Origin of the sequence: Bradyrhizobium sp. B025 (assembly GCF_042257955.1) — a bacterium.
GTDB classification, from domain to species: domain Bacteria; phylum Pseudomonadota; class Alphaproteobacteria; order Rhizobiales; family Xanthobacteraceae; genus Bradyrhizobium; species Bradyrhizobium diazoefficiens.
The window spans coordinates 868,314-983,656 of record NZ_CP170150.1; the positions used below are offsets into that span (position 1 = coordinate 868,314).

General features: G+C 64.1%; 96 protein-coding genes, 1 other RNA gene and 3 pseudogenes (2 of these 100 cut by a window edge). 53 read left to right on the plus strand and 47 right to left on the minus strand.

Annotation, left to right across the window (positions count from 1 at the left end; translation table 11 throughout):
• The 6 genes from ureC to ACE10W_RS04170 all read left to right on the plus strand — a co-directional run.
• Positions 1–959, plus strand: the 3' portion of a protein-coding gene (gene ureC, locus ACE10W_RS04145) for an urease subunit alpha (protein ID WP_028173494.1). It extends 757 nt beyond the left edge of the window; the window shows 959 of its 1,716 coding nt (coding positions 758–1,716); the start codon falls outside the window, past its left edge; the stop codon is at positions 957–959.
• Between the two features lie 121 nt (positions 960–1,080).
• Complete coding sequence (locus tag ACE10W_RS04150) at positions 1,081–1,380, plus strand: putative quinol monooxygenase (RefSeq protein WP_011084274.1); 300 nt, start codon at positions 1,081–1,083, stop codon at positions 1,378–1,380.
• A gap of 14 nt (positions 1,381–1,394) precedes the next feature.
• Positions 1,395–2,048: an urease accessory protein UreE gene (gene ureE, locus ACE10W_RS04155; RefSeq protein ID WP_060909174.1), complete on the plus strand. Its 654-nt coding sequence runs from the start codon at positions 1,395–1,397 to the stop codon at positions 2,046–2,048.
• Positions 2,029–2,757, plus strand: coding sequence for an urease accessory protein UreF (locus ACE10W_RS04160; protein ID WP_161537177.1), 729 nt, complete (start codon positions 2,029–2,031; stop codon positions 2,755–2,757). Before ureE ends, ACE10W_RS04160 begins: the two co-directional genes overlap by 20 nt.
• 159 nt (positions 2,758–2,916) lie before the next feature.
• Entirely contained in the window at positions 2,917–3,540 is a 624-nt protein-coding gene (gene ureG / locus ACE10W_RS04165) for an urease accessory protein UreG (protein WP_028173491.1), read from the plus strand.
• A gap of 298 nt (positions 3,541–3,838) precedes the next feature.
• A complete protein-coding gene (locus ACE10W_RS04170; RefSeq protein ID WP_028173490.1) occupies positions 3,839–5,497 on the plus strand; it encodes an HWE histidine kinase domain-containing protein in 1,659 nt (552 codons plus the stop codon).
• Between the two features lie 12 nt (positions 5,498–5,509).
• On the opposite strand, the gene ACE10W_RS04175 is transcribed toward ACE10W_RS04170, so the two are convergent.
• The 6 genes from ACE10W_RS04175 to ACE10W_RS04200 form a co-directional block, all read right to left on the minus strand.
• Complete coding sequence (locus tag ACE10W_RS04175; protein ID WP_011084278.1) at positions 5,510–5,869, minus strand: RidA family protein; 360 nt, start codon at positions 5,867–5,869, stop codon at positions 5,510–5,512.
• A gap of 109 nt (positions 5,870–5,978) precedes the next feature.
• Positions 5,979–6,587, minus strand: coding sequence for a TetR/AcrR family transcriptional regulator (locus ACE10W_RS04180; RefSeq protein WP_039186837.1), 609 nt, complete (start codon positions 6,585–6,587; stop codon positions 5,979–5,981).
• Between the two features lie 84 nt (positions 6,588–6,671).
• Entirely contained in the window at positions 6,672–7,814 is a 1,143-nt protein-coding gene (locus tag ACE10W_RS04185) for an OpgC domain-containing protein (protein WP_028173487.1), read from the minus strand.
• Positions 7,815–8,070: 256 nt separating this feature from the next.
• Positions 8,071–8,526, minus strand: a complete 456-nt coding sequence (locus tag ACE10W_RS04190) for a hypothetical protein (protein WP_028173486.1) — start codon at positions 8,524–8,526, stop codon at positions 8,071–8,073.
• A gap of 75 nt (positions 8,527–8,601) precedes the next feature.
• On the minus strand, positions 8,602–8,973 hold the full coding sequence (locus tag ACE10W_RS04195) for a YqjD family protein (protein WP_028173485.1): 372 nt from the start codon (positions 8,971–8,973) through the stop codon (positions 8,602–8,604).
• Positions 8,974–9,050: 77 nt separating this feature from the next.
• Entirely contained in the window at positions 9,051–10,163 is a 1,113-nt protein-coding gene (locus tag ACE10W_RS04200) for an AI-2E family transporter (RefSeq protein ID WP_028173484.1), read from the minus strand.
• A gap of 207 nt (positions 10,164–10,370) precedes the next feature.
• On the opposite strand from ACE10W_RS04200, the gene ACE10W_RS04205 reads away from it, so the two are divergent.
• Positions 10,371–11,177: a L,D-transpeptidase gene (locus ACE10W_RS04205; protein ID WP_304550843.1), complete on the plus strand. Its 807-nt coding sequence runs from the start codon at positions 10,371–10,373 to the stop codon at positions 11,175–11,177.
• Positions 11,178–11,194: 17 nt separating this feature from the next.
• The gene (locus ACE10W_RS04210) at positions 11,195–11,845 is read left to right on the plus strand and encodes a DUF2865 domain-containing protein (protein WP_028173482.1); all 651 of its coding nucleotides are present in this window, start codon (positions 11,195–11,197) and stop codon (positions 11,843–11,845) included.
• Positions 11,846–12,211: 366 nt separating this feature from the next.
• On the opposite strand, the gene ACE10W_RS04215 is transcribed toward ACE10W_RS04210, so the two are convergent.
• Positions 12,212–14,305 (minus strand): methyl-accepting chemotaxis protein, encoded by a 2,094-nt coding sequence (locus tag ACE10W_RS04215; protein WP_304550844.1) that lies wholly within the window; start codon positions 14,303–14,305, stop codon positions 12,212–12,214.
• A 262-nt stretch (positions 14,306–14,567) separates the two neighbouring features.
• The gene (locus ACE10W_RS04220) at positions 14,568–16,661 is read right to left on the minus strand and encodes a methyl-accepting chemotaxis protein (RefSeq protein ID WP_304550845.1); all 2,094 of its coding nucleotides are present in this window, start codon (positions 16,659–16,661) and stop codon (positions 14,568–14,570) included.
• 272 nt (positions 16,662–16,933) lie between these two features.
• On the opposite strand from ACE10W_RS04220, the gene ACE10W_RS04225 reads away from it, so the two are divergent.
• A complete protein-coding gene (locus ACE10W_RS04225) occupies positions 16,934–17,089 on the plus strand; it encodes a Thivi_2564 family membrane protein (RefSeq protein ID WP_011084288.1) in 156 nt (51 codons plus the stop codon).
• Between the two features lie 75 nt (positions 17,090–17,164).
• Here the strand turns inward: ACE10W_RS04225 and ACE10W_RS04230 are convergent, their stop codons facing one another.
• From ACE10W_RS04230 to cysD, 4 genes are all read right to left on the minus strand, one after another.
• On the minus strand, positions 17,165–17,365 hold the full coding sequence (locus ACE10W_RS04230; protein WP_027544225.1) for a CsbD family protein: 201 nt from the start codon (positions 17,363–17,365) through the stop codon (positions 17,165–17,167).
• A gap of 130 nt (positions 17,366–17,495) precedes the next feature.
• Positions 17,496–19,661 carry a malate synthase G gene (locus tag ACE10W_RS04235; protein ID WP_304550846.1) on the minus strand — a complete coding sequence of 722 codons (2,166 nt, stop codon included), beginning with the start codon at positions 19,659–19,661 and terminating at the stop codon, positions 17,496–17,498.
• Between the two features lie 547 nt (positions 19,662–20,208).
• Entirely contained in the window at positions 20,209–22,125 is a 1,917-nt protein-coding gene (gene cysC / locus ACE10W_RS04240) for an adenylyl-sulfate kinase (protein WP_011084291.1), read from the minus strand.
• Between the two features lie 20 nt (positions 22,126–22,145).
• Positions 22,146–22,940 (minus strand): sulfate adenylyltransferase subunit CysD, encoded by a 795-nt coding sequence (cysD, locus tag ACE10W_RS04245; RefSeq protein WP_011084292.1) that lies wholly within the window; start codon positions 22,938–22,940, stop codon positions 22,146–22,148.
• A 245-nt stretch (positions 22,941–23,185) separates the two neighbouring features.
• Here cysD and cysG point away from each other — a divergent pair, with 245 nt between their 5' ends.
• From cysG to ACE10W_RS04305, 12 genes are all read left to right on the plus strand, one after another.
• On the plus strand, positions 23,186–24,610 hold the full coding sequence (gene cysG / locus ACE10W_RS04250) for a siroheme synthase CysG (protein ID WP_304550847.1): 1,425 nt from the start codon (positions 23,186–23,188) through the stop codon (positions 24,608–24,610).
• Positions 24,607–24,915, plus strand: coding sequence for a DUF2849 domain-containing protein (locus ACE10W_RS04255; protein ID WP_011084294.1), 309 nt, complete (start codon positions 24,607–24,609; stop codon positions 24,913–24,915). The genes cysG and ACE10W_RS04255 overlap by 4 nt, the downstream gene beginning before the upstream one ends.
• 28 nt (positions 24,916–24,943) lie before the next feature.
• On the plus strand, positions 24,944–26,599 hold the full coding sequence (locus ACE10W_RS04260) for a nitrite/sulfite reductase (RefSeq protein WP_161536609.1): 1,656 nt from the start codon (positions 24,944–24,946) through the stop codon (positions 26,597–26,599).
• Positions 26,586–27,101 (plus strand): DUF934 domain-containing protein, encoded by a 516-nt coding sequence (locus tag ACE10W_RS04265; RefSeq protein ID WP_011084296.1) that lies wholly within the window; start codon positions 26,586–26,588, stop codon positions 27,099–27,101. Before ACE10W_RS04260 ends, ACE10W_RS04265 begins: the two co-directional genes overlap by 14 nt.
• Entirely contained in the window at positions 27,098–27,829 is a 732-nt protein-coding gene (locus tag ACE10W_RS04270; protein ID WP_304550848.1) for a phosphoadenylyl-sulfate reductase, read from the plus strand. Before ACE10W_RS04265 ends, ACE10W_RS04270 begins: the two co-directional genes overlap by 4 nt.
• 124 nt (positions 27,830–27,953) lie before the next feature.
• Positions 27,954–28,955 carry a sulfate ABC transporter substrate-binding protein gene (locus tag ACE10W_RS04275; RefSeq protein WP_304550849.1) on the plus strand — a complete coding sequence of 334 codons (1,002 nt, stop codon included), beginning with the start codon at positions 27,954–27,956 and terminating at the stop codon, positions 28,953–28,955.
• A 91-nt stretch (positions 28,956–29,046) separates the two neighbouring features.
• Entirely contained in the window at positions 29,047–29,832 is a 786-nt protein-coding gene (gene cysT, locus ACE10W_RS04280; RefSeq protein WP_304553674.1) for a sulfate ABC transporter permease subunit CysT, read from the plus strand.
• Positions 29,833–29,843: 11 nt separating this feature from the next.
• Positions 29,844–30,755: a sulfate ABC transporter permease subunit CysW gene (gene cysW, locus ACE10W_RS04285; protein WP_011084300.1), complete on the plus strand. Its 912-nt coding sequence runs from the start codon at positions 29,844–29,846 to the stop codon at positions 30,753–30,755.
• Positions 30,745–31,779 carry a sulfate/molybdate ABC transporter ATP-binding protein gene (locus tag ACE10W_RS04290; protein WP_304550850.1) on the plus strand — a complete coding sequence of 345 codons (1,035 nt, stop codon included), beginning with the start codon at positions 30,745–30,747 and terminating at the stop codon, positions 31,777–31,779. Before cysW ends, ACE10W_RS04290 begins: the two co-directional genes overlap by 11 nt.
• Positions 31,780–31,988: 209 nt before the next feature.
• Positions 31,989–32,492, plus strand: coding sequence for a CAP domain-containing protein (locus ACE10W_RS04295; RefSeq protein WP_038965381.1), 504 nt, complete (start codon positions 31,989–31,991; stop codon positions 32,490–32,492).
• A 78-nt stretch (positions 32,493–32,570) separates the two neighbouring features.
• Positions 32,571–33,749 (plus strand): patatin-like phospholipase family protein, encoded by a 1,179-nt coding sequence (locus tag ACE10W_RS04300; RefSeq protein ID WP_011084303.1) that lies wholly within the window; start codon positions 32,571–32,573, stop codon positions 33,747–33,749.
• Position 33,750: 1 nt separating this feature from the next.
• Positions 33,751–34,539: a 3-hydroxybutyrate dehydrogenase gene (locus tag ACE10W_RS04305; RefSeq protein ID WP_304550851.1), complete on the plus strand. Its 789-nt coding sequence runs from the start codon at positions 33,751–33,753 to the stop codon at positions 34,537–34,539.
• 126 nt (positions 34,540–34,665) lie between these two features.
• Here the strand turns inward: ACE10W_RS04305 and ACE10W_RS04310 are convergent, their stop codons facing one another.
• From ACE10W_RS04310 to ACE10W_RS04320, 3 genes are all read right to left on the minus strand, one after another.
• Positions 34,666–35,490 carry a sulfite exporter TauE/SafE family protein gene (locus tag ACE10W_RS04310; protein WP_028173468.1) on the minus strand — a complete coding sequence of 275 codons (825 nt, stop codon included), beginning with the start codon at positions 35,488–35,490 and terminating at the stop codon, positions 34,666–34,668.
• Between the two features lie 188 nt (positions 35,491–35,678).
• Positions 35,679–37,046, minus strand: a complete 1,368-nt coding sequence (locus ACE10W_RS04315) for a flippase (RefSeq protein ID WP_370205844.1) — start codon at positions 37,044–37,046, stop codon at positions 35,679–35,681.
• A 246-nt stretch (positions 37,047–37,292) separates the two neighbouring features.
• Positions 37,293–38,135 carry a protein-disulfide reductase DsbD domain-containing protein gene (locus tag ACE10W_RS04320; RefSeq protein ID WP_304550852.1) on the minus strand — a complete coding sequence of 281 codons (843 nt, stop codon included), beginning with the start codon at positions 38,133–38,135 and terminating at the stop codon, positions 37,293–37,295.
• A gap of 142 nt (positions 38,136–38,277) precedes the next feature.
• On the opposite strand from ACE10W_RS04320, the gene ACE10W_RS04325 reads away from it, so the two are divergent.
• Entirely contained in the window at positions 38,278–38,922 is a 645-nt protein-coding gene (locus ACE10W_RS04325; protein ID WP_011084308.1) for a YqgE/AlgH family protein, read from the plus strand.
• Positions 38,923–39,084: 162 nt separating this feature from the next.
• Here ACE10W_RS04325 and ACE10W_RS04330 read toward each other — a convergent pair whose 3' ends face one another.
• Positions 39,085–39,972: a TauD/TfdA family dioxygenase gene (locus ACE10W_RS04330; protein WP_304550853.1), complete on the minus strand. Its 888-nt coding sequence runs from the start codon at positions 39,970–39,972 to the stop codon at positions 39,085–39,087.
• A gap of 98 nt (positions 39,973–40,070) precedes the next feature.
• A complete protein-coding gene (locus ACE10W_RS04335) occupies positions 40,071–40,850 on the minus strand; it encodes an SDR family NAD(P)-dependent oxidoreductase (protein ID WP_304550854.1) in 780 nt (259 codons plus the stop codon).
• 99 nt (positions 40,851–40,949) lie between these two features.
• Here ACE10W_RS04335 and ACE10W_RS04340 point away from each other — a divergent pair, with 99 nt between their 5' ends.
• Positions 40,950–41,687, plus strand: coding sequence for an SDR family NAD(P)-dependent oxidoreductase (locus ACE10W_RS04340; RefSeq protein WP_304550855.1), 738 nt, complete (start codon positions 40,950–40,952; stop codon positions 41,685–41,687).
• Positions 41,688–41,759: 72 nt separating this feature from the next.
• Positions 41,760–42,134, plus strand: coding sequence for a CsbD family protein (locus ACE10W_RS04345; RefSeq protein ID WP_011084312.1), 375 nt, complete (start codon positions 41,760–41,762; stop codon positions 42,132–42,134).
• A gap of 68 nt (positions 42,135–42,202) precedes the next feature.
• Here the strand turns inward: ACE10W_RS04345 and ACE10W_RS04350 are convergent, their stop codons facing one another.
• Positions 42,203–43,924 carry an SGNH family hydrolase gene (locus tag ACE10W_RS04350; protein ID WP_304550856.1) on the minus strand — a complete coding sequence of 574 codons (1,722 nt, stop codon included), beginning with the start codon at positions 43,922–43,924 and terminating at the stop codon, positions 42,203–42,205.
• A 169-nt stretch (positions 43,925–44,093) separates the two neighbouring features.
• A complete protein-coding gene (locus tag ACE10W_RS04355; RefSeq protein WP_370205521.1) occupies positions 44,094–45,476 on the minus strand; it encodes a lytic murein transglycosylase in 1,383 nt (460 codons plus the stop codon).
• A gap of 203 nt (positions 45,477–45,679) precedes the next feature.
• Between ACE10W_RS04355 and ACE10W_RS04360 the strand changes: the two genes are divergently transcribed.
• Complete coding sequence (locus ACE10W_RS04360) at positions 45,680–46,555, plus strand: UTP--glucose-1-phosphate uridylyltransferase (protein WP_304550858.1); 876 nt, start codon at positions 45,680–45,682, stop codon at positions 46,553–46,555.
• A gap of 133 nt (positions 46,556–46,688) precedes the next feature.
• Here the strand turns inward: ACE10W_RS04360 and ACE10W_RS04365 are convergent, their stop codons facing one another.
• Positions 46,689–48,185: a diguanylate cyclase gene (locus tag ACE10W_RS04365; RefSeq protein ID WP_028173459.1), complete on the minus strand. Its 1,497-nt coding sequence runs from the start codon at positions 48,183–48,185 to the stop codon at positions 46,689–46,691.
• A 153-nt stretch (positions 48,186–48,338) separates the two neighbouring features.
• Here ACE10W_RS04365 and ACE10W_RS04370 point away from each other — a divergent pair, with 153 nt between their 5' ends.
• On the plus strand, positions 48,339–48,605 hold the full coding sequence (locus tag ACE10W_RS04370; protein WP_028173458.1) for a hypothetical protein: 267 nt from the start codon (positions 48,339–48,341) through the stop codon (positions 48,603–48,605).
• A 42-nt stretch (positions 48,606–48,647) separates the two neighbouring features.
• Here ACE10W_RS04370 and ACE10W_RS04375 read toward each other — a convergent pair whose 3' ends face one another.
• Both ACE10W_RS04375 and ACE10W_RS04380 read right to left on the minus strand, forming a co-directional pair.
• Positions 48,648–51,524 carry an EAL domain-containing protein gene (locus ACE10W_RS04375; protein ID WP_028173457.1) on the minus strand — a complete coding sequence of 959 codons (2,877 nt, stop codon included), beginning with the start codon at positions 51,522–51,524 and terminating at the stop codon, positions 48,648–48,650.
• A gap of 139 nt (positions 51,525–51,663) precedes the next feature.
• A complete protein-coding gene (locus ACE10W_RS04380; RefSeq protein WP_028173456.1) occupies positions 51,664–52,662 on the minus strand; it encodes an NAD(P)H-quinone oxidoreductase in 999 nt (332 codons plus the stop codon).
• 113 nt (positions 52,663–52,775) lie between these two features.
• Between ACE10W_RS04380 and ACE10W_RS04385 the strand changes: the two genes are divergently transcribed.
• Both ACE10W_RS04385 and ACE10W_RS04390 read left to right on the plus strand, forming a co-directional pair.
• Complete coding sequence (locus ACE10W_RS04385) at positions 52,776–52,967, plus strand: DUF1192 domain-containing protein (RefSeq protein WP_011084320.1); 192 nt, start codon at positions 52,776–52,778, stop codon at positions 52,965–52,967.
• Between the two features lie 576 nt (positions 52,968–53,543).
• Complete coding sequence (locus ACE10W_RS04390; RefSeq protein WP_011084322.1) at positions 53,544–54,053, plus strand: DUF1465 family protein; 510 nt, start codon at positions 53,544–53,546, stop codon at positions 54,051–54,053.
• Between the two features lie 208 nt (positions 54,054–54,261).
• Here ACE10W_RS04390 and rpmE read toward each other — a convergent pair whose 3' ends face one another.
• On the minus strand, positions 54,262–54,489 hold the full coding sequence (gene rpmE / locus ACE10W_RS04395; RefSeq protein ID WP_011084323.1) for a 50S ribosomal protein L31: 228 nt from the start codon (positions 54,487–54,489) through the stop codon (positions 54,262–54,264).
• A 201-nt stretch (positions 54,490–54,690) separates the two neighbouring features.
• Between rpmE and ACE10W_RS04400 the strand changes: the two genes are divergently transcribed.
• On the plus strand, positions 54,691–56,541 hold the full coding sequence (locus ACE10W_RS04400; protein ID WP_271552292.1) for an ABC transporter ATP-binding protein/permease: 1,851 nt from the start codon (positions 54,691–54,693) through the stop codon (positions 56,539–56,541).
• Positions 56,542–56,737: 196 nt separating this feature from the next.
• On the opposite strand, the gene ACE10W_RS04405 is transcribed toward ACE10W_RS04400, so the two are convergent.
• The 3 genes from ACE10W_RS04405 to ACE10W_RS04415 all read right to left on the minus strand — a co-directional run bounded on the left by ACE10W_RS04405 (position 56,738) and on the right by ACE10W_RS04415 (position 59,364).
• Positions 56,738–57,184: a GNAT family N-acetyltransferase gene (locus ACE10W_RS04405; RefSeq protein WP_304550859.1), complete on the minus strand. Its 447-nt coding sequence runs from the start codon at positions 57,182–57,184 to the stop codon at positions 56,738–56,740.
• Positions 57,185–57,311: 127 nt separating this feature from the next.
• A complete protein-coding gene (locus ACE10W_RS04410) occupies positions 57,312–58,340 on the minus strand; it encodes a peptidoglycan -binding protein (protein ID WP_011084326.1) in 1,029 nt (342 codons plus the stop codon).
• A 4-nt stretch (positions 58,341–58,344) separates the two neighbouring features.
• Positions 58,345–59,364: a hypothetical protein gene (locus tag ACE10W_RS04415; protein WP_038965387.1), complete on the minus strand. Its 1,020-nt coding sequence runs from the start codon at positions 59,362–59,364 to the stop codon at positions 58,345–58,347.
• 185 nt (positions 59,365–59,549) lie between these two features.
• Between ACE10W_RS04415 and ACE10W_RS04420 the strand changes: the two genes are divergently transcribed.
• The 5 genes from ACE10W_RS04420 to ACE10W_RS04440 all read left to right on the plus strand — a co-directional run bounded on the left by ACE10W_RS04420 (position 59,550) and on the right by ACE10W_RS04440 (position 66,268).
• The gene (locus ACE10W_RS04420) at positions 59,550–59,702 is read left to right on the plus strand and encodes a hypothetical protein (RefSeq protein ID WP_161536595.1); all 153 of its coding nucleotides are present in this window, start codon (positions 59,550–59,552) and stop codon (positions 59,700–59,702) included.
• Entirely contained in the window at positions 59,699–60,739 is a 1,041-nt protein-coding gene (locus tag ACE10W_RS04425; RefSeq protein WP_304550860.1) for a cyclopropane-fatty-acyl-phospholipid synthase family protein, read from the plus strand. The genes ACE10W_RS04420 and ACE10W_RS04425 overlap by 4 nt, the downstream gene beginning before the upstream one ends.
• A gap of 348 nt (positions 60,740–61,087) precedes the next feature.
• Positions 61,088–61,495, plus strand: coding sequence for a hypothetical protein (locus ACE10W_RS04430; RefSeq protein WP_028173451.1), 408 nt, complete (start codon positions 61,088–61,090; stop codon positions 61,493–61,495).
• A 420-nt stretch (positions 61,496–61,915) separates the two neighbouring features.
• The gene (locus tag ACE10W_RS04435; RefSeq protein WP_304550861.1) at positions 61,916–63,109 is read left to right on the plus strand and encodes an efflux RND transporter periplasmic adaptor subunit; all 1,194 of its coding nucleotides are present in this window, start codon (positions 61,916–61,918) and stop codon (positions 63,107–63,109) included.
• 6 nt (positions 63,110–63,115) lie between these two features.
• Positions 63,116–66,268: a multidrug efflux RND transporter permease subunit gene (locus ACE10W_RS04440; RefSeq protein ID WP_304550862.1), complete on the plus strand. Its 3,153-nt coding sequence runs from the start codon at positions 63,116–63,118 to the stop codon at positions 66,266–66,268.
• Between the two features lie 132 nt (positions 66,269–66,400).
• On the opposite strand, the gene ACE10W_RS04445 is transcribed toward ACE10W_RS04440, so the two are convergent.
• The 8 genes from ACE10W_RS04445 to tkt all read right to left on the minus strand — a co-directional run bounded on the left by ACE10W_RS04445 (position 66,401) and on the right by tkt (position 75,949).
• On the minus strand, positions 66,401–67,192 hold the full coding sequence (locus tag ACE10W_RS04445; RefSeq protein ID WP_028173448.1) for an inositol monophosphatase family protein: 792 nt from the start codon (positions 67,190–67,192) through the stop codon (positions 66,401–66,403).
• Between the two features lie 98 nt (positions 67,193–67,290).
• On the minus strand, positions 67,291–68,355 hold the full coding sequence (locus ACE10W_RS04450; RefSeq protein ID WP_304550863.1) for a tetratricopeptide repeat protein: 1,065 nt from the start codon (positions 68,353–68,355) through the stop codon (positions 67,291–67,293).
• Positions 68,356–68,363: 8 nt separating this feature from the next.
• Complete coding sequence (locus ACE10W_RS04455; protein ID WP_028173446.1) at positions 68,364–69,050, minus strand: thiamine phosphate synthase; 687 nt, start codon at positions 69,048–69,050, stop codon at positions 68,364–68,366.
• A 3-nt stretch (positions 69,051–69,053) separates the two neighbouring features.
• Complete coding sequence (locus tag ACE10W_RS04460) at positions 69,054–70,079, minus strand: class I fructose-bisphosphate aldolase (RefSeq protein WP_011084336.1); 1,026 nt, start codon at positions 70,077–70,079, stop codon at positions 69,054–69,056.
• A gap of 239 nt (positions 70,080–70,318) precedes the next feature.
• Positions 70,319–71,386: a class II fructose-bisphosphate aldolase gene (gene fba, locus ACE10W_RS04465; RefSeq protein ID WP_011084337.1), complete on the minus strand. Its 1,068-nt coding sequence runs from the start codon at positions 71,384–71,386 to the stop codon at positions 70,319–70,321.
• A 54-nt stretch (positions 71,387–71,440) separates the two neighbouring features.
• Positions 71,441–72,637, minus strand: a complete 1,197-nt coding sequence (locus tag ACE10W_RS04470; RefSeq protein ID WP_011084338.1) for a phosphoglycerate kinase — start codon at positions 72,635–72,637, stop codon at positions 71,441–71,443.
• A 139-nt stretch (positions 72,638–72,776) separates the two neighbouring features.
• Positions 72,777–73,784, minus strand: coding sequence for a type I glyceraldehyde-3-phosphate dehydrogenase (gene gap / locus ACE10W_RS04475; RefSeq protein ID WP_011084339.1), 1,008 nt, complete (start codon positions 73,782–73,784; stop codon positions 72,777–72,779).
• Positions 73,785–73,933: 149 nt separating this feature from the next.
• Positions 73,934–75,949 carry a transketolase gene (gene tkt / locus ACE10W_RS04480; protein WP_304550864.1) on the minus strand — a complete coding sequence of 672 codons (2,016 nt, stop codon included), beginning with the start codon at positions 75,947–75,949 and terminating at the stop codon, positions 73,934–73,936.
• Positions 75,950–76,315: 366 nt separating this feature from the next.
• Between tkt and ACE10W_RS04485 the strand changes: the two genes are divergently transcribed.
• The 5 genes from ACE10W_RS04485 to ACE10W_RS04505 all read left to right on the plus strand — a co-directional run bounded on the left by ACE10W_RS04485 (position 76,316) and on the right by ACE10W_RS04505 (position 79,057).
• Positions 76,316–76,636: a DUF4164 domain-containing protein gene (locus tag ACE10W_RS04485; RefSeq protein ID WP_020608063.1), complete on the plus strand. Its 321-nt coding sequence runs from the start codon at positions 76,316–76,318 to the stop codon at positions 76,634–76,636.
• Complete coding sequence (locus tag ACE10W_RS04490) at positions 76,633–77,016, plus strand: cell division protein ZapA (RefSeq protein WP_028173442.1); 384 nt, start codon at positions 76,633–76,635, stop codon at positions 77,014–77,016. Before ACE10W_RS04485 ends, ACE10W_RS04490 begins: the two co-directional genes overlap by 4 nt.
• 274 nt (positions 77,017–77,290) lie before the next feature.
• Positions 77,291–77,451: non-coding RNA, 6S RNA (gene ssrS / locus ACE10W_RS04495), on the plus strand.
• A 207-nt stretch (positions 77,452–77,658) separates the two neighbouring features.
• The gene (locus ACE10W_RS04500) at positions 77,659–78,255 is read left to right on the plus strand and encodes a 5-formyltetrahydrofolate cyclo-ligase (protein ID WP_028173441.1); all 597 of its coding nucleotides are present in this window, start codon (positions 77,659–77,661) and stop codon (positions 78,253–78,255) included.
• Complete coding sequence (locus tag ACE10W_RS04505; protein ID WP_028173440.1) at positions 78,233–79,057, plus strand: TIGR00282 family metallophosphoesterase; 825 nt, start codon at positions 78,233–78,235, stop codon at positions 79,055–79,057. The genes ACE10W_RS04500 and ACE10W_RS04505 overlap by 23 nt, the downstream gene beginning before the upstream one ends.
• Positions 79,058–79,264: 207 nt before the next feature.
• Here the strand turns inward: ACE10W_RS04505 and ACE10W_RS04510 are convergent, their stop codons facing one another.
• The 5 genes from ACE10W_RS04510 to ACE10W_RS04530 all read right to left on the minus strand — a co-directional run bounded on the left by ACE10W_RS04510 (position 79,265) and on the right by ACE10W_RS04530 (position 87,244).
• Positions 79,265–80,608, minus strand: a complete 1,344-nt coding sequence (locus ACE10W_RS04510) for a cytochrome c (RefSeq protein WP_028173439.1) — start codon at positions 80,606–80,608, stop codon at positions 79,265–79,267.
• Positions 80,605–82,773 (minus strand): xanthine dehydrogenase family protein molybdopterin-binding subunit, encoded by a 2,169-nt coding sequence (locus tag ACE10W_RS04515; RefSeq protein ID WP_028173438.1) that lies wholly within the window; start codon positions 82,771–82,773, stop codon positions 80,605–80,607. Before ACE10W_RS04515 ends, ACE10W_RS04510 begins: the two co-directional genes overlap by 4 nt.
• A gap of 8 nt (positions 82,774–82,781) precedes the next feature.
• On the minus strand, positions 82,782–83,246 hold the full coding sequence (locus ACE10W_RS04520; protein WP_028173437.1) for a (2Fe-2S)-binding protein: 465 nt from the start codon (positions 83,244–83,246) through the stop codon (positions 82,782–82,784).
• A gap of 705 nt (positions 83,247–83,951) precedes the next feature.
• The gene (locus ACE10W_RS04525) at positions 83,952–85,376 is read right to left on the minus strand and encodes a methyl-accepting chemotaxis protein (protein WP_011084348.1); all 1,425 of its coding nucleotides are present in this window, start codon (positions 85,374–85,376) and stop codon (positions 83,952–83,954) included.
• Between the two features lie 119 nt (positions 85,377–85,495).
• Positions 85,496–87,244, minus strand: a complete 1,749-nt coding sequence (locus tag ACE10W_RS04530) for a methyl-accepting chemotaxis protein (RefSeq protein WP_304550865.1) — start codon at positions 87,242–87,244, stop codon at positions 85,496–85,498.
• 205 nt (positions 87,245–87,449) lie between these two features.
• Here ACE10W_RS04530 and ACE10W_RS04535 point away from each other — a divergent pair, with 205 nt between their 5' ends.
• The 7 genes and pseudogenes from ACE10W_RS04535 to ACE10W_RS04565 all read left to right on the plus strand — a co-directional run.
• A complete protein-coding gene (locus tag ACE10W_RS04535; RefSeq protein ID WP_161536585.1) occupies positions 87,450–88,196 on the plus strand; it encodes a YebC/PmpR family DNA-binding transcriptional regulator in 747 nt (248 codons plus the stop codon).
• 241 nt (positions 88,197–88,437) lie between these two features.
• Positions 88,438–88,965, plus strand: coding sequence for a crossover junction endodeoxyribonuclease RuvC (ruvC, locus tag ACE10W_RS04540; RefSeq protein ID WP_304550866.1), 528 nt, complete (start codon positions 88,438–88,440; stop codon positions 88,963–88,965).
• Between the two features lie 185 nt (positions 88,966–89,150).
• Positions 89,151–89,768, plus strand: a complete 618-nt coding sequence (gene ruvA / locus ACE10W_RS04545) for a Holliday junction branch migration protein RuvA (protein WP_304550867.1) — start codon at positions 89,151–89,153, stop codon at positions 89,766–89,768.
• Positions 89,769–89,788: 20 nt separating this feature from the next.
• Entirely contained in the window at positions 89,789–90,820 is a 1,032-nt protein-coding gene (gene ruvB / locus ACE10W_RS04550) for a Holliday junction branch migration DNA helicase RuvB (protein WP_304553678.1), read from the plus strand.
• Between the two features lie 93 nt (positions 90,821–90,913).
• The gene (locus ACE10W_RS04555; protein ID WP_375762506.1) at positions 90,914–91,783 is read left to right on the plus strand and encodes a DUF6869 domain-containing protein; all 870 of its coding nucleotides are present in this window, start codon (positions 90,914–90,916) and stop codon (positions 91,781–91,783) included.
• Positions 91,784–91,868: 85 nt separating this feature from the next.
• Complete coding sequence (locus ACE10W_RS04560) at positions 91,869–92,786, plus strand: metallophosphoesterase (RefSeq protein ID WP_161536583.1); 918 nt, start codon at positions 91,869–91,871, stop codon at positions 92,784–92,786.
• A gap of 39 nt (positions 92,787–92,825) precedes the next feature.
• Positions 92,826–92,945: pseudogene (locus ACE10W_RS04565) on the plus strand (acyl-CoA thioester hydrolase); the annotation flags it as partial.
• Here the strand turns inward: ACE10W_RS04565 and ACE10W_RS04570 are convergent.
• Complete coding sequence (locus ACE10W_RS04570) at positions 92,918–94,621, minus strand: recombinase family protein (RefSeq protein WP_011084356.1); 1,704 nt, start codon at positions 94,619–94,621, stop codon at positions 92,918–92,920. The pseudogene ACE10W_RS04565 and the gene ACE10W_RS04570 sit on opposite strands and share 28 nt — an antisense overlap.
• A gap of 1,661 nt (positions 94,622–96,282) precedes the next feature.
• Here ACE10W_RS04570 and ACE10W_RS04575 point away from each other — a divergent pair.
• A protein-coding gene (locus ACE10W_RS04575; RefSeq protein WP_085973330.1) for an IS3-like element ISBj3 family transposase occupies positions 96,283–97,418 on the plus strand; the annotation gives its coding sequence in 2 pieces (ribosomal slippage) (positions 96,283–96,541 and positions 96,541–97,418; 1,137 coding nt in all).
• Here the strand turns inward: ACE10W_RS04575 and ACE10W_RS04580 are convergent.
• From ACE10W_RS04580 to ACE10W_RS04595, 4 genes are all read right to left on the minus strand, one after another.
• The gene (locus tag ACE10W_RS04580) at positions 97,415–97,651 is read right to left on the minus strand and encodes a hypothetical protein (RefSeq protein ID WP_018646715.1); all 237 of its coding nucleotides are present in this window, start codon (positions 97,649–97,651) and stop codon (positions 97,415–97,417) included. The two genes, ACE10W_RS04575 and ACE10W_RS04580, sit on opposite strands and share 4 nt — an antisense overlap.
• A 13-nt stretch (positions 97,652–97,664) precedes the next feature.
• On the minus strand, positions 97,665–98,078 hold the full coding sequence (locus ACE10W_RS04585; RefSeq protein WP_011084360.1) for a hypothetical protein: 414 nt from the start codon (positions 98,076–98,078) through the stop codon (positions 97,665–97,667).
• A gap of 669 nt (positions 98,079–98,747) precedes the next feature.
• The gene (locus ACE10W_RS04590) at positions 98,748–99,782 is read right to left on the minus strand and encodes an IS110 family transposase (RefSeq protein ID WP_011084361.1); all 1,035 of its coding nucleotides are present in this window, start codon (positions 99,780–99,782) and stop codon (positions 98,748–98,750) included.
• Positions 99,783–100,252: 470 nt separating this feature from the next.
• Entirely contained in the window at positions 100,253–100,456 is a 204-nt protein-coding gene (locus ACE10W_RS04595) for a DUF6894 family protein (protein ID WP_131233107.1), read from the minus strand.
• A 498-nt stretch (positions 100,457–100,954) separates the two neighbouring features.
• Between ACE10W_RS04595 and ACE10W_RS04600 the strand changes: the two genes are divergently transcribed.
• From ACE10W_RS04600 to ACE10W_RS04610, 3 genes are all read left to right on the plus strand, one after another.
• On the plus strand, positions 100,955–101,161 hold the full coding sequence (locus ACE10W_RS04600) for a hypothetical protein (RefSeq protein WP_202557308.1): 207 nt from the start codon (positions 100,955–100,957) through the stop codon (positions 101,159–101,161).
• A 246-nt stretch (positions 101,162–101,407) separates the two neighbouring features.
• A complete protein-coding gene (locus ACE10W_RS04605) occupies positions 101,408–101,533 on the plus strand; it encodes a hypothetical protein (protein ID WP_018646717.1) in 126 nt (41 codons plus the stop codon).
• Positions 101,534–101,597: 64 nt separating this feature from the next.
• A complete protein-coding gene (locus ACE10W_RS04610) occupies positions 101,598–101,897 on the plus strand; it encodes a hypothetical protein (RefSeq protein ID WP_018646718.1) in 300 nt (99 codons plus the stop codon).
• A 694-nt stretch (positions 101,898–102,591) separates the two neighbouring features.
• Here the strand turns inward: ACE10W_RS04610 and ACE10W_RS04615 are convergent.
• Entirely contained in the window at positions 102,592–102,771 is a 180-nt protein-coding gene (locus ACE10W_RS04615; RefSeq protein ID WP_074077659.1) for a hypothetical protein, read from the minus strand.
• A 1,981-nt stretch (positions 102,772–104,752) separates the two neighbouring features.
• Positions 104,753–105,882 (minus strand): IS3-like element ISRj2 family transposase gene (locus ACE10W_RS04620; protein ID WP_109866565.1). Its coding sequence is split into 2 segments (ribosomal slippage): positions 104,753–105,630 and positions 105,630–105,882, totalling 1,131 coding nucleotides; the frame shifts between segments, so codons are not numbered across the junction.
• 3,794 nt (positions 105,883–109,676) lie between these two features.
• Here ACE10W_RS04620 and panB point away from each other — a divergent pair.
• The 3 genes and pseudogenes from panB to ACE10W_RS04635 all read left to right on the plus strand — a co-directional run bounded on the left by panB (position 109,677) and on the right by ACE10W_RS04635 (position 115,009).
• Positions 109,677–110,563 (plus strand): annotated as a pseudogene (gene panB, locus ACE10W_RS04625) (3-methyl-2-oxobutanoate hydroxymethyltransferase).
• Positions 110,517–111,382: pseudogene (panC, locus tag ACE10W_RS04630) on the plus strand (pantoate--beta-alanine ligase). Before panB ends, panC begins: the two co-directional pseudogenes overlap by 47 nt.
• A 510-nt stretch (positions 111,383–111,892) precedes the next feature.
• Positions 111,893–115,009 (plus strand): efflux RND transporter permease subunit, encoded by a 3,117-nt coding sequence (locus ACE10W_RS04635; protein WP_011084444.1) that lies wholly within the window; start codon positions 111,893–111,895, stop codon positions 115,007–115,009.
• Between the two features lie 274 nt (positions 115,010–115,283).
• Here the strand turns inward: ACE10W_RS04635 and ACE10W_RS04640 are convergent, their stop codons facing one another.
• Positions 115,284–115,343, minus strand: partial view of a GDP-L-fucose synthase gene (locus ACE10W_RS04640; protein WP_011084445.1) — the end only. The gene runs 948 nt beyond the window's last position; 60 of the gene's 1,008 nt are visible here — the last part of the coding sequence; its start codon lies beyond the right edge, outside the window — the gene reads right to left on this strand; it ends in the stop codon at positions 115,284–115,286.

Here is a 115,343-nt window from a genome sequence, read left to right on the forward strand (position 1 = left end):
ACGAATCCGGCTTCGTCGAGGATACGATCAAGGCGTTCAAGGGCCGCACCATCCACGCCTTCCACACCGAGGGCGCCGGCGGCGGTCACGCCCCCGACATCATCAAGGTCGCGGGGCTGAAGAACGTGCTGCCGTCATCGACCAATCCGACGCGCCCCTTCACCCGCAACACCATCGACGAGCATCTCGACATGCTGATGGTGTGCCACCACCTCGATCCCTCGATCGCGGAAGATCTTGCGTTCGCCGAAAGCCGTATCCGCAAGGAGACCATCGCGGCCGAGGACATCCTGCACGATCTCGGCGCGCTCTCGATGATGTCCTCGGACTCCCAGGCCATGGGCCGCCTCGGCGAAGTCATCATCCGGACCTGGCAGACCGCCGACAAGATGAAGAAGCAGCGCGGATCGCTGCCGCAGGACAAGGGCAAGGACAACGACAATTTCCGCGTCAAGCGCTACATCGCCAAATACACGATCAACCCCGCGATCGCGCACGGCGTGTCGAAGCTGATCGGTTCGGTGGAGAAGGGCAAGCTTGCCGATCTCGTGCTGTGGTCGCCGGCCTTCTTCGGCGTCAAGCCGGACTGCATCGTCAAGGGCGGCACGATCGTCGCCGCGCCGATGGGCGATCCCAACGCCTCGATCCCGACGCCGCAGCCGGTGCACTACCAGCCGATGTTCGGTGCCTTCGGCAAGGCGCGCACCGCATCTTCCGTGGTGTTCACCTCCAAGGCCGCGATTACCGGTGGGCTGGCGCGCAAGCTCGGTATCGAGAAGAAGCTCTATGCCGTCCAGAACACCCGCGGCAGGATCTCCAAGAAGAGCATGATCCACAACGACGCAACCCCCGATATCGAGGTCGATCCGGAGACCTATGAGGTTCGCGCCGACGGCGAGCTCCTGACCTGCGCGCCCGCCGAAGTGCTGCCGATGGCGCAGCGATATTTCATGTACTGAAATAGCGCCCCGGTCCCCGGAGCCTGTCCGGGGACGGTTTTACGGTGTTGCGTTCGATCCCGCCTGGTCTAATGTCCCGCCCGGTATCTTGAACCCAGAAGAAAAGCCGGGAGGATTTCTCGTGATTTACGTCGTTGCCACCTTGACCATCAAGCCCGAGACGCGCGCCGAGTTCATTGCAGGCGCCACCGCCTGCATCAAGGAGACGCGGAAAGAGCCCGGCAATATCGCCTATGATATGCATGAAAGCGTCACCGATCCGACCAAGATGGTGTTCGTCGAGCAGTGGGAGAGCGCCGAGGCGCTGGTGCCGCATCGCGCCATGGAGCACATGAAGACGTTCGGCCGCATTGCGGTGAAATGCTTCATGGCGCCGCCGAAGGTCGAAATCATTACGCCCGAGAAGGTCGAGACACGGTAACAGGGTAGAAGCCAATGATCCGGGCGACGCAGGTTAGGGGACAGCACCGCTTCACCGAAGCACCAGTGGACACGGTCGTGCTCGATTTCGACGATCGGCACCGCCGCCGCATGGCGATGACGGGGACGCGGGGGCTCGAATTCCTGCTCGACCTGGAGAACGCCGTTGCACTGCGCGGCGGCGACGCGCTGGTGCTGGAGGACGGCCGGCTGGTCGAAGTGGTTGCGGCGCCCGAGCCGCTGCTCGAGATCCGCGGCCGCGATCCGCACCACCTCATCCGGGTCGGCTGGCACCTCGGCAACCGTCATCTGCCGACGCAGATCATGGCCAAGGCCCTGCGCATCCGCCGCGACCACGTCATCGAGGCCATGGTGAAGGGCCTCGGCGCGCGTGTCGTCGAGATCGAGGCGCCATTCGATCCTGAAGGTGGCGCCTATGCCGACGCCGGTCATGCGCATGGGCACGATGACCATGCGCATCATGATCACGGCCATCACCACCACGATCATGGCGACCATCATCATGATCACCACGGACACGATCATCATGGCCACGACCACCATGATCATGCCGCGCATGACCATGGGCACGATCATCATCATCACGACGAGCATTGCGACCATCCCGACCACCACCACGGCCACAAGCATGCTCATGACCACAAATGAGCCGGTCAATGCCGGTGACCTCGCCGCGCGCGAGGCGGCGGCGCTGTACCGGCTGATGACCTGGCTGTCGCCGGCGTTTCCCGTCGGCGGCTTCTCCTACTCCAGCGGGATCGAATGGGCGGTCGAAGCGGGCGACATCACCGACACGGCGACGCTCGCCGACTGGCTCGATACTATGCTCGGCGACGGTTCGGGCTTCTGCGATGCGACGTTCCTGGTCCAGGCCTATCGCGCCACTGAGGCGGGCGAGGAGACCTCGTTGCGCGACATCGCTGAGCTCGCGAGCGCCTTCGTGCCCTCGCGCGAGCGGCAGCTTGAGACGACGTCGCAGGGCCGCGCCTTCATCGACATCGCCCGCGCCGCGTGGGATGCGGAGGGGCTGGACGCCATGGTTGCGGCATGCCGCACGCCATTGGTCTATCCCGTCGCGGTCGGTGTGGTCGCCGCGATGCACGGCGTGCCGTTGGCGCCGACGCTGCACGCCTTCCTGCACGCTGTGGTCTCGAACTGGATTTCCGCGGCCAGCCGCCTCATTCCGCTCGGCCAGACCGACAGCCAGCGCGTGCTGGTGCGGCTGGAAGCTGCCGTTGCCGCGACCGCCAACCGTGCGCTGAGCGCGACGCTGGACGATCTCGGCAGCGCGACATTCCGCGCCGATCTCGCCAGCCTGCGGCACGAGACGCAATATACGCGGCTGTTTCGGTCGTGAGCGCGTTGCATCACATTCTGCCGTCGTCCTCGCGAAAGCTAGGACCCATTACCACGAATGCCTGTGGTCATGGAGGGATGTGGCCTCAGTCCGCCGCGACAATGAACTTCGGTGGTAATGGGTCCTGGCTTTCGCCAGGACGACGATAGGAAAGAGTCAATGGCTACGTCTCACGGCCCCCTGCGTGTCGGCGTCGGCGGTCCGGTCGGATCGGGCAAGACCGCGCTGATGGATCTGCTCTGCAAGACCATGCGCGAGCGCTACGACATCGCGGCGATCACCAACGACATCTACACCAAATGGGATGCCGAATTCCTGGTGCGCTCGGGCTCGCTGACGCCGGATCGCATTGCCGGTGTCGAGACCGGCGGCTGCCCGCATACCGCGATCCGCGAAGATGCCTCGATGAACCTCGCGGCGGTCGCGGACATGCGCGCGAAATTCCCCGGCCTCGACCTCGTGCTGATCGAATCCGGCGGCGACAATCTCGCTGCCACTTTTTCCCCGGAGCTTGCCGACCTCACCATCTACGTCATCGACGTGGCGGCGGGCGACAAGATCCCGTCCAAGGGCGGCCCCGGCATCACCCGCTCCGACCTCCTGGTCATCAACAAGATCGATCTTGCGCCCCATGTCGGCGCCTCCCTGGAGAAGATGGAGACGGACGCCAGGCGCATGCGCGGCACGCGCCCCTTTGTCATGACCAACCTGAAGAAGAGCGAGGGGCTCGACCGCATCGTGGGCTTCATCGAGGCCAAAGGCGGCCTGAAACGGGCCGGCTGACGGACTCGACGACTTGGCACAGGCGTTTTCCGCCGTTAACGCCTGAGGCAGGACCGTATCCGCGGAACAAATTCCGGACACGGCGATTAATTACCTCCGGTACCCGGGGCAAATCCATTCCGGCCGGACGACCGGCCGGGCGGATTAAGCTTTTCAGGCGACCCAAGTTGCGTACTGATGCCTCCTCCTTCATTATCTCCTCCATCGGGGTTCATCCTGTTTCGGCACATGGCCGTTCGAGCTGCGTTCATATGCTCCGTGTTTATTGCCGACCTCCTGCTTCCGTCTGAGTAGTCGCGTGGTCCGGCTGGGTTTCATCATCGGCTTCATCGCTCTGCTCGGAGCCATGCTTTCCGGGCTTGCGGCCTATCGCGTCCACGACCAGGAGCTGGCGCTGGACCGGATCGCGCTCGCACGTGCGATCGACGTCCATGCGAGCCTGGTGCAGGACCGGCTGACCGAGCGCGAGCTGCTCGCGCGTGTCGCCTCAGGCCTGTTCCGCGCGCCATCGGTACTCAAGCCCAACATGCTGGAGCCGCTGCGCTCGGCGATCTACGCCTTCAAGACCGATTTCGTGGTGGCCGGCTGGGTCGCCCGGCTCCAGCCGAACGAGCTTGCTGCGGCGCAGGCCGCGATCGCGGCCGCCGGCTTCCCGAAGCCGCAGATCCGCGACTACGGCGACAAGCCGATCGATCCCGCAAGCCTCACCCAGCCGATCGACGTGCTGATGGATCTCGAGCCGCGCAGCGATGAGACCAAGGGGTTGCCCGGCCGCAGCTATGACCGGGACCCGGTGCGCAGCGCGATGCTCGCCCGGGCCAGGATCGAGAAGAGGTCGGTCGCCTCCGACCCGGTGCCGCTCCTGCGCAACAACGGGCCGGTCGGCGTCATCGTTGCGGCCCCCGTCATTCCCGAAGGCGCGACCGAGCCCGTCGGCTTCATCACATTCTCCTATGAGCTGGCATCACTGATGCTGACCAACGACGACATGTCGTTGTTCGCGGTCGCGCTCAAGGACCCGCGCAAGGACGGCGGCGAGCTCGTCGCCAACGACCAGGGTATCGTCTCCACGCGCATGACGGCGGCGGACGGGCCGGCGCCATCGGCGACGCGCACCGTGAGCTTCGGCGGCCGCGACTGGCAGCTCGGCTATTACGCAAAGACCAACTCGGCGCGACGCGCCGAGCAGACCGCGATCATCGTGGCGGCGATCGGCTTTGCGATCACCGCGATGGTGTGCGGCCTGTTTGGCTATGTCGCCTACAACAATCTGCGGCTCAGCCGGGAGATCCAGGTGCGGATCGGCTTCGAGCGCCGCCTGACCGCCGTCATCGACGAGCTCAACCACCGGGTCAAGAACATCCTGGCGGTGATCCAGTCGATCGTGACGCGCACGCTGCGCCACGGCGCGGACATCGACGTCGCGCGCGAGCTGCTGATCGGTCGCATCCACGCCATGTCCAACGTGGTCTCGCTGCTCAGCGAGAGCCAGTGGCAGGGCGTCAAGTTGAAGGGCCTGTTCGAGGCGCGCGCCATTCCGCATGCGGACCGCATCGCCGTCACCGGTCCCGACATCGCGGTGAGCGCGCGTGCGGCGCAGAGCCTGTCACTTCTGTTCTTCGAGCTCGCCTCGCATTCGGACGAAGGCCTGTCGCTGGTCGGCAAGCATCCGCACATCACCGCCAACTGGACGGTGACGGGCGAGGGGACCGACGAGGTCTTCCATTTCCGCTGGGAGGAGTTCAACACCAGCGAGGCAACGCGCCGTCCCGATTCCGATTTCGGCCTGATCCTGCTCGACCGCGTCGCGCCCGAAGCGCTCGGCGGCACCGCCAAGCGCTACTTTACCGACGTCTCATATGTCTACGAGCTGATTGCTCCGATGGAGACGGTCGTCGACATGAGCGAGCGCGACCGCACGGACAAGCTCTCGGCCCCGGTGAGGCCTGTGCGATAAACCTCGCGCGCTTCAGCTCGAGGTCGGTCGAGCCGCGATTGCGGTCATCTCAAGCTTGACGCCTGAACCGAGATCGGCCACGCCGACGACGGCGCGTGCCGGCAGATGGGCTTCGGCAAAGTGCGCTTTCCAGGCCGCATTGAACGCAGCCTTCTCGCCGAGATTCGTAACGAAGATGGTCACCTGCAATACGTTGGCCAGGTCGGATCCAAGAGTCTTCAGCAGACGCGACAATTGGCCAAGCACGTCGTTTGCCTGACCTGACATGTCGAGGCTCGTGTCCTCGGCGACGATTCCGCCGATGTAAAGCACGCCTCCATGCTCGACCACTTCGTGGAGCAATCCTTCGTATGGCAAGATGCGTTTGATCATGATGAGACTGATGCTCCTGTGGGAAAAGACGTGAGATGTCCGCGCGTTCTTATCACCAAGGCGTGGAACTTGAGTCGGGGACGGACGGTGGGCATTTTCAGCGCCTGATCTAGCCCTTCGGCCGCAGCACGAGGTCGACCAGATTGCGCGCGTAAGCCGGCGTGATCGGCGCGATGCCGAAGACGTAGCGGTAGAACAGGCCGCCATAGATCGCGTCGTAGAGGTCCTCGGGCGCCCCCTCGGCCAGGACGCTGCCGTCCTTCTGGCCTGCGGCGATCATCTCCACCAGCGCGTCGCGGCGGAATTGCAGGTAGCGTGCGTAGAACAGCTCCGCCGAGCCGGTCTTGGAGATGCATTCGGAGATGACGGCGAGCTGCACCTTGCCGAACTCGCCCTGGAGCGCCTCGGCATAGGCCGCGGCATGGCGGCGTGCGCGTGCCGCGGGCGTGCCGGAGCTCACCGGGGGCAGTGGCAGCATCTGCGCGGCATGGTGGAGAAAGGCGTCGATCAGCAGCGCCTCGCGCGACGGCCACCATTTGTAGATCGTCATCTTGGAGACGCTGGAGTGGCGCGCGACCGCGTCGATGGTGGTGGCGGCAAGGCCGGTCGCGGCCATCAGCGCATAGGCACTTTCGAGGATGGCGTTGGTGGTCTCGATCGACCGCGGCCGGCCGCGCCGGGGCGCGCTGTCAGCCTCTTCACCCCCGCCTTTCGCCATCGCCACGCCCGGTCTCCTCACGCAGAGTCCCTCCGCATAGCGCAGCCACAGGTCTCGGCCTAGCAGAATCGCACGATTATGTTGTCAGGTCTGCTGCCGCAAGGCCGCAGGCAGGTCCTGCCGCTTCGACCAGGTGATGTAATAGGCGACCGCGGTCATCGCGGCAAAGCCAACGATGCTCACCGCGACCTGCATCGCCACCAGGTTCGGCCCGGTGATCAGGATGAGATGGCCGGCGAAGGAGAGGAACACCGCGACGCAGAACACCGCGAGCCATTCCTCGCCGCATATGATCACCGCCTGAAGCGGCCGCCATTTCAGGCCGGGATGATCGGCCGGAATGAGATGGGTTGCGATGAACGCGAGCGCGAGGAAGTGGACCACGCGATAGGGCGCGAGGTTTTCCTTGTCGGTCGGCGCGATGCTGTTGAGCAGCAGGTCCGGCAAATAGGCGGACAGTGCCGGCGAGTGGCGCATCAGGGTGACGGCCATCGCGAAGACGAGATAGGCGCCCGCGAGGATCCGCAACCAGGACATTCCGTGGAGCGCACGGCCGGGTGCGCCAGTCACGGCGAACCAGCCGCCCAGCACCATCAGCATCTGCCAGCACAGCGGATTGAAGGTCCACTCCTGGTCCGGATAGACCCGGAAATTCCAGTCGAACCAGCGCGCCGCGACGTACAGCGCGACCGATGCCGCCAGCGTCAGGTTCGGTCCTCGCAGCAGCCCCCACAGCACCAGCGGAAAGAACGCCATCAGCGGGATCATCAGTTGCAGCAGGTCGAGGTTCAGCGGCTCTTCCTGGAGCACCAGGCCGCGGACCAGGATTCGCAGCGGGTGCTCGAGAATGCCCGAGATGTTGTATTCGTGGATGATCTCCGGCGCCATCGATTGCGAGGCGACGTAGGCGATGGTGTCGATATAGATCACGAACAGCACGACATAAGCGGCGTAGAGCCGCCAGACGCGGCGAAAGATGCGTGTCGCCGCGACGACGTAGCCGCGCTCCAGCGCCATCCTGCCGTGGATGATGGCGACGCCATAGCCCACCACGAACACGAACAGGTCGGCGGCGCCGCTGAAGCCGAAATTGCGCAGCGTCAGCAGGTTGACGACGTTGTTCGGGATGTGGTCGACGAACACCGACCAGTTGGCGATGCCGAGCGTCAAATACAGCCTGGCGTCGTGATGGAATGCGGCGAGGTTCGCCTTGACGGACGGTTTCATGAGTAAAATAGCTTTGGGAATCAGGGTGATGCTTTTACCGGCAACCGCCTGCCTATCCGAGTAGCGTTTGCGTGAGGAGGGCCGGTTTGTCCCGACTGGCGAAAAATTACGCAGGGCGCGCCGGTGCGCTCGCGTGTCCGCCCTTGACCCGCCTGGCACGCAATTTTTGCAAAGACGATCTGCTTCGCAGCAGCTCGCGCTTCCGAAGCCGGCGACCTCTGGCGGTGTGAGATTCGCAGTCCGCGTGCCCGAACCGTTACTCGGCAGGTTCAGCCGATGCCTCGTCGGAGACGCTGGTCCTACTCGCCATGATTCCGAGTGCGACGCCGGCGATCGCCAGGATCGGCAACAGTCGCCTGACCCCGATGGCGCGAACGATCTGGAGGCCCGTGGCGAGCAGCATGGGATCGGCCAGCATGCTCGCGGCCGCCGACTTCGCGGCGCGCTCGGCCGCGATTTGGGCGCGCTTCTGCACCTCGCGCTTGTAGCCCCAATAGGTGCCCGCGGCGGTGAGCGTCAGCAGGAAGAAGATGCCGGCGCCGGCGAGGCAGGCCTGCACCGGGCCGTACTTATCCAGCACCGAGATGAACGCGGCCGCGCAAAGAAAGCACGTCGTGATGAAGAGCGCGAATGCGGCGGCTGCGGCGAGCGATGTCAGACGGACCGTCGTCCCGGTCGAGGCGCTGATGCCGTCGATAATGCGCTGAAACATGCCCTTGCTCCTCAATCCCCCCACAAGCCTGAGGCGGCGGCCGCGCCGCCGCGATCCCAGGGTCCGTCCCGCGCTTTACCGGCGCCAGGCGGCGCCGATCAGGAAGCCGATGCCGAGCGCGATACCGACGGTCGCGAGCGGCCGCGCGGTGATGGCGTCTTCCAGCGTCTCCTCGATCGAGCCATAGGCATCCTGCGCCGCGCCCATCATCGCGCTGCTGCGCTCGGACATGTCGTCGAGTGTCGAATCCATGTTCTCGCGCGCTTGCTTGTAGCCGCGCCGGGCCTGCTTTCCGGCCGAATTGGCGAAGGTATTGAGCGCGTCGGTTATCTGGTCGGTGAGGGCGGCGATATCGTTTTTCACGGCTGCTACATCCTTCTCGAGGCGTTCTGCGGTGGCTTTGTCGATCCAGTCTCTCATCCTGGTTTCGCCGTCGGCTATTGACATCGCAAACTCCGAACTGTTGGCGGTGAGATGGGCGGAAAACGTTTCGTCGTGACGGAAGTTCCGTTCGTGGGAGCCCGTCACGCCTGCGGGAGCTGCGGCGAATTCTCCGGCAACAGATGCTCCTTAAGGATGAGCCCCACGATCAGGAGCGGCGACGACAGAAACGCGCCCATTGGTCCCCACAGCCAGGTCCAGAAGGCCAGCGCGATGAAGACGGCGAGTGCGTTCAGCGACAACCTGCGACCGATGATGGTCGGCGTGACGAAGTGTCCCTCCAGGAAGGTGATGCCGCCGAAGGCGAGCCCCGCCATCAGTCCGCCGCCCAGCGTCGGGAAGGCGACGAGCCCCACCACGATCAGGACGATGAACATCGCGATCGGTCCTATGATCGGGATGAAGTTGAGCGCCGCCGCGAGTGCGCCAAGCCCGGCCGGATTCGGCATGCCGGTGATCGCGCAGATAATGCCGGTCGCGACGCCCACGCCGATATTGATGACGGTGACGGTCAACAGGTAGTTGCCGAGGTGAACCTCGATCTCGTTGAGAATCCGCAGCGTGCGCAGCCGCGCGTCGCGGTCGCCGAAATTCATGATCAGCGCCCGCCGCAGGTCGCGCCAGCTCGCGATGAACAGGATCAGGGTGGCGAAGAACAGCAGGAATTCGGCGAAGGTGGGCGAGAGGAATTCCAGCGTCGGCTGGACCCATTCGGCCTTCGGCAGCGGCAGGCTTGGCAGCCCCTCTGAGCCGCCGACCATGGTTTGCAGCTCCTTCCACAGCGCCAGCGGCCGGTCGAAAACGTGCAGCTTCTCCTTCAACTGCGCGCCCAGCTCCGGCAGGCGCGAGCTCCATTCCATTGCGGGCACGGCAATCAGCGCGACGACGAAGGCGACCACCGTCGTCACCGCGGTCACGATCAGCACGGCGCCAAGCGCGCGCGGCACGCCCCGCCGTTCCAGAAAGCTTGCGGCCGGCGAGAGCATGGTACCGGCGACAACAGCCATCACCACCGGAAGGAAGAACGCCTTGGCGAAATACAGCACCCCGATCACGGCGATCAGGAGCAGGCCGGCGAGGGCGTAGGCGACGAACTCGGTGCGGCGAATGACCGGCGGCAGCTCGCTATGGCTGTCGGGGAGTGGGGCGCCTTCGCCGTTGCCGGAAATCAGACGTTCACTGGGAAGGACGCGCACAATTTCTCTCCCGCACGGAGGTGTCCGGGCGCCCATTGGTCATCAGGAAACGCCGGAGGGGTGTTGCGGTTCCATCGCGGCTTCGTGAAGTTGCGCTCGCTTGACTGTGACGTCGACGCCGCAGAAGGCGGCGGAACTTGAGTCGGCCCGGCTGCGTTTGTTGGCAAGCCGCATCACCTGAGATGCACGCACCCAATGGGGCAGCACATGAAAAAGGTCTCTACAGTCCGTCGCAGCTTCTCGCCGCGCGCCGCCGCCGCTTTTGCCTTCGCAACCGCTCTGCTCGCGGTGCCTTTCGGCAGCGCAAATGCGCAGACGCTGGGCTATGCGCCGATGCAACCGCAGGCGTATTTGCCGCGGCCACAGGCGTATCAACAAGATCCGAGCTATTCGCAAGGTTATGTCAGCGAGCCGACGCAGACGGCCGACGAGGATGCCCAGTTGCCCGATCGGCTGCGCAAGCAGGTCGTCAGTTTCGACCGCAGCGAGCCGGCCGGCACGATCGTGATCGATACCGGCAATACGTACCTCTATTACGTGCTCGGCAACGGCCGGGCGATCCGCTACGGCGTCGGCGTCGGCCGCGAGGGCTTCACCTGGTCGGGCGTCCAGAGCGTCAGCCGCAAGGCGGAATGGCCGGACTGGCATCCGCCGGCCGAGATGATCGCGCGTCAGCCCTATCTGCCGCGCTTCGTCGCCGGCGGTCCCGGCAATCCGCTCGGCGCGCGCGCGATGTATCTGGGCTCGAGCGAATACCGCATCCACGGCACCAACGATCCCACCACCATCGGCAAGTTCGTCTCTTCCGGCTGCATCCGCATGACCAACGAAGACGTCACCGATCTGTTCAGCCGCGTCAATATCGGCGCCAGGGTCGTGGTGCTGCCGAAGAACGCGCCGCTGATGGCGAAGGGCGGCGACAGGGGGAGTGATTCTTGGCGCAAGCGCCCCGCGGCGACGACGCTGCCCTCGGGCCGGCAGGCCCTGAACATCGCGACGTCGGCCGTGAACTGAGAGTTGGGTGAGATCGCATGAAGAGACGTTCGATCAGCAAACTGGCCGGTGGCGCCGCCGCGTTCTTCGCCGCCGCATCTTTCGGCCTCGCGCTGACGCCGGCGCATGCGGAGGACTTCTTCTCGGCGCTGTTCGGTGGCTTCCGGATGCGCCCGCCGCCGGAGATCCGGATGCCGTTTCCCAATGACGACATGCCGCGCTACGACACGCCGCGGCAGCGGGCGTCCTACGGCGGCGGCGCCGCCTATTGCGTCCGCGGCTGCGATGGCCGTTACTTCCCGGCGCAAGGAAACGATGCCGAGAGCAAGGCGCAGTCCTGCAAGAGCTTCTGCCCGACCTCGGAAACATCGCTGGTCTATGGCAGCAACATCGACGACGCCACGACCGAGGGCGGAAAATCCTATTCCGATCTGCCGAACGCGTTCCGCTATCGCAACGAGATCGTGTCGGGTTGCACCTGCAACGGCAAGGATCCGGTCGGCCTCGCCCAGATCAAGGTCGAGGACGACCCCACCCTGCGCAAGGGTGACATCGTCGCGGGCGCGGATGGCCTGGTGGTCGCCAGCCGCAACGCTGGCGATCGCCGCGGCGTCGCGATGAACTTCTCCCCGCTGCCGGACTCGGTCCGCGCCAGATTCCGCCAGGTGCCGGTGGTGGCGAAGGAGTAGCCCCTGTCGTCCTGGCGAAAGCCAGGACCCATTACCCCGAATGCGAGTTTGGCGGCACGCAGATAACCACCAGCCTGCCCATTGCGGTGGCCGGTGATTATGGGTCCTGGCTTTCGCCAGGACGACATCTCGCGTGATGCAATGCCCGTGCCCCAATCTCCGCTGTCGTCCCGGACAAGCGCGCCCAAAGCGCGCGTAGATCCGGGATCCATAGCCACAGGGCGTGGTTTGGCGAAGACTCGGAGTTGCCAAGCTCGCATCCTAACTTCTCCTTGTGGCTGGGTCCCGGCCCCCCCCGTGCGCGATTGCGACTAGGCCGGCACGACACCGAAGGAGCGGCTACGGCTTTCTCTCCAACCCGCAGCCCTACGCCGCGCGGATCTTGCCCAGGAAGTCGCTGACCTGCTGGCCGAGCTGGCGGCTCTGCGTCTCCAGCGTTTCCGACGCCTGCTTGACGTTGTCAGCGGCGCCGGCGGCGGTGTCGGCGTCGGCCTTCACGCCGGTGATGTTGTCGGAGACGTTCTTGGTGCCCTGCGCTGCATATTGCGTGCTGCGAGTGATCTCCTGCGTCGCCGCACCCTGCTCCTGAACGGCGGCGGCGATGGCGGTGGCGACCTCGTTGACCTCCCCGATGATGCCGCCGATGGCCTGGATCGCGTTGATGGCGTCGCCCGCGACCTTCTGGATGTCGGCGATCTGCCCGGAAATCTCTTCGGTCGCCTTCGCCGTCTGGCTCGCCAGCGACTTCACCTCGGATGCGACCACGGCAAAGCCGCGGCCGGCCTCGCCGGCGCGCGCGGCCTCGATCGTGGCATTGAGCGCCAGCAAATTGGTCTGCGCCGCGATGGTGTTGATCAGCCCGACGACCTCGCCGATCCGCCCTGCGGACTGCGCCAGCCCCTGAACGGTGCCGTCGGTCTCGCGGGCCTGATTGACGGCCCGGCTGGCGATGCCGGCGGCATGGGCCGCCTGCTGGCTGATGTCGTTGATCGAGGCCGAGAGCTCCTCGGCGGCCGCCGCGACACTGTCCACGCTGGTGGAGGCGTCGTTGGACGCCTTGCCGGCGACCTCGACGCGCTCATTGGTCTGGCGCGACACCGCGGAAAGGTCGCCCGCGGTCTTGCGCATCTCGCCGGAGGCCTCGCTCAGTTCGCCCAGCGACTTGCGCACCACGCCCTCGAACTCGCCGACATAGCTCTCCATCGCGCGCTGGCGCGCGGCGGCGCCGGCGTTGCGCTCGCGCTCCTGCTCCTCGATCTTGAGCTTGTCGATCGCCTGCTGCCTGAACGTCTCCAGCGCTCCCGCAAGCGAGCCGATCTCGTCGTGACGGTCGAGATAGCCGCTGTCGACGGCAAGGTCACCGCCGGCGACCTTGAGCATGGCGTCGCGAATCCGGTGCAGCGGCGTGATCACGCGGCGGCTGACCGCGAGCATCGCGGCGCCGGTCAGGACGATCGCGGCGAGGAGCAGGGCGGTATTGACGATCAGCGATTGCACCGCGGTCGCGCGCTGGGCCGCGGAATGGTCCTTGGCCGCCTCGAGCGCGGCGTCGGCGAGCTTGATCGCGCTCGCCATACGGCCAACCGAATAGGGGCTCCACTGGTTCGCCGTCATCGACGGTTTCTCGCCCTTGGCGACCGCGGCAATGATGCCGTCGCGCGTGGTGGCGTATTGCGGATCGAAATAAACCGCCTTGGCGTTCGCCATGGCCGCGGCGAGCGCCGGCGGCAATTGCATGCCGACCGTGGCGAGCTCGATCGCATTCCAGGCCGTATCGGTGCCGCCAACGAATTTGGTATAGGCGAGCTGAAGCTCGGGCGTGATCTTGCCGGTGCCGAGCGCGTTGCCGACGATCAGCGAGGACTCGCCGGCACTCAGGCGCAAGAGCCAGGCCATCTGCTTGATCATCAGGAGCTGGTCGATGACCGCGTCCTGATGATTGACGCTCGCGCCGAGCATCGGCGCCAGCTTTTCGAGGATCGCCATCAGTCCATCCTCGGCGTCGGTATATTCCTTGGCGAGTGCTGCGCGGCGCGAAGCCTTGGGCTTGGCGACTTCGGTCCAGAATTCCGCCTGCTTCTCAAGCAACACCTTGTTCAGCCGGCCGAGGTCCGACACCATCGTCTCGCCCTGCGGCAAGTCGATGGAGGGAAGAATCTCGGTGGCGCGCGCCAGCGCCGGCATCAGGATGTCGCGGATTCCGCGGATATATCTTTCGATGTCCTGGTCCAACTGGACGTCCGAGGTGAGCTGGCGGCTGCTGGTCGAACGGTCGGCACGGATGTTCGCCATCGCCTTGAACACTTCTGCCGATGCGGCCGAGACCGCGACGATCCGGTTGGCGGCTTGCAGCCGGCCCCATGAGCTCCATGCGCTGATCGAGAAGCCGATCACGACGACGAATGCGGTGGACAGGATTACCGCCTTCAGCAGTGCGGATACGGTCAGGCGGTTGAGCATCGGACACCCCGGTACGCGTTTCGAAGTTCGTGGCCCCGAACGGCAGCCTCCACGAACTTCGAAGGACCAAAGGGTTGCACGTGACAGAAGCACCTGCCTTGCGGCAGGCGCTTGAGGCGCATTTGGCCCGAAAAGGGTAAAAACTTAGACAGTGGTGCTGCCGTAAAATTACTGGGGCATTGAGGGTTGGCACCCACCATCGTCGTCCTGGCGAAAGCCAGGACGACATCGGGGTGTGTGGCCGGCCACGCGCCTATGAAGCCTAAGCCGCGCGGATCTTGCCAAGGAAGCCAGTGACGTCCTCGCCGAGCTGGCGGCTCTGGCTCTCCAGCGTCTCGGAGGCGTGTTTGACGTTGTCCGCGGCGGCTGCGGCGGCATCCGCATCGGCTCTGACGCCGGTGATGTTGTCGGAGACGTTCCTGGTGCCCTGCGCCGCAAATTGCGTGCTGCGGGTGATCTCCTGCGTCGCCGCACCCTGCTCCTGCACGGCGGCCGCGATCGCGGTCGCGACCTCGTTCACCTCGCCGATGATGCCGCCGATGGTCTGGATTGCGTTGATGGCGTCGCCGGCCACCCGCTGGATGTCGGCGATCTGCTCGGAGATTTCCTCGGTGGCCTTGGCCGTCTGGCTCGCCAGCGACTTCACCTCGGAGGCGACCACGGCAAAGCCGCGGCCGGCTTCGCCGGCGCGCGCCGCCTCGATCGTGGCGTTGAGCGCCAGCAAATTGGTCTGCGCCGCAATGGTGTTGATGAGGCCGACGACCTCGCCGATGCGTCCGGCGGATTTTGCCAGGCCCTGCACGGTGCCGTCGGTTTCGCGCGCCTGGGTGACGGCGCGGCCGGCGATACCCGCGGCATGGGCCGCCTGCTGGCTGATGTCGTTGATCGAGGCCGAGAGCTCCTCGGCGGCGGCCGCCACGCTGTCGACGCTCATGGAGGCGTCGTTGGAGGCCTTGCCGGCGATCTGCACGCGGTCGTTGGTCTGGCGCGACACCGCGGACAGATCGCCCGAGGTCTTGCGCATCTTGCCGGAGGCCTCGCTCAATTCGCCGAGCGTCTTGCGCACCGCGCCCTCGAACTCGCCGACATAGACCTCGATCGCGCGCTGGCGGGCCGAAGCGCCCGCATTGCGCGCGCGCTCCTGCTCCTCGATCTTGAGTTTGTCGGTCGCTTGCTGCTTGAACGCCTCCAGCGCGCCGGCGAGCGCGCCGATCTCGTCCTTGCGGTCGAGATAGCCGCTGTCCACGGCAAGGTCGCCGCCGGCGACCTTCAGCATGGCATCGCGCATGGTGTTGAGCGGATGGATGACGCGGCGGTTGACCAGCATGATGGCACCGACGGCGAGGCCGACGGCGAGCGCCAGAAGTGCGAGCTGCATGACGAGTGCGCGTTGAGCTGCGGAGCGCTGTTCCAGCGTATGGCTCTTCGCGGCATCGAGAGCGGCTTCCGCCACCGCGACCGCGCTGGAGAGACGGCCGACGGTGACCGGGCTCCACTGGTTGGCGGTCATCTCGGCTTTCTCGCCCTTGACCAGCGTGTCCGCGAGACGGTCTCGCAGCGCGAGATATTGCGGCTCGAAATAGGCGGTCTTCGCCGCGGCCAGGGCGGAGGCAAGCGCCGGCGGCAACTGCATGCCCGAGGTCGTCAATTCCAGCGCCTTCCACATCGCCGACGTGCCGCCGACATGTTGGGTGTAGTTGTACCGGGCTTCGGGGGTGATCTTGCCGGCGGCAAGACCGATCGAGACGATCAGCGAGGCTTCGCCCGCGGTGTTGCGCAGCAGCCAGGCGTTCTGCTTGATCGACAGTAGCTGGTCGATCACGGCGTCCTGGTGGTTGACGGTGGCGGCGAGGACGTTCGAGAGCTTGTCGAGCGTCTCGAGCAGGCCTTGCGTCGTCTCCATATACTCCTTCGGCAGGCCCGCGCGGCGCTGGTCCTTGGGCTTGGCCACGTCCTCCCAGAACTGCTTCTGCTCCTCGATCAGCAGCTTGTTGAGGCGCGCGAGCTCCGGCACCAGCGTGCCTGATTGCGAGAAGTCGATGTTCGGCAGCAGCTCCAGCGCATGTGCCATCGCTGGCATCTGCGCATCGCGCAGCGCACGCAAATACTTCTCGATCTCGGAATCCATCGGCTCGGTCGCGTTCAGGAGCCGGTTGGTGGTCGAGCGGTCGGTGCGCAGATTGTGCATCGCCTTGAACAGATCGGCGGAAGCGTCGGCGATCTGCGAAATGCGGTTGGCGGTCTTGAGGCGATCCCAGGATTCATAGGCGGTGAGCGAGAGCGCGATCACCACACAGACCGACGTGATCGCGATCACCGCCTTCAGCAGCGCGGATACGGTCAGACGATAGAGCATCGAAGTCCCCCCAAATTCCCATTGCAAATTTCGTGAAGACGCCCGGCAACATCGGCAAACGGGGGCGCGGCAGATCGGCAATCGCACGCCGTTTGCGCTTCAGGGGCTCAAACGGTTTCTGCATCTGAAAGGAAAAGGGTAAAGTTTTAGGCAGCCGGCCTGCCGGTAGAAGTACGCATTTACTAGAAGTTGCAATGGGTTGCCCGGGTGGAACCGTCGCGCGAGACAGGCGTTAGGTTATCGTTAGCAATCTGCCTGAAGGGGGCCTCGCGATGCTGGTCGGCGTACTCGTCACCTTTCTCGTCGTCATTCTCGTGCTCTATCTCATCAACATGTTGCCGATGGACGGCCGCGCCAAGCAGATCGCGCGCGTGGTCGTCATCATCATTGGTGTGGTGTCGCTGTTGAAATATCTCACGGTATTCTAGCGGGCGCGCCGCTACGATGCTTCGAAATGAAAAGCCCCGGCGAAAGCCGGGGCTTGGTCTGCGTTCCCGAGCACGCTAGTGCAGCGTCTTGAGCCAGTCGTCGACGTCCTGACGAACTTGGTCCTTGGCCTTGCCGTAACGTTCCTGCAGCCGGCCTTCGAGCTGCTCGCGACGACCCTCGATCAGTTTGAGGTCGTCGTCGGTGAGCTTGGCCCACTTCTCCTTGGCCGATCCCTTGAACTGCTTCCAGTTTCCTTCGATGCGGTTCCAATCCATGACCATCTCCCGTTGGTTGATGGCCCGACAACGCGAGCGGTGCGCAGCCGTTCCTCCTCGCGCCGCGACGTTTCGCCCAACAAAAAAGCCCCGGCTCGCGCCGGGGCTTTTGACATTTCGGTGACCGGGCCTAGCCCGCCGCCTTCGCCTCGCGGCGGCGCGCGGTGAGGATGTACTCGGTGTAGCCGTTCGGCTGCTCGCGGCCCTTGAAGATCAGGTCGCAGGCGGCCTTGAAAGCGACGCCGTCGAAGGCGGGCGCCATCGGCTTGTAGATCGCATCGCCTGCGTTCTGCTTGTCGACGACGACGGCCATGCGCTTCAGCGATTCCATCACCTGCGCCTCGGTGATCACGCCCTGGTGCAGCCAGTTGGCGAGGTGCTGGCTGGAGATGCGCAAGGTGGCGCGGTCTTCCATCAGGCCGACGTCGTGGATGTCGGGCACCTTGGAGCAGCCGACGCCCTGGTCGATCCAGCGCACGACATAGCCGAGGATGCCCTGGCAGTTGTTGTCGATCTCCTGCTTGACGTCGTCGGGCGCCCAGTTCGACTTCGACACCGGAATGGTGAGGATGTCGGACAGCTTCGCGCGCGGTCCGCCCTTGGTCAGTTCCTCCTGGCGCGCGATGACGTTGACCTGGTGGTAGTGCAGCGCGTGCAGCGTCGCGGCGGTCGGCGAGGGGACCCAGGCGGTGGTGGCGCCGGCCTGCGGATGGGCGAGCTTCTGCGCAAGCATGTCCGCCATCTTGTCGGGCGCGGCCCACATGCCCTTGCCGATCTGGGCGTGGCCGGGAAGGCCGTCGATCAGGCCCATGTCGACGTTCCAGTCCTCGTAGGCCTTGATCCAGGCCTGCGCCTTCATCTCGTTCTTGCGGATCATGGGGCCCGCTTCCATCGAGGTGTGGATCTCGTCGCCGGTGCGGTCGAGGAAGCCGGTGTTGATGAACATGATGCGCTTGGAGGCGCGCTGGATGCAGGCCTTGAGGTTGACGGTGGTGCGCCGCTCCTCGTCCATGATGCCGACCTTGAGCGTATTCTCCGGCAGGCCGAGCATCTTCTCGACGCGGTCGAAAATCTCGCACGTGAACGACACCTCGTCCGGGCCGTGCATCTTCGGCTTGACGATATAGGCAGATCCCGTGCGGCTGTTCTTGACCTTCGAGTTGCCCTTGAGGTCGTGGATCGCAAGCAGGCCGGAGACGGCGGCGTCGAGCAGGCCCTCCGGGACCTCCTCGCCCTGTTCGTCCAGCACCGCGTCGGTGAACATGTGGTGACCGCAATTGCGCATCAGCAGCAGGCTGCGGCCGTGCAATTTCACTTCGCCCTTGCCGTCCGGCGTCTTGTAGCTGCGGTCGGCGTTGAGCGAACGGGTCAGCGTCTTGCCGCCCTTCTCGAAGTCGGCCGAGAGCGTGCCGTTCATCAGGCCGAGCGTGTTGCGGTAGACCAGCACCTTGTCCTCGGCGTCGACCGCGGCAACCGAGTCCTCCATGTCGAGAATGGTCGAGACCGCGGCCTCCATGACCATGTCGGCGACGCCGGCGGGATCGTCCTTGCCGATCGCGCTGTTGCGGTTGATCGTCACCTCGACATGCAGGCCGTTGTTGACGAGCAGCACCGCGCTCGGCGCGGCCGCATCGCCCTGGAAGCCGGCGAACTGCGCGGCGTTCTTCAGCGCGGTCGCATTGCCGCTCTTCAGCTTCACCGCGAGCTGGCCCGCGACGATGCTGTAGGCGGTGACGTCGGTGTGGCTGCCGGTCGCGAGCGGCACGGCGGCGTCGAGGAAGGCCTTGGCCTTCGCGATCACCTTGTCGCCGCGCGCCTTGTTGTAACCCTTGCCGCTCTCGGACGGATCGTGGGGGATCGCGTCGGTGCCGTAGAAGGCGTCATAGAGCGAGCCCCAGCGGGCGTTCGCCGCGTTCAGCGCATAGCGCGCATTGGTGAGGGGGACGACGAGCTGCGGGCCGCAGATCTTGCCGATCTCCTCGTCCACATTGGCGGTCTCGACCTTCTGCGTCGCCGGCTCCGGGACGAGATAGCCGATCTCCTTCAGGAAGGCGGTATAGGCATTGAGGTCGAACGCCTTGCCCTTGTTGGCGCGATGCCAGTCGTCGATCTTGGCCTGCAGCGTGTCGCGCAACGCCAGCAGCGCCCGGTTCTTCGGCCCAAGGTCCTTGATGATGGCGGCAACCCCGGCCCAGAACGCATCCGGCGCGATCCCCGTTTTCGGGGCCGCTTCCTTGGCGATGAAGTCAAACAGAACAGGAGCGATCTTCAATCCGTGGGCGTCGACGCGTTTCATGATGGGCTTTCTTGTTGGAAATGGCTGTTTTTTGGCTGCTTTTGACCCGACAGCAGCAAAATGCGCCCACAGGGGGCGGCTTTCGGGACCTATTAGCCCCAAAATCGGGGCGGTGAGAAGACCCCTGGGGGGTTGTCAAAATGTCAAGAAGCGGTGGGCGGGCCGGCTCGTTTTACAAACGCTTGAGCCCGGCTGGGCGCCAAGCGCACAACTGCGCTCCCTCCCCCGCAAGGGGCAGGGCAATCGCATATGGATTTCACGAGGATTTTCCGCGGGCTTGCTCCGCCTCTCCCGCTTGCGGGAGAGGCCGACGCGCTCGCAGAGCGCGGCGGGTGAGGGCTCTCGCCACGCAGGGATGTCATCCGCAATCCCCAACAATCCCGACGCGGAGACACCCCCACCCCAACCCTCCCCCGCAAGCGGGAGAGGGAGCCCAGTGCCGATGCCGCCGCATCGTGCACACCATATGCGATTGCCCTGCCCGCAAGGGGGGAGGGAACGCACTGCATGTGCGGAGGCAGCGAGCACACTCGCGATAATCGGCGCCTCAAATATTCGCGGCGAGATCCACGACTTCGTCGAACAGCACGCCGGTGGTCTTCAGCATCTGTTCGATCTCGTCGGCGGCTTCAGTGACCGTCCGTGTCGACGTGTCGATCACGAGCTCGGCCGCTTGCGGCGTCTCGTAGTCGTTGCCGATGCCGGTGAACGACGCCAGCGCGCCGGCGCGGGCCTTCTTGTAATGGCCCTTCGGATCGCGCTCCTCGCAGACGCCGGCCGGTGTCGCGACATGGATCTCGCGGAACGCGGTGTCGGCGATGCGGCGCGCGGTGGCGCGGTCCTCGCGGGCGGGCGAGACGGCGGCGACGATCGCGATGTGGCCGTTGCGGGCGAGATGCGTCGCGACCTCGGCGAGACGGCGGATGTTCTCGCTGCGGTCGGAGGCGGAGAAGCCGAGATCGTTGTTGAGCCCGGCGCGCAGCGTGTCGCCGTCGAGCAGGATCGGGGAGCCGCCATTGGTGAACAGCCGCCGCTCCAGCGCCTTCGCCAGCGTCGACTTGCCGGAGGCCGGCAGGCCGGTGAGCCAGACCACGGCGCCGTTGTGCTGATAGCGCGCAGAGCGCTCGTCGGGACGGAGCGCCGATTCCACCGGCACGATGTCGACCGGCACGGCGCGCTGGCCGGCATCGACCGACAGCACGAGACCGCCGCCGGCGATGCGCCCGGAGACCTCGATCACCAGACGTCCGGTGCGCGGATTCTCGGTGTAGGGATCGGTGGCGATCGGATTCGAAAGAGAGATGTCGATCTCGCCGACATGGTTGCGGCCGATCGCCTTGTTCTCGACGCTCGACAATTCGCCCGGGTCGACCGCCTTCTCGATCGCCACCACGGTGGCGCGGCTTTCCTTCGGCCCGCAGCGGACCAGGAGCTGGTCGCCCTTGGCCAGCGGCTTGTCGTGCAGCCAGAAGATGCGCGCGCGCAAGCGGCGCGTCTCGCGCGGGGCACTGCCCGCATGCGCGACGATGTCGCCGCGCTCGATGAACAATTCGCGGTCGAGCGTGATGCCGACCGAGCGGCCCGCGCCCTGCCGTCCGGCAATCGGCGTCGCCGGCCAGCTCTCGACCGTCTTGATCTTGGCGATCTTGCCGGCCGGCATGATCACGATCTCGTCCCCGGCAACCAGGCTGCCGGATTCGATGCGGCCCGCCACGATGCGGCGGTCGTCGAACTTGTAGATCGCCTGCACCGGCAGCCGCAGCGCCAGCGCTTCCAGCGGGCGCGCCGGCTCGAGCTGGTCCAGCGCCTCGACCACGGTCGGTCCCTTGTACCAGCCGATGCGGTCGGTGCGCGTGGCGACGCCATCACCGTCGCGCGCGGAGATCGGGATCACGGCCGTCGGCGTCACGCCGAGGCCGTTGAGATGCGCGGAAATCTCGTCGCTGATCGCCTGGAAGCGATCGGCGGAGAAATCCACGCGGTCCATCTTGTTGACGACGATCGCGACCTGCTTCACGCCGAGCAGATGCAGGAGATAGCCGTGCCGCCTGGTCTGGTCGCGCACGCCCTCGAGCGCGTCGATGATCAGCACCGCGCCGTCGGCCTGAGAGGCGCCGGTGATCATGTTGCGCAGGAATTCGGCATGGCCGGGCGCGTCGATCAGCACGATGTCGCGCGAATTGGTGCGGAAGCGGATCTGCGTGGTGTCGATGGTGATGCCCTGGTCGCGCTCGGTCTGGAGCGCGTCGAGCAGGAACGACCATTCGAACGGCATGCCGCGCCGCGCGCTGACGGCTTTCAGCATCTCCAGCTTGCCGTCGGGCAGGCTGCCGGTCTCGTGCAGGAGGCGGCCGACCAGCGTCGACTTGCCGTGGTCGACATGGCCGACGATGACGATGCGGACCTGCGGGCGCGTGGTGCCGTTCGGGGTCGCGGGCGAAGCGGGGGTGACGATCATGTTCATGGCCGCGTTGCGTCCTGAGGTCAGAGATAGCCGGCGACGCGCAGACGCTCGAAGGCGTCTTCGGTCTCGTGGTCGAGCGCGCGTCCCGCGCGCTCCGGCACCTTGGTCTGCTCGAGCTCGACCAGGATCTCCTCGATGGTCGACGCAGTCGAATTCACCGGATTGGTGATGTCCTGATCGCCCAGCGAGCGGTAGCGCTTGCCGTTTTGCGACAGATAGAGCGGGATGATCGGGATGTTCTCGCGCTTGGTGTAGGCCCAGATGTCGGCCTCGGTCCAATGCAGGATCGGATGGATGCGCAAATGCGCGCCTTGCGGCGGCGAGGCGTTGAAATGATCCCAGAACTCAGGCGGCTGGTCGCGCACGTCCCAATTGCCTTCGAGACCGCGCGGCGAGAACACGCGCTCCTTGGCGCGGGTGGCCTCCTCGTCGCGGCGGATGCCGGCGATCAGGCCGTCGAAGCCGTATTTGCCGAGTGCCATCTTGAGGCCTTCGGTCTTGCGCGCAGCGGAACGGGCGGCCGGCGGCAGCGTTGGGTCGACGGCATCGATGGGCGGGCAGGGCTCGACGCGTAGGTCGAGATCCCACTCCTTCCCGTAATGATCGCGGAAGCGATACATCTCCGGAAACTTCTTGCCGGTGTCGACATGGAGGGCCGGGAACGGCATGCGGCCGAAGAACGCCTTGCGCGCCAGCCAGATCATGACGTTGGAGTCCTTGCCGAGCGACCACAGCAGGGCGATCTTCTTCAGACGGGCGAAGGCCTCGCGGAAAATGTAGATGCTCTGCGCCTCGAGCTGGTCCAGATGGTCCATGCTGGGCGCAACATCAGCAGAAAATTCTTGCGAGCCCGAGCGCCCGGTGAGGGCGGGGCTGCTCACTCCGACAGCTGCGGAATCGTCCTTGAGAAGATGCATCTCTGCCACTTTGCGTTTGGAGGCGAAAATTCTATAGTTGCAGCGCAGGAGAGAAGAAAAAATTTTCTCTTTGCGCGCTCGAAACGACACATATATAGAAAATAATTCCAGTCAACCCCGGATGTGGGGGAAGCGAGTATCGTATGCGGTTCTTGCCGGTGTTCCTCGATCTCAAGGCCGGTCCGGTGGTCCTCATCGGTGCGGGTGAGCTTTTGCGCGCCAAGCTGCGCGTGCTCACTGCGGCCGATGCGCGCGTCCGCGTGCATGCGATCGACGGCAATCAGGACATGGGCCTTAGCTCCGAGGACGCGGCGCGCGTCGACATCGCGACCGGCGATCCGCTCATCGCCGATCTCTCAGGCGTCATCGCGATCGTCTGCGCCGGGGCGGGCGATGTCGGCGTTGCGATGTCGGCGCGGGCGAAGGCGCTCGGCCTGCCGGTCAACGTCATGGACGATCTCGAGCATTCCAGCTTCATCTTCCCGGCCATCGTCGATCGCGGCGATGTCGTGGTCGCGGTCGGCACCGGCGGCACCTCTCCGGTGGTGGCGCGACGCGTGCGCGAGAAGATTGAGGCGCTGCTGCCGGCGCGCATTGGCGAGCTCGCCGAGTTCATCGGCGGCTTCCGTAAGTCCATCAACGAGCGCATTGCCGAGTTTCCGCTGCGCCGCCGCTTCTGGGAGCGCGTCATCGACGGCCCGATCGGCGCCTCCGTGCTCGCCGGCCGCAAGGGCGAGGCGGACGCGGCGCTCAAGGCCATTGCCGATCCCGCCGCGTTCGCGCGTGCCGACAAGCCGGAAGGCTCCGTTGCGCTGGTCGGCGCCGGCCCGGGCGATCCCGATCTTCTCACTATCAAGGCGCTGCGCGCGCTCCAGGACGCCGACATCGTCTTCCATGACGAGCTGGTCTCGTCCGAAATTCTCGATCGCATCCGCCGCGACACGACGCGCGTTGCGGTCGGCCGCCGCGTCGGCAAGCCCGGCGTCGGCCAGGACGCCATCAACACGCGCATGATCGAGGCCGCGCAGTCAGGTCAGCGCGTGGTGCGGCTGAAGGGCGGCGATCCCTTCGTGTTCGGCCGCGGCGGCGAAGAGGTCGAAGCGCTGCGCTCGGCGGGCGTTGCCTATTCGATCATTCCCGGCATCACCGCCGGGCTCGGCGGCGCCGCCGATTTCGAGGTGCCGCTCACCTATCGTCATGAAGCGACCCGCATCACCTTCCTCACCGCGCACAAGGCGCGCGATGCGGAAGCCGTGGACTGGTCGACGCTCACCGACACCAAGATGACCGTCGTGGTCTACATGGGCATGACCGCGGCGCCGGCCGTGCGCGCAGGCCTGTTCGCCGCGGGGCGTTCGCCCGAAACGCCGGTCGGTGTGTTCGCCCGCGTCACGCGGCCCGATGCGCAAGGCGCGATCGGCACGCTGCGCGACCTGCCCGAGCTCGTGCGGCGGATCCATGGCGGTCCCGCCATCCTCATCATCGGCGACGTGGTCCGGCATGCCGGCTCGCTTCGCCGCCAGACACCCAAGCAAATCATCTCCGACCTATTGGATGCTGCCGAATGACCTCTCCTCTGCAACAAAAGCTGAAAATTACGGGTCCCTCCGTTGTGACCGCCAACCGGACCTGGGACGGCGTCGTCGTCTATCGCACGGCTGCCAGGGGCTGGTCCGTGGAACTGACGGATGCCGCGATCGTGCGAAACTCGGACGAAGCGAAAGCGTTGCTCGCCGAGGCCGTGGCCGATGACGTCGGCGCGATCGGCCCCTATATCGCCCCGGTGCAAGTCGACGAGGCCGGCAAGATCCTGCCGGGTAATCTGCGTGAGCAGATTCGCCGCGATGGCGTGACGATCGGCTTGCCCGTCTGAATGTTGGCAGAGCTGTAAGGCATTCTTCATGTACGCTTACGACGAAATCGACCGCACGCTGGTCAACGAGCGCGTCTCGGAATTCCGCGACCAGGTGCAGCGCCGTCTCTCGGGCGAGCTCACCGAAGACGAATTCAAGATGCTGCGCTTGCAGAACGGCGTCTATCTGCAACTCCACGCCTACATGTTTCGCGTCGCGATTCCCTACGGCACGCTGGCGTCGAACCAGTTGCGGGCGCTTGCCCATGTCGCGCGCAAATACGACCGCGGCTACGGCCATTTTACCACGCGCCAGAACATCCAGTTCAACTGGATCAAGCTGTCGGACTTGCCGGACGCGCTGGCCGATCTCGCCGAGGTCGGCATCCACGCGATGCAGACCTCCGGCAACAATATGCGCAACGTCACCTCGGACCAGTGGGCCGGCGTCGCGCCCGGTGAGATCGAGGATCCCCGCATCTGGTCGGAGCTGATCCGCCAGCACACCACGCTGCATCCGGAATTCTCGTTCCTGCCGCGCAAGTTCAAGATCGCGATCACCGCGTCGGACCACGACCGTGCCGCGATCAAGGTCCACGATATCGGACTGCGCCTGATCAAGAACGAGAAGGGCGAAACCGGCTTCGAGGTCCTGGTCGGCGGCGGTCTCGGCCGTACGCCGTTCATCGGCAAGACCATCAAGCACTTCGTGCACGGCCGCGATCTCTTGAGCTACATCGAGGCCATCCTGCGCGTCTACAATCAGTACGGACGCCGCGACAACATCTATAAGGCCCGGATCAAGATCCTGGTGCACGAGCTCGGCATCGAGAAGTTCTCGCGCGAGGTCGAGGAGGAGTGGCAGCACATCCGCAACTCCTCGCTCCAGATCGACGACGAGGTGATCGAGGACATCCGCTCGCGCTTCATCTATCCCGCGTACGAGAAGCTGCCGCACATGCCGGACGAGCTGCGGCAGGCCGCGGCCGACCCCGATTTCGAGGCGTGGCGCAAGAACTCCGTCGCCCCGCACAAGAACCCGGGCTATTCCATCGTCACGATCTCGCTGAAGCCGATCGGCGCGCCTCCGGGTGATGCCACCGCCGAGCAGATGGATGCGCTCGCCGATCTCGCCGACAGATATTCCTTCGGCGAAATCCGCGTCGGTCACGAGCAGAACCTGGCGCTTCCGCATGTCGCCAAGCGCGATCTGCCGGCGTTGTGGAAGGCGCTCGACAAGCTCGGGCTGGCGACGCCGAACGTCAATCTGATCACCGACATCATCGCCTGCCCGGGGCTCGACTATTGCTCGCTGGCGAATGCGCGCTCTATCCCGATCGCGCAGGAATTGACGCGGCGCTTCGCCAATCACGAGCTCGCCAACCTGATCGGCCGGCTGCACATCAACATCTCCGGCTGCATCAATGCCTGCGGCCATCACCATGTCGGCCATATCGGCATTCTTGGCGTCGAGAAGAACGGCGAGGAGGTCTACCAGATCACCATCGGCGGCCGCGCCGACGAGAGCGCCGCGCTCGGCAATCTGATCGGCCCCGGCGTCAAGTTCGACGAGGTCGCCGACGTCGTCGAGGACATCGTGGAAGCCTATCTCGCGCTGCGCGAGCGCCCGGAGGAGCTGTTCATCGACACGGTGAAGCGCCTCGGCGTCGAACCCTTCAAGGAGCGTGTCTATGCCACTCGTTAATGGCGGAAAAATCGTCGACGACAGCTTCGTCAAGCTGGCGGTCGACACGCCGCTGCCGGAGGGCGGCGACATCCTGGTGCCGGCCGAGCGTTTCGTCGGTGAGGCCGATGCGTTGCTCAAGCGTGCCGGCAAGGTCGGCGTGATCTGGCCGAACAATCGCGACATCGACGAGCTCGTGCCGTATCTCGGCAAGGTCGCCGCCGTTGCGCTGGTGTTCCCGAGCTTCCGCGACGGACGCGCCTACAGTCAGGCGCGTCTGCTGCGCGAGCGCTACAACTATCGCGGCGAGCTGCGTGCCACCGGGCAGGTGCTGCGCGACCAGTTCGTGTTCATGCTGCGTGCGGGCTTCGATTCCTTCGAGGTCAAGAAGCAGGCCGACGCGGAAGCCTTCATGCAGACCGCAAAGCGCTATTCGGTGTTCTACCAGCCGACCGGCGACGGCCGGATCACGGCGCTGCACCGGCGCATGCAGTTGCGTCACTCCGAAGGTGTCGGCACGTGAACGCAATCGCGCCTCAGGTATCTCCGGTGTCCGTTTCCGCGCTGCCCTCGGCCGCGGAACTCGATCGCGCCTTGCGCGATGCCTCGCCCGCGGAGGTCATCGCCGCGGCCCTGAAGGCGGTCGGCCGCGACAAGCTTGCGCTGGTGTCGTCCTTCGGCACGGAATCGGCGACGCTTCTGAAGGTGATGGCGGACGTCGATCCGTCGATCCCCGTGATCTTCCTCGACACCGGCTGGCTGTTCGAGGAGACGCTCGCCTATCGCGACATGCTGATCGCGACGCTGGGGCTCAAGGACGTCCGCTCGATCAAGCCGGCGGAGGAGACGCTGTCGCGCGAGGATCCCGACCGCGACCTCTGGTTCTCCGATCCCGACGCCTGCTGCCGCATCCGCAAGGTGGAGCCGCTGGCGCGCGCGCTGAAGCCGTTCGATGCCTGGATCAACGGCCGCAAGCGCTTCCAGGGCAATGCGCGCGCCGACATTCCGGTGGTTGAGGACGACGGTGCGCGGTTGAAGTTCAACCCCTTCGCCAACGTTTCGCGCGAGGAACTCGAGGCGATTTTCGTCCGCGCCAAATTGCCGCGTCATCCACTGGCCGCCTCCGGTTTCCTGTCGGTTGGGTGTATGCCTTGCACCAGCAGAACGGCCGAAGGCGAGGATGTGCGCGCCGGTCGCTGGCGCGGCCGGGCCAAGACAGAATGCGGCATCCACACGATGAAGACTTCGTAGCACAGTCAGGCTGCGACGCCGCGAACAAGAAAATCCGGTTCCGTTGACTTAGGAGCGGTTTGTCCCGAGTTATGCCCGTGTGCCATCGGCGACATCGACGTCGCTGAGGTGAATGGAGATGGACATGATGCGCCGTATCGTTCTGCTCGCGGCAGGCCTCCTGGCGACAGGCTTCTTGGCAAGCTCGGCTCTCGCTGCTGACATCAATCTTCTGAACGTGTCGTACGATCCGACGCGGGAGCTCTATGGCGAGTTCAACAAGGCGTTCGTGAACGCCTATCAGAAGGAAACCGGCAAGAGCGTCGAGATCAAGCAGTCGCATGGCGGCAGCGGATCGCAGGCGCGCGCGGTGATCGACGGATTGCAGGCCGATGTGGTGACGCTCGCGCTCGCCTATGACATCAATGCGATCGCGAGCAAGGGCCTCATTACGGCCGACTGGCAGAAGCGTCTGCCGCAGAATTCATCACCCTACACGTCCACCATCGTGTTCCTGGTGCGCAAGGGCAATCCGAAGGGCATCAAGGACTGGGACGACCTGCTCAAGCCGGGCGTCGCCGTGATCACGCCCAACCCGAAGACGTCGGGCGGCGCGCGCTGGAACTATCTGGCGGCCTGGGGCTTTGCGCAAAAGAAATACGGATCGGCCGACAAGGCCAAGGATTTCATCGGAAAGCTTTACCAGCAGGTGCCGGTGCTCGATACCGGCGCGCGCGGCGCCACCGTGACCTTCGTCGAGCGCGGCGTCGGCGACGTGCTGCTCGCCTGGGAGAACGAGGCCTATCTCGCGCTCAAGGAATTCGGTCCCCAAAAATTCGAGATCGTGGCGCCGCCGCTATCGATCCTGGCCGAGCCGCCGGTCGCGATCGTCGACAAGGTTGCCGACAAAAAGGGCACCCGCAACGCCGCCGATGCCTACCTTCAGTACTGGTACACCAGAGAAGGCCAGGAGATCGCCGCGCGCAATTTCTACCGTCCGCGCGATGCCGAGATCGCCAAAAAGTATGAAAACTCGTTCGCCAAGGTCGAGCTGTTCACGATCGACGACGTTTTCGGCGGCTGGACCAAGGCGCAGAAGGAACATTTTGCCGACGGCGGCATTTTCGATCAGATCTACAAGAACTGATCGGGCGCTGTCTTAGGAGGCTGTAGCAGGGGGCCTGGTGAGCGCAGTTGTAGCAGCACGACGCCGGACATTGCCGGGCTTCGGTCTCACCATGGGGCTGACGCTTTCCTGGCTATCCATCATCATCCTGATTCCACTCGCCGGCCTGTTCCTGAAATCGCTCGAGCTGAGCCCCGAGCAGTTCTGGAACATCCTCTCCAGCCGCCGCACCCTGAATGCGCTGCGGGTCTCGTTCGGGCTCGCCTTCGCGGCGGCCTGCGTCAATCTGGTCATGGGCAGCATCATCGTCTGGGCGTTGGTGCGCTATCGGTTTCCCGGCCGGCGCCTGTTCGACGCCATCGTCGACGTGCCGTTCGCGCTGCCGACGGCGGTCGCCGGCGTCGCGCTGACCGCGCTGTTTGCCGAGAAGGGCTGGCTGGGCGCGCCGCTCGCCGCGCTCGGCATCAAGGTGGCGTTCACGCCGGTCGGCATCTTTGTCGCCATGATCTTCATCGGCATCCCCTTCGTGGTGCGCACCGTGCAGCCGGTGCTCCAGGATCTCGACCCCGAGATCGAGGAGGCCGCGGGCAGCCTGGGCGCGAGCCGCTGGCAGACCATCATCCGCGTGATCCTGCCCTCGCTCGCGCCGGCGCTGCTCACGGGCCTCGCGCTCGCCTTCGCCCGTGCGGTCGGTGAATACGGTTCGGTGATCTTCATCGCCGGCAATTTGCCGAACGTCTCCGAGATCGCGCCATTGCTGATCGTGATCCGGCTCTCCGAATTCCGCTACGCCGATGCGACCGCCATTGCGGTGGTCATGCTCGTCGTCGCCTTCGTCATTATCTTCGCCGTCAACCGGCTCCAGCGCTGGGCGCAGAGCCGGATCCCGGCGCGCTGAGGGCGGATGCGATGACGATGCAGATGGCAGATTCCGTCTCGCTCTCGGCCTCGGACGCCAGGGCGCGCGCGCATGCGGCGGCCGCGCAGGACAACCTTCGCACCGAACCGCGCGCGGTGCGCATCGCCATCATCACGCTGGCGGTGCTGTTCCTCTCCGTCTTCGTCGTGCTGCCGCTGGTCGTCGTGTTCGCGCAGGCGTTCTCGAGAGGCATTCTGGCCTATCTTTCCGCGCTCGCCGACCCGGAGGCGTTGTCAGCGATCAAGCTGACGCTGCTGGTCGCCGCGATCTCGGTCGGCCTCAATCTCGTATTCGGCCTCGTCGCCGCCTGGGCCATCGCCAAGTTCGAGTTCAGCGGCAAGACCTTCCTGATCACGCTGATCGACCTGCCGTTCTCGGTGAGCCCGGTGATCTCGGGTCTCGTCTTCGTGCTGCTGTTCGGCGCGCAGGGCTATTTCGGCGGCTGGCTTAGGGATCACGACATCCAGATCCTGTTCGCTGTGCCCGGCATTGCGCTCGCGACCACCTTCGTGACCTTCCCCTTCGTGGCGCGCGCGCTGATCCCCCTGATGCAGGAGCAGGGCACGCAGGAAGAGGAAGCCGCGATCTCGCTCGGCGCCTCGGGCCTGCAAACCTTCTTCCGCGTCACGCTGCCGAACATCAAATGGGGCGTGCTCTACGGCGTCCTGCTCTGCAACGCGCGCGCGATGGGCGAGTTCGGTGCGGTGTCGGTCGTGTCGGGCCACATTCGCGGCGAGACCAACACCATGCCGCTGCTGGTCGAGATCCTCTACAACGAGTACCAGTTCGTCGCCGCGTTCGCGATCGCCTCGCTGCTGGCGATGCTGGCGCTGATCACGCTGATCGCAAAGACCGTTCTCGAACGTCATCTGGACGAAGGACAGGACGCAAGTGACCATTGAAGTCAGGAATCTCGTCAAGAAGTTCGGCAGCTTTGCCGCCCTCGATGGCGTCAACCTCAAGGTCGACAATGGCGAGCTGCTGGCGCTGCTCGGGCCTTCGGGCTCCGGCAAGACCACGCTGCTGCGCATCATCGCTGGCCTCGACTGGCCCGACTCGGGCGAGGTCTCCTTCAACGGCGAGGACGCGCTGGCGCAAGGCGCGCGTGAGCGGCACGTCGGCTTCGTGTTCCAGCATTACGCACTGTTCCGCCACATGACGGTGTTCGAGAACGTCGCCTTCGGCCTGCGCGTGCAGCCGCGCGCGGTCCGGAAAGAGGAAGCCAGGATCCGCGCCCGGGTGAAGGAGCTGCTCGATCTCGTGCAGCTCGACTGGCTTGCCGACCGCTATCCGAGCCAGCTCTCCGGCGGCCAGCGCCAGCGCATCGCGCTTGCCCGCGCGCTCGCGATCGAGCCGCGCATCCTGTTGCTCGACGAGCCCTTCGGCGCGCTCGATGCGAAGGTGCGGAAAGAACTGCGCAAATGGCTGCGCTCGCTGCATCACGAGATCAACGTCACCTCGATCTTCGTCACCCACGACCAGGAGGAAGCGCTGGAAGTCGCCAACCGCGTCGTGGTGATGGACAAGGGCAGGATCGAGCAGATCGGCTCGCCCGAAGACGTCTATGAAAGCCCGGCGACTGCTTTTGTCCACGGCTTCATCGGCGAATCCATCGAGCTCCCGGTCAGGATTGACGACGGCGTGGTCCGGCTCGGCGAGCGGCCGCTCCGGCTTGCGGCGGACGGACTTGCGCCTGGCGCGTCACGACTGTTCGTGCGGCGACATGACATGCTGATCGGTCCGCCCGGCAGTGGCGCCTTCGAGGGCGCCGTGCGGCACGTCCGGAATTTTGGCCCGGTGCAGCGGGCCGAGGTGGCGCTGTTCGGCGGCGAAACCATCGAGATCGACGCTCCCCGCGACAAGGAACTCCGCGCCGGAGACAGGGTCGGCCTCGAGCCCCGCCGCTACCGGATATTTGCGGGTTAACGCCTCGTCATTCCGGGATGGTCCGAAGGACCAGACCTCAGGTGCGCAGTTGCGCACCGGGGAATCTCGAGATTCTCAGGTGCGCAATTGCGCACCCTAGTTCGATGCTTTGCATCGCCCCGGAACGATTTGCGTCGATTTTCCTCAAAATTCACCTTTCAGCCACGGTTGGTATGCAACAACGGCCCTTCATTTGGGGGCCCCGATTCATGCGCGCTGCGGCCGCAATACTCATTACTTTGCTGCTCGCCGGCTGTGCCGGCAACGAAGCACCGGTCCAGCAGCCGTCGATGTATGCCGATATGGCGGTCCCGGGCGCCAAGCTCGACGCGCCGGCGGCCGCGGTGATGATCTCGCAATACCGCCAGAACAATGGGCTCGGCACCGTCGTGATCGACCCCGACTTGATGCGGCTCGCCGAATCCCAGTCCCAGGCGATGGCGGCGGCCAACAAGATGGACCATGACGTTCGCGCGCCCCTGGCCAAGCGCCTCAGTGCCGGCGGCTATCCGGCCAGCGTGGCGGTCGAGAACGTCTCGGCCGGCTATCATACGTTGGCGGAAGCGTTTTCCGGCTGGCGCGACTCGCCCCCGCACCGGGCGAACATGCTCAAGAGCGGTGTCACAAAATTGGGCATCGCGGCGGGCTATGCTCCAGGCACCAAATACAAGGTGTTCTGGACCATGATCCTGGCCTCGACGGATCCCCGATAAGCCAGACTTGATCCCGGGATGCATTGACGCCGCGGCGAACTGTCGCCACGGTCGCTCGCCATCTGCTATTGTTCCCGCATGACAGATCATACCAGCCCGGAAACCGCCAGCGTCCCCGCAAATGCGCAACGTGTCCTGGTGTTGCAGGGCGGCGGTGCGCTCGGCTCCTATCAGGCCGGCGCCTATCAGGCGCTGTGCGGCTATGGCTTCGAGCCCGAATGGGTCGCCGGCATCTCCATCGGGGCGGTCAACGCCGCCATCATCGCCGGCAATGAGGGCCACACCCGCGTCAAGCGGATGAAGGAATTCTGGGAGATGGTCTCGGCGCCGGTGCCGTGGAAGCCGATCGGCAAGAGCGACCACAGTCGCGAGCTGTTCAACTCCACCAGCGCCGCGCTGATCGCGACCTTCGGCGTCCCCGGCTTCTTCGTCCCGCGCGTGCCGCCCGCGCCGATGTGGCCGCCGGGCCATCCCGAGGCGGAAAGCTACTACGACACGTCGCCCCTGAAGAAGACGCTGGAGCGTCTGGTCGATTTCGACCGCATCAACGACCTCAAGACGCGCTTCTCCGTCGGCGCCGTCGGCGTCACCTCCGGCAACTTCAAATATTTCGACAATTACGAGTTCAAGAAACTCGGCAAGAAGATCGGTCCCGAGCACATCATGGCCTCCGGCGCGCTGCCGCCGGGCTTTCCGTCCGTCGTCATCGACGGCGAGCATTACTGGGACGGCGGCATCGCCTCCAACACGCCGCTCGACTACGTGCTCGATGCCGAGGTGGCTCGCGACATGCTGATCTTCCAGGTGGATCTGTTCAGCGCCCGCGGCGACCTGCCGAATTCGCTGTTAGAGGCCACCGAGCGCGAGAAGGACATCCGCTTCTCCAGCCGCACGCGGATGAACACCGACAAGAACAAGCAGATCCACAACGCCCGCAGGGCGGTGCGCGACCTGATTTCCAAATTGCCCGATTATCTCAAGAACGACCCTTCCGTCGAATTCCTTGCGAAGGCATCTCGTGAGAGCACGGTCACCGTGGTGCACCTGATCTACCGCAGCAAGAACTACGAATCCTCGTCCAAGGACTATGATTTCTCGCACGTGGCCATGGTCGAGCATTGGGAAGCCGGCGTGCGCGACGTGCATCTGTCGATGCGCCACAAGGACAGGCTCGATCAGCCGCAATCCGGCGAGACCATGGTGACCTACGATCTCACGGGGGACGTCTCCGCGCCCCCGGCAAAAAGGAGCGAATAGAATGGGTAGTCTGTCAGGCAAGAACGCCGTCGTGACCGGATCGACCAGCGGTATCGGGCTCGCCTATGCGCGTGCCTTCGCGGCGGCCGGTGCCAACGTCGTCATCAACGGCTTCGGCTCGGCCGAGGACATCGAGAAGGAACGTGCGAAGATCGAGGCGGACTTCGGCGTGAAGGCGATCTACTCGCCCGCCGACATGACCAAGCCGGCCGAGATCGCCGGGATGATCGCGCTCGGCGAGAAGACCTTCGGCTCGGTCGACGTCCTCGTCAACAATGCCGGCATCCAGTTCGTCTCGCCGATCGAGGAATTCCCGCCGGAGAAATGGGACCAGATCATCGCGATCAACCTGTCCTCGGCTTTCCATGCCATTCGTGCCGCGGTGCCCGGCATGAAGAAGAAGGGCTGGGGCCGCATCATCAACACGGCGTCGGCGCACTCGCTGGTCGCCTCGCCCTTCAAGTCGGCCTACGTCTCGGCCAAGCACGGCATCGCCGGTCTCACCAAGACCGTGGCGCTGGAAGTCGCGACCCACAAGATCACCTGCAACTGCATCAGCCCCGGCTATGTCTGGACGCCGCTGGTCGAGAAGCAGATCCCCGACACGATGAAGGCGCGCAATCTCACGCGTGAGCAGGTCATCAACGACGTGCTGCTCGACGCCCAGCCGACCAAGGAGTTCGTCACCTCCGAGCAGGTCGCCGCACTGGCGCTGTTCCTGTGCAGCGACGATGCCGCGCAGATCACCGGCACCAACCTCTCGATCGACGGCGGCTGGACGGCGGAGTAGGCACTCGATGCCGCAGGGTGGGCAAAGGCGCGTCAGCGCCGTGCCCACCATCCTTCTCGGATTGACGAAAGGCGGTGGGCACGCTTGGCTTTGCCCGCCCTACGAGTTCTCGGACGACGTTTCCGTTCAGTGCGTCCAGGCCAGCGCCGTCACGAACGCGGATGACAGGTTCAGCTCCGCAAACATGATCTTGCCGGCGACCACGAACAGCACGCTGGCAAGCGTCAGGCGCAGCACCGTCTCGGGGACGCGCGTCGCGCTGAAGCTACCGACGATGATGCCGGGCAGCGAGCCCAGCAGCAGCACCCCCATCAGCCCCCAATCGACGTCACCAAGCGCCCAATGTCCGATGCCCGCGACCAGCGTCAGCGGCACCGCATGGGCGATGTCGGAGCCGACGATGGTCGCCATCGGCAGGCGCGGGTAGAGCAGCAGCAGCACGGTCACGCCGACCGCGCCGGCGCCGACGGACGAAATCGACACCAGCACACCGAGCACGATTCCCGTGACCACGGTCGCAATCGCCGTGGTGCGCTCGTCGACGCGCTCCCGCTTCCTGCGGTAGCGTTCCATGATCGCCTTGCGGAAGATCAGGGACGTTGCGGTCAGCAGCAGGGCGAAGCACAGCACCAGATTGACGAGGCTGCGCTCGGCATCGCTTCTGAGATCGAGCTGCCACAGCACGAGCAGCGTCAGGGCGCTTGCCGGAAGGCTGCCGCAGGCGAGCCGCAGCACCGCCGGCCAGTGCACGCTGCGCGACCAGCCATGCACCACGCTGCCGCCGGTCTTGGTGGCGGCGGCATAGAGCAGGTCGGTGCCGACAGCGGTGGACGGATGGACGCCGAACAGCAGGATCAGCAGCGGTGTCATCAACGAGCCGCCACCCACGCCGGTCATCCCGACAAGCAGGCCGACGCCAAAACCCGAGGCGACGTAAAGCGGATCAATCATGGTCTGGGGAATCTTAGGTTTATCTCGTCAGTTGGGCAATATGACGTAGAATAAATTTTCCCTGGGAGGCAACCTCTTGGACCAAATAAGAAAAATCATGCTACCGGCCGGCGAACGGCAGTCGTTTCGCCTCGTTTCCGAGCCTGTCACGCAATAGGCGTTCCCCAAGGGGCAGGGCAGGCGAGCGGTTATTTTCCAAACGCCAGAACGTGCAGGCCGAGGCGCTGCCGCACGATCCAGAACAGCAGCACCGTCTCGAAGCTGAGCGAGATCGAGGTCGCGGCCGCGGCGCCATGGCCGCCGAAGCGCGGCACCAGCGCGACGCAGAGCACGACGTTCATCACGAAGGCCAGCGCATAGGCCAGCGCGCAGATCTTCTGCTGGCCGAGCATGTTGAGCAGCCGCTCCACCGGGCCGATGGCGGCGCGCACGACCAGCCCGATCGCGGCGACGAACATGATGTCGTAGCCGACCGTGAACTGCGGCCCGAACAGCCAGAGCAGCGGCTTGCCGAACGCGAGCAGCACGATGGTCGCCGCCAGCGACGGCCAGAACGTCCAGTTGATGGCGTGTGCGACATAGGCCGACAGGCGCGCCTTGTCGCCGCTAGCGTTGTATTCGGCGAAGCGGTGCGCGGTCGTCGCCGACATCGCGTAGTGGATGAACGAGACCAGCGCCAGCGTCTTCACCACCGCGAAGTAGACGCCGACCTCGTCGGAGGGGCGGAACTGCTGAAGCACCAGCACGTCGGTGTAGGACAGCAGCAGATAGAAGCTCTCCACCAGCAGGATCGGCAGCGAGACGGCGAGCCAGCCGCCGATGTCATAGGCCTTCGGCCCGGGCTCGATATGGCCGGCGAGCTTGCGGTTCAGCACCACCATCTGCCCGGTCATCGCGATCCACACCGCACCTAGGCTCGCGACCATCGCGGCGACCGCGCCGATATGATAGCCGAGCAGGAAGGCGCAAGCCGTGATGCCGATGATCAGCGCCTGGCGGATGATGAATTGCGGCATCAGGCCGAGCTGCATCCAGTCATGCGAGCGGGCGATGCCGTCCTGGGTGTTGGCGACGACGAAGGCGGGCAGCGTCATGCAGCCGATATAGAGCGGCAGCGCCTCGGCCGGATCGATCCATGGCGACAGCAGCTTGACGACGCCGGCGAGGCCGAGCGACACCAGCGTGGAGGCGGCAAAGGTCAGCCAGCGGCTGCCGGAGAGAAAGCCGCGCAGCAGCGCGTGCTCGCCGCCGGTGCGATACTCCGGAATGATCTTCTGTGCGGAGGCCGAGATGCCGAAATCCATCATGCTGCCGAGCAGCAGCACCCAGGTCCAGACATAGACGTAGATGCCGTAGTCGGACGTGCCCATCCAGCGCGCGAGCAGAACCTGCGAAAAATAGGCAAGGCCCGCGCTGATGACGCGGATGATGAAGATGGTGCCGGCCAGCCGCCGCGTCAGCGACGCTTCGCTCGATCCGCCCGAGAGCCTAGCCCGCAGCCGCGCGATCAGCCCGGCCGGTCCGCCCGCTGCAGGTTCTGCATCCATCACGGCCAATTCGAAAATCCCCAGGGCGTTCCGCATGCCGCGGCAGCCTTGCTGCAGCAGCCTTGGGAATTAGCAACCATTCGTTAAGATTCGGTTGGGTGCTTTCCGTCGTCGTCCTGGCGAAAGCCAGGACCCATTACCCCAGGGAGAAGTTTGGCGAAGGCCCGGGGTTAGCAGCTTCGCGTCACGACTGCTCCCAGGGGTAATGGGTCCTGGATCGGCGCTCCGCTTCGCTACGCTTGTCCAGGACGACCATCACTCCAAATTCGTGTTGAACTCGTACGACTTCTCCGGCCCGACCAGCGTGAACTTCAGCGCCGCCCCGTCGGGCTTGGCGCCCGGCGGCAGCCCGTCGAGCTCGAAGGAGAAGCGCTTCACGCCGGGCGGGCTGGGCTCGACCGGCGCGGGAATCGGCAGCGACCAATCCGGCGTCGGCCCTTCGACGAACAGATTGACCTTGCGCGCATCCGCCGGCGCGACGACGTCGACCACCACGTTCTTGGGCCCGTCGCGCTTGACGTCGCGGATCGTCAGCGGATTGGGATCGCCGATATTGGCGGGCTTCGGCACGGTGTCGAGCGCTGCACGCAGGTTGGCGTCCTCGGTCGAGGCGACGCTGTTGAAGCCGAGCTCGGCGCTGGCCTCGACGGGAATGCAGAGCTTTTCGCACACCGCGTAGTTGATCTCGGCGCGCAAGGTCACCGGCTTGTCGGCGGCCTTGGCGACGATGCGCAAGGGCAGCACGATCTGGTCGTGATAGCCGATCGAATGGCCGCCCGCGCCGTCGTCGAACTTCAGCGGCGCCGGCCACATGATCGTCACAGCCTCGACATTCTCCGATTTCGAGAAGTCGAACCGCGGCGGTACGCCGGAATCCCCGGGCGTACGCCAGTACGTCTTCCAGCCCGGCTGGAGCTGGAAGGCAATACCGCCGAGCAGCACGGCGCCGCTGCGTGATCCCGCCAATAGGCGCACCGCGGAATGTCCGTCGCGCTGCCAGGGCGAGGCGTCGTCGGCGCGGGCTGCGAGGGCCAGTGACGACGCAAGCAGGGTTGTCGCGACGCCGATCGCCGCACGCAGGGGAACTCTTGTGAGCATGGTACGTCTTTACAGGGGCAACCCGGGTCAAACCATTGAATTGCTTGTGATGGATGCACTCGAATCAGGTCTCTGCAAGCCTTGATTTGACAGCGGCCGGGCCCAACATCAGGATAGGAATTGAAACCGGAGTGCTTCACCGATGGCTCCCACAGGCAAGAGGACGGGCGAAAGCACCCGCAGCACGGGCCCCGCGCCCCCCAGTTCGGCCGGCTACCTCGACGGCCGCCTCCTGATCGCCATGCCCGTGATGGGCGATGCGCGCTTCGAGCGCTCGGTGATCTATCTCTGCGCCCATTCGGCCGAAGGCGCGATGGGCATCATCGTCAACCATCCCGCCGGCAGCATCGACTTCCCCGAGCTGTTGGAGCAGCTCGGCATCATCAGGAAGGGCGAGCACATCAAGCTGCCGGAGAACGCCGAAAGCATGAAGGTGCTGCGCGGCGGCCCGGTCGATACCGGGCGCGGCTTCGTGCTGCATTCCAGCGATTTCTACATCGAGAACGCGACGCTCCGGATCGACGACGGCGTCTGCCTCACCGCAACCGTCGATATCCTGCGCGCGATCGCCAACGGCTCCGGCCCCAAGCACGCCATCCTCGCGCTCGGCTATGCCGGCTGGGCGCCGGGCCAGCTCGAGACCGAGATCCAGAGCAACGGCTGGCTGCATTGCGATGCGGATGCGGACCTGATCTTCGGCGACGACGTCGACGAAAAATACGGCCGCGCGCTCCGCAAGATCGGCATCGATCCCGGCATGCTCTCGAACGAGGCAGGGCACGCGTAGCTGGTGTGCCGTCGTCGGCTGTCGTGCCTCAGCCTCCGCTGTCATGCCCCGGCTTGACCGGGGCATCCAGTACGCCGCAGCTTCTCGATTCTATCACTGCTGCCTCTGGAATACTGGATCGCCCGGTCAAGCCGGGCGACGACACCGATTGCTGAGTAGCGCCTACTCCGCCGCTTGCTGCTGCACCGTCGGCTCCGTCCCCGCCACCGTCGCGCGGCGCATGTCGCGGGGCTGGGACTGGTCGTAGCGGCGGACGCGGTGCATGGTCTGGCGGTTGTCCCACATCACGAGGTCATGCAGCTTCCATTTGTGGACGTAGACGAATTCGGCCTGCGTCGCGTGCTCGTTGAGATCGCGCAACAGCAGCCGCCCCTCCGGCACGCTCATGCTGACGATCTTGCCGGCATGCGACGAGAGATACAGCGACTTGCGGCGGTGGACCGGATGGGTGCGCACGAGGCGTTGCAGCACCGGCTTGAACATCTGCTTCTCTTCGTCGGTGTACTCGGTGAAGCCGAGCGAGCCGCGCGAATACATCAGCGAGTGCTCGCAGACGAGGTCCTCGATTTCGGCCTTGGTCTCGTCGTCGAGCGCGTCATAGGCGGCGCGCATGTCCGCGAATTCGGTGTTGCCGCCCGTCGGGTTCACCACGCGCGCCGACAGCAGCGAGAATTTTGCGGGAATGGGACGGAACGAGCTGTCGGAGTGCCAGAGGCAGTTGCCGAGATTGAACAGGTGCGTGCGGCTGTCCTTGGCCAGCGGCTTGCCGTCCTTGCCGAGATTGGAGACGTCGTTCAGGCCGGATTGCAGCCGGTAGTCCTTCTCCTTGGTGACCGTGCCGCCGCGCGCGTCCTCGCGCTGGCCGAAGTTCAGCGCGAAAGCCATCTGCTGCTCGTCGGTGATGTCCTGGTCGTGGAAAACGAGCACCGCGTATTTGTCCATGGCGGACTCGACCTCGCGGGCCTCGCCCGGCGTGAGCGGCTTTCGCAAATCGAGGCCGGAAACCTCGCCGACAAAATGCGTCTGAAGCTGCCGGATGGCGATCGTCATGGCGTTTTCTCCCGCGGACCGCGAGCGGTTGCTCCCGCTCTGTTGACAAAAAAGCTACTCCGGCAACCGCAGATGTCAACGCTTGCTCAGCATACCTCTTACGCGTTGCGCGCCATCAGGCCGCCGTCGACCGGGATCACCGCGCCGGTCAGGAACGACGCGGCCGGCAGGCACAGGCTCAGCGTCATGTGCGCGACCTCCTCGGGATCGCCGTAGCGGCCGAGTGCCGTCCGACGCTTGGCGTAGATGGTCTTGTGCTCTTCCGAGATACGGTCGGTGATCGCGGTGCGGATCGGGCCCGGGCAGATGCAGTTGACGGTGATGCCTTCGCGGCCGAGTTCGACCGCGAGCGAGCGGGTCAGGCTCGCCACGCCGCCCTTCGCCGCCGAATAGGGACTGTGCAGCGCGGTGGCGCCGAGCGCCTCGGTCGAGGCAATGTTGACGATGCGCGGGCTCTTCGATTTGCGCAAGTGAGGCAGCGCGGCGCGGATGATGCGCGGATGCGCCGTCAGCATCACGGCGATGCCCCTGGCCCAGGCATCTTCGTACGTCTCGTCATCGATCGCGACACGCACGGAGATGCCGGCATTGTTGACGACGATGTCGAGCCCGCCGAAATGCGCTGCAACGTCATGGACCACGCGCTTGATCTCGCCGCCGTCGGCGACATCGAGCTTCCAGGCCTTCGCCGACCCGCCGCTCGCTGCGATCTCCTTCGCGACGGCTATCGCGCCTTGCTCGTCATAATCGGTCACCGCGACGTTCGCACCCTCGATGGCGAACACGCGCGCCGTCGCGCGCCCCATGCCGCTGGCCGCGCCGGTCACGAGAACGGTCAGGCCCTTCACGGACCGGCTCAGCTGTTTGAATTCGGACATGCTGTTTCCTCGCGTCCTTCTGTTTCTTGTTATGAGATTGACAAGGCTGGCATCGATCCGCAGACAGGTCAAACAAGCAAAATAAAAGGGGAGGTCGCGATGGCGAACGAGCTGGATTTTTCGGGCAAGCAGGTGCTGGTCGTCGGCGGTTCCAGCGGCATCGGCAACGGCATCGCGCAAGCCTTTCGCACCAGGGGTGCTGCTGTTGCGGTTTGCGGCACGCGTGCTCACGCAACGGAATATTCGGCTGAGGAAGGCTCCGATCTCACCGGCCTTGCTTACGCGCAGCTCGACGTCAGCAATCCCGCTGCGATCGAAGCCTTCAAGCCGTCCTTCGATCGTCTCGACATCCTCGTGCTTGCGCAAGGCGCTGTGATCTATCGCCGGGGCGAGTTCGAGATGACCGGTTTCCGCAAGGTCGTCGAGGTCAATTTGATGAGCCTGATGGCGTGCGCGACGCGGTTTCATTCCATGTTGCGGGATGCGAAGGGCGCGCTGATCATGGTGTCCTCGACCGCGGCCTATCATTCCACCATGGGCAATCCCGCCTACAACGCCTCGAAGACCGGTGCGGTCGGATTGACGCGCACGCTAGGGGAGGCCTGGGCCGAGGACGGCATTCGCGTCAACGGTATCGCGCCCGGCCTCGTCGATACCAAAATGACGAAGGTCACGACCGACAATCCCAAGCGGCTCGAAGGTGCCTTGTCGCGCATTCCCCTGCGGCGATTGGGCACGCCGGCTGACATGGCGGGCGCGGCGCTGTTTCTGGCATCGCCGCTGTCGTCCTACATCATCGGCCAGACGCTGGTCGTCGATGGCGGACTCATTCTCTAGGCGATTGCTCTAGGCGATTGGAACTGCGCTGCGCCTGATCGGTTACTCCGGCTGACCCCCGAGGAGGAGCACATGGACAAGGATCGAATTGTTGGATCGGCCAAGGAATTCGCTGGCCGCGCGGAAGGCGCAGTCGGAGATCTGGCGGGCGATGCGCAGACACAGGCGTCGGGCAAGGCGCGCGAGGCTGCCGGCACCGTGCAGAATCTCTACGGCCAGGCCAAGGACGCCGTGCGTGAGGCCAGCGAGACCGCGGCCGGCTACGCCAAGGATGCCTACGACAACAGCGGCGAGACCTTCCGCGATGGTTCGCAGGCGATTGCCAGGAAGGTGCAGGACAATCCGCTCGGCGCACTGCTCGTCGCTGGCGGCATCGGCTTCGCGCTCGCGCTGCTGATGTCACGGCCGGCACGCCGCCCGCCGCCGCGCTGGCGCTATTACGGCTGAGCCACCCCGCCTCGTCATTCCGGGCTCGCGCTTCGCGCGCCCGGAATCGCATTACATCAGAAATCCAGCTACCGGATCACTTCCGCCGATCGGCCGACATTGCCCGGCGGACGCGGGATCGCGGGGTTTTGAGCCGGATTGCGCGGCCCTGGTGCCGGCGCCAGCTGACGCGGTGCCTGCTGCGGCGAGCCGAAGCCGAAGAAATCACGGAACGACGGCGTCGCCTGGGCCGGCTGCTGCACCACCGGCGGTTTCTTCGGTGCGAGCTTTGGCGGCGCGATCGCAGCAGCCGCCGCGCCCGCCGCGCCCGGCGCGCCGGGAGCCGCAGCGCCGCCGTCGGGCGTCGTCGCGGCCATCGGCGTATCGCCCTTGGCCTGCTCGCGGCCGACTTCGCGGCGCGGCCAGGCATAATCGTCGGCACGGCCTGCGGGGGCCGTCAGCGGCTCGCCTTTCACCATCGTCTTGGCAGCGAGCGCATCGACGGCAGCGGGACGCGAGCCCGGGCCGCCCAGCAATTGATCGGTCGAGATCGAGGCCGCGACTAGCGGCACGATCGGGCCGGCGAGCGGGCGCGGCGCGGGCTTGCCGGGCTCGACGCTGGTGTCGGGCGTCGCCGGCTCGCTCGGCAGCGCGATCGGGCCGGAGCGGCCTGCGAGCAGGCGCGTGATCTCGCGCTCGACATAGTGCGCCAGCTTGCGCGCGCCGGGCTTGGTGAAAAAGACGCCGTCATAGGTGCGGAGCTGACGGATCTGGCCCTCGAAGTCCGGACCCTTCTGGAGGAAGCGGCCGGCTTCGTCGACGAAGCCGTCCCAGACATCGACATAGGTGATGCCGGCCTTGGCCGCGCCCTCGCGATAGAGCGAATCCAGGAACAGCATGTCCGCCGTGCCCTTGGGGCCGCGGATCGCGGGCAGGCCGACCCAGAGCACCGGCACGCCCTTGGCCTTCAGGACGTTGGCCAGCTCCTCGATCTTCTTGGCGTAGAGCTCGACCCAGCGGTCGTCGCGGAATTCGTAGAGGCCGTTCGGGTTGCGTGCGGTCTTCTCGGGAGCAGCGACCTGCGGCGCGTCGGCGTTGTCGGCGTCATCCTGCGGCAGGTCGGCATCGGCCGGCTTGTCGTCCGGCTTCGCCGCGATATCGGGCTTGGCGTCGCCGGGTTTCGCGTCAGGCTTTCCTTGCGGCTTGGCGCGCGCGCCCTTGTCGTTCTTCTTGTCCTTGTCCGAAGCCTTGTCGGATTTCTCAGTCACCGGCTCGCGGATCGAGATACGATCGTTGAGGCCGAGCATGACGACGATGACGTCAGGCTTCTCGGTCTCGAGGATGCCCTTGGCTGCCGCCGCCCAGTCCGAGGGTTCGCCCTTCGGCTGGTACTTGATCAGGCCGGACGTGGTCTTGTGCTTGCGGATCACGCCCATGTCGGGCTGCTCGCTGTAGGCGTCTTCCAGGCCGTAGGCGAGCCAGTCCGCCATGGCGTCGCCGATCACCAGCACGTTCTTGTCGGGAATGGTGTCACGCTTGCTAGGTGCCGGCGCGCGCGAGAAATCCTGGCGCGGCGCCTGCGGCTGTTGCTGCTGGAACGGTGCGAAGAAGTCGCCGCCGAACCAGCCGCCACCACCGCCGCCTTGGCGCGGCGGCGGGGCCGAACGTTGCGGCGGGCCGCCGAAGCCGGGGAAGTTGAAGAATTGCGCCGAGGCGGGTCCTGCGACCGATACCAGAATCGCAAGCGCCGTCCCCAGCGCGATCAGCGGGCCGGTCTCGGTCAGCGCCTTGAACAGGGACTTCTTCGACATGCGATCTCGGGCACCCGCAACGGGTCTGGAAGTGGCTCGATATAATAGCGGAATCAGGCGCCAAACGGGCAGATTCTCTCGCAGATTCTTTGGCCATACACCGGGGAACCGCCGCCCCCGTCAAGGCCGGCACGCAAAATCCCTGTTCAGGGTTACTTTCGGCGCGATTTCACCGTCCGCGCAGCCGTTCCAGCACGTCGGAGGACGCAAAACCGTCCGCGGGGACCCCGATCGAGGCCTGGAAGTTGCGCAAGGCCTCCCGGGTCTGGCCGCCGAACTGGCCGTCCGGGGTGCCCTTGTAGAAGCCGCGCTGGGCCAGCAATTGCTGGAGTTCCAGCCGTTCCGTGCGGGCCAGCTCCCGTTCCTGCCGCGGCCAGGGCTGCACGAAGGGCTGCCCCCCACGCAGGCGGTCGGCGAAATGGCCGATCGCCAGCGCATAGGCCTCGGCCGGGTTGTACTTCATGATGACCCGGTAGTTCTGAAGCATCAGGAAGCCCGGCCCCTGCGCGCCCGCCGGCGCCAGCAGATAGGCTTTCTCCGCCGGATGCGGGAACGGCTGGGCCGTCGGGCGCTTGAGGCCGAGCTTTTCCCACTGCGCGATCGTCATCGCCTTGGCGCGGTCGGCCAGCATGTAGTTGAATCCCTGGGGCACCACGACCTCGAAGCCCCAGGTCTGGCCGGCCTGCCAGCCGTCCTTCTTCAGGTTGTTGGCGGTGGAGGCGATCAGGTCGGTGGGATTGTCGACGACGTCGCGCCGTCCGTCGCCATCGCCGTCCACGGCAAAGCGCTTGAACGCGGTCGGCATGAACTGGGTCGGGCCGAAGGCGCCGGCCCAGGAGCCGCGCATCTGCTCGGGCCTGAGATCGCCGCGATTGAGGATCTCCAGTGCGGAGAGGAATTCGTCCTTGAAATAAGCCTGGCGGCGGCCGATGCAGGCGAGCGTCGCGGTCGATTGCAGCACGCTGCGGTCGCCCATCTGCGTCGAGTAATTGGACTCGATGCCCCAGATCGAGGCGATGATGTAGCGATCGACGCCAGTGGCCTTTTCGGTGGCGTCGAACTGCGCCTTGTATTTGGCGAGCACCTCGCGGCCCTTGGCGAGGCGGTTGTCGTTCACGAGAATGTCGAGATAGTCCCAGATCGACTTGGTGAACTCCGGTTGCGAGTCCATCAGGTCCATGATGCGCAGGTCGGGCGCGAGCCCTGCGGTGAAGCGCTGAAAATTTTCCTCGGTGATGCCGCGCCGTGCGGCATCGGGCCACATCCCTGCAACGCAATTGTTGAAATTGGAGGCGGCCTCGCGGATCGCGGCCGCCGTCATCAGCGGATGGCCGGAAGCGCCGTCCTCGCCGCTCCAGGGTTGCGCGCCGCCGGGACCTGGCGGGGCTTGCGAGGGAGCAGGGTTCGAGCCGGAGAAAATACCGCCGAACAGGTTCGACAGGCCGTTCTGCGCCTGTGCCTGCGCGCAAGCCGGCAGCAGCAAGGCAGCCGCAACCAACGCCACGCTGGTCACGGATCCAGCACGTTTTGCCAGTCCTGCCACTGATTGCATCATGTCCCACCTGTCAGGCCAAAAATCCGCCATCAGGAGGCCCGGTTGCGGTTGCCAATAGCTTAACAAAGATGAAATTTTGGTGTCGGCCTTTTTCTCAACTCTGTAACGGCGAGGCCCCACATCCGCCTTTGTTAGCGGCTGCAAACAAGCTAGCAAGATCACATTGCTCCGTTCACGTCCTCAGGTATTCGATCGATCCCATGAAAATCCGCAAAGCCGTATTCCCCGTCGCCGGCCTCGGCACCCGCGTCCTGCCCGCCACCAAGGCGATGCCAAAGGAAATGCTGACCATCGTCGATAAGCCGCTGATCCAGTACGTCTATGACGAGGCGAGGGAAGCCGGCATCGAGCACTTCATCTTCGTCACCGGCCGCAACAAGAATGTCATCGAAGATCATTTCGACAAGATGTTCGAGCTCGACGCGACGCTGGCTGCGCGCGGCAAGAAGGCCGAGCAGGAGATCCTGGCGCAGAACCAGCCGGATGCCGGCGCCGTCAGCTTCACCCGCCAGCAGGCGCCGCTCGGTCTCGGCCACGCGGTCTGGTGCGCCCGCGACATCGTCGGCAACGAGCCGTTCGCGGTCGTGCTGCCGGACGAGCTCGTGCTCAACACGCCCGGCTGCCTGAAGCAGATGATCGAAACCGCGTCCTCGCTCGGCGACAAATCCAACCTGATCGCGGTCGAGGCGGTGCCCGACCATCTCACCCATCAATACGGCATCTGCGGCGTCGGCAAGCGCACCGGCAAGATGTTCGAGGTCGACGGCATGGTCGAGAAGCCGGCCAAGGGCACCGCGCCCTCCAACCTTTCCATCACCGGCCGCTACATCCTCCAGCCGGAGATCTTCAAGATCCTGGAGACCCAGGAGCGCGGCGCCGGCGGCGAGATCCAGCTCACCGACGCCATGATCGGCCTCGCCAGGTCGCAGAAATTCTACGGCGTCGAGTTCGAGGGCGAGCGCCATGATTGCGGCTCCAAGCCCGGCTTCCTCCGCGCCAACATCGCCTACGGCCTGAAGCGCCCCGAACTGCGCGACGGGTTGATCGCGGAGATGAAGAAGTATCTGGGGCAGTGACATCGAAGGCGGACGCCTTCGATGTCATCCCGGGATGGTCCGAAGGACCAGACCTCAGGTGCGCAATTGCGCGCCGAGGGATCTCGAGATTCCGGGTTCGGCTCTTCGAGCCGCCCCGGAATGACAGCCTGGATCACGCCACCAGCGATAGCTTCGGCAAGCTCGCGACCACGGACTGGTTACGCCCGCCCGCCTTCGCGGCATAGAGCGCCTTGTCGGCGGCGGCGACCAGGATCGACCAGTCCATGCCGGCGGCGGGGACGAGACTGGCGATGCCGCAGGAGACCGTCGAGGTCGCCGCATCGTCGGACCAGCCCTGCACCTTGCCGCGGATCGCCTCGGCGATCCCGAATGCCTCGGTGGCGGAGGTGTTCGGCAGCAGCACGGCGAATTCCTCGCCGCCATAGCGCGCGGCGCAGTCGCCGGCGCGGCTCACCGAATCGGAAATGCAGATGGCGATGCCGACCAGCAGCTGGTCGCCGGCCTGGTGGCCGAACGTGTCGTTGTAGGCCTTGAAGTGATCGGCATCGATCATCAGGAGCGCGACCGGCGTCTTCTGGCGCATCGCGCGCCGCCATTCGACATCGATGACAGCATCGAACTTGCGGCGGTTCTTCAGGCCGGTGAGCGCGTCGGTCGTTGCCATCTCCTCGAGCTTGCGCTCGGCCTCGGCGCGTCGGTCGATCTCGCGTGCGAGCACGAGCGTCGATCCCAGCACGAACAGTGCAAGCGCCAGCACCACGGCGCCGATGCGATAAGCTTCCTTCTGCCACAGCGCGAACACGGCGCTCAGCGGCTTGCCGGCCACCACGAACAGCGGACTGGACCCGCCGCTGCGGACATAGAGCCGCGGGGTGGCGTCGACCGGGCCCTTGCCCGCAAAGGAGCCTCCGACCTGGAGGTTTTCCGGTTTCCAGTCCGGTCGCGTGCCGAGGTTCTTGCCAATGACGTCGAGATCGAACGGCCGCCGCATGATGATGGTGCGGTCGCGCCTGAGCACGGTGATGGTGTCTTCAGGGTCGAGGCTCAGGCGCTCGAACAATTCGTGGAAATAGCTGAAGCGGATCGAGCCGGCGACGACGCCAAGGAAGCCGCCGTCGGTGTCGCTGATGCGCCGGCTGAGCACGATGGAATAGGTGCCGCGGAACAGCATCGGCCGGCTGATGAAGAGGCCCGCTTCCGGATTGTCGTGATGAACCCTAAAGTAGTCCTCCTCGCTCCGGCTCTCCGGCAGGGGATCGAGCGTGGAAGCGTCGATGGTCAGCCTGCCCTCGGCATCGAACACCTGGATCGCGCCGAAATGCCGTGCCGTGGTCGCATGGTCGAACAGGATGAGGTGGCGGACCGTCTTGGAGACCGTCGCGAGCTCGGGCAGCAGCATGTTGTTGGCGACCGCCTTCAGCGACAGGTCGTAGATCTCGATGTTGCGACTGACGTCGGACTCGATGGTCGTCGCCAGGTTTTCCAGCGTCTGGCGGGCGAGTGCCTCCTCGCCGCGGCGCATGTCGAGCATGACGTTGACGCAAATGGTGGAAAAGCCGATCACCGTCACGACGGACGAGATGATCAGAAGTTTCGCCGAGATCCGCCACGGCCGGCGGGCCGTGACTTCGCGCCATCCAGACAGCATCGTTTGCTCCCGATCCTAGTGGATGCGCCCGAAAGCTTGAGTAGTGTTTAAGGTAGGACGGCACTGCCGCAATGAGTTAAGAAACGGTTGATGCGGCTCACGGTTTTGGGCAGGCCCGATCGGGCAAATCCGGCTTCGGACGAGAGGACGACGGTGAACGACTACGACGCGTTGCGCGACTATCTGCTGCGGCAGAAGCAGGACGAATTCGTGCTGAGCTTTGAACAGATCGAGGAGATCATCGGCGCGGCCCTGCCGCGTGCGGCGAATCGTGCCTCGTGGTGGGACAGCCTGCGCAGCCCCGACATCCAGATGCCGCAGCGCGAGGCCTGCCTCGCCGCCGGGTTCGTGGCGACACGGATGCCGGACGGCGCGAGCGTCAGGTTCACGAAAAAGAAGAAGAACGACCGGCGGCGGTGAAGCTGCCGACCTCGAGGTTGATGTGGCGCGCGAGTCGCGAGTTCAGCTCGCCGCTTCCAGCCGCACTTCCGTCAGCAGGCGCATCGCCGCATCGGCGTCCATCGGCTCGCCGAAGGCAAAGCCCTGCGCGTATTCGCAGCCCATCTGGTAGAGCTCGACCGCGTCGGAATCGGTCTCGGCGCCTTCGGCGACCACGTCCATGCCGAGGTCGTGCGCGAGCGCGATGATCGACTTCAGGATCACCGGACGGGTGCCGCGGTTGGTGGTGCGCACGAACGACTGGTCGATCTTGATGGTGTCGAACGGGAATCGCTGGAGATAGGCCAGCGAGGAATGGCCGGTGCCGAAATCGTCGAGCGACAGCCCGGTGCCGAGCTCGCGGATCCGCGTCAGCATCTGCGCCGCGTGCTCCGGGTTCTCCATCACCAGCGATTCCGTCAATTCCAGCTTCAGCGTGCCGCGCGCCACCGACGAGCGCGACAGCACGGTGCGGATGTCGTGGATCAGGTCGTGGCGCAGCAATTGCCGCGAGGAGACGTTGACGGAGGCGAAGATCGGCTCGCGCGAGCGCATCGCGCGCTGCCAGATAGAGAGCTGCTTTGCGGTCTGGTCGAGCACGAACATGCCGAGGTCGACGATCAGGCCGGTCTCTTCGGCGATGGTGATGAATTCCGACGGCGCCATGCGCCCGAGCTTGGGGTGGTCCCAGCGCGCCAGCGCCTCGAAGCCGGCGACGGAGCGGTCCTCCAGCCGGACGATCGGCTGGTAGAGGATGGTGAGCTCCTGCCGCTCGATGGCGCGGCGCAGCTCGCTTTCCAGCGTCAGGCGGTCGGTCTTGCGGGCGCGCATCGCCGGCTTGTAGACGTCGATGCGATCGCCGCCGATGCGCTTGGAGTGATACATCGCCAGCTCGGCATCCTTGATGATCTCGTCCGTCAATTGCGTCTGAGGATCGGAAAGTGCGAGCCCGATCGAGGCCGTGAGAAAAATCTCGCGCTCGTTGAAGGCGATCGGCGCGCGGATGGTCTTGCGGATGGTCTCGGCGAAGGCGGTGATGCGGGCGGGATCCTGCTCCGACAGCAGGATCAGGCCGAACTGGTCGCCGGCGAGCCGCGCCAGCGTGTCCTGCGGCTTCAGGATGCGGGTGAGGCGGCGGGCCAGCGTCAGCAGGATGGAATCGCCGACCGCGATGCCGACGGAATCGTTGACCTGCTTGAAGCGGTCGAGGTCGATCACCATCAGCGTCGGCCGCAGCGTCGGCATGGTCTTGGCGAAATGCGCGACCGCACCCAGCCGGTCCATGAACAGCTTGCGGTTGGGCAGGCCGGTGAGGTTGTCATGCACGGAATCGTGCAGCAGGCGCTCCTCGGCATTGCGCAGCTCGGTGACGTCGGTGAGCGTGCCGACCACGCGCGAGACCTCGCCGTCGGAGCCGACCACGGGACGCGCCTTCAGCGCGAACCACATGAAATGACCGTCCGGGGTGCGCAGGCGGAAGTCCTGCACCAGGCGGCCGCGGCGCTGGTCGAGCACGCTGTCGAGCGCGGCGCGGAAACGGTCCTGGTCAAGCGGATGCAGCACTTCCAGCCAGGACGCCGCTGGGCCTTCCAGCGTGCCGCGCTTGAGGCCGAGCAGGGCTTCGGTCTCGGGGCTGGTGAAGACCTTGTCGGCGGAAACGTCCCAGTCCCAGATCAAATCGCCGGAACCGGCGAGCGCCAGTGCGCGCCGCTCGATGTCGGAGACGACGCCGGTGGTGGCGCCGCCGCCGGCGAAGGCGTGCTGCATCACCGTGAAGCCGATCAGCATTACGATCAGGACGAGGCCGCCAAGCAGCGCCGGGCCGACGATGTCGTTGGTGACGGAGCCGGCCACCGTCATGCCGGCCGCGACCACCCAGACCACCAGGAGGAACCAGGTCGGGATCAAGAGCACCGCGCGGTCGAAGCCGTGGGTGGAGAGATAGACGATGAGCGCGAAGCCGGCGAAGGCGATCAGCACCAGCGAGATGCGCGCGATGCCGGAGGCCACCGCCGGGTCGAACAGCGCCAGTGCGACCAGCGAGCCGAGGAAGGCGAGCCAGCCCACCGTGATGTGCGAATAGCGCACATGCCATCGACTGAGGTTGAGATAGGCGAACAGGAACACCAGCAGCGTCGCCGCCAGGATCGCTTCACCCGCCGCGCGCCAGATGCGCTCGGCGTTGTTCGACATGTCGAGCACCTTGCCCCAGAAGCCGAAATCGACGCCGATATAGACCAGCACGGCCCAGGCCAGCGCCGCTGCCGCCGGGAACATGATGCTGCCCTTCACCACGAACAGAATCGTGAGAACGAGCGCCAGCAGCCCCGAAATGCCGATCACGATGCCCTGGTAGAGCGTGAAGGAATTGACCTTGTCCTTGTAGGCTTCCGGCTCCCACAGATAGAGCTGCGGCAGCTTGTCGGTGCGCAGCTCCGCGACGAAGGTGATGACGGCGCCGGGGTCGAGCGTGACGCGGAAGACGTCGGCGGTCGGGCTTTCCTGCCGCTCCGGCCGGTCGCCGGTCGAGGGCGTGATGGTCGCGATGCGCGACAGGCCGAGGTCGGGCCACAGCAGGCCTGACGAGACGATGCGGTAATGCGGAGCGACGATCAGGCGGTCGAGCTGGTCGTCGGTGTTGTTGGCGAGTGCGAACACCACCCAGTTCTGGCCGCCCTCGCGGGCGCGCACCTCGATGCGGCGGACGATGCCGTCGGTGCCGGGCGCGGTCGAGACCTGGATGCGGTCGGCATCGCTGCGTTGATGCTCGAGCACGCCGGTGAGGTCGATCGCGGGCGCGTCACCGCGGACGCTGACGGCGTCGAGCGCGCGCGCCGGAAGCGCGGCGACAAGAATCATGAGGCCCAGCGCGATGGGCGCGAGGCACCTGATCAGACGCAAGGTCAGTTCTCCGCGTTCGACGCAAACTTCGTGTGCAAGGCGATTTCAGACCGGACGGAATTGGTTCGGTGCGTCGCGATAGATGCCACGAAAGCAAGGAAAATCAAAGGGTTTCCGGCGTCCCCTATGGGTCAGAGGCCTACGCCTCCAACACAATTTTGCCAATATGTGCGCTCGTCTCCATGCGCCGGTGGGCATCGGCCGCCTTTTCCAGCGGGAAAGCGCTGTCCATCACCGGTTTGACCCGGCCTTCGCGCAGAAGCGGCATCACTTTCGCCTCGATCGCGGCCACCATCGCCGCCTTGTCCGCATTACTACGGGGGCGCAGCGTCGAGCCGGTATGCGTCAGGCGCTTGACCATGACCTTGGCGATGTTGACGCTGACCTTGGGGCCGTTGAGGGTCGCGATCTGGACGATGCGGCCGTCAACCGCGGCAGCGTCGTAGTTGCGGTCCACATACTCGCCGGCGACCATGTCGAGGATCAGGTTGACGCCGGCATTGCCGGTCTCCGCCTTCACCACGGCGACGAAGTCTTCGGTCTTGTAGTTGATGGCGCGGTCGGCCCCGAGCTTGAGGCAGGCATCGATCTTGTCCTGCGAGCCGACGGTGACGAACACCTTCGCGCCGAACGCCTTCGCAAGCTGGATTGCCATGGTGCCGATGCCGGAGGAGCCGCCATGGATCAGCAGCGTCTCGCCGGCCTTGAGGCCGCCGCGCTCGAACACATTGTGCCAGACCGTCATCAGGGTTTCCGGCAGCGCGCCGGCTTCCTTGATCGACAGCGCCGGCGGCACGCTCATCGCCTGGGCGTCCTGCGCGATGCAGTACTGCGCATAGCCCCCGCCGGCGACCAGCGACATCACCTTGTCGCCGATCTTGTGCCGCTTGGCATTGCTGCCGACGGCGACGACTTCACCGGCGATCTCCAGGCCGGGCAGGTCGCTGGCGCCGGGCGGCGGCGGATAGGCGCCGGAGCGCTGCGCGACGTCGGGCCGGTTGACGCCGGCGGCCTGCACCTTGACCAGGATCTCGTCGGGACCGGGCTGCGGCACGGTCCGTTGTTCCGGCACCAGCACCTCCGGTCCGCCGGGCTTGGAGATGGCGACCACGGTCATTTGCGCGGGCAGCTTGTCCATGATGTGTCCTTGAGCAAAGGTGCGGGAGGAGACGAGGCCATTGCTTAGCCAGCGCGGTCCAAGCTGGCAACCGCCTCAGCCGTGTGCCCGGTGCGAACGCAGGAGGAACGATCATGGCGACGGAAGACGACGACCGCCCGCGCAAGAAGATCACGCATGAAATCGGACAGGATCTCTCACTGTTGTCCGTGGAGGAACTGACCGAGCGCGTCGCCCTGCTCAAGACCGAGATCGCAAGGCTGGAAGAAGCCGCCGCCAAGAAGCGCGCCTCGCGCGACGCGGCGAACAGTATTTTCAAGTCGTAGCGGCTGTCGCTCCACTCTCGTGTCCAGGACGTGGCGCCCGAACTCTCCTCGTCGTCATTCCGGGGCGGCGCGATAGCGCCGAGCCCGGAATCCATAACCACAGGCTTTTGCAGGGGCAGGCTGACAGAGCCGGGGCGCCTCATCCGCTCGTGGTTATGGATTCTCAGATGCGCAATTGCGCATCATAGCTCGCGACTTCGTCGCGCCCCGGAATGACGAGGGGAGTTTGTTCCGCAGTGCACTCGGCCACTGACCGACATGGCTAACGAACCCTCAAAAAATTCGCTCGTTTACCGTCGATTAAGCTTTCGGCTTTATGACTGGAACTGTCCTCGTTTGGACACCGAGTGGCTCCTGTCCACTCTGTTTGACGCCTCCCTGTTATCAACTTTCAAAGCCGCCGGTCTTCCGGCGGCTCTTTTTTGCGTCTCGTTGCGGTTGAATTCCGAGGAAAGACCCGCGGAAACCATATCCGAGCTTGTCGCTGGACTCCGCGTCCCGCCCGCGCAATGATTTGTTCATCATAAAGCCGGCGCAAAGCCGGACAGGTAAACAGTTGCGTAAGGGGCGTTAACCATGGAACGTTTGCAAGCCGACGGCGCTCTCGTTCAACTCAGCGAGCGGTTCACCAATTCGGCTGCGTTCGGCACGCTGTTCCGCGAGGGCATGGACCTCGTCGAAGAGACCGCCGCCTATCTCGACGGCGCCGGCCGCACCGAGGCCAAGGCACTCGATCGCGCCGTCAGCCTCACCTACGCGACCGAGAGCATGCGCCTCACCACCCGCCTGATGCAGCTCGCCTCCTGGCTGCTGCTGCACCGCGCGGTGAAGGAAGGCGAGATGACGCTGGTCCAGGCCAACCGCGAGAAGACCAAGGTCAAGCTCAGCGCGGCCGATCCCGGTCCCGCCGACACCATCGAGAAGCTGCCCTCGCAGCTGCAGGATCTGATCCATCGCTCGATGAGCCTGCAGACCCGCGTGCGCCGCCTCGACACCACCATCCACACCCCGCCGGCCGAGCACATCGCGATCGGCAACCCGCTGGTGCCGCACCTCAACGCGCTGAAGGCCGCGTTCGAGCGGTAAGCTCTATCGACAATCTCGGTCGTCATTCCGGGACGCGCCTCTTGGCGCGGGCCCGGAATCCATACTCCCGACCGTGGTTATGGATTCTCAGATGCGCAATTGCGCATCATAGCTCGCGACTTCGTCGCGCCCCGGAATGACAGCCGGAAAAAACAAAAACGCCCCCGGTCTCCCGGGGGCGTTTTTCGTCGCGGCCGAAACGGCCGGATCAATCCTTCTTGAGGAAACCCGAGAACTTCTTCTGGAAGCGCGAGACGCGGCCGCCGCGATCCATGATCTGGGCGTTGCCGCCGGTCCAGGCCGGGTGCGACTTCGGGTCGATGTCGAGGTTCAGCGTGTCGCCTTCCTTGCCCCAGGTGGAGCGGGTCAGGTACTCGGTTCCGTCGGTCATCACGACCTTAATCGTATGATAATCCGGATGAATTTCGGCTTTCATGGCAATTCCTAGGGCGACCTGCGCCTTGCTTGAGTGGCTATCGAATGACGGATTTGGCCGGCTCTATACCCCAGCGGACCCTTCAAAACAAGCCATTGTGGGCAAAGGAGAACCGGGCCGTCCCCTAAGGGACATCCCGGATTTGCCACTCCCCCCGCACCGGCCTATGTGGAGCACATCTGTCTCCCTGGGTCCGATCTCATGAGCGCTGTGGAACGGCTTGACGACCAGTACCGCGACGAGCGCGATGCCGCGCCGCCTGAGGCCCCGTCCATCGAAGCCGAGCTGATCGAGCAGCCCGCCAAGGGCCGCGCCAAGCTGCGGCCGCTGCTCGCGCTCGCGCCCTATGTGGCCCGCTATCGCGGCCGGGCCGCGCTCGCCTTCGTCGCGCTCACGATCGCCGCGCTGACCACGCTGCTGGTGCCGGTCGCGGTGCGCCGGATGATCGATTTCGGCCTGACGCCTGAGGGCATCGAGCTGATCAACAGCTACTTCTCGGTGATGATCGCGGTCGTCGCCGTGCTCGCGCTGGCGAGCGCCGCGCGCTACTACCTCGTGATGACGATCGGCGAGCGCATCGTCGCCGACCTCAGGCGCGATGTCTTCGCTCATTTGCTGTCGCTGTCGCCCGCCTTCTTCGATTCCGCGCGCAGCGGCGAATTGATTTCGCGGCTCACCGCCGACACCACCCAGCTCAAATCCGCCGTCGGCGCCTCGGTGTCGATCGCGCTGCGCAACCTGATGATGTTCTTCGGCGCGGTGGCGATGATGGTCATCACCAGCCCGAAGCTGTCGGGCTTCGTGCTGCTGGCCATTCCCCTGATCGTGCTGCCGCTGGTCGCCTTCGGGCGCTGGGTGCGGCGTCTGTCGCGCAATGCGCAGGACACGCTCGCCGAGGCCTCCGCCTATGCGGGCGAGCTGGTCGGCGCGATCCGCACCGTGCAGGCCTATACCAGCGAAGGGTTGGCTGCGAAGCGCTTCGGCGGCGAGGTCGAGCAAGCCTATGAAGCCGCGCGCACCTCGACGCAGGCGCGCGCCGTGCTCACCGCCATCATCATCTTCATCGTGTTCGCAAGCGTGGTCGCGATCCTCTGGATCGGCTCGCATGACGTGCTGACCGGCGCGATCTCGCCGGGCCGGCTCGGCCAGTTCGTGCTTTATGCCGCGTTCGCGGCCGCCGGCCTCGGCCAGCTCAGCGAGGTCTGGGGCGAAGTCTCGGCGGCCTCAGGCGCTGCCGAGCGGCTGTTCGAGATCCTGCATGTGCAGCCCGACATCAAGGCGCCCGCCTCACCGCGCGCGCTGCCGGTGCCGGCGCGCGGCGAGGTCGGGTTCGACCAGGTCAGCTTCGCCTATCCGGCACGGCTCGACGTCAAGGTGCTCGACGCCGTGTCGTTCACCGTGCGCCCCGGCGAGAAGGTCGCGATCGTCGGTCCCTCCGGCGCCGGCAAGAGCACGATCTTTCATCTGCTGCTGCGCTTCTACGATCCGCGCAGCGGCGCGATCTCGCTCGACGGCGTGCCGGTCAGGTCCGCCGATCCCCGTGATTTCCGTTCCCGCATCGCGCTGGTGCCGCAGGAATCGAACGTGTTTGCCGCGAGTGCCCGCGAGAACATCCGCTTCGGCCGGCCCGATGCGACCGATGCCGAGGTCGAGCGCGCCGCCGAGCTCGCGCATGCCGCCGAGTTCATCCGCCGCCTGCCCGAAGGTTTCGACACGCCGCTCGGCGAGCGCGGCGTGACGCTGTCCGGCGGCCAGCGCCAGCGCATCGCGATCGCGCGCGCGATCCTGCGCGATGCGCCGCTGCTGCTGCTCGATGAAGCCACCTCCGCGCTCGACGCCGAAAGCGAGACGCTGGTTCAGACCGCACTCGAAGAGCTGATGAAGCACCGCACCACGCTGGTGATCGCCCACAGGCTTGCCACCGTGCTCTCCTGCGACCGCATCCTGGTGATGGACCAGGGCAAGATCGTCGAGCAGGGCACGCATGCCGAGCTGGTGGCTGCGAACGGGCTCTATGCGAGGCTCGCGAGGCTGCAGTTCGAGGGGGCGTGACGAGCGAGACACCCGCCGGCTGCCCTAAATTCGGTGTCGTCCCGGCGAAGGCCGGGACCCATAACCCCAAGAAGAAGTTTGTCGAAGACTCGTAGTGAAGAGTCCTCTCACGGTACGGTCACCTGCGCCTATCGATAGATCACGCGGTATGGGTCCCGGCCTTCGCCGGGACGACGCCGGAGAGATTGGCGCGCGCCTACGGCCTCCACACCATCTTCAGCACCGGCCGTCCCGAGGTCGGGTTCACCTCATCGCCGGCATGCGCAAAGCCGTTGCGCTCGTAGAAGCGGATGGCGCGCGTGTTGTCCTTGTTGACGAGCAGCGTGACGCCAGAAGGTGACAGGCGCTTGGCTTCCTCCACCAGCAGCCGCGCGGCATCCGAGCCCCAGGATGCGGGATCGACCACGAGCTGGTCGAGATAGCCCTCGCCGTCGATGGTGACGAAGCCGGTCAGCGCGCCGTCCGCTTCCGCAACCACGATCGAGGCCTTCGGCACCAGATCCTTGCGCCAGCGCTCGCGCCACCAGTCCAGCCGCGCCGCGAAGTCGATCTGCGGATAGGCCTGCTGCCAGGTGCGATGCCAGAGGTCGATGGCGGCAGCCTCGTCCTCGGCGCGATAGGGGCGGAGGTGGAGGGCGCTCATCAATACACACCGTCGTTCCGGGGCGCGCGCAGCGCGAACCCCGGTGCGCAATTGCGCACCTGAGAACTTCGAGATTCCGGGTTCGATGCGTCGCATCGCCCCGGAATGACTGCCCCAAGAAACACCACTACCGCTCCGTCAGCTTCAGCTCGATGCGGCGGTTGCGCTTGTAGGCGTCCTCCGTGTTGGCGGTGTCGAGCGGCTGGAATTCACCGAAGCCGGCGGCGACGAGGCGCTGGGCCGGCACGCCGAGCGAGATCAGGTACTGCACCACCGAGATCGCGCGCGCCGCGGACAGGTCCCAGTTCGACTTGAAGCTCGCACCGCTCACCGGGCGCACGTCGGTATGGCCGTCGACGCGCAGCACCCAGGCGATCTCGGCCGGGATCTTCTTGTCGAGCTCGATCAGCGCGTTCGCCACCGTGTCGAGCTCGGCGCGCCCCTCGGGCAGGAGCGTCGCCTGGCCCGTGTCGAAGAACACCTCGGACTGGAACACGAAGCGGTCGCCGACGACGCGGATGTCGGGGCGGTTGCCGAGGATGGCGCGCAGGCGGCCGAAGAACTCCGAGCGGTAGCGCGACAATTCCTGCACGCGCTGCGCCAGGGCGACGTTCAAGCGAGAACCGAGATCCGCGATCCGGTTCTGCGATTCCTTGTCGCGCTTCTCGCTGGCATCGAGCGCCTCTTCCAGCGCGGCGAGCTGCCGCCGCAGCGCGCTGATCTGCTGGTTCAGCACCTCGATCTGCGCCAGCGCCCGCGCCGAGACCGCCTTCTCCGAGTCCAGCGCCTTGCCGAGTTCGGTGGACTTGCCCTGCGCGTCGTTGCCGGCGGCAGCCAGGCCGTCATAGAGGCCCTTGATGCGGTCGCGCTCGGACTCCGCCGAGGCGAGGCCGGCCTTCAATTGCGAGACCTGGTCGTCGAGCGTGAGCTTGCCGAGCTTCTCCAGCGAGAGCAGCTCGTTGAGCTGGGCGATCTTGGCGTTGAGCTGCTCCAGCGCCTTGTCCTTGCCGCTCACCTCCTGCGACAGGAAGAACTGCACGACCAGGAACACCGACAGCAGGAACACGATCGACAGCACCAGCGTCGACAGCGCGTCGACGAAGCCGGGCCAGTAGTTGAAGGCGCCGTCGCTGCGGCGGCCGCGCGCTAGAGCCATGTCGCTAACCCTTCTCGGGCTGGCGCGCGAGCCGCTCCAGCAGGCGGCGGATCTCGCGGTTCTGCTCGCCCTGGCCGTCGGCCCATTCGCGGATCATCTGCTGCTCGGTGCGCATGTGCGAGACCAGCGCCTGGATGGCTTCGGCAAGGCTCGCCATCGCCGCCGTGGTGCCGCGGCTGGCGCTGCCTTCCTCCAGCACGGAGCGCAGCCGCTCGACGGCCGCCTGAAGCTCGCCGCTGGCAACACCCCCGCCGGTGGCGGCCACGGTCACTTCGCCGCGGCCATATTCGCGCACGGTGGTGGCGAGCCAGTCCTCGAGGTCGGTGTAGAAGCGGTTCTGGGCCTGGCTCGATTGCAGGTCGAGGAAGCCGAGGATCAGCGAGCCAGCGAGGCCGAACAGGGAGCTCGAGAACGAGATGCCCATGCCGCCGAGCGGGGCGGCGAGGCCCTCCTTCAGCGTGTCGAACAGCGCCCCGGAATCGCCGCCGACCTTGAGCCCGTCGATCACCTTGCCGACCGAGCCGACGGTCTCGATCAGGCCCCAGAAGGTGCCGAGCAGGCCGAGGAAGACGAGCAGGCCGGTCATGTAGCGGGAGATGTCCCGGGCCTCGTCGAGGCGGGTCGCGATCGAATCGAGCAGGTGCCGCATCGTGGTCTGGGTGATCGTCATCCGCCCGGTGCGCTCGCCGCCCAGGATCATGGCCATCGGCGCCAGCAGCTTGGGGTGCCGGGCCGGCGCGAGGCCGGGATCGGCGATGCGGAAATTATTGACCCAGGACACCTCTGGGTAGAGCCGGATGACCTGGCGGAAGGCCAGCACGATGCCGATGAACAGCACCGCCCCGATCAGGGCGTTGAGGCCCGGATTGGCGAAGAAGGCCTGGATGATCTGCTTGTAGAGCACCACGCCCACCAGCGCGCAGAGCACCAGGAAGACCAGCATCCGCACCAGGAAGACGCTGGGCGAGGATAGCTTGGTGTATTCGATGTCCATGGGGGAGCGGGGCGAGGCGCCTGACGGCATGTCCGGTATCATCCGTTACGAAAGCTTGCTTGCGGCGCGCACTATGGCACAGCGCCAGCCCAAAAAAAGCGCCGGATGCGCGGATTCCGTGGAGAGCTTCCGGAACCCAAAGCCGAAACCGCGCTTTGATAAGGACGTATTTTGCAAAACTTCGGCAATCCGCAGGCTTAGGTCGGATTTTTTGCATGGTGACGGATCTCGGGGGACTGGACGTCATCGCGCCGTTGCTCGCGGTCCTGATGGCGTTCGCCTGCATCCGGCTGGGCGGCAACGCCCGAACCTGCCCGTTGCTTCTTCCGCGTCCCGAACCAGACATGACCAGGGGAGTGGCCGCATGAGCGTCGTTTCCGCGATCATCGGGACTGCCGAACGCGTGCCGCTGCCTGATGTCGTGATCCGCGCCGCGATCCAGCGTCTGTGCTCGCGGACGGCGACCCGCATCTCCGCCCTCGGCGCGGACGACGAGGTCGCCTTCGCCGGGCGGATGATGCTGCGGCCGATCGCCGAGGACATCGATGCCGCCAATGCCGGGCACGACGAGGCGCCCGCATCCTTCATCGCGCAGGCGCTCGGCCCCAACCGCAAATACTCGTCCTGCTTCTACACGACCGATGCGACCACCCTGCGGGAGGCGGAAGAGGAGGCGCTGCGCCAGACCGTCGCGCATGCCGGTCTCGCCGACGGGCAGACCATCCTCGAGCTCGGCTGCGGGTGGGGCTCGCTGTCGCTCTGGACGGCGCGGCAGTTTCCGCATGCCAAGGTGACGGCGGTGTCGAACTCGCAAGGCCAGCGGGCCTATGTCGAGGAGCAGGCGCGGCTGCGCGGGCTTTCGAACCTGCGCGTGGTCACCGCCGACATGAACGTGTTCGCGCCCGAGGGCCAGTTCGACCGCATCGTCTCGGTCGAGATGTTCGAGCACGTGATGAACTGGCGCAAGCTGATGACGCGCCTGCGGTCATGGCTCGCGCCCGAGGGGCGCCTGTTCATGCACATCGTCACCCATCGCTCCGGCTCCCATCTGTTCGACCGGGCCAATCGCGAGGACTGGATTGCGCAGCACGTCTTCACCGGCGGGGTGATGGCGAGCCATCACCTCGTCAGGCAATTCGACGACATCTTCACGGTCGAGAAGGAATGGTGCTGGAGCGGCACGCATTATCAGCGCACCGCCAACGACTGGCTCGCCAATTTCGATGCCCATCGCGACGCGATCGAGGCTTCCTTGCGCAACGTCCATGGCGACGAGACCGCCTTGTGGATGCGACGCTGGCGCTGGTTCTTCCTCGCGACATCGGGCCTGTTCGGCTACGCCGGCGGAACGGAATGGGGCGTCAGCCACTACCGGATGACGGCGGCGGATGAGGGGGTCTCATAGTCCCGCGTGCCCAGCGCATGCATGAGGTCCGCTGTGCCCCCATAGCGGCGCGATGGCGGACCTCATCCGAGGTCCGAATTGGGGCCAATTCCGGACATTCCTAGGGGGCCGCAGTGTCTTCGTGCGACGCCACCTGTTTCCCGGATGCGTCAGGTGACGTAGAATGTCACTGCCCCTTGAAGCGGGACGTGCCGAAATCACCGTCCGGGCAAACGAGAGCACGGGTGCTATCGGCAGGCACACTCCTCTTAGAGACCGTTCCTTTTTTCGGTTTCGCACCACCGTTCACCACGAACTTTGCCCGCTGCGTTTGCGGCGGCTCGTTCGCGTAATGTCGGGAGGAAAGCAATGAGCAAAGTCAATCGAAGGTCCGCACTGGGAATCGGGTTGGCTGCAGTTTCGGCTGCCATGGTCAAGCCAGCGGCCGCTCAAGCCACAAGCTACAAGGATACGACGCCTTGGCCAGGTGTCGTGGTGCGTGAATATGAAGGCGAAACACCATCCCTGATCCCAGGTTTTAAGACCGTCTCAATGCGCGATATCATTATGCAGCCGGGGTCGAAGACCATGGGCCCCCCGATGATGAATGCCATGGTCTGCCATGTCACCGAAGGGGAGCTTCGGCTTGAGCAGGAGGGAAAGACCTTTACGGGCAAGAAGAATTTTGTCTGGACCTGCAACAAGGAAACAAAAGAACAGGCGTACAACGACGGGAGTGTGGTCGCGATTATGCGGATCACCGACCTGAAGGCTTAAGGCTCGTTTCTTCGCAAGAGATCTATTGTGGGAGCGGATGGCGCATGCGACGACGCGCCATCCGCGTGCAGGACCGCTTCGGGTCACGAGCGGTGATGCTTTGATTGATCGCAAAACTTCCGCTTGGCCGTCAGTAGCTGAATGTCGTTTGCGCCCTCGTGAACGCACGTCCCGGCTCGAAACGTTTGATTGCGATGTTCTGTCGCAGCGCGCGGCGATGGAACTCGACTCACAATCCGGTGAGAGCCGGAAAGTGACCTGAACTCAGCACGATAGGTCATGTGACATTGGGCCGCCCGCGCCACGCGTTGCATCGCAGCAGGCGCATTCTATTTTGACGACATCAGCCGCGCGTGATTTGCCCAGAACGGGCCCGCGCGGAGCGTGACCAGTTTCAACAACATCGGGGCACTTAACTTCATGTCAGGACTTCGTGCGCGATCGGCATGCGTTGCAATGATGCTCGCGGCCTTTGCGCCGCTGCTCGCCGCTTGCGAGGAATCCAGCTCGGCCGTGTCCGCCGCCCAGCCTGCCGATCCTGACGTCAGCATCGTCGTCGTCAAGCAGCAAGCCCGCGCCGTGGTGCGCGAATTGCCCGGCCGCATCGCGCCGACGCGCGTCTCCGATGTGCGGCCGCGCGTCTCCGGCATCGTGGTCGAGCGCCTGTTCCGCCAGGGCAGCGAGGTCAAGGCGGGCGATGCGCTCTATCGCATCGATCCGCGTCCGTTCGAGGTCGAGGTGATGGCCAACGAGGCGGCGGTCGCCAAGGCCGAAGCCGGGTTGATGCAGGCCAAGCAGCAGGCGCACCGTATCGCCACGCTCACCAGCCAGCGTGCAGCGCCCGAAGCCGAGAACGAGAAGGCGGTTGCCGCCGAACGCCAGGCCCATGCCGAGGTCGAGGGCCGCAAGGCCGACCTCGCGCGTGCCAAGCTCAATCTCGACTATGCCACCGTGCGCGCGCCGATCGACGGCGTGGTTGGTGCAGCGCTCGTCAGCGAAGGCGCGCTCGCCGTGCAGAACGAGACCAACCTCGCCACCATCCAGCAGCTCGATCCGATCTATGCCGACTTCACCCAGTCGGTGAACGAGCTCAACCAGCTCCGCCGCGCCTTCGAGAGCGGCGATCTCGATCGCATCGAGGCCGATGCCGTCAAGGTGCGCCTCGTGCTCGACGACAACACCCTTTATTCGCTCGACGGCAAGCTGCTGTTCTCTGAAGCCAAGGTCGACGCCCATACCGGCCAGGTGACGCTGCGCGGCGAGTTCCGCAATCCGAAGCGCGAGCTGTTGCCGGGCATGTATGTCCGCGTCCGCCTCGACCAGGGCCTCGATAGCGACGCCATCGCGGTGCCGCAGCAGGCGATCCAGCGCAATGGCGGCGGCGGCAGCGAGGTGTTCGTCGTCAAGGATGACAACCGCATCGCGGTGCAGCCGGTGCGCACCGGCTCGGTGCAGGACGGCATCTGGTTCGTCACCGACGGCCTCAAGGCCGGCGACAAGGTCGTGGTCGAAGGCTTCCAGAAGTTCGCGGCCGGCGACAAGGTCAAGCCGCAATCCTGGTCGGAGGCGGACGCGACCGCGGACAACCGTCACGCCCAGAAGCTGACGCGGTAACGTGCCATGGCGAGTTTCTTCATCGACAGGCCGATCTTCGCCTGGGTCGTGGCGCTGTTCATCTGTCTGATCGGCGCGATCTCGGTGCCGCTGCTGCCGATCGCGCAATACCCGATCATCGCGCCGCCCTCGATCTCGATCTCGACCAGCTATCCCGGCGCCTCGCCGGAGAACCTCTACAACAGCGTCACGCGCCTGATCGAGGAGGAGCTCAACGGCGCCTCCGGCATCCTCAATTTCGAATCGACCAGCGACTCGCTCGGCCAGGTCGAGATCATCGCCAATTTCCAGCCCGGCACGGATACCAGCGCGGCGTCCGTGGAGGTGCAGAACCGCATCAAGCGCGTCGAGGCGCGGCTGCCGCGCGCGGTGATCCAGCAGGGCATTCTGATCGAGGAAGCCTCGAGCGCGGTGCTCCAGATCATCACGCTGAACTCGACCGACGGCAGCCTCGACGAGGTCGGCCTCGGCGACTTCATGATCCGCAACGTGCTCGGCGAGATCCGCCGCATCCCCGGCGTCGGCCGCGCCACGCTGTATTCGACCGAGCGCTCGCTTCGCGTCTGGGTCGATCCGGCCAAGCTCGTCGGCTATGGACTGACCGCCGAGGACGTCAACAAGGCGATATCGGCGCAGAATGCGCAGGTCGCCTCGGGCAGCATCGGCGCCGAGCCGTCGACGTCGACCCAGCGCACCTCCGCGCTGGTGCTGGTCAAGGGCCAGCTCTCGTCCCCCGATGAATTCGGCGCCATCATCCTGCGCGCCAATGCCGACGGTTCGACCGTGCGCCTGCGCGACGTCGCGCGCATCGAGGTCGGCGGCCTCAGCTACCAGTTCAATACGCGCCTGAACGGCAAGCCGACCGCGGGCCTGTCCGTGCTGATGTCGCCGACCGGCAATGCGCTGGCGACCGCGAGCGCGGTCGAAGAGAAGATGAAGGAGCTATCGCGCTTCTTCCCGGCCAACATCTCCTACGAGATCCCCTACAACATCACGCCCGTGGTCGAGGCCTCGATCAAGAAGGTGCTGTCGACGCTGGTCGAAGCCGTGGTGCTGGTGTTCGTGGTGATGTTCTTGTTCTTGCAGAACATCCGCTACACCATCATTCCGACCATCGTGGTGCCGGTGGCGCTCCTGGGCGCCTGCACCACGTTGCTGCTCGCCGGCTACTCCATCAACATGCTCTCGATGTTCGGCATGGTGCTCGCCGTGGGCATCCTCGTCGACGACGCCATCGTCGTGGTCGAGAACGTCGAGCGCATCATGAGCGAGGAGGGGCTGCCGCCGAAGGAGGCGACGCGCAAGGCGATGTCGCAGATATCAGGCGCCATCATCGGCATCACGCTGGTGCTGATGGCGGTGTTCGTGCCGATGGCGTTCTTCCCCGGTTCGGTCGGCATCATCTACCGCCAGTTCTCGGTGACCATGGTGGCCGCGATCGGCTTCTCCGCCTTCCTCGCGCTGTCGCTGACGCCGGCGCTGTGCGCGACCCTGCTCAAGCCCGTCGCGGCCGGTCACGGCCACGCCAAGAAGGGCGTGTTCGGCTGGTTCAACCGCATGCTCGAAGGCGGCAAGGAAGGCTATTCCCGCACCGTCGGCTTCTCGCTGAAGCGCACCGGCCGGCTGATGCTGGTCTATGTCGCGCTGCTCGTCGGCCTGTCCTGGGCCTTCGTCAACCTGCCAGGCGGCTTCCTGCCCGTCGACGACCAGGGCTTCGTCACCACCGACGTGCAGACGCCGTCGGATTCGTCCTACGCCCGCACCGAAGCCGTGATCGAGAAGGTGGAAAAATATCTGGCGCAGCGGCCGGGCGTCGACAACGTCACCTTCCTCACCGGCTTCAGCTTCTCCGGTCAGGGCATGAACACCGCGCAGGCCTTCATCACCTTGAAGGACTGGTCGGAGCGTGGGCCGAAGGAGTCGGCCGCCGCGATCGTTGCCGACATCAACCGCGATCTGTCGTCGTCGATCCGCGATGCGAAGATCTCCGCGCTGCAGCCGCCGCCGATCGACAATCTCGGCAACTCCTCGGGCTTCTCGTTCCGTCTCCAGGACCGCGGCCAGAAGGGCTATCCGGCACTGATGCGCGCCGCCGACCAGCTCATCGCGGAAGCCAATGCGAGCCCGGTGCTGCAGAAAGTCTATGTCGAGGGCCTGCCCGAGGCGGGCGTGGTCAATCTCGTGATCGATCGCGAGAAGGCCGGCGCCTTCGGCGTCACCTTCGAGGACATCAACAACACCATCTCGACCAATCTCGGCTCGAACTACATCAACGACTTCCCGAACCGCGGTCGCATGCAGCGCGTCGTGGTGCAGGCCGACGCCCGCGACCGCATGCGCACCGAGGACATCCTCAACTACAACGTCAAGAACAGCCGCGGCCAGCTCGTGCCGTTCTCGTCGTTCACCACGGTGGAGTGGGCACGCGGCCCGACACAGATCGCCGGCTTCAACTACTACCCGGCGGTGCGCATCTCCGGTGAGGCCAGGCCCGGCTTTACCTCGGGCGACGCCATCGCCGAGATGGAGCGCCTTGCCGGCAAGCTGCCGCGCGGCTTCGGCTATGAATGGACCGGCCAGTCGCTCCAGGAGAAGCTGTCGGGCTCGCAGGCGCCGTTCCTGCTCGCGCTCTCGGTGTTCGTGGTGTTCCTGTGCCTCGCCGCGCTCTACGAGAGCTGGACCATTCCGCTCGCGGTGCTGCTCACCGTGCCGCTCGGCATCGTCGGCGCCGTGATCGCGGCGATGCTGCGCGGCCTGCCCAACGACGTCTATTTCACCGTCGGCCTGATCACCATCATCGGGCTCGCGGCCAAGGACGCGATCCTGATCATCGAGTTCGCCAAGGATCTGCGCAAAGAAGGCAAGCCGCTGGTGGACGCGACCATCGAGGCCTGCCGCCTGCGCTTCCGCCCGATCCTGATGACCGGCCTTGCCTTCATCTGCGGCGTGCTGCCGATGGCCATCGCCCACGGCGCCGGCGGCGCCAGCCAGCAGGCGCTCGGCAGCATCGTCATGGGCGGCATGATCGCGGTGGTGATCCTGGCGCTGCTGATGGTGCCGGTGTTCTTCGTCTCCGTGCAGCGCGTGCTGGCGGGTGATCGGGAGAAGGTGGCGGCGGAGGGCGAGGCCTACGGGCCGCCGGCGCCGGTGAAGCTATAGGGAAAACTGTCATTCCGGGGCGCGCATCGCGCGAACCCGGAATCCATCGCGCCACCATTGACTCGGATCAATGGATTCCGGGCTCGCGCCAAGAGGCGCGCCCCGGAATGACGACGTGGAGGGGGCGGCGCGCTACGCAGGCTTCCGCAAAATCTTCACCAGCTCCCCGTGCACGAACTCGTTCCCGCACACCACATGCCCGGTCACCAGCGCATCGCCTGTCGTGTCGATGTCGCTCACCGTGCCGCCTGCCTCGCGCACCATGATCATGCCGGCGGCGATGTCCCAGGATTGCAGGTTGCGCTCCCAGTAGCCGTCGAGGCGGCCGGCGGCGACGAAGGCGAGGTCGAGGGAGGCGGCGCCGAAGCGGCGCAGGCCCGCGACGCGGTCCTGGATCGCGGTCATCTCGCGGCGGAATTCCTCGTGGTCGCCGCGGCCGATATGGGGCAGGCCGCAGGCCACCACGCATTCGTTGAGCTGGCGGCGGCCGGCCACGCGCAGGCGCTGGTCGTTGAGGAAGGCGCCCTTGCCGCGCTCGGCGATGTAGAGCTCGTCATTGGCGGGGTTGTAGATCACGCCGGCGATGATCGTACCCTCGCGGGCGAGGCCGATCGAGATCGCGAATTGCGGGATGCCGTGCAGGAAGTTGGTGGTGCCGTCGAGCGGATCGACGATCCAGGTGTGGCTCTTGTCGGTGCCCTCGCGGGTGCCGCCTTCCTCGCCGATGAAGCCGTAGCCGGGCCGCGCCTTGGCGAGGTCCTGGTAGAGGATCTCCTCGGCGCGCTTGTCGGCGAGCGAGACGAAATTCGCCGGCCCCTTGAGCGAGACCTGCAGATGCTCGATCTCGCCGAGATCGCGTTTGAGGCTGCGGCCGGCGCGGCGCGCGGCCTTGACCATGACGTTGATAGTGGCGGAATACAGCATGAGCTTCCGGTCTTGATCGGGGGAAATGGCGCGAAAACGCGCCTGTTTGGGGGATTGGGTGCCCTGTGGGGGGCCCAACGTCAAGTCATTGCGTCAGGTCATTTGGCGCCGAGCCATTTCCTGGCGGCGGCCTCGGCCTTGGCCCGGTCCTCGGCCGGCAGATCGGACAATTGCTTGTCGAGCTCCGGATCGCCCTTGCCGCCGGTCTTGGCCACCAGGTGCCATTTGAACCCCTCGACCTTGTCCACGGGCGTGCCCATGCCGTTGATCAGCACCCAGGCCAGCCGATTCTGCGCGATCGCGCTGCCCTGGCGGGACGCCTTGCGGAGCAGGGCTACGGCCGCCGGCTGGTTCTTCGGCGTGCCGGTGCCGTTGAACAGCGCGATGGCGTATTCGACCTCGGCATCGACATTGTCGGTCAGCGACGCCGCCTGGAGCAGTCGCACCGCGCGTTCCGGGTCCTTCGGCACGCCGGTGCCTTCCTTGTAGAAGGTCGCCAGCGCGTATTGCGCCTCGGGCAGGCCGGCGTCCGCCGCCTGCCGCAGCAGCTCGGCGGAACGCTTGACGTCCTGCGGCAGGGTCTGGCCGTCGAGATAGAGCAAAGCGAGGTTATAGGCCGCCTTGGGCTCGCCGAGCTTGGCGGCGGAGGCCATCAGCTTCACCGCCTCGCCCTTGTCGACCGGGCCGCCGCGGCCGGCGATGCGCATCATGGCGAGCGCGAACATCGCCTCGCGGTCACCGGCGTCGGACGCACGCTTGTACCATTCGAGCGCCTTGGCGTAGTCGCGCTTGATGCCCATGGCGTTGGAATAGAGCTCGCCCAGCATGGTCATCGCCTTGGGATCGCCCGCCTGGGCGCGGGCGGTGGCGAGCTCGAACGCGGTCTTGTACTGGCCGCGCTGGTAGGCGCCGAACACCAGGTCGACATTGGAATTGTCGGTCGGAGGCGCCGGGAGCACGGTCGCGGGCAGCGCCGGCTTGGGGGAGGCGGACGGCTTCGGTGCCGGCGCGGCCTCCTTCTTCTTGGGGGGCGCGGGCGGCTTGGCTTTCTGCTTCTCGGCCGGCGGGCTCGGCGTCGTGGCCGGCGGCGTGATCTGGAGTTGCGCTGCCGCGGGCACCGTGAGCAGCAGCGTGGCCAGGATGGTGATGCGCGGGAGCTTCATGTCGGGCGCTAGCCGTGCTCGCCCGCGGGATTTTGGCTTGCGAGCGCAGCCGCATGGGCCTTCTTGATCGTGGCGTCGGCCTCGATCAGTGCGGCCTTGGCCCCGCGCGGATCGGCCCAGACGAACTCGCCGACCAGCACGAAATCGGCGCCGCTGGCGGCGAAGTCGTAGGCCTCTTCCAGCGAGGTCGCAAAGCCGACGCAGGGCGGCTCGAACAGCTCGGCCCACCAGTCCAGCCGCTCGGCGATCGCCTCGGACGACGGACGCTGGCCCTTTGCATCGGGCTCGCCGAACAGCAAATAGTCCGCGCCAATTTCGCCCGCATCCATGGAATGGTGCCGCGTCGTCAGCCCGCCGACGCCGGCGATGCGATCGGGCTTGAGAGATGGCAGCGCCTCTTTCAGCGCGGCGATGCCGGGCAGGTGCGCGCCGTCGGCGCCGCCGCGCGCGACCAGTTCGGCATGGCCGTCGATCAGCAGCGCGGCGCCGGCCTTCTGGACCGGCGGCGCGAGTGCCTTGATCCACGAGATCATGGTGCGCTGGTCGGTCTCCTTCAGCCGCACCAGCACGGCCGCGACGTCGGCGGCCGCGAGCAGGCCCGGCAACTCGGCGACGAGCGAAGCCGGGTCATCGACAACAGGCGTCGCGAGATAAAGGCGCGGCGCCGGGCGCGGCGGAGGCGATTTGTTCGACAAGGTCTAGGCCGCTTTCTTTTCCAGGCTGCTTTGCCATTCGCCTTTGGAGGCGAGGCCGTTCATTCGTGCACGATGGCTGAAGGCGCGCTGGCCGGCCGCGACGTTCTCGGCCTTGCCGGACCAGGCCTTCTGCGGCGCGGCCTGAAGCGCGCGGCCGTAGGAGAAGGTCAGGCCCCAGGGCAGCGGGCCGAGCTTGTGCATGGCGTTGAGATGCGCGGTTGCCTCTTCGTCCGACTGGCCGCCGGAGAGGAAGGCGATGCCGGGCACCGCCGCCGGCACACAGGCCTTGAGCAGCCGTATCGTCTTCTCCGCGACCTCCTCGACGGGGGCCTGCTTCGCGCACTTCTTGCCTGAGATCGCCATGTTCGGTTTCAGCACCATGCCTTCGAGCGCGACGCGCTGCACGCGCAATTCCTGAAACGTCTTGTTGAGCACGCGCTGCGTGACCTCGTAGCAGCGGTCGATGTCGTGATCGCCGTCCATCAGCACTTCCGGCTCGACGATCGGCACGATCTGCGCGGCCTGGCACAGCGCGGCATAGCGCGCCAATGCGTGGGCGTTGACGCTGATCGCGGTCATCGAGGGGATGCCACTGCCGATGTCGATCACCGCGCGCCATTTGGCGAAGCGCGCGCCGCGCTCGTAATACTTCTTCAGCCGCTCGGCGAGCTTGTCGAGCCCGACGGTCACGAGCTCGCCCGGGCACATCGGCAAGCCTTGCGTGCCTTCGTCGACCTTGATGCCCGGGATGGCGCCGCTACTCTCGATCAGCTTCACCAGCGGCGTGCCGTCCTTCGCATCCTGCCAGATCGTCTCGTCATAGAGGATCACGCCGGAGATGTACTGGCTCATGGCTTCCCTGGATCGGAACAGCATCTCGCGGTAGTCGCGCCGGTTCGATTCCGTCGATTCCACGCCGATCGCGTCGAAGCGCTTCTTGATGGTGCCGGAGGATTCGTCGGCGGCAAGGATGCCCTTGCCGGGCGCGACCATGGCGGTCGCGATCCTGTTGAGCTCAGTCAGATCCATCGAGAGGTCCTCCCAAAACGATTCTGCCCTTGCCCGTGAAAATAGACCGTTCTCGGGCAAATGCCGAGTTAACGTTCGTCGCAGGGGTAAGGGGGTTCTCTGTCATTCCGGGATGCGCCGAAAGGCGCAGGCCCGGAATCCATAACCCCAGGCTGTGGTTATGGATTCCGGGCCCACGCTTCGCGTGTCCCGGAATGACGGGAGGGTGTGTCCGGAGGCCTTACGCCACCGCGCGATCGCTACGCGACGCGGGGGTCGAGCTCGCCCTTGGCGTAGCGCTTGGCCATCTCGGCGGTGGTCAGGACCTTCTTGATCTTGGAGGCCTGGCCGGCGGTGTTGAACTCCTGGAGCCGCTGCTTGCACAGCTTGGTCATCGCTTCCATCGCCGGCTTCAGGTACTTGCGCGGGTCGAACTCTTCCGGATTGTCCTTCAGCACCTTGCGGATCTGGCCGGTCATGGCCATGCGGTTGTCGGTGTCGATGTTGATCTTGCGCACGCCGTTCTTGATGCCGCGCTGGATCTCGGTAACAGGCACGCCCCAGGTCGGCTTCATCTTGCCGCCATAGGTGTTGATGATGTCCTGGAGGTCCTGCGGCACCGACGACGAGCCGTGCATGACGAGGTGCGTGTTCGGCAGCTTGCGGTGGATCTCCTCGATCACCTTCATGGCGAGGATGTCGCCGTCCGGCTTGCGGGTGAACTTGTAGGCGCCGTGGGAAGTCCCCATCGCGATCGCGAGCGCGTCGACCCTGGTCTCCTGCACGAACTTCACGGCCTCGTCCGGATTGGTCAGGAGCTGGTCGTGGCTCAGCTTGCCTTCGGCGCCGTGGCCGTCTTCCTTGTCGCCCATGCCGGTCTCGAGCGAGCCGAGCACGCCGAGCTCGCCCTCGACCGAGATGCCGCCGAGATGGGCCATGTCGGTCACGGTCTTGGTGACGCCGACATTGTAGCCCCAGTCGCCGGGGGTCTTGCCGTCGGCCTTGAGCGAGCCGTCCATCATCACCGAGGTGAAGCCGGCCTGGATCGCGGTCATGCAGGTCGCCGGCTCGTTGCCGTGGTCGAGATGCACGCAGACCGGGATGTGCGGATAGATCTCGGTCACCGCGTCCATCATGTGCTTGAGCATGACGTCGTTGGCGTAGGAGCGCGCACCGCGCGAGGCCTGGATGATGACGGGCGCATCGACCTGGTTGGCGGCGTCCATGATCGCCAGCGCCTGCTCCATGTTGTTGATGTTGAAGGCCGGTACGCCGTAATCGTTCTCAGCCGCATGGTCGAGCAATTGACGTAACGTGATCCGAGCCATGTGTCTTTTTCTCCGGTTTGGGCCTTCAGGGCCCGCTAGCTACTTGTCGACTGACTACTTGATGCGCAGGACCTCGACGCCGGGCAGTGGCTTGCCTTCCATCCATTCAAGAAATGCGCCACCGGCGGTCGAGACATAGGTGAAGTCACCGGCCACGTGGGCCTGGTTGAGGGCCGCGACGGTGTCGCCGCCGCCCGCGATCGAGATCAACTTTTTCGCCTTGGTGCGCTCGGCGGCGTGCTTGGCGGCCGCGACCGTGCCGCGGTCGAACGGCTGCATCTCGAAGGCGCCGAGCGGCCCGTTCCAGACCAGCGTCGCCGCGTCGTCGATCGCCGCGTGCACGCGCGCGACCGATTGCGGGCCGACGTCGAGGATCATGCCGTCGGCCGGGATCGCATCGAGGCCGTAGGCGTGGGACGGCGCGTTGGCCGCGAAATGATAGGCGACGGTGGCGTCGACCGGCAGGATGATGGCGCAGTTGGCGGCTTCCGCCTTCTCGATGATGCGCAGCGCGGTCGGCGCGAGATCCTTCTCGGCCAGCGACTTGCCGATGCCGACGCCCTGGGCGTGCAGGAAGGTGTTGGCCATGCCGCCGCCGATCACCAGCGCGTCGACCTTGCTGACGAGGTTTTCGAGCAGGTCGATCTTGGTCGAGACCTTGGCGCCGCCGATGATCGCGATGACCGGCTTGGTCGGCGAGCCCAGCGCCTTCTCCAGCGCATCGAGCTCGGCCTGCATGGTGCGGCCGGCATAGGCCGGCAGCTTGTGGCCGAGGCCTTCGGTCGAGGCGTGGGCGCGGTGCGCGGCCGAGAACGCGTCATTGACCCAGATGTCGCCGAGCTTGGCCAATTCCGCGACGAAGGCGGGATCGTTCTTTTCCTCTTCCTTGTGGAAGCGGGTGTTTTCCAGGCACAGGATGTCGCCGTCCTTGAGTGCCGCCACGGCCGTGGCCGCGGGCTCGCCGATGCAGTCGTCGGCAAACGCGACGGGCTTGTTCAGGACCTTCGACAGCGCCTCGGTGACGGGCTTGAGCGACTCCTTGGCATCGCGTCCCTTCGGCCGGCCGAAATGCGCGAGCAGGATCACCTTGCCGCCCTTGTCGGCGAGCTCGGTGATGGTCGGCGCGACGCGCTCGAGCCGGGTTGCGTCGGTGACGCGCCCGTTCTCCATGGGCACGTTGAGGTCGACGCGCAGCAGCACGCGTTTGCCCTTCACGTCGACGTCGTCGAGGGTGCGGAATTTGTTCGCCATGGGATGGCCTCAACCATTTGGACTGTCATTCCGGGGCGCGCTTAGCGCGAACCCTGGTGCGCAGTTGCGCACCTGAGAATCTCGAGATTCCGGGTCTGGTCCTTACGGACCATCCCGGAATGACGAAACCGCTGCGGAGTTAGATCACCTTCGCGATCGCGACCGCGGTGTCGGCCATGCGGTTCGAGAAGCCCCACTCGTTGTCGTACCAGGACATCACGCGCACCAGCGTGCCGTTCTGCACCTTGGTCTGGTCCTCGTGGAAGGTCGAGGAGTGCGGATCGTGGTTGAAGTCGATCGAGACGTTCGGCGCATTGGTGTAGCCGAGGATGCCCTTGAGCTGCTGCTCGGAGGCGCGCTTCATCGCCGCGTTGATTTCCTTCACGTCGGTGGCGCGCTTGGCAATGATCTTGAGGTCGACGACCGAGACGTTCGGGGTCGGCACGCGGATCGCGACGCCGTCGAGCTTGCCCTTCAGTTCCGGCAGCACGAGGCCGATCGCCTTGGCGGCGCCGGTCGAGGTCGGGATCATCGACATCGCCGCCGCGCGGCCGCGATAGAGATCCTTGTGCATGGTGTCGAGCGTCGGCTGGTCGCCGGTATAGGCGTGGATCGTGGTCATGAAGCCGGTCTCGATGCCGACGAGATCGTTCAGGACCTTGGCGACCGGCGCGAGGCAGTTCGTCGTGCAGGAGCCGTTGGAGACGACCAGGTGATCCTTGGTCAGCGTGTCGTGGTTGACGCCGTAGACGATGGTGGCGTCGGCGCCGTCGGCGGGCGCGGAGACCAGCACGCGCTTGGCGCCGGCGGTCAGATGTGCGGAGGCCTTGTCCTTCGAGGTGAAGATGCCGGTGCATTCGAGCGCGATGTCGACGCCGAGATCCTTCCAGGGCAGCTTCGAGGGATCGCGCTCGGCGGTCACCTTGATCTTGCCGCCTCCGAGGCTGATCGAATCGCCGTCGACGGTGACGGTGCCGGGGAAGCGGCCGTGAACGCTGTCGAAACGGAGCAGATGGGCATTGGTCTCGACCGGGCCGAGGTCGTTGATGCCGACCACCTCGATATCCTTGCGGCCGGACTCTGCAATCGCCCGCAGGACGTTGCGGCCGATACGACCAAAACCGTTGATTCCAACGCGGACTGCCATCTTTCGTCTCCTTCAATGACCGTTGTCATCCCGCCGGACGCGCGGCTAACGCGTCAGCGAGGGTTTTTTAGGGCGGACGCCCGGTTCGGCCGGGCGGTGCTTGATCATATGGGACGTTACGTAGTCCTTTTTTTTGGCAAGCTCAACTCTCAGGATACGCGCTTCAGCACGGCGTTAACCGCAGCCTCGGCGGTAATGCCGAAATGCTTGTACAGGTCCTTCGCCGGCGCGCTCGCGCCGAACGAATGCATGCCGACAAATTCGCCATCCTGGCCGATCACAGCATCCCAGCCCCAGCGCACGGCGGCCTCGATAGCGACCTTCACCGGCGCGTTGCCGATGATCTCGGCGCGCTTGGCTTCTGGTTGCGCTAACAAAAGCTCGAGCGAGGGCACCGACACCACCCGTGACGGGATGCCGCGCTCGGCGAGCTGCTTCTGGGCGGCGACCGCGATTTCGACCTCGGAGCCGGAGGCGAACAGCGTCGCCTTGGCTTCGCCCTGCGCCGGAACCAGCTCGTAGGCACCGGCCGCGCAAGGATTGTCGTTCGGCGCGGTGGTGCGGAGCTGCGGCAGGTTCTGCCGCGTCAGCGCCAGCACCGTCGGGCCGTCGATGCGGTTGAGCGCGAGCTCCCAACACTCGGCGACTTCGACGGAGTCGCAGGGACGGAACACGCGCATGTTTGGAATGGCGCGAAGCGCGGCGAGATGCTCGACCGGCTGATGGGTCGGGCCGTCTTCGCCGAGGCCGATGGAATCGTGCGTCATCACGTAGACGACACCGGTGCCCATCAGCGCGGCAAGGCGCATCGCCGGACGCGCATAGTCGGTGAACACCAGGAAGGTTGCGCCGTTCGGCGCGAAGCCGCCGTGCAGGAAGATGCCGTTCATCGCGGCGGCCATGCCGTGCTCGCGGATGCCGTAATGGATGAAGCGGCCCTTCGGCGTCTTGGCCGAGAAGGCGGTCGCCGACTTCGCCTTGTTGTTGTTGGAGCCGGTGAGGTCGGCCGAGCCTGCGAGGAATTCCATCGGCATGGCGCCGGCAATGACTTCGATCACCGCTTCCGAGGATTTGCGGGTGGCCGCAACCAACGGCTTTTCCAGCAGCTCCTTCTTGTACGCGCGCACCGCCTTTGCGAGCGAGGCCGGACGCTCATGGCGCAGGCGGCGCTCGAACTCGGCGCGCTTGCGGCTGCCGAGCTCGCCGAGCCGTCCTTCCCATTCCTGCCGAGCCGCAGCGCCGCGGCTGCCGGCCGCGCGCCAGGCTTTCAGCACGTCGTCGGGCACCGAGAACGGCTCGAGCGAGATGCCGAGATTTTCCTTGGCGGCCTTGAGCTCCTCGGCGCCGAGCGCCTCGCCGTGCACCTTCGACGTGCCGGCCTTGTGCGGCGCGCCGAAGCCGATGGTGGTGCGGCAGGCGATCAGCGTCGGCTTGTTGGACTTCTTCGCGCGCGTGATGGCCGCTGTGATGGCGGCCTGGTCGTGGCCGTCGATCTTCTCGGCGGCCCAGCCGGCGGACTTGAAGCGCTTCACCTGATCGACGGAATCGGCGATCGAGGTCGGGCCGTCGATCGAGATGCCGTTGTCATCGTAGAGCACGATCAGCTTGTTGAGCTTCCAGTGCCCGGCCATCGCGATCGCTTCCTGCGACACGCCCTCCATCAGGTCGCCGTCGGAGGCGAGCACGAAGGTGTGGTGATCGACGATCTTCTTGCCGAACTCGGCGGCGAGCATCTTCTCGGCGAGCGCCATGCCGACCGCGGTCGAGATGCCCTGGCCGAGCGGACCGGTGGTGGTCTCGATGCCCTTGGTGTGGAAGTTCTCCGGGTGGCCAGGCGTCAGCCCGCCGAGCTGGCGGAATTGCTTGAGCTGGTCCAGCGTCATGTCGGCATTGCCGGTCAGGTACAGCAGCGAATAGAGCAGCATCGAGCCGTGGCCGGCCGACAGCACGAAGCGGTCGCGGTCCGGCCAGGCGGGCGCGGCGGCGTCGAATTTCAGGAACTGCGTGAACAGCACCGTGGCGATGTCGGCGGCGCCCATCGGCAGGCCGGGATGGCCCGATTTCGCCTTCTCGACAGCGTCCATCGAAAGGCCGCGGATCGCGTTGGCCATACGGGAGTGGTCGACCTGCGTATGGGCCATACGGGTGGCATCGAGCTGCATCATGATGAAAATCCGTCTGGAATGAGGTGCTTGATGGCCGTGTGCGCCGCGCTGGATCGAGCCTGGCGGTCACGGGAGGTTGGGGGCTGGATAGCATCTCGGTTCCGGGAGTCCAAGGCAATCAAACGCCGGTTTGGCCGCAAAAGTTGCCTGCGGCATGATCCGGAAAAGCCGCAGCCGCGGATCATGCAGATCTGGAACCAGCCGGCCGCCATGCCGAGGGCCGATCTAGCAGTGCATAGTTTCGCGGCGACATTGCGCTGGGCTAGCTTGCCACGTAAATTTCTGCTTCTAACCGCTTGCCGAACCGAGTCTTTTGCCGGGCGGCAAGCCCCGATGCAAAGGCCACCAAGGTCCGCCGCTGACCGCATGAACGATCGCGTATCCAACAGTTCCGCCATGACGGAGTCCTCCGCCGTCGAGATCGAGATCGCGACCCGCAGGCTCATGGCGGCGCTCGACGCGCTTGAAAGCGCGGTTGAGCGGCGACGCGATGCCGATCGCGACGAGAACGAACTCGCCGCGCGAATCCAGGCGCTCGGCGCGGACCGCTCGCGGCTTGCCGATGAGCTCGACGGCGCGCTGGTGAAGGCGCGCAAGCTCGAGCGCACCAATCGCGAGATCTCCGATCGGCTGGATTCCGCGATCGTCACGATACGCTCGGTGCTCGATACCGGAGAGGATGGATGAGCCACATCAACGTCACCATCAACGGCCGGCAATACCGCATGGCCTGCGAGGAGGGCCAGGAGGTGCGGCTGCTCAAGCTCGCCGAAAGCCTGGAGACGCGGATTCAGTCGCTGCGCGGAAAATTCGGCGAGATCGGCGATGCCAGGCTTACGGTGATGGCGGCACTGACCGTCTGCGACGAGCTGGTCGACGCCGGCAACCGCGTCCGCACCATGGAGCAGGAATTGACCGAGCTGCGGGATTTCCGCAATGCCGCCGTCGAGCGCGCCAGGATGACGCAGACCGCGGTGGTCAACGCGCTGAACGCTGCTGCTGAGCGCATCGAGAAGTCGACCCAGGTCCTGAACCGGACCGTCGGAGGCGGCATCGCGATCGGGTAGGGACCGCGGAAGACTCGATCAGTTGGTCCGCTCGATGTAACCGCGGGCTCAACCTCTCCCGCTTGCGGGAGAGGTCGGCGCGAAGCGCCGGGTGAGGGCTCTCACCTCTTGGGGAATCTCAGTGCGGAGACACCCTCTCCCCAACCCTCCCCCGCAAGCGGGGGAGGGAGCGCACTTCCGCCGTGGCGGCAGGAAGGACTGATTTCATTGCACCGAAGCTCGGCAGCCCGTCGGCGGGCTGGCGGTTCGTCAGTATCGTTGTTACATTGCAAAGGCGAGGCTGCGACGCGCGTCCGGAGCCATATATCCCCGGGGCCTTATCGATCCTTTAGGGAACTGTCCCTGGCCGGGCCCGTGGGCCCGGACATATGGTGCCCACCTACTTTCGTAGGGAACTCCGGGATCGAGTGCTTCAACGGCGTCCGCGGCTTCGCACTTTTGTTTGCTTGGTTTGTGCTTGTCGAAATTGCGTCCCCGACACGCTTGCGGTTCAATTGAGTCTCGGTGTCATGCCCGCGAAGGCGGGCATCCAGTACGCCGCGGCGTCTCGGTTCTTGCAACTCGCGTCTCTGGAATACTGGATCACCCGCTTTCGCGGGTGATGACAGCGGAGCGAGGCTCTGCCTTCGGGGGAAAGCGCGCATGTCCAATTCGAAAGCCGAGCTCCGTGCCAAAGCCCTCGCCAAACGCGACGCGCTGAGCGAGAAGAAGCGCGCCGCCGCTGCCACCAAGCTCGCCAAGCGCGGGCTGCCGTTCAAGCTGCTGCCCGGCAGCATCGTCTCCGGCTATTCGCCGATCCGCAGCGAGATCGACCCGATGCCGCTCTTGAGGAAGCTCGCCGAGGAGGGCGCAAGGCTGGCGCTGCCCTGTGTCACCGCGCGCGGCCAGTCGCTGGTCTTCCGTATCTTTCATCCGAACGACCGGCTGATGCTCGGCCCGCTCGGCATTCCCGAGCCGTCGCCGGCAGCAAGCGAAGTCATCCCCGACATCATGCTGACGCCGCTCGCGGCCTTCGACCGGCTCGGCCACCGCATCGGTTATGGTGCCGGGCATTACGACTTCACCTTCGCTCACTTGCGCAAGACCAAGCAAATCGTCGGCATCGGGCTTGCGTTTGCCGCGCAGGAGATCGAGGCGGTTCCGGCACTATCCCACGACGTCGCGCTGGATTATGTGCTAACGGAATCGGACGTGTTCGATTTCCGGAGTTCTGAAGTTGCGCATTCTCTTCGTGGGTGATGTCGTCGGCCGTGCGGGGCGCACGGCCATCGCCGAATATCTGCCCGGCATGGTCAAGGACTGGTCGCTCGATTTCGTCGTCGTCAACGGCGAAAATTCCGCCGGCGGCTTCGGCATCACCGAAGCGATCTATCAGGAGTTTCTCGATGCCGGCGCCGACGCGGTGACGCTCGGCAATCACTCCTGGGACCAGCGCGAGGCCCTGGTGTTCATCGAGCGCGCCGACCGCCTGGTGCGGCCCGCGAACTATCCGCGCGGCACGCCCGGCCGCGGCGCGGCGCTGGTCGAGACCAAGAACGGCAAGCATGCGCTCGTCGTCAATGCTTTGGGCCGCGTCTTCATGACTCCGTTCGACGATCCCTTTGCGGCGCTGGAGCGCGAGCTCGGCGCCTGTCCGCTCGGCGTTGCAGCGGATGCGATCGTCGTCGATTTCCATTGCGAGGCGAGCAGCGAGAAGCAGGGCATCGGCTTCTTCTGCGACGGCCGCGCCAGCCTCGTCGTCGGCACCCACACCCATGTGCCGACCGCCGATCACCAGATCCTCAACGGCGGCACCGCCTACATGACGGATGCCGGCATGACCGGCGACTACGATTCCATCATCGGCATGCAGAAGGAAGAACCGCTGCGCCGGTTCACGTCGGGGATTCCCTCCGGCCGGTTCGAGCCGGCGGCCGGAGTGGCGACGCTCAGCGGCGTTGCGATCGAGACCGACGATGCAACGGGCCTCGCGCTGCGGATCGCGCCGGTGCGCGTGGGCGGCCGGCTGGAGCCGGCGACACCGAGGTTCTGGTTGAGCTGACGGTCGCGCTACACACTCGCTGTCGTCCCGGCGAAAGGCCGGGACCCATAACCCCAGGGAGAAGTGTGGGGCACAGCTCCCACTCCGAGTCTTCGCCACACTACTCCCTGTGGGTATGGGTCCCGGATCTGCGCTTCGCTTGTCCGGGACGACGGCGGAGATTGATGCGCGCGATTGCGCATCAATCTCGCGGCGGATGGCTGCGCGCTACTCCGCCGTCTGCTCCCTCAGCTCCGCCACATCCTTCGCCGTCAGCTTCGAGCCCTTCGCGCCGAACCGCGCCGTCACATAGTTCGCCACCGCCGCGATCTCGTCGTCGGTGTAGGCGTTGCCGAACGCCGGCATCGACAGCGCACCATCAGGCGTATGGCGCCTGGTGCCCGAGATCACGATCTGCGCGACGTTGGTGGCGGTGGGGTCGTTGACGGCCCAGGTGCCGGTGAGTGTCGCCATCGGCGACACCGGGCTCTCGCCGCTCCAGCCGTGGCAGCTGGCGCAGGCGCTGGCGAACACCTTCTTGCCGCGGGCGTCGGCCGTCACGCCGTCCTTGTGCGAGGCGGGCGCGACCGGCGCCGTGGTGGCGGGGAGGTCGGGCGAGGGCTGCGGCGGCACGCTGCGCAGGTAAGCAACGATGCTGCTTATGTCCTCGGGGGCGAACTGGCTGAAGCTGTGGTCGACGGCTTCACCCATCGGACCCGAGGCCGAGCCGTGGCCCGGCGCATGGCCGAGCGACAGATACGAGATCAGATCCGCGTCGCTCCAGTTGCCGAGACCTGTCGCCTTGTCCGACGAGATGTTGAAGGCGCGCCAGCCCGCCGTGATAGCGCCGGTGAACTTCTTGCGGTTATCCAGCGCGAAGCCGAGATTGCGCGGTGTGTGGCACTCGCCGCAATGCGCCAGCGCTTCGGCGAGATATGCCCCGCGATTCCATTCCGGGCTCTTCGACGTATCCGGCGCAAAGCGCGTGTCCGGATTGAACACGGCCGACCAGAAGGTCATCGCCCAGCGCTGGTTGAACGGGAACGACAGCGTGTTGTCGGGCGCCTTGGCGCGCACCGCCGGCAGGCTGAACAGATACGCTTTCACCGCGAGCACGTCCTCGTCGGTCATGAAGGTGTAGGACGTGTACGGCATCGCCGGATAGAGCCGCGCGCCGTCATTGCGTTTGCCGTGCTGGACCGCGTTCAGAAAATCCTGGTCGCTGTAATTGCCGATGCCGGTGTCCTTGTCCGGCGTGATGTTGGTCGAATAGAGCGTGCCAAACGGCAGCTTGAAGGCGAGCCCGCCGGAATAGTCCTCCTCGCCCGGCTTGGTGTGGCAGACCATGCAGTCGGCGGCCTTCGCCAGATATTCGCCGCGTTCGACCAGGCTCGCTTTCTCCAGCTTTGCCGGCACGCCGGTCGGCTTTCCGGCGCGGTAATCCGCCAGCGCCACTTTCGTGCCGCCGGCAAAGTCGAGCGGGCCGGGCCCGCGGACGAGGAAGACGCCAAGCGCCACCGCGACGATGGCGATCACAACGATACTTGTGAGGATACGCATCGTGCCGCTCATGCCTTCTTCCCCGCAGCCAGCAGTTTCCGGTCGATCGGCAGGCGCCGCAGCGCCACGCCGGTTGCGGCGTAAATCGCGTTGCGCAGCGCCGGCGGCCCCGCCGTCGTGCCGGTCTCGCCAATTCCGCCGGGTGCCTCGCCGCTCTTGACGACGTGAACCTCGATCTTGGGCGTCTGATGGATCCGCAGCATCCGATAGTCATTGAAGTTGGATTGCTGGACGCGCCCCTTTTCGATGGTGATCTCGCCGTAGAGCGCGGCGGTAAGGCCGAAGATCAGCCCGCCCTCGACCTGAGCCACGATCGTATCGGGATTGACGGCGATGCCGGTATCCACCACCGAGGTCGCACGGCGTAGATTGATCTCGCCTTGCTCGTCGACCTCAGCTTCCACAACGGTTGCGATGAAACTCCCGAAAGACGGCTGCAAGCACACGCCGCGCCCGACGCGCGCCGGCAAGGGTTGACCCCAATTGGCTTTCTCTGCCGCAAGATTGAGGACGGACAGGAAGCGCGATTGATTGGCCAGCATTCCACGGCGAAACTCGACCGGGTCCTTGCCCGCCTTGCGCGCCAGTTCGTCGATGAAGCATTCGACCGCGAACACGTTGTTGTTGGGCCCGACCCCGCGCCAGAACCCCGTTGGTATTGCCGGCGGTTCGGCCCGCACATATTCGACGTGGACATTCGGGATGTCGTAGGGCACGTCGGTGGCGCTGTCGATCGCGTCGATATCGATGCCCTTCTGGAAGGCCGGCGGCAGCCAGCGCGCGATGATCGCAGCGCCGGCAATCTTGTATTTCCAGCCGACGATCTTGCCGGCCGACAAGGTCGCCGCGATCGTATCGCGATAGACCGGTCGATAGACGTCGTGCTGAATGTCCTCCTCGCGGGTCCACACGACCTTGACCGGCCCGTCGACCTCTTTGGCGATGCGAACGGCCGCGACCACCATGTCAGGCTCGAGCTTGCGGCCGAAGCCGCCGCCCAGCAGGTGCTGGTTGACGGTCACCTTCTCGACCGGGAGCCCGGCCGCCTTTGCCGCCTCCGACTGCACGCGCGCCATGATCTGCGTTCCGGTCCAGATTTCGCAAGAATCGGGCGTGCAATGCACCGTGGCGTTCAACGGCTCCATCGTTGCGTGGGCGAGAAACGGCAGCTCGAACGAAGCTTCGAGTTTTTCGCCGCTCGCGAGACCCTTGGCGATGTCGCCGGTGGATCTGGCGACCACGCCGTCCTTTGCGCTGGCGGCGCGCAAATCGTCCCAAATCGCCTTCGAATTGAGCTTTGCGTTCGGTCCCTCGTTCCACGTGATGTCGAGCGCATCCAGGCCCTTTTTCGCCGCCCACATGTGATCGCCGACGACGGCGACGAGATCGTCGAGCACGACGATCTTTCGCACGCCCGGAATCTTCTTCGCGGCACGATCATCGACCTTGCCGACCTTGCCGCCGAAAACCGGGCACTGCGCCAGCGTTGCGAACTTCATGTTCGGCACGATGGCGTCGATGCCGTAGACCGCCTTGCCGTTGACCTTCTCGGGTGTATCGAGCCGCTTGAACGGCTGGCCGATATAGACGAAATCCTTGGGGTCCTTGAGCGGGACGTCCTTGGGCGGCGTCTGGCCGCTCGCGGCAGCCGCAAGCGCGCCATAGGAGAGCGTCCGGCCGCTCGCCTTGTGGGTCACCTCACCCTTCGACGTCGTGCAACTGGCGGGATCGACGTTCCATTGCGCAGCTGCAGCCTGCACCAGCATGGCACGCGCGCTGGCGCCGGCTTCACGCAGCGGCTTCCAGAATGCCCGGACCGATGTGGAGCCACCGGTCGCCTGAATGATGAAAATCGGATTGCCGTAGAGCTTCTCGTTGGCCGGTGCGTGCAGCAGTTGGACTTTCGACCAATCCGCGTCGAGCTCTTCCGCCAGGATCATCGAGATCGCGGTGTAGATTCCCTGCCCCATCTCGACCTGCGGCATCACCAGCGTGGTCGCACCTTCAGGGTCGATCCGGATGAAGGCGTTGGGCGCGAACTTGCCATCGGTCGTATCCTTCGGCTGCACCGGCTCGTTGACGGCGGCGCGCAGCGGCAGGTGGAAGGCGAGCAGGAAGCCGGTGGCAAGGCCGCCGGTCAGGAGCGTGCGGCGGGAGACGCTGTTGTGTGCATTCATGGCGGACCTCACGACTGACGGCCGGAGGCCGCCTGCTTGATGGCCTCGCGGATGCGCACATAGGTGCCGCAGCGGCAGATGTTGCCGGCCATGGCGGCGTCGATGTCGGAATCATCGGGGTTGGGCGTTGCCGCCAGCAGTGCCGCGGCCGACATGATCTGGCCGGACTGGCAGTAACCGCACTGGATCACTTCGGCATCGAGCCAGGCCTTCTGCACCTTCGCGCCCGTAGGCGTGCTGCCGATATGCTCGATGGTGGTGATGGTACGGTTCTGGACCGCGCTCACCGGCAGCACGCAGGAGCGCACCGCCTTGCCGTCGACATGCACCGTGCAGGCGCCGCATTGCGCGATGCCGCAGCCGAACTTGGTGCCGGTCATCCCGAGGATGTCGCGCAGCACCCACAGCAGCGGCATTTCCGGCGGCGCGTCGAAGGATTTCGTTTCGCCATTGATGGTGAGAACTGTTGCCATATGCATCCCCTTGCTCGACGATCGCTTGCGGCGATCAATTCGGCGAATTTCCGCGCGACCATAATCATAACGACGCGAAACGATGAAGCGTCGAAATTCCCGGCAATGCATATTTGCGCGACTGACGCGTCAGGCCATGACGTTCACGAATTTGTGCGGCGGCTCATTGGTATGATAATCGTCATATTGTGGCGCATTTTCGCCGCGCGCGCCGTGAATCGCCGCAGATGATCGTGCGAATGCGCAAAATCATGCGATCACGAAATTCGTGCGATTGGGAAAAGCGGGCGACGGCAAGCACGGTGCACGGGATCAATTGCAACGGCCAATGGCCGGATGGCCGACGTGCGCGATGATGACATCGTGCTCCTGTTTTGCCCGACGGAGCAATGGCCGCACTAGGCGCTTGGAACGTTCTCCGCAATCCCTGGCAATCCCGACGCGGAGACACCCCCACCCCAGCCCTCCCCCGCAAGCGGGAGAGGGAGCCGAGTGCCGATGCCGCCGCATCATGCACACCACATGCGATAGCCCTGCCCACAAGGGGGGAGGGAACGGAGAGGGTGCTGCTGTCGGCCGCACTAGCTTCGATCTCATCCCATGAGGCTTCTAAGCCATTGATTCCGCGTGCCCCGGCTACTGTGCATGGGGTTGTTTTTCAGGTTTTTGATTGAAGGGCCGCAGGAGCGGCCGTCGCGAGATCCTTCAGCCGTGCCGGAAGCCCATCCGGAACGCGCCCCAGTGCTTGCCGCGGATCATGATCGGCGAGGACAGATCCTTCATCAGCACGAACTGCCCGCCGCCCATGTCGCGGCGGTAGGTCTGGAGCAGGAACGGCTTGGTGTTCGCAGCGACCTTCTTCACCGCGCGATCGGTGAACAGGCGGCGGTTGCGACAATTGGCGTTGTTCCAGACCGGGTCCTTGCCCTGTGGCAGGCGGTAGTTCGGATTGTGGGTCGGCAGGTAGCCGCCCTTGGCCCAGGCGACGCAGAACACGATGCGGGGATCGGCTTTCTGGATCGGGTCCTGGATGGCGGGCAGCACGCGATCGGTGAAGTCGACGTAGCTGGTGAGATACTGCTTTGGATCGGTGCCGGGAATCTCGCGGTACTTCTCGTCCATGAGCTGGTCGAGCGTGATCTCGCCGCGATCGATCGCGGCCTCGAACTCGGCCGAGATCCGCTTGGCGGTCTCGACGACCGCGCGGATCAGCGGCGCGTCCGACGTCTCCACGCCGCTGTCGGCGATCATCGCGATCAGGCCTTCGGAGGTGTCGAGCAGCTTGGCCACCCGCTCGTCGGCGTATTTGAGGTCGCGCGAGGAGAGGTCGACGCCCTTGGCGAGCTCGTTGAGCTCGCTGATGACGGTGTCGCAATGGCCGAGATTGGAGGTCGCCGCGCGCGCGACGCTGTCGATCTCCGCTTCCACGGAGGCGAAGCCCTGCTGGACGCGCGAGATGATGCTTGAGATCTGCTGGGCGCCTTCGCCGGCGGTCTTCGCGCGCTGCGAGGCGTCGCTGCTCTCGCCGATCAGGCCTTCGATCTGGCCGTCGAGATCGCGCACGGTGTCGGAGATCTGGTGCGTCGCCTGGCGGGTGGCTTCCGCGAGGTTCTTCACCTCGCTTGCGACCACCGCGAAGCCGCGGCCGGCATTGCCGGCGCGCGCGGCTTCGATGGTTGCGTTCAGCGCAAGCAGGTTGGTCTGCTTCGCGATCGCCTCGATCGAGCCGGACACCTTGGCCACCTGCGCCAGCGCCGAGCCGACCGCGCTCAGGCGCGCCTCGATCCGCCCAACGGCGGCGACAAGCTCGGAGATGTGGCTGACGGCGGTATCGACCGCGCTGCGCGACTGCGCGATCTCGCCGACCGCCGCGGACGTCGTCGTTTGCACCGCCTGCGACGCATTGGCGATGTCGTGGTTGGCCGAGACCATCGTCTCCGCCGTCTCCTGCAGGTGATGGAACCGTTCCGACTGGTTCGCGACGCGGTTGGCGACTTCCTGGACGTTGCCGGCGATGTCGGCGAGCTCCACGCCGAGACCGCCGATGCGGTCGGCGAGCTGGTCGATCAGGCGTTCAGCCAGCGTCCGGTTCGACCCGGTGTCCAATACTGCAAGTTGTGCCAGAGACATGTACGGGTTTTCTCCAGTCAGAGCCGTGGATTGGCTCTCGGCGGCATTCCCATTCCAGTTTCGACCTTAGAGGATGATTCGCGAGCGGCGTCTTGCCCAGGAGTGCACGAGAGCGTGCACTACAGCTTGTAAGCTGTGCGGAATCCGCCCCAGTGCCGGCCCTGCACGCGGATCGGGACGTCGATTTCGCGCATCATCACCGTATTCCCGTTACCCATGTCGCGCGCATAGCTCTGGACCAGGTACGAGCGCAGGTTGCGCGCGGCCGCGAGCCCCGCCGGATCGTTGAAGATGCGCCGGTGGCGGCTGTTGGCCGTGTTCCAGGCGGCGTCGCCCGGCCGCTGCGGATGCGAATAGATCTTGTTGTGCACCGGCAGGAAGCCGTTGCGGTCGACCATGGCGCAGAACGCCATGCGCGGTTCCTTGGCGAGAAACGCTTCCTGGAACTGCGGCAGTGCGCGGTCGGCCCAATCCAGATATCTAGTGCGGTATTGCTGTGGATTGGTGCCTGCGATCTCCACATAGTCGGTGTCGAAGAGGTCGTCGATCCCGACCTCGCCGCGTGCAACCGCCTGCTCGAAGATTTGGGTCAGCGCGTTGCCCGCTTCCATGGCGCGGGTGACGAACTCCGTGTTCTCCTCGTGGATCGACCACAGCCGGTCTTCGATCTTCTCGCGGAGCCCGGCATCGGGATTGACGAAATGCGCGCGGGCTCCGGCCTTGGACTGCTCGACGACGCGCAGGCGGCAGGCGCCGACCAGTTCGAGGCTGCCTTCGATGATCGCTTGCGGCGTCAGCCGGCCCGCGTCCGCACCGCCAATCAGCACGCCGTCCATCGCGATCTCGTAGACCGGCATCACGCCGCGTGCGCTCTCGAATTTGAGATGGCAGGGCAGCCGCTCGGTCTTGCGGCGGTCGTCGTGCTCGCTCTGGCGCAGCAGCACCGCGCAGCGCGATTTCAGCTTCTGTGCGAAGGTGGTGACCGCCTTGCCGGCGCTGGCGACGTTCTCGCCATGGGTCTCGGCCGCCTTGGTCGCGGCGTCGATCTCGGCCGCGCTCTGGCCGACCGAGACGATGAACTCCGACGCGCTGGCGGCATTGCCGGAGACTTCGCTCGTGGTGGCGTTTTGCTCGGCGACCGCGCCATTGACGGTCTCGAATACCGGGCGGATCGCCTCGATCGCCTGCGAAATGCGGTGCACGGCATCGGCGGAGCCGGCGGCGTCGCGCTGCAGTGCATCGATCTTTTTGGTGATCTCTTCCGTCGCGCTCTGGGTCTGCACCGCGAGCGCTTTCACTTCGGTCGCGACGACCGCAAAGCCCTTGCCCGCAGCGCCCGCGCGCGCGGCCTCGATGGTCGAGTTGAGCGCGAGCAGCGTCGTCTGCCGCGCGATCTGCGCGATCAGATTGACGACGTTGCCGATGGCGGCGGAGGACTCGCGCAAGCGGTCGACATTGGCGCGGGCTTCCTGCGCCGCGGCACTGGCCTCGTCGGCGAGCTTGCCGGCCTCGCGAACCTGCGCGCCGATGCCCAGCGCGGACTGGGTGAACTTGTCGGCGGCATGGGCGAAGGTGGATGCGGTCGACTGTGCGGCGTTGGTGCGGCCGGTCAGGGCGTCGGTCCGGTCGCGGATGGCCGCAAGCGTCGTGGCGGTCGCTTCGGCGCCGCCGGCCACCGAATTGGCGGCGCGCTCGAGCTGGCGAATCATCGCGCCCAGCTCGAGTTCCAGCAGTTCCAGGATTTCCCTGGCAGAATCGCTCTCAGCGGCCGGGCCGGGCTCGGAATGGGCCGGCGGCGGCGCAGCCTGCGGGGCGGCCGCGGGCGCAGCCATGTCCGGCAGACGCTTCCGAAATAGTCCGAACGCCATCAGGTCTCTCTTGTCGGGGGACGGTCGTACGCTATTTTCGCAGGCCGGAATGAAGTCAGGGTTAACGATGCCTGACATCTGGGCAAAGGCCACTACGGTGTTACCTTAAAGTCGTAGAGCCTCTTTCATTCCGGTGGGTTGGCGGCCTATAAGGCCGCGCTTCCCACGCTCACCTTAGGCGCACGATTCCTTTACGAGACCACGCATGGCCGGACATTCCCAATTCAAGAACATCATGCACCGCAAGGGGCGGCAGGATGCCCAGAAGTCGAAGCTGTTCGGCAAGCTGGCGCGGGAAATCACCGTCGCCGCCAAGCTCGGCACGCCCGACCCCGCCATGAACCCGCGCCTGCGCGCCGCCGTGATCGCCGCGCGCGCGGAGAACATGCCGAAGGACAATATCGAGCGCGCCATCAAGAAGGCGCTCGGCAGCGACGGCGAGAACTATGACGAGATCCGCTACGAGGGCTATGGCCCCGGCGGCGTCGCCGTCATCGTCGAGGCGCTGACCGACAACCGCAACCGCGCCGCCTCCGACATCCGCTCCTTCTTCACCAAGTCGGGCGGCAATCTCGGCGAAACCGGTTCGGTCTCCTTCATGTTCGACCGCACCGGCATCATCGAATACGACCGCAGCGTCGCTTCCGACGACGCGGTGCTCGATGCCGCGATCGAGGCCGGCGCAGACGACGTCGTCTCCGGCGAAAGCGGCCACGAGATCTACGCCTCGACCGAAGGCTATCGCGACGTTGCCAAGGCGCTGGAAGCCAAGTTCGGCGAGCCGCGCAAGGCCGCGCTGATCTGGAAGCCGCAGAACACGGTCGCCGTCGATGACGAGACCGGCGAGAAGCTGCTCAAGCTGATGGACCTGCTCAACGAGCACGACGACGTCCAGAACGTCTACGCCAATTTCGAGGTGTCGGACGCGCTTGTTGCCAAGATGGGCGGGTAGGGGACACACACGAACGGTGCGCTCCCTCGCCCCGCTCTGCGGGGAGAGGGTTGGGGTGAGGGGCTGTTTCCGCGTCGGCGGTGATAGAGGGACTCGTGGAGAGTCCCCTCACCCGGAATCCGCGCTTCGCGCGCATTCCGGCCTCTCCCCGCAAGCGGGGAGAGGCGAAGAGCGACACTTCCCCTGTTACTTCCGTTCTGTTTCTGTTTCCCCCGCCGCAGCCAGCCGCTATCACTGGCCCATGACTGCGCTCCTGATTCGTGGCCCCGTTCGCATCATCGGCATCGACCCTGGCCTCCGCCGTACCGGCTGGGGCGTGATCGAGGCTGAGGGCAACCGCCTGATCTATGTCGCCTGCGGTTCGGTGGAACCGCCGGACGACCTGCCGCTGTCCAGCCGCCTGCTCGCGATCCACGAAGGGCTCGCCTCTGTCCTGTCCGATCACAAGCCGATGGAAGCTGCCGTCGAGCAGACTTTTGTGAACAAGGACGGCGTTGCGACGCTGAAACTCGGCCAGGCCCGGGGCGTCGCCATGCTGGCGCCCGCAATGTTCGGCATCAGCGTCGCCGAATATGCGCCGAACCAGGTGAAGAAGACTGTGGTCGGTGCCGGCCATGCCGACAAGCAACAGATCGCGATGATGCTGAAGATATTGCTGCCGAAAGCCGAGCCGCCGTCAGCCGACGCTGCCGACGCGCTCGCCATCGCCATCACACACGCCCATCACCGCCAGAGCACGGCGCTCAGGCTGAAGGTGGTGGGAGTTTAAGTTCGAGTCATGAGGCGCAACATGAGCCGCACGCACACTCTTCTCCCTCCCCCCTTGTGGGGGAGGGTTGGGGAGGGGGGCAGCCCCGGGCGCCGGCGTCTGTGGCTTACCCCCCTCCCGGATCGCCTTCGGCGATCCGACCTCCCCCACAAGGGGGGAGGTAACAAGAAGAGCGCTGCGCAATCATGATCGGCAAGCTGAAGGGCCTGATCGATTCCTACGGCGAGGATTTCGTCATCCTCGACGTCGGCGGCGTCGGCTACCAGGTGCACTGCTCGACGCGCACGCTGCAGCATCTGCCGTCGCCCGGCGAGGCCGCCGTGCTGTCGATCGAGACCTATGTCCGCGAGGACCAGATCAAGCTGTTCGGCTTCCGCACCGACCAGGAGCGTGAATGGTTTCGCCTGCTCCAGACCGTGCAGGGTGTCGGCGCCAAGGTCGCGCTCGCGGTGCTCGGCACGCTGGCGCCCTCCGACCTCGCCAATGCGATTGCGCTGCGCGACAAGGCCGCGGTGGCACGCACGCCGGGCGTCGGCCCCAAGGTCGCCGAGCGCATCGTCACCGAATTGAAGGACAAGGCGCCGGCCTTCGCCAATGTCGATCCCGCCGTGGTGCATCTTGCCGGTGCCGTCGACGACCAGCGCGCGCCGCGCCCGGTGGCGGATGCGATCTCTGCGCTGGTCAATCTCGGCTATGGCCAGCCGCAGGCCGCCGCGACCATTGCATCGGCCTCGCGCAGTGCGGGTGAAGGCGCCGAGACCGCGCAGCTCATTCGCCTCGGTCTGAAGGAACTCGCGAAGTGAGCGATCCCAAGGCCAACCGCATGGTCTCGCCAGAGCGCCGCAGCGATGATGTCGGCGACACCGCGCTGCGCCCGCAATCGCTGTCCGACTTCGTCGGCCAGCAGCAGGCGCGCAAGAACCTCTCGATCTTCATCGAGGCGGCGTGCAAGCGCGGCGAGGCGCTGGATCATGTGCTGTTCGTCGGGCCCCCCGGCCTCGGGAAGACCACGCTGGCGCAGATCGTAGCCAAGGAGCTCGGCGTCGGCTTTCGCGCCACGTCGGGTCCCGTGATTGCCAAGGCCGGCGATCTCGCCGCCCTGCTGACCAACCTCGAAGAGCGCGACGTGCTCTTCATCGACGAGATCCATCGCCTCAGCCCGGCGGTGGAAGAGGTGCTCTATCCCGCGATGGAGGATTTTCAGCTCGACCTCATCATCGGCGAGGGCCCGGCGGCGCGCTCGGTGAAGATCGAGCTGTCGAAGTTCACCCTCGTCGGCGCCACCACGCGTGCAGGCCTCCTCACCAATCCCTTGCGTGACCGTTTCGGCATTCCGGTCCGGCTCAATTTCTACACGATCGAGGAGCTCGAGAGCATCGTCAGCCGTGGCGCGCGCGTGCTGAACGTCGGCATGAGCGCGGACGGCGCCAACGAGATCGCGCGCCGCGCCCGCGGCACGCCGCGCATCGCCGGGCGCCTGCTCCGGCGCGTGCGCGATTTTGCTTCCGCCGCGGATGCCGACACGATCGATCGCAAGATCGCCGATCACGCGCTGAGCGCGCTCGAGGTCGATGCCGCGGGCCTGGACGCCATGGACCGCCGCTATCTCACCACCATCGCGATGAACTATGGCGGCGGTCCCGTCGGTGTCGAGACGATGGCCGCAGCGCTCTCCGAGCCGCGCGATGCGATCGAGGACATCATCGAGCCCTATCTGATCCAGTGCGGCTATCTCCAGCGCACCCCGCGCGGCCGCCTGCTCACCTCGCACGCCTTCCGCCATCTCGGTCTCGCCGAACCCAATCGCGATGCGGCGCAGTTCGGTCTGTTCGGCACCGACGAAAGCGACGACTGATCGCCGAGGTCGATGAACCCGCAGGTTCCATCCCAGCACTAATCCGAACGCGCAGCGAACGGGATCGCCGCACACGGACTGGAGTGGGAAGGAATGGAGCCGACGGACGACACGAGGCTGCTCAAGATCATCGCGGCCGCGCCGCAGCTGCGCACGCCTGACGAAACCGAGGCGTTGCTGGATTCGATGCCGCTTGGCGAGCTGGCGTCGATGTGGTGCGCGCTTCAGCGCGTCAGCCGTCGCGACCAGATCGGCAGCATCTGGGCCATCAAGGTCTATTTCGACCATCTGCCGCATCGCAAGCCGCAAGCCGCGCTCGATCTCGTGCTCGATGTGCTCAAGACCGAGGCCGACAAGCCGACGGTGATGCAGCTGAACGACAAGTTCCTGCTGGCGCTATTCTATGCGCATGGCAAGGAGATGATGGCGCGTGTCGAGCAGGAAGCCGCGCCCAATGACAGGCTGCGCTGGCTGCTGGGCGGCGTGCATGTCGGTCCCGACGATCCCTTGATGTCGCGTATTGCAAGCCTGGCCGATCGCGAGGCGTGGCATGCCGACCATCTGGCGCAGCGCACGCCGCGCGAGCCGCTCGATTGCGCCAACATGTCGGTTGCCGAGCTCGCGCGCGCCTGGGTCGAGCAATATTCCAGATCCGAGCGCGACCAGGACGACAATCTGTTCGCGATCATGGATTTCGAACGCGACCTGCGCGAGGACGATCCCGACAGGATGATCGACCTGATCCTGGAGATCCTCAAGATCGAGTCCAACCCGGTGCTGCTGTCGCTGCTGGCCGCCGGTCCCCTCGAGGACGTGATCAGCGTCGGGACGATCGACCGCATCGAGCGCGAGGCGCGCGCCGACGCACGTTTTCGCGACCTGCTCGGCGGCGTCTGGTACTACCGCGCGCCCGACGAATTGAAGGCGCGGCTAGATGCGCTTATCGGCGAGAGCCGATGGTAGCGCTTGTGCAGACGGTCTGCACAAGAGTACCCCAATTCCGCTTCAATCGGACCGCATCAAGACGCCGTAGCAGAAGCGGGCTTCCATGATCACGCGCCGTCATCTCATCCGTTCCTTCGGCGGCCTGTCCGCCCTCGGCTTCTCGACCGCCGCCTACGGCGTCGGTATCGAGCCCCACCGGCTCGGCGTCACCCGCTATCATCCGACCCCGCGGCAATGGCCGGCGGATCTGCCGCTCAAGATCGCCGTGATCGCCGACGTCCATGCCTGCGATCCCTGGATGTCGCTGGAGCGGATCGAGGCCATCGTCGACCGCGCCAATGGCCTGAACGCCGACCTCATCGTGCTGCTCGGCGACTATGTCGCCGGTCTTCACCAGGTCACGCGCATCATTCCCGCGAACGAATGGGCCAGGGTGCTCGCGGGCCTGAAGGCGCCGCTCGGCGTCCACGCCGTCATGGGCAATCACGATTATTGGGTGGACACGGCCGTGCAGCGGGCCGGGCATGGCCCGACAGTGGCGCATCGTGCGCTCGAGGCGGCCGGCATTCCCGTCTACGAGAACGACGCCGTGCGCCTCACCAAGGACGGCCGCCCGTTCTGGCTCGCCGGCCTCGGCGATCAGCTCGCTTTTCTGCCGGCGCGGCGCTTCCGGAGCACGGGGCGCTTCGGTGCCGACGATCTCACCGCGACGCTCGCCAAGGTCACGGACGATGCGCCAATCATCCTGCTCGCGCACGAGCCCAACATCGCGCCGCGCGTGCCCGCGCGCGTCGCGCTGCAACTGTCCGGCCACACCCATGGCGGCCAGGTTCGCCTGCTCGGCTGGTCGCCCGCCGTTCCGCGGCAGCACGGCCTCCGGCTCGCCTATGGTCATGTCAGGCTGAAATGCGACGTCATCATCTCCGGCGGGCTCGGTTGCAGCTTCATGCCGCTCCGTGTCGGCGTGCCGCCGGAGATCGTCGAGGTGACGCTGGGAAGGACGGGGCCGGCGGTGGCGTAACCCGCGCTTGCACGGCCGGCTGTTTTTGCGCAAAACGGGCTGGTTGCAAAAAGCAAAGAGGCTCGCGACGTGACTGCCCATCTCGACGGCGAGATCCGCGACGGCCGCCACCACATGCAGGTCCGCGTCTACTACGAGGACACGGATTTCTCTGACTTGACGTTATCATAGTAGACGAACGCACTGATCTCTCTCGTCTTGCGTCGATTTTCGGGGAAAAGATTCATGCTAGAAAGGGAAGCGCTGTTCAGGTACGGAGTATATTCGTAGGGCATCCGCTTGCGAACCGGATGCACCACGATGCTGTCGATCAAGTTGCGAAAGGCGACGCGGGTTTCGATGGCCTTCGGATTAATCCTCAGCGCGGTGACCAGTCTCTTGGCCTCCGAATGATATCGGTCACCGAACTTTGGATGGTCGAACGGGATCACGTTTTCGCTGCCACTACCCAGCAGCCGCAAGCGCTCCTTAACGGTTTCCCGTTCCACATCGCACTCATCGATCCGCTTGAGCAACTCATCCGGCTTGCGACGGCTGTTTGCGATGGCATATGACAAGCGTTCGATCTCAGTGGTCAACGTACGGAGTCTACGCTCTAAATTTGCGTGTTCGCTGTTCTTTTTCCGATCGTTCTTACGCTCCTCCTTCCAAGCACGCATCGCCTCTTCAATCGCTTTGGGCGAAAGCAATTTTAATTCCATTTTGCTTGAGACATCCTCAAGTAGCACGTCCATGTCAAAGCTCCGAGTGTGCTCACACGTGCCTCGTTGATGCGCATTGGCGCATGCGGCGCGCGGAGCGCCATTCCTGGAGGATTGAGCGATCCGCATATTCCCGTTGCAGACACCACACCGGAGGACCCCAGCAAGTGGGTGCTCATTATTGCGCGGGATCACAGGACGGCGCCGCGGCTTGCCCGTCGGTCCGAACATATGGATGGCGCGGCCGCTGCGAACCTTCTGCGCCCTGTCCCAAAGCACTTGCGGAACAATCCGCAACTCGGGCTTCTTGACAATGATGTGCCGGTCGTCCGGATTGCGGCGTTTCTGTTTCTTCTGCGTTTCCGGGTTCAGAATTGTTGATCGAACGTTCCAATGTATTTCGCCGATATACAGCTCGTTGCCGATAATGCCGCGACCGTGGCGACCGCCAGTTATGCACTGATGATTCCAGGTCGTGCGACCAGCCTTGTTCTTGTGACGGGTGGCGCCAGGCGAGGGCAAGCCTTGGCGCGTGAGATCGGCCGCAATATCTCGGGTTGAACGCCCCGATACATATTCGGTGAAGATGCGGACCACGATCTTCGCTTCGTTCTCATCGATCACGCGCTCACCGGGCGCGCCCGGCCTTGGCCGGTAACCGTAAGCGTATGAGCCAGGAATTCTTCCACTAGCGACAGCATTATCATGGCCACGCCGAACCTTGTCGGCGAGCTGCGGCTTATAAATCGTGTTGTAGAGACTTGCGATGCTGATGTCGGTGGCAGTCGCGTAAACGCCTTTCTGATCCATCAGCTCAACGCCATTGAACTCGAAAACTTGCTTGAGACGCTGGATGGTTGCGGGATCGCGCGACAGGCGATCGAAATGCTCAACGATCACAACATCAAAATCATGGTTTCGCACGCCATTGAGCAATTGCTGATAGCCGTCCCTCGCATTTTCGGTTAGGCCAGACTTCGCGGCATCAACAAATGCACCGATGACATCTAGGTCGTTGCGTGCCGCGATCTTCCGGCAGAGCAATAGCTGACCGTCAATCGAGGTCGCCTTTTGCATGTCGCTCGAATAGCGGGCGTATAACACGGCCCTCTTTTTTATTGGCCTCGTCATCATGCCCTTCCTCCTTTTGGCTGCTCCAAACCGTCGTTTTCGTCTCGTGCAATCTGCCGTCCGATGGCGCGCGCCAGCTCAAGCCAAACTTCCTCATTGTCAGGATTATCCCAACCCTGAGGGTGGGAAGGATCAAGCGGTCGGATGATCGCCTTCTGCCTCCGAGGCGATCGGATTCGAGTACGCATATGGACCGACCGGCAAACGTTAACGTAAATTGTCGCCCAGCGCGATAGCTGGGCTGTGATCACTTGCGGCGCCTGCTTCTGTTATTCGGAGCGTCGATCGCGCCGGCAGACACCCCCCGCTGATTTCACAATTTTCGTCGGCGTGGTGTTCAGGTTCAGATCGTCCTTCAACCACATCTTTCGTCAGCCTTGGCCGTGCGCCGACAGAAATCACAGAAGGTCCACACTTGACGTTTGCCTCTGGAGTGCTCACGGAAGTCTCGATCTGAGTAATTGTGGGTCCAATCATGTTGACCGCTGCAGCGGTTAATGAAAATGAGAGTTTTCTGGTGTCGCGGTGCTCCACATCGGGCGTTAGCGCATTCCTGCGATACCGGTCGTAGGCGAGAGAATTCTTGCCAAACAAGGCGGAGTAAAAAAACTTGCGCCTGACGGCGACGAAAGTCCGATGCCCGTGTCCATATTTAGCGGTGCAGTTATCCGCTCCGTCTGATGCCAGCGGTTGCCGCAGACGAGACGGCTTCATTGATCAGTGAAATCCGGCGGTCGGCCGACAAATCGTGGCGCACGACGCTAGATGCGGTTGTCCTGATCTGAGTATACGCACGGAGGAATTGCTGAGACGCCGCCTGTTTTAGCCACTACCTTCGACGCTTGGGGAGATATGGAAGACCACAAGGGAGGCCTTCTTCGGCCGGTGCCGCAAAATGCGGTGGAGTCTGAAAAGACAATCTTTTTGCAGGAGCCCATCCAATCGCGAAAATTTTCCACGAACCGGCCTCGCAAGCGCTGATCTTCACCGTGGAAACGCGTCTGATGGGCGATGCGGCGGCTTGTTGCTCCCGGTGGATTGCGTTGCTTCAATCCTTGTCGTCTCCGAGGAAGCGCAGGTCAGCAGATAATCGTTCGCCGCCTTCTGATCGTCGCCCGAACCAAGGAGCCGATTGGCCGCCGGCAGGGCACTCACAGCGGTGAGCGAGTAAGCAGTACCTGCTCTCCATTGTCCCCCACGTCCTCTATACAAGCCTTATTGCCGGCCTGGTCGGCGTGTTCTACTGGGGTCTCCCCGGACTCTGACACCATTGATTGGTGTGCTGTTCCCGGAAGTGGTGCGAGTGACTGTCTTCGTCGCCTCCGCCATCACGGGCGTCCTGACGCTGCGAGTTGAACCGACTAACGGGTAGTGTCTCAGTTTGAAATTTAGCGAGACTTTGTCGGGGGGCGCGGATGAAAAAGAGGAACTTTCTCAGTGACCGTCAATCTCGCGCATGAGCAGGTAGCGCCGTAGCACTGCCGCCGCCTCCTGCTCTGAGACTCCGCTCGTTTGCTTGCTGGGCTGGCCGTCGATGATCGGCGAGTAGGCTGCCGCCTGCCTGACCGCGTGAAGGTAGAGCTGGCTCCGGAAATCTGGACAGGGCGGTAAGTGGAGTTTCTGCCTGACGGCGGGCAAGATTGTCCCGCGAATCAGGAGAGACGATGAGCAGACGAGCCCGCCGGCAACACGCACCGGCATTCAAGGCCAAGGTGGCGTTAGCGGCGATCAAGGGCGAGATGACGCTGGCCCAGCTGGCTGAGCATTTCGACGTGCACCCGAACCAGATCACGCAGTGGAAGTCCCAGCTTCAGGAGGCGGCGGCCGAGGTGTTTGGTCCTGGCGGTGGCAACAGAGCGAGCGAGTCCGCGGTAGACGTGAAAACGCTGCACGCCAAGATCGGGGAGCTGACGCTTGAGAACGATTTTTTAGAAGGCGCGCTCAGCAAAGCCGGCCTGCTGAGCGCAAAGCGATGATCGACCGTGAGCACGACCTGCCGATCACCAAACAGGCGGAAGTTTTGAAGATCAGCCGTGGCAGTATCTATTATCTACCACGTCCGGTGTCGCCCGCCGACCTCGCGATCATGCAGCGGCTTGACCGGCTGCACCTGGAGTTTCCTTTCGCCGGTTCGCGAATGTTGCGAGACCTGCTGGCTGCCGAGGGGTGCAAGATCGGCCGCCGGCATGTCAAAACGCTGATGCGGCGGATGGGGATAGAGGCGCTCTATCGCCGGCCGCGTACCACCAAGCCCGAACCCGGGCACAAGATCTATCCGTATCTGCTGCGCGGGATGGAGATCACAGGCCCGAACCAGGTCTGGGCGATGGACATCACCTACATCCCGATGGCGCGCGGCTTCGTCTATCTCGCGGTGGTGCTGGACTGGTTCAGCCGCCGGGTGCTGTCGTGGCGCGTCTCGATCACTATGGAAGCCGCATTCTGCGTCGAGACGCTGGAGGACGCTCTCGCTCGCCATGGCAAGCCGGACATCTTCAATACCGACCAAGGCTCGCAGTTCACGGGCGCCGCGTTCACCGGCATGCTCGCCAGTCATGGCATCGCCATCAGCATGGACGGTCGGGGCGCCTGGCGCGACAACGTGTTCGTCGAGCGTCTGTGGCGCAGCATCAAATACGAAGAGGTCTATCTGCGCGCCTACGACACCGTGTCCGACGCCCGCGCCTCGATCGGCCGATACCTCGCCTTTTACAATGGCCGGCGTCCCCACTCGAGCCTTGACGGCGGCACCCCCGATCAAGCTTACTTCAGCCCGCTGCCGTTCCGCGCGGCAGCCTAACTCTGGCAGAAACTCCACTTATCGACGCGGAATTGCTGTTCAGATAACCGGGGCCAGCTCTGGTGCCGCATCTCGTCATCGGTCATGCGCCGGTTGAAGTAGAAGCAAAGCGTCTTCTCGCTTTCGGCATCGCGGCCAGCGGCGGGGCAGCGCAGCGGCTCCTGTTTCGCGCCGCTGACAAGCCGCAGCGCGGGCCCGGGGTGCGGTGTTCCGGTCTTGGGGGTGTCGGACACGGGACGATCTCTCTCAACGTGTGGGTGAGGCTACGGGCGGAGTTTTGGGCAGGCGGCAGGCGCGCTTCTCCGCATCCACGGCGATCGCCGAGAGCGTTTCGTTCTGATCAATGAGAAGAGAGATCGCCTTCGTCGCCCAGTCCTCGTAGGTCAGGGTGCCGGTTTCCCACAAGAAGACAAGCGCGCGGGCGACCGCGTTATGGCGGGATAGTTCCTGCAGCTTGCAGAAAAGCTCGGCGTTCATTTGTACGGGCATGATCTTCTCTTCGTCAGTGTCGGGGTTTTCAGTCGACACTAGTCCAAGCAATGCCGGCTCGAGTCTGTCGGCGCGATCTTTCGTGATCTCACGTTCGGCACGCGACACGCGCTCACCGAGTTCGCCGAGGGCTTTTCGCTGCCTAGCGAGCTGCTTCTGCAGATACGCCATGCTGATCTATGCTCGCTCTGCTTTGTCATCGCGGGCGATCCTGCGTCAGTCGTCGGTGTGTGAGCCGAGTATGCGGAGCCGGAGCATCTCCTTCGTTTCTGCCATCGTTTCGGGGCATTTAACACCACAACCGGTTCCATAATCGGCGCCGATGGGCCACCTTTTGCCGTCTTTCTGCATGATCGGCGGAGGGTTAATAAACCCGGGTGGCGCTCACCCTCATCTGGCGGTCCTTGCAGTTTTTCCAGTTGCGCCGGGTCCCAACGAAATCCCTTCAGGCGATAGGGCGGCGCGCGCGGGATTTCGGAGGCACAATGGTGGACCCAGTAGCTGCAACTCTCTGGTGCTTTTCGTGGTCTGTTTCAAAAACCGCTTGCATCTCGCGGGGCGTCCACAGATGGGTTCACGGCCTTCTGTAATGGGCCCGATGATGTCAAGCCTCCCGAGTGAACGTCTCGTCGCCGAGCTCATGCTTCTGTCCGTGGTCAACGCCTGGCCGCCACATCATGCTGTCAGAGGGAGCGGTGAGCCTATCTAGATGCGCGGGGTTCGTCAGATGACGACCACTGGCCGTGTAACGGCTTCACCGGATCCACCGTCCCGGCGACGGGACTTCGGGCACCGAGCTTCAGTTCAGCTCGGTTGCGTTCTTGATCTCCTAGACGTTTTCTATGCTGCGATCGGGCCGGCGTCAGTCCATCGGTAAGTTGTGCCGTCGATCCAGATCCGATGCAGGATCACTGCGAGCTTGCGTGCCAGGGCGACCTTTGCGCGCTTTGAGCCTCGCCGCTTGGCGACGTCCATCCCCCAGCGCTTGAGTTTTGAGAACCGCGTGATGCGCGACAGCAGAACATTGGCGGCTTCATACAACACCGTGCGCACCGTCTCGTCGCCGGCCAACGTGATCCCGCCTGTGACGTCCTTTTCTCCCGATTGATATTTCTTTGGCGTAAGCCCGAACAGCGCGCCTGCCGCCTTCGATTTTACGATGCGATGAGGGGCATCAATCGCCGATTTGTAGGTAACAGCCACCAGGGGGCCAACGCCCGGTACTGTCATCAGCCGGCGACAGACTGCATCGTCACGCACAATTGCCAGTACAGCCTTGTGCAGCCTTCCGTACTCTGCCTTCAAGGCCGATCGTGCCGAAAGCATCGCACTGGCAATACGCTCCAATGTCGCTTGCCCCGCAACCAACTCTCGGATCCGCGCTTCGAAACTCCTCCGCGTCACCGGGCCAACCTTCAGCCCGAAGCCGCGCAAAATCCCTCGGATACTTAATTCCACATCGATAAGTCGCCCGAGAAGCTGTTTGCGTGCGATCAGGAGTGCCCGGATCTCCTGGGCGCCGACCGACTTCGCGTGTACCGGCTGGAACCATCCCATCCGGATCAACTGGGCGATCCCGCGGGCATCCTTGCGATCAGTCTTCACCGTCATTGCAGACAATGCGGCCTTAACATGTCGCGTCTCGAGCAGGACTGCCTCGAGCCCCGCTCCTTTCAAGCCTGCATGCAGCCATTGCGACAGCGGCCCCGCTTCCAGCCCAATTCGCTTTGCTGCAAAGCCAAGCCTCTCGAAAAACTCGACTAAGGCGTCGGGTTCGCTCGCGACCTTCGCTTCCTTCAGGATCTTACCCTGGGCATCCACAACGCACACGCTCGACAGTTCCAATGACACGTCGATTCCGGCATAGTTCTCCACGGCTGTCCTCCGTCTCTAGATGCTTGGGGCCGACTCAAGTCGTGACCCCGTTTCATCATCTATCGGGGGACAGCCACCATCATGACCCCTTGCTCGAAGCAGGGCCCATTACGGCATCTAGTTCTACTTGGTGGGAAACAGGCTCTCCACGATTCGAAAGTCAGAAAGTTATTCGTCACGCAATCGCGCGAGACATCGGCACGACCACGCCGTCCGCAGCGCGCTTGCCATCGCAGAACGCGGCCCAATCAGCCATCATCGTGCGCCGCTTCGACCGCGCCGATATAGGTCTTGATGGACATGGTGCAATCGGGGTTCTTCGAAATCGTGCCTGACGGTGGCGTTGCAGGCAAGTCTAACTAGGGAAAACGAGCCCTCCCTCAATCGGCTCGGTGGTCCCACAACTCGGGGCGGCTGCCCCGGCAGATGATACGTCAGTAGTGGCCGAGACGTCTGATTTGGAAGCGCTGTCACACGCTTACGTAATAGGCCTCACCTCGGTCCCTGCGTGTAACGACCACGCAGGTTGTACCCCGCAGCAGAGGTTGAGCACTCGCCAGATCTTTTGCTAAGCGTTCTGCCGCACGGAAGGCTTGCAGCTCGTCTTCGAATGCTAACCCGCCGGGGTCGTCGACATTCTGCTTGCCTGCCAGATTAAAGTAGAAACGGGCCATTCGTTCGCTTCGTTGCCCCACGGGAATAATGATAGTATTGGGCAATTAAGCAGAAGTTCTCTGATGTAGGGCCTCATGATGCCGAAATTCTGCGAATGATTGGCAAAATGCGAAGCGCTTCCGTGCGTGGGCTTTGGAACGGATTGAGCCCGCACGAATTGCTGCCGACGCCGAGAACGCCTCGTTCTATGGTCCAGAGATGCAGTGCTATTTGTTCTGCTCGGCTGCGCTGGCCGAAACCGCTGCAAAGCGGATGCTGCGTCCTATCGGCTGGCGAAGGCTGTCTGCCAAGACGTCACCACGTTTCATGGCACAGAGCGAGATACGTTATCGATCGGATTCCACGGGGCGCGACAACACGGCCGGACCCAAGCTGATTGAGCAGAAAGACGGCGGATCACAACCATCAAACGCTGCTAAGCGTCATGGTTGCAATGCTAAAGTGCCTCGCCGACCGGCTGGGGGAACAACGTGGTTAAGGCAATTCGTAACACCGTCATGGCACTTACTTTTGTCGGCGTCGCCGGCAGCAACATGTTTTGGAATTTCATGAATGATTATATCGCCTGCGGCCTTGCGCTGGCGGCTTCAGTCACCGCCGGCTTTTGCGTTGAGCGCGTCTTCATCGAGCGGTCCCGTCGCGAGATGATCCGCCTCCACGGCGCGGACTGGCATTCGGCGGAGGACCGACAGCCCGGCGCATGAACGCCACTCCTCGCACGCTCGTCATCTTCATCATTGGATTCTTCGCATTCGATCCCAGGGACCTGCCCTGATGACAAAGCCGTCCCAGCCATTCCGGATCGCTCGCGTCGAGCGGCTAGTGGAGCTGCTTGAGGCAGACTACAGAATGGCAGTTGATCCGAATACCAGTGAGAGCAACACGAAATCGGAGGCGTCCGATCCGGAGGTGCTTGATTGCCAAGTGCTACCCGGTCCTGATCCAGGAGGATGCGAGCAGGCGCCTTCGTTGCGAGCGAACCCTACGGCATGGAGGTCTCGACCAAGGCGGTCGGCACGCCCGAGGAAGCGATAACGATCTGGAACGGCGACCGCCACAAGCTGACCCCGACGTAATCGAGCTACGCAATGACCAAGGGGCCGCGCTTGGCTAGAGCTGGTTTGTGCAGCAGCGCCAGGAGTGGATTCGGAAACCTTGCGCGTGTTCGGCTTCATCAACCGCGAGCACAAAGTCAAAATCTCGACGCCGCAGGGCTCGAGCGACGTGCAGTTGTTTCAGCGGCGGCGTTCGGGCGTGATATATTTCAGCACTTCCGCCAAGCGCTACCAGCCGGTGATCGAGTTTGCCTCCGGCATCGAGCCGGTGCAGCTGAGAAGGAGAGACGACCGTCAAGGCGCCGCGTTCGTCGAGAGAGTTGGCCGTCAGGGCGATGTGGACGGACTGCAAGTGATCCTTGGTCTTGGGCATGAGGAGCAGTGATAAGCGCTTCCTCCTTGGGCCACGTGACCTGGTTATCCACGCCGATCTGGAGAGGTGGGAGCCGTTGCGGACGCAGAGTGTTTCCGGCAACACTCCTGCTCGGCTTCCTCGGGGGCGTACTCTGAGGCGTCGCCGTCAAGCAGCGCGAAAAAGCGCGCGGGCAGCTCACACTCCCGAGCCAGCCGGCGAAAGTACTCTTGAGTAAACGACATTTCGCCCAATGCCGGCCCGCCCATCCGGTTGCGGTCAGGATCGAAATCCACTTCGCGCCCCATTGAGAGGAGCGAGACAGCTTCCCTTGGTACAAAATAGGCGCGCCGCTTTTCTCCGTTGCGGTGGTAGACTAGGCCTGCACCAATGGGCCTCACAACTCGCCGGCGCGGCGACGGCATTGCTTGCTGGCGTTGCCGTCGCAAATGCGAGCCACTGCTCTCGCAAGAATGTGCTCGGCACGTCGCGCGTGATCGCTGTCGATGCGAAGGAATATCCACGCGTCGGGCGACGCGCGATACGCCAAGCTCGATGCCGGTCTGAACCCTCAAAGTTCCGGCTATAAAATAGGAGCCTCGCCCCTATGGAGATAGGGGCGAGGCTGCTCCCTGCCCCCGGCGGGAGCCGCGCTGCAAAGAACAGCGCGCTACGGCGCAACGTTCGTTTCCCTCCGGGGCTGGTCGTTCGGTGGGCCGACAGAGACTCACGCGCGTTCCGATTTTCGGTCCTCGGCGGCTCTTACGACGTTGCGCAACGCAATTTCAGAAAGGCGAATAACCAGCTGTTTGAGACGAGCAATCTGTTGCTTGCAGTGCTCCAGTTCGAGCTGTTCGTCCGTCATCACAGATACTTCATGGCGATTTCCGTTGTCGTCATGATTCATATCGAACCTTTTCCGAGCAAGTGAGTACGAACGAAGAGTTTCCCTGTGCTCGCCAACCATTAATAGTCAAATCAGGGCGGCGGCGACAAACACAGCACGGGACGTACGAACGATCCCGTTACTCGCCCGAGCGTGTTGCTTCGGCCACAGATTTGAACGTTATGTACAAAATATCGTCCGCTCGGCTATGACTCTCGTGCTTTACGCAGCGGTCGCATCGCATTCTCCCCCATTAGAAGCTCGGAATCGCGCCCATGCCCCTTTTCCGGATATTGAATGAGACCTATTGCAAAATGCCTCGACACCGGAACTCTACTTTAACGCTGTACTGCGCCGAATTCGCATGCGGGATGCTATCAAGGCCTCTATCGCTTTGGTGCTTCCATCTCGGAGGGGGCGGGCACTTCCAAGCCCGGCGCAGCAGAACCTTGAAAACGTATTGATCAAATCTAGAAACTTATTGGGCGTCAGTTGCGATCGCAAACGCGACCGTCATTAACGAGAGGTGTGTGGGGTGTGCATCGAGATTGTTTGTTCCTGAATAGTGGCGAAGCTCCGCTTGACGATTATTCTCGAGCTTTCGAGCGAGCAGTACCTAATTATTCTAACACTGTGAGCGCGCTCGCCGAGCTGCGCTCGATTGAAACCCGGAGGCGCCATTCAACCCAGCCCAGCGCTTAAGTATTCATTACATTGGCCTCGGATTCTTGCGCTTGCAGCTAGCTTGATCAGTGGGTCGGCATAGTTTGCTGATCTGGAGGCTTGTTTGACATTCGGCAGTTGGCGCGAGTGGCAGCGGGGCAAACGGTCGACTGTCAGGCAACATCGGCAACCGTTCAGACGGGCGCCTTCCTGCCGATAACAGAGACGCAACTGCGCAGCAGGCCGAAACCACAAAAATGGTCGATCGCTTAGCCCTTCTCGCGACGGTACTGATCACTCCATCAAAGCTGGTCTCGATCTGTAAAGACGGAGTGGCAGATTGGGGAAGCACTTGTCGGATCGATGTAGCCAAGCTGAGAAACGTTGTCGCGATTGCGGAAGCTGGCGATAAGAGAAGTTCACTTCCTCGATGAAGTCGACGCTTCGGCGACCAACATGTGCCATCATAAAGCGGATCGCCGGCCGGTTTGACCACCTGCAATCTGCTACGGGCCTGTTCGGCTGCCTATTGCAATTATCGCCTGATCCGGTCGTCCGGCCATGAATGCACGGTGGCGGCGTCTCTGATCCTAAGGAAGCCTAGCGATCTGGTGAAGACGAACCGCCGGGACGCTGTTTCTCGCCCGAGTGCTACTCGCCGGCGAGGAAGCGTCCGGTCCCTGCACGTCGCGCAGCTCTGACAAGATTTCCCCAGCTTCCACGGCAGCAGTTCAACGAGGACGGTTGATCGAGTGTTCCGTCAACCATGCGGGGGTGACGGGTCATGCAGGTAGGCGGAGCCCAAACTCCCTAGCGTGCAGGTTTATGGCCACTGCCGAACTATCCCGAACCGTTCTCCAGGAGATATTGTGAGAGCACACGATGATCCCGATACTCTGCGGGAAATCCTTAGAAGGCCAGCAGGGGGCCTATCCTCGACCGGGCATCCGACCGCGCGGCCGTGTTCGGCGCGATACTCCTCGGGCGAGATGTCGATCGCCAACGCCGAGATCGCCACCTGCACCCGCCTGAGACTAGTAACTGGACGACGAGAGGTTCACCGCGACTTTACAAAGTGTGCGCGTATTTGTACGTTCCGTACAAAGTTTTGGCGCCACACCAAACGGATTCTCGAATGAGATTCTGCCGGCTTTAACAAATTGCCGGTAAATCCCGAGCGTTAGATCTTAGAAAGAGCTGGCCCCGGTTGTTTGGACAGCGCCCCGCTGGATTTAAGTGGATTCCTGCCGGGTTATGCTGAACGCGGGGCTTTACGATTTTGTCGTTGCGTCGGGAGGGCGTAGCCCGACCAGAGCGACGACAAAATCGTCGGCGACGGTCATGCGGCCATCACCATAGCTTGCGTGCCGAAGTAAGCCTCGTCGGGCGTGCGCCCGTCAAGGCTCGAGTGAGGGCGTCCCTGATTGTAGAAGGCCAGATACTTGGCAATTGACGCTCGCGCCTCGGACACGCTGTCGTAGGCGCGGAGATAAACTTCTTCGTATTTGACCGTGCGCCAGAGCCGCTCGACAAACACGTTGTCGCGCCAGGCGCCCTTGCCATCCATGCTGATGGCGATCTTCGCGTCCAGCAGCACATCGGTGAACTCGAGGCTGGTGAACTGGCTGCCCTGGTCCGTGTTGAAAATCGCGGGCCTGCCGTGCTTCGCCAACGCCTCCTGGACCGCTTCGACGCAGAAGGCCGCCTCCATTGTGATCGAGACGCGATGGGCCAGGACCCGTCGGCTGAACACATCGACGACCGCCGCGAGATAGACGAAGCCACGCCGCATCGGAATGTAGGTGATGTCCATTGCCCACGCATGGTCGGGCCGCTCGATCTTCAATCCGCGCAACAGGTACGGGTAGATCTTGTGACCCGGAGCCGGCTTGCTCGTGTTCGGGCGACGATAGACCGCCTCGATCCCCATGCGCTTCATCAGCGTCGCGATGTGGCGGCGACCGGCGTATACCCCCTCCCGCCGCAGCAACGATCGCAGCATACGCGCTCCCGCGAAGGGATAATCGAGATGCAGCTCATCGAGCCGACGCATCAAGGCAAGGTCCTCGGCCGAAACTGGCCGAGGTTCATAGTAGACCGTGCTGCGAGCCAGCTTCAGGACCTTCGCCTGGCGCACGATAGAAAGATCATGACCGCGGTCGATCATCGCTTTGCGCTCAGCAGGCCCGCCTTGGTGAGCGCGCCGGACAAAAAATCGTTTTCCAACGCCAGCTCGCCGATCTTGGCATGCAACGCCTTCAAATCGACCGGCGTCTCGGCCGATGTCTTGTCATGCCCAAACACGCCGGCGGCGCCTTCCAGGAGCTGGTTTTTCCAGATCGTGATCTGGTTCGGATGAACATCAAACAGTTGCGCCAGCTCCGCCAGTGTCTTGTCGCCTTTGACCGCAGCCAAAGCAACCTTCGCCTTGAATGCCGGAGAATGCGTCCGGCGGCTCTTCTTCGTCATCTTCGCTCCTGATTCGCAGCAAGAATCCTCGCCGCTGTCAGGCAGAAAATCCACTCAAGCTACTGTCCGAATTTGCGGGGCCAGCTCTAAGTCGAGTGGTCGCGGGTCCCACCCGCGTAGGGGGGCCCGGAAGGACCCGCCGCTGCAAGAAGTTCGAGACCCGCGAAGGGGTAGAGATGCACTTCGTCGGACCGAGGGGGGACGCCATCTTTCCCAATGAAGACGCCATCGTGCACCTCAACTGCGGATCATGCTCGAACAGAACGAGGAATGCGCCGTCCAGCACGCCCGTTTCACGACGCTGGAAACAATCGCACCGTTCAGCGATGATCCAAGAGTCAGCCTTGCGGCTAACGCCCTCCGCTTGATCGGCGAGCTGCCCAAAGTCTTGTTGCCGTTCTTAACTCGGGCGGCTTCATGACGGCAGGACATCCCTGCTCGCCATCCGCGTTGTGACGAAATGCTGCGGCTGGCCAACGCTGTAGGGTGCGCTCGGTCTTTTTTCCTTGCGGCAGCTGAAACAGAAATATGGGGAGAAAGCGGCGCCCCTGGCGCCGCCTGATCGTTCTGGAGCACTAGGCACTGAACTCGCTTGGTCTTCAAGTTTGACCAACAGTTTCTCGATTAAGTGTGTATGACCACCAATGCTGGTAGGTCTCCCGAGGCCGCCTTGTCGCTAAAGTCCCGCTGTACCCTGAGGCGACGGGTCACGGGAAAGCCGGGTGGCTAGCCTTGTGCTCCCCGAGGCTGACTACTGTGCCAGCGGCGCTTGATAGGGACAGCGCCTTCCTTCCTCCATGGGAGGTGCCGAGTCATGTCGCTCCTGGCTCGCCGGCGAAGCGGATGCGGCAGAGATAGCGCATTTGTCCACCCTCCCCGGATGGATATGGGCGCCGAGCCGCATCCGCTGCTTTCCGTTCGCTTTGCGCCTCGCTGATGGGCCTGATGGAGCTTGGTAACGCATTTTGAGAAACGGGCACAATCGTCTTCAATACGACAAACCAACGTGGAGCTTGACCAACTGAACGCCACGGGCGTTTAGCGCGGAGCGGTTGCCGCTGATCGCAAGCGCGCCGAATGGCTATTGTCTGAGGCGTAAACGTCGTAATTGCTCTCAACTGCCAGCGGCCACATAGGCCGCCTTTCGTTGTAAATTGCTGCGCAGGTCTGTCAGCTTTCGGTAAGCCAGGCTCGATAAAGAATCGTTGGGTTTAACGGGAGCGTGGCAGGGACAGCGCATGAGCTGAAGGACCACCATGTGCTGAGTTACGCTTCCGTTAAGCTCATTGCAGTGCGGATGCGGCAGGGTTAGTGCCTCATGATGCCCCAGGCCGTCAGGCGCCGAACCGCGTTCGCACTGCTTCCAACTCACGAGTTAGTTCTCGTTTTTTGGCGGTTTCACTCGGTCCGCTGGCGATAAGCTCCCGATCAGCTTCTTGCCGCCGCTTGAAGCTGAGTTTGGAGCAGGTTAGCTGCAGGGACAGAGCGCTGCCCCTGTGTGTCCGCGGGGAGATAAGCGCCGAGCCAAGTTCTGCTAAGTTCAACTGGCGGGCGGGTAGGGACAGCGCCTGCTCCAGCGCAACCAAACGGCACCGGGTCGCGCCCGCACTGCTTCCGATCAATCATCAGCAATACTTTGGAAGGGAAGAAGACTGCGTGGCTGAATCCCCTCCACCCTTATCTTCGTGCCATTCTCTCCGCCAGGCGTGCCGACGAGCGACGCCGGCAGCGTCGCCCATTTTTCAACGAGGTACTCCTCATCGCGGTCTACGAGGGTCTCGGATAACTTTCCAGCGGCTTTCTATCGTGCTCCGCCTCGATTGACTCTGCCCACATACTTGCGTCGCTCATGTGCGATTGGCATGTTTTCTTGTTCATGCAACGTGCATGTGTCTGGTCGTGCTGGTGTCTCCAATTCAAGGCAAAAACTAGCTTAGAGAGTCGCCGACGAGGAGGGGAGCCACCGATTTTGGTAGGTGCCCCTTGGTACTTCTCGAAGATACAACTTTGTAGCCCTTTAGAATTGGAGCCTCTTGGGAGCAAAGGTGGCCAGCCCCAGTCTTTGCGACCGGGTTGGCCACCAGCGCTCGCGACATCATGCCCACAGGGCAGCTACAGGCCAACGAATGCATATATTCGAGCGGCATATTACGTCCTTGCGGCCGCAAGCGCTTGCGGTGCTTGCAGCCAATCGGGTCCGCGCCCCCCATCGGTCTCTGGGACTATCAGATCGCAGGGCGGCCACATTTAACGTCGACGAAGTTCTGGCGATGCTGGCCATACTCGATTGCGTGGAACCCAACCTGCGGCCGAAAAGCGCGACAGATCGCTGCGCGCATACGCGCGCCTCTAGAGGGGCCGCATGGGGGGGCAACCAGTTCGGGTAGGATGTCTGTGAGACCATGAGGTGTGAGCTTTCAGTAGGTTGTCCATCCGGTCCTGAACGAGGAAGCAACCTGCCGAAGCTTTAGCCTACCCCTTAAGGATCGGATGAACGCCCCCAAGAATGCGCCATTGACGCCGAAAGGCCATGGCGCCAATCTTGATCGAGGCTGGCCTAACGAAGGCTGCAGTGCGCTGCAACTCGCCGTTTTCGGCGAGGACGGTCGCCAAGTTTAAGCGTTCGGCGAGGAAGGAGTGGATGGACCGTGATCGCTCCACAAGACCTCTTTTATCCAAGCCAAATCCTGCCTTCCCATGCGCAGAAGCCGGAACGTTGGGACGACAGCGCCACAGGTCAAACAGATCTCAATCGAGGCCGGTAGTGTCGCCGGCGACCTTCAGCCCTATCCGGCGCCGGCTGGGATTAAACCGATTGCGCAACCTGGGCCCGGCTGAGCCGGAGCGACGCTATGAACGTGAGCATTCCGGCGGACCCGATCCGGGTCGGTATCAAAAAGCTCGGCAAGGTGACCATATAGGCCAGCGGTTAATGGACCGGACAGGACAGAGCAGCCTGCGGGGGAGGACTGCCGAGACGGACGCCTCGGTCTCAAGCACATCGGTACAAAACTCTATAGGAGCTCTTTACCGATCAATCGGCTCAGAAATACAATCTGTTGCATGCCGCCTTATGCTCACCTCGGTGGATTTAACACTGGAAAAAATCGATGCATCAAAAGTGCGCTGTAGAAGTAAACCCGATCGGTCCGACGCGACAGCCGGCCCGCGAATCGGCCGAAGCCGAACACGCCCGCAAGACCTACAGCAAGCGAAGGAAGCCTTCTGGCGTTGATGACGCAACCAAAAGGAATTTTCACCATCTGCGGGTGATTTCCGAGAGGGTCTTTCCTTTCTTCTTGGCGGGTCGACAGATTTCTTCCGCTCTCACAGGGAAGTCGCGGGTGCGCAAAACACTTGGCGAGAAAAGTAGTCGCTGCGAAGGATGTGCTGGAGGCCAATCTTCATTGTCGCGGTTCCGCCACCCTCGATCCACATCCTTATTTCGAAGTGGCCATTCCACCGATGGGCTTGTGGAGATATGGAACAAGAACTCCTATGGGCGACTTCGACCTATGTCATTCTCGCGCACGTGCCTCGCGATGGTGTGTTCTCAACGGCGCTGGTGCGCGGATCCACCAAGCCCATACGCAACTCACTTTTTGCCCTTTGTCCTTCTTGGACAGCGACGAAGAGCGGATTGACGCTGAAGAATTGTAGCAACCAGACTGCTGATCGCGTGGGATACTCGATCAACTCGAGCGCTGGGGATCGCTATAACTTTGCAATAGGCGGCGAGTTGGTTGAAGTTCAAAGCTTTGTCAGTTCGCAGCTAAAAATCGAACTGAGTTCAAATGAGTCGCGTTTCGGAGCAACCGGTCGACCGCATCACAATTCCCCTCCTGCAGCGGTGGAAGCAGGACGGCCGGCGTCTAGTCATGACGACTGCCTACGACGCGGTTGCGGCGCCTATCCCGGATCCTTCCATCGATATCAGTCTCGTCGGTGACAGCGGGGGTAACGTCTGCCTTGGATTCGAAAACACGCCTCCAGTAAGTGTTGCGATGATGAACCATCACCTCGAAGCCGCCGTACGCAGCAAACCGCGTGCCTTGCTCGTCGCCGATATGTCCTTTCTTAGCTTCCACGTCAGCGTTGAGGAGACCATACGAAATGCTGGCGGATTTCTGCAGCGAGGAGCAGCTGCGGCGAGACTCGAGGGCGGTGGCAAAAGAATCGAGATGGTGCGTGCCATTGTCGATTGCGAGATTCCCGTGATGGGTCATCTCGGTCTTGTTCCGCAGAGCGTTAATGTCATGGGCGGCTTCAAAGTGCAGGGCCGCAAAGTGGATGAAGCGCTGCGTTTGCTCGATGATGCTCATCGTCTGCAGGAGGCCAGCTGTTTCGCTTTGGTATTGGAGGGCACTCCGGCTGAGCTTACTGCTCGAGTAAGCGATTCCTTGACAATACCGACGATCGGAATCGGCTCGGGCCCAGACTGTTCAGAGCAGGTGCTCTGTTTCATGACGTGCTGGGCCAAACCGAAGGTCATCGCCCCAAATTCGTTCCCGCCTATACGGAAGGCTTTCAGCAGTTCCATGATGCGCTTTCGCGCGGGGCAGCGGATGTCCGCCGTGGCGCGTTCCCCGGCCCGCAAGAGTCCTATCGGCTTCCCGAAGGCGTTGGGGAGGCAATTGCCAACTGGGCGCCATCCACCTCAAATTATCACGAGCGTCGCTGAACTTCGCCGCACTCTCGCAAAATCCCGCAGTGCCAATCAAAGGGCCGGATTGTGCCGACGGTGGGCTATCTCCACGATGGCCACCTGGCGCTGATCGCAGCGAGCCAAGCAAAATGCGATGTGACCGTCGTCAGCATCTTCGTTAACCCCACTCAGTTCGGAGCAAATGAAGATCTCAGCACCTATCTGCGCGACTTCTTGCGCGATGAAGAACTGTGCCGGGATCTGGTGTTGCGATCCTCTTCGCGCCCGATGCACAGGAAGTCTATCCGAGCAATTTCGAAACCTTTGTTGGACCTGGCGACCTCGCGAAACCTCTATGCGGCGCTTTCAGGCCCGGACATTTTCGCGGTGTGGCGACTGTCGTCTGCAAGTTGTTCAACATGGTGCAGCCCCACGTCGCTTTTTTGGCCAGAAGGATGTTCAGCAATGCGTAGTCGTGCGTCGCATGGTGGTTGATCTCAATGTCCCGATCGAGATCGTCACCGTACCGACGGTTCGTGAAAAGGATGGGCCCGCCATGAGTAGTCGCAATCGCTATCTCAGCTAGGAAGCGCGCAGCAGGCCCTTGCAATCAACCAGGGGCTGCCCGCGGCGCTCGATGATTTTCGGTCTGGAGAGTGCAACGTACAAAAGCTGATTGCGGCTGCCAAGGCATTTGGAGGCGGTTGACACATTGCAGTATCTTGACTTATCGACGGTGACACGCCCAAAACCGCCGATAGTCCACTGCGACTCCCCGCGGCGCTATGTACGGCCGCCTACGTTGGCTCAACGCGTCGGATCGACAAAGTGGTATTGGCGTTGCCAACTCGGTAGCGCAAGGCGTGGACAAGCCAGAGCGCAGCTTATTGAGCTGACAGAAACGCTCAAAGCACTGTTCCGAGAGGCATATCGAACTGGCAGCAGAGGGCAAGCCCCGAGACGGCTTTGTTCGGCGAGTTAGCGAAGCGATAGCGGGCGCGCACTGAATATGCGGGGCTAAAAATTTGTGTTTAGCAACTCCGCAAGTCTTGCGACGGTGATCAGCGGCGAACTCGATAAACCTTGGTATAGTGCTTTGCAGCCGATGCTATATCACTCACTTACCTTTGTAGAGTTGAGTACCGGTCAGGTCGTTTGTAATTCCGATGTCGAAGTGCGAAGCCTGAACTAATGCCCGGCTAGAAGTCGTTGCGTTCTAATCAACTATTCTTGTCGGGCCTTTCGCCGATAAACGCAAAAAGGGCACGAGCTCTACAGCGGGGGCTCTAGCACAGTCGCCGCATTGCTGACCATTGCCTTAAAGTTGGTGGCAGATTTACATCCCAATCCCGAATACGAGTTGACATGACATTTACCGCGCTTTTCATCAAACGTCCGGTATTGTCAATCGTCGTGAGTTTCCTGATCTTGCTGATCGGCTTGCGCGCCGCGGTCCTACTGCCGATCCGGCAATATCCGAAGCTAACCAATACGGTCATCAATATCACGACTGCCTATCCTGGCGCCTCGGCCGACATGATCCAGGGGTTCATCACCACTCCCCTGGAGCAAGCAGTCGCGTCCGCCGAAGGCGTCGACTACATCAGTTCCTCGTCTATGCTTGGTGTCTCGACTATTCTAGTTTACATCAAGCTGAACTTCAATCCAAACGAAGCGCTCACGGAGGTGCTCTCCAAGGTCAACTCAGTCAAATACCTGATCCCGAAGGAATCAAACGATCCAGTCGTCACGAAGTCGAGCGGTCAGACGAATGCTGTCATGTATATCGCTTTCTCCAGCGATGAGCTAGCGGCCAGTGCGATCACCGACTACCTCGCGCGCGTCGTGCAACCGGTTATCTCAACCGTCGACGGCGTTTCAGCGGCTGACATCCTAGGCGGCCAGAGTTTTGCGATGCGGCTATGGCTAGACCCTGCGAAAATGGCTGGGCATGGCATATCGCCGGCTGAAGTTTCGGCTGCAATCGCAGCTAACAACTTCCAGGCTGCGGCAGGCCAGACCAAGGGCTATTTCACTATCTCCGATGTCACAGCAAATACGGATTTGCGGAGTGTTGACGATTTCAAGCGTATGATTGTCAAGGCGAATGACGGTGGCTTTGTGCGCATGGAAGACATTGCGGTAGTCGAACTTGCCGCGCAGATGACGGACACTACCGTCACGATGAACGGCGACCACGCGGTCTTTGTCGGCGTGCAAGCGAGCCCGGAAGGCAATCCGCTAAACATAGTGCGAGGCGTTCGGGCGCTGTTTCCTGAAATGGAGCGTAACCTGCCGCCGCCGCTGAAGATGAAAGTGGCCTACGACTCATCCAAGTTTATTCAATCATCGATCGACGAAGTGAAGAAGACGCTCATTGAGGCCGTCGTGGTTGTGGTCGTCGTGATCTTTCTTTTCCTGGCCTCGCTGCGGTCCGTCATCATTCCTGTGGTTACTATTCCGTTGTCTCTCGTTGGTGTCTGCAGCATGATGCTGGCGCTGGGGTTCTCATTCAACCTCCTGACGCTCCTTGCGATGGTTCTCGCGATCGGCCTCGTGGTCGACGACGCAATCGTGGTGGTGGAGAATATTCATCGCCATTTAGAAGAAGGAGCGGCTCCGCTACAGGCTGCTACAAGGGGCGCGCGCGAGATCGTCGGTCCGGTTATCTCCATGACGATTACCTTGGCTGCGGTATATGCCCCGATCGGATTCCTTGGCGGCCTCACCGGTGGCCTGTTCCGCGAATTCGCGTTCACGCTGGCAGGAGCGGTGATCGTGTCCGGTGTGGTCGCTTTGACGCTGTCGCCCATGATGTGCTCTCTCTTCCTGAGGCGCGCCAAGGGGGGACGATTTGCAAGGCTTGTGAACCGCGGGTTCAGTGCCGTAACACGATGGTACGGCCGCAAGCTCGACCGTTCGCTCGACTATCGCCCAATTACCGGCCTATTTGCGCTGACCATGTTGGGACTTGTCGGCTTTCTCTATATGCATATTTCCAAGGAACTAGCGCCGGAGGAGGATCAAGGTATCATATTCGCGCTAACTAAGGCGCCGAAATACGCCAATATCGACTACCTCGACTATTATGGCACCAAGCTTGAAAGCGCGTTGAAAAAAGTTCCAGAGACTGACTTGAGCTTCGTGTTCAATGGCATTGGCGGCCAGCAGAGTGGCATGGCCGGCATGTTGCTCAAGCCTTGGGACGAACGCAAGCGATCATCGATTGTACTAAAGTCGCTTGTTCAGGCCGAGCTATCCAAAATCGAAGGCATCAACGCGTTTGCCTTTAGCTTGCCTCCGCTGCCGGGCGGTTCTGGTGGCCTACCAGTCCAGATGGTGATCAATTCGACTCTTGGCTTTCAATCCATCCACGAGCAGATGTCAAAGTTGAAGGATGCCGCGCAGAAGAGCGGCCTCTTCATGGTGAGCGACTCCGACCTCGAGTTCAACCAGCCGGTGGTACGAATCAAGGTTGATCGATCGAAGGCTAACGAGCTTGGCATCACCATGCAGATCGTCGGTAACGCGCTCGCCACCTTACTTGGGGGAAATTACGTCAACCGCTTCAATCTGCAGGGCCGCTCCTACGAGGTGATCCCGCAGGTGCCGCGAGAGGAACGGCTAGTGCCGCAATCAATCGGAAGCTATTATGTGAAGACTGCGACGGGATCGATGCTTCCGCTGTCTACCGTAGTCTCCACCGAGACTGCGACCGATCCGAATGCGCTCACCCACTACAACCAGCTCAACTGCGCGACCTTTCAGGCCGTGCCGATGCCCGGCGTCACGATCGAACAGGCCGTGGATTTCCTAGAAGCCGAGGCGAAGAAACTGCCCCCGGGCTTCAGTTACGACTTCCTGGCCGACGCCCGCCAGTACGTGCACGAGGGTAATCAATTGGCGATTACCTTCGCATTTGCCCTCATCATCATATTCTTAGTGCTTTCGGCGCAGTTCGAAAGTCTGCGCGATCCGCTCATCATCATGATCAGCGTGCCGATGGCAATGGTCGGCGCCTTGATTCCGCCGTTCCTCGGCTGGGCGACCATGAACATCTACACCCAGGTTGGACTGTTGACACTGGTCGGGTTGATTTCAAAGCACGGCATCCTAATGGTTGAGTTCGCCAATGAGCTGCAGTTCAAGGAGAGATTTGACCGTCGCTCGGCTATAGAGATGGCGGCGCGTGTCCGACTGCGCCCAATCTTGATGACCACGGCGGCAATGGTCACGGGCTTCATACCCTTGTTGACGGCAACCGGAGCTGGCGCCGCGAGCCGGTTCTCGATCGGACTCGTTCTCGCCGCTGGCATGTCTGCGGGCACGCTGATCACGCTATTCGTGCTCCCGGCGGTCTATGTCGCGATCGCGTCCGATCACCGTGGTAATGGGGGTGTCGTCCGCGCGAACCTCGCCGAGCGCGACTTCACCAGCGCTGCTGATGCCGAGGTAACAAAGCATGACCATCAAATCATCTAGGTTTGCTAGTGTGACGCGCGAAGGAGCTTAGGACCACTTCACGGTTCTTTACACATCGAGAACTTCGCGTGCTTGGTGCCAAACTGGGCGCATCTTTTCGGCGGTTAACAGTCGGAGATCCGCTGCTGCCGCCCCAGGTTTAAGCGGCGCCGGGTATTCACGGAGACCTGACGCCCAAGCTCGACCAAAGGAGAATCGGTGCTCTCTTGATCAAAAAGGAGGGCTGACAGATCATCGCAAGGCTCAGCCCCTTCGGAACATTGCTCGATATGATCTAGCCGGTGATGCAGGCTGCCTTGTCGAGAACGAGCAGATCACTCTGGAGCCGTCCGTC

Coding starts and splice junctions, on each gene's coding strand:
- cysC (WP_011084291.1), bottom strand. CDS start 22,125: ATGAACATGATCGTCACCCCCGCTTCGCCCGCGACCCCGAACGGCACC.
- ureG (WP_028173491.1), top strand. CDS start 2,917: ATGGCTACGTCTCACGGCCCCCTGCGTGTCGGCGTCGGCGGTCCGGTC.
- ACE10W_RS04615 (WP_074077659.1), bottom strand. CDS start 102,771: ATGAATCATGACGACAACGGAAATCGCCATGAAGTATCTGTGATGACG.
- ACE10W_RS04305 (WP_304550851.1), top strand. CDS start 33,751: ATGGGTAGTCTGTCAGGCAAGAACGCCGTCGTGACCGGATCGACCAGC.
- ruvB (WP_304553678.1), top strand. CDS start 89,789: ATGGTCTCGCCAGAGCGCCGCAGCGATGATGTCGGCGACACCGCGCTG.
- ACE10W_RS04190 (WP_028173486.1), bottom strand. CDS start 8,526: ATGTTTCAGCGCATTATCGACGGCATCAGCGCCTCGACCGGGACGACG.
- ACE10W_RS04350 (WP_304550856.1), bottom strand. CDS start 43,924: ATGTCGAAGAAGTCCCTGTTCAAGGCGCTGACCGAGACCGGCCCGCTG.
- ACE10W_RS04195 (WP_028173485.1), bottom strand. CDS start 8,973: ATGTCAATAGCCGACGGCGAAACCAGGATGAGAGACTGGATCGACAAA.
- ACE10W_RS04275 (WP_304550849.1), top strand. CDS start 27,954: ATGATGCGCCGTATCGTTCTGCTCGCGGCAGGCCTCCTGGCGACAGGC.
- ACE10W_RS04255 (WP_011084294.1), top strand. CDS start 24,607: ATGACCTCTCCTCTGCAACAAAAGCTGAAAATTACGGGTCCCTCCGTT.
- ruvC (WP_304550866.1), top strand. CDS start 88,438: ATGACTGCGCTCCTGATTCGTGGCCCCGTTCGCATCATCGGCATCGAC.
- ACE10W_RS04335 (WP_304550854.1), bottom strand. CDS start 40,850: ATGTCCGAATTCAAACAGCTGAGCCGGTCCGTGAAGGGCCTGACCGTT.
- ACE10W_RS04210 (WP_028173482.1), top strand. CDS start 11,195: ATGAAGAGACGTTCGATCAGCAAACTGGCCGGTGGCGCCGCCGCGTTC.
- ACE10W_RS04445 (WP_028173448.1), bottom strand. CDS start 67,192: ATGCTGTATTCCGCCACTATCAACGTCATGGTCAAGGCCGCGCGCCGC.
- ACE10W_RS04310 (WP_028173468.1), bottom strand. CDS start 35,490: ATGATTGATCCGCTTTACGTCGCCTCGGGTTTTGGCGTCGGCCTGCTT.
- ACE10W_RS04180 (WP_039186837.1), bottom strand. CDS start 6,587: ATGGCGAAAGGCGGGGGTGAAGAGGCTGACAGCGCGCCCCGGCGCGGC.
- ACE10W_RS04555 (WP_375762506.1), top strand. CDS start 90,914: ATGGAGCCGACGGACGACACGAGGCTGCTCAAGATCATCGCGGCCGCG.
- ACE10W_RS04260 (WP_161536609.1), top strand. CDS start 24,944: ATGTACGCTTACGACGAAATCGACCGCACGCTGGTCAACGAGCGCGTC.
- cysG (WP_304550847.1), top strand. CDS start 23,186: ATGCGGTTCTTGCCGGTGTTCCTCGATCTCAAGGCCGGTCCGGTGGTC.
- ACE10W_RS04605 (WP_018646717.1), top strand. CDS start 101,408: ATGCGAGCAGGCGCCTTCGTTGCGAGCGAACCCTACGGCATGGAGGTC.
- ACE10W_RS04215 (WP_304550844.1), bottom strand. CDS start 14,305: ATGCTCAACCGCCTGACCGTATCCGCACTGCTGAAGGCGGTAATCCTG.
- ACE10W_RS04460 (WP_011084336.1), bottom strand. CDS start 70,079: ATGGATCTGACTGAGCTCAACAGGATCGCGACCGCCATGGTCGCGCCC.
- ACE10W_RS04490 (WP_028173442.1), top strand. CDS start 76,633: ATGAGCCACATCAACGTCACCATCAACGGCCGGCAATACCGCATGGCC.
- ACE10W_RS04385 (WP_011084320.1), top strand. CDS start 52,776: ATGGCGACGGAAGACGACGACCGCCCGCGCAAGAAGATCACGCATGAA.
- ACE10W_RS04235 (WP_304550846.1), bottom strand. CDS start 19,661: ATGAAACGCGTCGACGCCCACGGATTGAAGATCGCTCCTGTTCTGTTT.
- ACE10W_RS04525 (WP_011084348.1), bottom strand. CDS start 85,376: ATGTCTCTGGCACAACTTGCAGTATTGGACACCGGGTCGAACCGGACG.
- ACE10W_RS04635 (WP_011084444.1), top strand. CDS start 111,893: ATGACATTTACCGCGCTTTTCATCAAACGTCCGGTATTGTCAATCGTC.
- ACE10W_RS04430 (WP_028173451.1), top strand. CDS start 61,088: ATGAGCAAAGTCAATCGAAGGTCCGCACTGGGAATCGGGTTGGCTGCA.
- cysD (WP_011084292.1), bottom strand. CDS start 22,940: ATGGACCATCTGGACCAGCTCGAGGCGCAGAGCATCTACATTTTCCGC.
- ACE10W_RS04500 (WP_028173441.1), top strand. CDS start 77,659: ATGTCCAATTCGAAAGCCGAGCTCCGTGCCAAAGCCCTCGCCAAACGC.
- ACE10W_RS04295 (WP_038965381.1), top strand. CDS start 31,989: ATGCGCGCTGCGGCCGCAATACTCATTACTTTGCTGCTCGCCGGCTGT.
- ACE10W_RS04530 (WP_304550865.1), bottom strand. CDS start 87,244: ATGGCGTTCGGACTATTTCGGAAGCGTCTGCCGGACATGGCTGCGCCC.
- ACE10W_RS04510 (WP_028173439.1), bottom strand. CDS start 80,608: ATGAGCGGCACGATGCGTATCCTCACAAGTATCGTTGTGATCGCCATC.
- ACE10W_RS04365 (WP_028173459.1), bottom strand. CDS start 48,185: ATGCTGTCTGGATGGCGCGAAGTCACGGCCCGCCGGCCGTGGCGGATC.
- ACE10W_RS04515 (WP_028173438.1), bottom strand. CDS start 82,773: ATGAATGCACACAACAGCGTCTCCCGCCGCACGCTCCTGACCGGCGGC.
- ACE10W_RS04400 (WP_271552292.1), top strand. CDS start 54,691: ATGAGCGCTGTGGAACGGCTTGACGACCAGTACCGCGACGAGCGCGAT.
- ACE10W_RS04425 (WP_304550860.1), top strand. CDS start 59,699: ATGAGCGTCGTTTCCGCGATCATCGGGACTGCCGAACGCGTGCCGCTG.
- ACE10W_RS04435 (WP_304550861.1), top strand. CDS start 61,916: ATGTCAGGACTTCGTGCGCGATCGGCATGCGTTGCAATGATGCTCGCG.
- ruvA (WP_304550867.1), top strand. CDS start 89,151: ATGATCGGCAAGCTGAAGGGCCTGATCGATTCCTACGGCGAGGATTTC.
- ACE10W_RS04485 (WP_020608063.1), top strand. CDS start 76,316: ATGAACGATCGCGTATCCAACAGTTCCGCCATGACGGAGTCCTCCGCC.
- ACE10W_RS04345 (WP_011084312.1), top strand. CDS start 41,760: ATGGACAAGGATCGAATTGTTGGATCGGCCAAGGAATTCGCTGGCCGC.
- ACE10W_RS04595 (WP_131233107.1), bottom strand. CDS start 100,456: ATGGCCCGTTTCTACTTTAATCTGGCAGGCAAGCAGAATGTCGACGAC.
- ACE10W_RS04450 (WP_304550863.1), bottom strand. CDS start 68,355: ATGAAGCTCCCGCGCATCACCATCCTGGCCACGCTGCTGCTCACGGTG.
- tkt (WP_304550864.1), bottom strand. CDS start 75,949: ATGATGCAGCTCGATGCCACCCGTATGGCCCATACGCAGGTCGACCAC.
- ACE10W_RS04340 (WP_304550855.1), top strand. CDS start 40,950: ATGGCGAACGAGCTGGATTTTTCGGGCAAGCAGGTGCTGGTCGTCGGC.
- ACE10W_RS04470 (WP_011084338.1), bottom strand. CDS start 72,637: ATGGCGAACAAATTCCGCACCCTCGACGACGTCGACGTGAAGGGCAAA.
- ACE10W_RS04410 (WP_011084326.1), bottom strand. CDS start 58,340: ATGGCTCTAGCGCGCGGCCGCCGCAGCGACGGCGCCTTCAACTACTGG.
- ACE10W_RS04415 (WP_038965387.1), bottom strand. CDS start 59,364: ATGCCGTCAGGCGCCTCGCCCCGCTCCCCCATGGACATCGAATACACC.
- ACE10W_RS04220 (WP_304550845.1), bottom strand. CDS start 16,661: ATGCTCTATCGTCTGACCGTATCCGCGCTGCTGAAGGCGGTGATCGCG.
- rpmE (WP_011084323.1), bottom strand. CDS start 54,489: ATGAAAGCCGAAATTCATCCGGATTATCATACGATTAAGGTCGTGATG.
- ACE10W_RS04325 (WP_011084308.1), top strand. CDS start 38,278: ATGGCTCCCACAGGCAAGAGGACGGGCGAAAGCACCCGCAGCACGGGC.
- fba (WP_011084337.1), bottom strand. CDS start 71,386: ATGGCTCGGATCACGTTACGTCAATTGCTCGACCATGCGGCTGAGAAC.
- cysW (WP_011084300.1), top strand. CDS start 29,844: ATGACGATGCAGATGGCAGATTCCGTCTCGCTCTCGGCCTCGGACGCC.
- ACE10W_RS04320 (WP_304550852.1), bottom strand. CDS start 38,135: ATGCTCACAAGAGTTCCCCTGCGTGCGGCGATCGGCGTCGCGACAACC.
- ACE10W_RS04440 (WP_304550862.1), top strand. CDS start 63,116: ATGGCGAGTTTCTTCATCGACAGGCCGATCTTCGCCTGGGTCGTGGCG.
- ACE10W_RS04230 (WP_027544225.1), bottom strand. CDS start 17,365: ATGGATTGGAACCGCATCGAAGGAAACTGGAAGCAGTTCAAGGGATCG.
- ACE10W_RS04160 (WP_161537177.1), top strand. CDS start 2,029: ATGCTCATGACCACAAATGAGCCGGTCAATGCCGGTGACCTCGCCGCG.
- ACE10W_RS04420 (WP_161536595.1), top strand. CDS start 59,550: ATGGTGACGGATCTCGGGGGACTGGACGTCATCGCGCCGTTGCTCGCG.
- ACE10W_RS04585 (WP_011084360.1), bottom strand. CDS start 98,078: ATGGCGTATCTGCAGAAGCAGCTCGCTAGGCAGCGAAAAGCCCTCGGC.
- ACE10W_RS04355 (WP_370205521.1), bottom strand. CDS start 45,476: ATGCAATCAGTGGCAGGACTGGCAAAACGTGCTGGATCCGTGACCAGC.
- ACE10W_RS04175 (WP_011084278.1), bottom strand. CDS start 5,869: ATGATCAAACGCATCTTGCCATACGAAGGATTGCTCCACGAAGTGGTC.
- cysT (WP_304553674.1), top strand. CDS start 29,047: ATGGGGCTGACGCTTTCCTGGCTATCCATCATCATCCTGATTCCACTC.
- ACE10W_RS04535 (WP_161536585.1), top strand. CDS start 87,450: ATGGCCGGACATTCCCAATTCAAGAACATCATGCACCGCAAGGGGCGG.
- ACE10W_RS04600 (WP_202557308.1), top strand. CDS start 100,955: ATGGCACTTACTTTTGTCGGCGTCGCCGGCAGCAACATGTTTTGGAAT.
- ACE10W_RS04560 (WP_161536583.1), top strand. CDS start 91,869: ATGATCACGCGCCGTCATCTCATCCGTTCCTTCGGCGGCCTGTCCGCC.
- ACE10W_RS04570 (WP_011084356.1), bottom strand. CDS start 94,621: ATGATGACGAGGCCAATAAAAAAGAGGGCCGTGTTATACGCCCGCTAT.
- ACE10W_RS04225 (WP_011084288.1), top strand. CDS start 16,934: ATGCTGGTCGGCGTACTCGTCACCTTTCTCGTCGTCATTCTCGTGCTC.
- ACE10W_RS04390 (WP_011084322.1), top strand. CDS start 53,544: ATGGAACGTTTGCAAGCCGACGGCGCTCTCGTTCAACTCAGCGAGCGG.
- ACE10W_RS04205 (WP_304550843.1), top strand. CDS start 10,371: ATGAAAAAGGTCTCTACAGTCCGTCGCAGCTTCTCGCCGCGCGCCGCC.
- ACE10W_RS04380 (WP_028173456.1), bottom strand. CDS start 52,662: ATGGACAAGCTGCCCGCGCAAATGACCGTGGTCGCCATCTCCAAGCCC.
- ACE10W_RS04330 (WP_304550853.1), bottom strand. CDS start 39,972: ATGACGATCGCCATCCGGCAGCTTCAGACGCATTTTGTCGGCGAGGTT.
- ureE (WP_060909174.1), top strand. CDS start 1,395: ATGATCCGGGCGACGCAGGTTAGGGGACAGCACCGCTTCACCGAAGCA.
- ACE10W_RS04300 (WP_011084303.1), top strand. CDS start 32,571: ATGACAGATCATACCAGCCCGGAAACCGCCAGCGTCCCCGCAAATGCG.
- gap (WP_011084339.1), bottom strand. CDS start 73,784: ATGGCAGTCCGCGTTGGAATCAACGGTTTTGGTCGTATCGGCCGCAAC.
- ACE10W_RS04265 (WP_011084296.1), top strand. CDS start 26,586: ATGCCACTCGTTAATGGCGGAAAAATCGTCGACGACAGCTTCGTCAAG.
- ACE10W_RS04405 (WP_304550859.1), bottom strand. CDS start 57,184: ATGAGCGCCCTCCACCTCCGCCCCTATCGCGCCGAGGACGAGGCTGCC.
- ACE10W_RS04520 (WP_028173437.1), bottom strand. CDS start 83,246: ATGGCAACAGTTCTCACCATCAATGGCGAAACGAAATCCTTCGACGCG.
- ACE10W_RS04185 (WP_028173487.1), bottom strand. CDS start 7,814: ATGAAACCGTCCGTCAAGGCGAACCTCGCCGCATTCCATCACGACGCC.
- ACE10W_RS04360 (WP_304550858.1), top strand. CDS start 45,680: ATGAAAATCCGCAAAGCCGTATTCCCCGTCGCCGGCCTCGGCACCCGC.